Origin of the sequence: Maledivibacter halophilus, from assembly GCF_900167445.1 — a bacterium.
In the GTDB taxonomy this organism is placed as follows: Bacteria; Bacillota; Clostridia; order Peptostreptococcales; family Caminicellaceae; genus Maledivibacter; species Maledivibacter halophilus.
Window position 1 is genome coordinate 173,014 of sequence record NZ_FUZT01000002.1, and the last position, 115,343, is coordinate 288,356.

General features: G+C 31.3%; 104 protein-coding genes and 1 other annotated feature (2 of these 105 only partly in view). Of the genes, 92 read left to right on the forward strand and 12 right to left on the reverse strand.

Annotated features, from left to right (window positions below; genetic code table 11):
- Together B5X81_RS04760 and B5X81_RS04765 are read left to right on the forward strand one after the other, a co-directional pair.
- Positions 1–422 carry the 3' portion of a hypothetical protein gene (locus tag B5X81_RS04760; RefSeq protein WP_139380250.1) on the forward strand. Its footprint begins 130 nt before the window's first position, so only the last 422 of its 552 coding nucleotides appear in the window; its start codon lies beyond the left edge, outside the window; it ends in the stop codon at positions 420–422.
- A 4-nt stretch (positions 423–426) separates the two neighbouring features.
- Complete coding sequence (locus B5X81_RS04765) at positions 427–1,101, forward strand: ABC transporter ATP-binding protein (RefSeq protein WP_079489800.1); 675 nt, start codon at positions 427–429, stop codon at positions 1,099–1,101.
- 107 nt (positions 1,102–1,208) lie between these two features.
- Here B5X81_RS04765 and B5X81_RS04770 read toward each other — a convergent pair whose 3' ends face one another.
- Positions 1,209–2,654: an ATP-binding protein gene (locus B5X81_RS04770; RefSeq protein ID WP_079489802.1), complete on the reverse strand. Its 1,446-nt coding sequence runs from the start codon at positions 2,652–2,654 to the stop codon at positions 1,209–1,211.
- Between the two features lie 44 nt (positions 2,655–2,698).
- Positions 2,699–3,382: a response regulator transcription factor gene (locus B5X81_RS04775; RefSeq protein WP_079489803.1), complete on the reverse strand. Its 684-nt coding sequence runs from the start codon at positions 3,380–3,382 to the stop codon at positions 2,699–2,701.
- A gap of 208 nt (positions 3,383–3,590) precedes the next feature.
- Here B5X81_RS04775 and B5X81_RS04780 point away from each other — a divergent pair, with 208 nt between their 5' ends.
- The 6 genes from B5X81_RS04780 to B5X81_RS04805 all read left to right on the forward strand — a co-directional run bounded on the left by B5X81_RS04780 (position 3,591) and on the right by B5X81_RS04805 (position 9,337).
- Positions 3,591–4,025: a MarR family winged helix-turn-helix transcriptional regulator gene (locus tag B5X81_RS04780; protein WP_079489805.1), complete on the forward strand. Its 435-nt coding sequence runs from the start codon at positions 3,591–3,593 to the stop codon at positions 4,023–4,025.
- Between the two features lie 84 nt (positions 4,026–4,109).
- Positions 4,110–5,507 carry an MATE family efflux transporter gene (locus B5X81_RS04785; RefSeq protein WP_079489806.1) on the forward strand — a complete coding sequence of 466 codons (1,398 nt, stop codon included), beginning with the start codon at positions 4,110–4,112 and terminating at the stop codon, positions 5,505–5,507.
- Positions 5,508–5,552: 45 nt separating this feature from the next.
- Positions 5,553–6,152 carry a class I SAM-dependent methyltransferase gene (locus tag B5X81_RS04790; protein ID WP_079489808.1) on the forward strand — a complete coding sequence of 200 codons (600 nt, stop codon included), beginning with the start codon at positions 5,553–5,555 and terminating at the stop codon, positions 6,150–6,152.
- A complete protein-coding gene (locus B5X81_RS04795) occupies positions 6,142–7,005 on the forward strand; it encodes a class I SAM-dependent methyltransferase (RefSeq protein ID WP_079489809.1) in 864 nt (287 codons plus the stop codon). The genes B5X81_RS04790 and B5X81_RS04795 overlap by 11 nt, the downstream gene beginning before the upstream one ends.
- A gap of 9 nt (positions 7,006–7,014) precedes the next feature.
- Positions 7,015–8,280 (forward strand): radical SAM protein, encoded by a 1,266-nt coding sequence (locus B5X81_RS04800; RefSeq protein WP_079489811.1) that lies wholly within the window; start codon positions 7,015–7,017, stop codon positions 8,278–8,280.
- Between the two features lie 136 nt (positions 8,281–8,416).
- On the forward strand, positions 8,417–9,337 hold the full coding sequence (locus B5X81_RS04805) for a CPBP family intramembrane glutamic endopeptidase (RefSeq protein ID WP_079489812.1): 921 nt from the start codon (positions 8,417–8,419) through the stop codon (positions 9,335–9,337).
- Between the two features lie 203 nt (positions 9,338–9,540).
- Here the strand turns inward: B5X81_RS04805 and B5X81_RS04810 are convergent, their stop codons facing one another.
- Positions 9,541–11,769, reverse strand: a complete 2,229-nt coding sequence (locus B5X81_RS04810) for a beta-propeller domain-containing protein (protein WP_079489814.1) — start codon at positions 11,767–11,769, stop codon at positions 9,541–9,543.
- A 156-nt stretch (positions 11,770–11,925) separates the two neighbouring features.
- Between B5X81_RS04810 and B5X81_RS04815 the strand changes: the two genes are divergently transcribed.
- The 49 genes from B5X81_RS04815 to B5X81_RS05050 all read left to right on the forward strand — a co-directional run bounded on the left by B5X81_RS04815 (position 11,926) and on the right by B5X81_RS05050 (position 63,061).
- The gene (locus tag B5X81_RS04815; protein WP_079489815.1) at positions 11,926–13,236 is read left to right on the forward strand and encodes a putative DNA modification/repair radical SAM protein; all 1,311 of its coding nucleotides are present in this window, start codon (positions 11,926–11,928) and stop codon (positions 13,234–13,236) included.
- Positions 13,236–13,973 (forward strand): TIGR03915 family putative DNA repair protein, encoded by a 738-nt coding sequence (locus tag B5X81_RS04820; protein WP_079489817.1) that lies wholly within the window; start codon positions 13,236–13,238, stop codon positions 13,971–13,973. The genes B5X81_RS04815 and B5X81_RS04820 overlap by 1 nt, the downstream gene beginning before the upstream one ends.
- A gap of 220 nt (positions 13,974–14,193) precedes the next feature.
- Positions 14,194–15,294, forward strand: a complete 1,101-nt coding sequence (locus B5X81_RS04825; RefSeq protein ID WP_170917282.1) for an ABC transporter substrate-binding protein — start codon at positions 14,194–14,196, stop codon at positions 15,292–15,294.
- 64 nt (positions 15,295–15,358) lie between these two features.
- Entirely contained in the window at positions 15,359–17,038 is a 1,680-nt protein-coding gene (locus B5X81_RS04830) for an ABC transporter permease (protein WP_170917283.1), read from the forward strand.
- A complete protein-coding gene (locus B5X81_RS04835; RefSeq protein WP_079489821.1) occupies positions 17,029–18,078 on the forward strand; it encodes an ABC transporter ATP-binding protein in 1,050 nt (349 codons plus the stop codon). Before B5X81_RS04830 ends, B5X81_RS04835 begins: the two co-directional genes overlap by 10 nt.
- Positions 18,079–18,109: 31 nt before the next feature.
- Positions 18,110–18,733 carry a PHP-associated domain-containing protein gene (locus B5X81_RS04840; RefSeq protein ID WP_079489823.1) on the forward strand — a complete coding sequence of 208 codons (624 nt, stop codon included), beginning with the start codon at positions 18,110–18,112 and terminating at the stop codon, positions 18,731–18,733.
- Between the two features lie 306 nt (positions 18,734–19,039).
- Positions 19,040–19,756, forward strand: coding sequence for a GntR family transcriptional regulator (locus tag B5X81_RS04845; protein ID WP_330397334.1), 717 nt, complete (start codon positions 19,040–19,042; stop codon positions 19,754–19,756).
- Positions 19,757–20,021: 265 nt separating this feature from the next.
- The gene (phnG, locus tag B5X81_RS04850; protein WP_079489824.1) at positions 20,022–20,444 is read left to right on the forward strand and encodes a phosphonate C-P lyase system protein PhnG; all 423 of its coding nucleotides are present in this window, start codon (positions 20,022–20,024) and stop codon (positions 20,442–20,444) included.
- Between the two features lie 15 nt (positions 20,445–20,459).
- Positions 20,460–21,044, forward strand: coding sequence for a phosphonate C-P lyase system protein PhnH (gene phnH, locus B5X81_RS04855; RefSeq protein WP_079489826.1), 585 nt, complete (start codon positions 20,460–20,462; stop codon positions 21,042–21,044).
- Positions 21,045–21,056: 12 nt separating this feature from the next.
- Positions 21,057–22,163 carry a carbon-phosphorus lyase complex subunit PhnI gene (locus B5X81_RS04860; protein ID WP_079489827.1) on the forward strand — a complete coding sequence of 369 codons (1,107 nt, stop codon included), beginning with the start codon at positions 21,057–21,059 and terminating at the stop codon, positions 22,161–22,163.
- 1 nt (position 22,164) lies between these two features.
- Positions 22,165–23,007 carry an alpha-D-ribose 1-methylphosphonate 5-phosphate C-P-lyase PhnJ gene (locus B5X81_RS04865; protein ID WP_079489829.1) on the forward strand — a complete coding sequence of 281 codons (843 nt, stop codon included), beginning with the start codon at positions 22,165–22,167 and terminating at the stop codon, positions 23,005–23,007.
- Positions 23,008–23,021: 14 nt separating this feature from the next.
- Positions 23,022–23,867 carry an ATP-binding cassette domain-containing protein gene (locus B5X81_RS04870; protein WP_079489830.1) on the forward strand — a complete coding sequence of 282 codons (846 nt, stop codon included), beginning with the start codon at positions 23,022–23,024 and terminating at the stop codon, positions 23,865–23,867.
- Between the two features lie 18 nt (positions 23,868–23,885).
- Positions 23,886–25,064 (forward strand): phosphonate metabolism protein PhnM, encoded by a 1,179-nt coding sequence (gene phnM / locus B5X81_RS04875; protein ID WP_079489832.1) that lies wholly within the window; start codon positions 23,886–23,888, stop codon positions 25,062–25,064.
- A gap of 200 nt (positions 25,065–25,264) precedes the next feature.
- Entirely contained in the window at positions 25,265–25,978 is a 714-nt protein-coding gene (gene phnL / locus B5X81_RS04880; RefSeq protein ID WP_079489833.1) for a phosphonate C-P lyase system protein PhnL, read from the forward strand.
- A gap of 233 nt (positions 25,979–26,211) precedes the next feature.
- Positions 26,212–27,816 (forward strand): inositol monophosphatase family protein, encoded by a 1,605-nt coding sequence (locus tag B5X81_RS27280; protein ID WP_079489835.1) that lies wholly within the window; start codon positions 26,212–26,214, stop codon positions 27,814–27,816.
- Between the two features lie 247 nt (positions 27,817–28,063).
- Complete coding sequence (gene phnD, locus B5X81_RS04890; protein WP_079489836.1) at positions 28,064–29,104, forward strand: phosphate/phosphite/phosphonate ABC transporter substrate-binding protein; 1,041 nt, start codon at positions 28,064–28,066, stop codon at positions 29,102–29,104.
- Positions 29,105–29,119: 15 nt separating this feature from the next.
- On the forward strand, positions 29,120–29,881 hold the full coding sequence (gene phnC / locus B5X81_RS04895; protein ID WP_079489838.1) for a phosphonate ABC transporter ATP-binding protein: 762 nt from the start codon (positions 29,120–29,122) through the stop codon (positions 29,879–29,881).
- Positions 29,882–29,897: 16 nt separating this feature from the next.
- A complete protein-coding gene (locus B5X81_RS04900; RefSeq protein ID WP_244282005.1) occupies positions 29,898–30,677 on the forward strand; it encodes a PhnE/PtxC family ABC transporter permease in 780 nt (259 codons plus the stop codon).
- Positions 30,677–31,528, forward strand: coding sequence for a PhnE/PtxC family ABC transporter permease (locus B5X81_RS04905; protein ID WP_079489839.1), 852 nt, complete (start codon positions 30,677–30,679; stop codon positions 31,526–31,528). Before B5X81_RS04900 ends, B5X81_RS04905 begins: the two co-directional genes overlap by 1 nt.
- A 373-nt stretch (positions 31,529–31,901) precedes the next feature.
- Complete coding sequence (locus B5X81_RS04910) at positions 31,902–32,930, forward strand: 3-oxoacyl-ACP synthase (RefSeq protein ID WP_244282006.1); 1,029 nt, start codon at positions 31,902–31,904, stop codon at positions 32,928–32,930.
- Entirely contained in the window at positions 32,931–33,806 is an 876-nt protein-coding gene (locus tag B5X81_RS04915) for a branched-chain amino acid ABC transporter permease (RefSeq protein WP_079489842.1), read from the forward strand.
- 21 nt (positions 33,807–33,827) lie between these two features.
- Complete coding sequence (locus tag B5X81_RS04920; protein WP_079489844.1) at positions 33,828–34,865, forward strand: branched-chain amino acid ABC transporter permease; 1,038 nt, start codon at positions 33,828–33,830, stop codon at positions 34,863–34,865.
- Positions 34,858–35,646 (forward strand): ABC transporter ATP-binding protein, encoded by a 789-nt coding sequence (locus B5X81_RS04925; protein ID WP_079489845.1) that lies wholly within the window; start codon positions 34,858–34,860, stop codon positions 35,644–35,646. The genes B5X81_RS04920 and B5X81_RS04925 overlap by 8 nt, the downstream gene beginning before the upstream one ends.
- 1 nt (position 35,647) lies before the next feature.
- Entirely contained in the window at positions 35,648–36,367 is a 720-nt protein-coding gene (locus tag B5X81_RS04930) for an ABC transporter ATP-binding protein (protein WP_079489847.1), read from the forward strand.
- A 131-nt stretch (positions 36,368–36,498) separates the two neighbouring features.
- Positions 36,499–38,349: a 6-bladed beta-propeller gene (locus tag B5X81_RS04935; protein ID WP_079489848.1), complete on the forward strand. Its 1,851-nt coding sequence runs from the start codon at positions 36,499–36,501 to the stop codon at positions 38,347–38,349.
- A gap of 123 nt (positions 38,350–38,472) precedes the next feature.
- Positions 38,473–39,687, forward strand: coding sequence for an ABC transporter substrate-binding protein (locus B5X81_RS04940; protein WP_079489850.1), 1,215 nt, complete (start codon positions 38,473–38,475; stop codon positions 39,685–39,687).
- Between the two features lie 258 nt (positions 39,688–39,945).
- Positions 39,946–41,262, forward strand: a complete 1,317-nt coding sequence (locus tag B5X81_RS04945) for an acetyl-CoA hydrolase/transferase family protein (RefSeq protein WP_079489851.1) — start codon at positions 39,946–39,948, stop codon at positions 41,260–41,262.
- Positions 41,263–41,325: 63 nt separating this feature from the next.
- Positions 41,326–42,201, forward strand: a complete 876-nt coding sequence (gene phaZ / locus B5X81_RS04950) for an intracellular short-chain-length polyhydroxyalkanoate depolymerase (RefSeq protein WP_170917284.1) — start codon at positions 41,326–41,328, stop codon at positions 42,199–42,201.
- A gap of 25 nt (positions 42,202–42,226) precedes the next feature.
- A complete protein-coding gene (locus B5X81_RS04955; RefSeq protein WP_079489854.1) occupies positions 42,227–43,045 on the forward strand; it encodes an alpha/beta fold hydrolase in 819 nt (272 codons plus the stop codon).
- Positions 43,046–43,234: 189 nt separating this feature from the next.
- On the forward strand, positions 43,235–43,819 hold the full coding sequence (locus tag B5X81_RS04960) for a TetR/AcrR family transcriptional regulator (protein ID WP_079489856.1): 585 nt from the start codon (positions 43,235–43,237) through the stop codon (positions 43,817–43,819).
- Positions 43,820–44,183: 364 nt separating this feature from the next.
- On the forward strand, positions 44,184–44,345 hold the full coding sequence (locus tag B5X81_RS27285) for a hypothetical protein (protein ID WP_170917285.1): 162 nt from the start codon (positions 44,184–44,186) through the stop codon (positions 44,343–44,345).
- Positions 44,346–44,568: 223 nt separating this feature from the next.
- Positions 44,569–45,804, forward strand: a complete 1,236-nt coding sequence (gene arcA, locus B5X81_RS04965; protein ID WP_079489857.1) for an arginine deiminase — start codon at positions 44,569–44,571, stop codon at positions 45,802–45,804.
- A 20-nt stretch (positions 45,805–45,824) separates the two neighbouring features.
- The gene (gene argF / locus B5X81_RS04970; protein WP_079489859.1) at positions 45,825–46,817 is read left to right on the forward strand and encodes an ornithine carbamoyltransferase; all 993 of its coding nucleotides are present in this window, start codon (positions 45,825–45,827) and stop codon (positions 46,815–46,817) included.
- A gap of 239 nt (positions 46,818–47,056) precedes the next feature.
- Entirely contained in the window at positions 47,057–47,986 is a 930-nt protein-coding gene (gene arcC / locus B5X81_RS04975; protein ID WP_079489861.1) for a carbamate kinase, read from the forward strand.
- 22 nt (positions 47,987–48,008) lie between these two features.
- Positions 48,009–48,815 carry a TrmB family transcriptional regulator gene (locus B5X81_RS04980; protein WP_079489862.1) on the forward strand — a complete coding sequence of 269 codons (807 nt, stop codon included), beginning with the start codon at positions 48,009–48,011 and terminating at the stop codon, positions 48,813–48,815.
- A 132-nt stretch (positions 48,816–48,947) separates the two neighbouring features.
- On the forward strand, positions 48,948–49,325 hold the full coding sequence (locus B5X81_RS27715) for a hypothetical protein (protein ID WP_139380251.1): 378 nt from the start codon (positions 48,948–48,950) through the stop codon (positions 49,323–49,325).
- A 54-nt stretch (positions 49,326–49,379) separates the two neighbouring features.
- The gene (locus tag B5X81_RS04990; protein WP_079489865.1) at positions 49,380–50,339 is read left to right on the forward strand and encodes an ROK family protein; all 960 of its coding nucleotides are present in this window, start codon (positions 49,380–49,382) and stop codon (positions 50,337–50,339) included.
- Positions 50,340–50,531: 192 nt separating this feature from the next.
- Positions 50,532–51,407 carry a triphosphoribosyl-dephospho-CoA synthase CitG gene (gene citG, locus B5X81_RS04995; protein WP_244282007.1) on the forward strand — a complete coding sequence of 292 codons (876 nt, stop codon included), beginning with the start codon at positions 50,532–50,534 and terminating at the stop codon, positions 51,405–51,407.
- Between the two features lie 318 nt (positions 51,408–51,725).
- Complete coding sequence (gene citC, locus B5X81_RS05000; RefSeq protein WP_079489868.1) at positions 51,726–52,778, forward strand: [citrate (pro-3S)-lyase] ligase; 1,053 nt, start codon at positions 51,726–51,728, stop codon at positions 52,776–52,778.
- A 14-nt stretch (positions 52,779–52,792) separates the two neighbouring features.
- Entirely contained in the window at positions 52,793–53,089 is a 297-nt protein-coding gene (gene citD, locus B5X81_RS05005; protein WP_079489870.1) for a citrate lyase acyl carrier protein, read from the forward strand.
- Positions 53,090–53,965, forward strand: a complete 876-nt coding sequence (gene citE / locus B5X81_RS05010) for a citrate (pro-3S)-lyase subunit beta (protein ID WP_079489871.1) — start codon at positions 53,090–53,092, stop codon at positions 53,963–53,965. It abuts the gene before it with no gap.
- A gap of 16 nt (positions 53,966–53,981) precedes the next feature.
- Positions 53,982–55,526 (forward strand): citrate lyase subunit alpha, encoded by a 1,545-nt coding sequence (citF, locus tag B5X81_RS05015; RefSeq protein WP_079489873.1) that lies wholly within the window; start codon positions 53,982–53,984, stop codon positions 55,524–55,526.
- A gap of 8 nt (positions 55,527–55,534) precedes the next feature.
- On the forward strand, positions 55,535–56,050 hold the full coding sequence (gene citX / locus B5X81_RS05020; protein WP_079489874.1) for a citrate lyase holo-[acyl-carrier protein] synthase: 516 nt from the start codon (positions 55,535–55,537) through the stop codon (positions 56,048–56,050).
- A 27-nt stretch (positions 56,051–56,077) separates the two neighbouring features.
- Positions 56,078–57,106, forward strand: coding sequence for a tripartite tricarboxylate transporter substrate binding protein (locus B5X81_RS05025; protein ID WP_079489876.1), 1,029 nt, complete (start codon positions 56,078–56,080; stop codon positions 57,104–57,106).
- 58 nt (positions 57,107–57,164) lie between these two features.
- Positions 57,165–57,632 carry a tripartite tricarboxylate transporter TctB family protein gene (locus tag B5X81_RS05030; protein ID WP_079489877.1) on the forward strand — a complete coding sequence of 156 codons (468 nt, stop codon included), beginning with the start codon at positions 57,165–57,167 and terminating at the stop codon, positions 57,630–57,632.
- Positions 57,633–57,646: 14 nt separating this feature from the next.
- Positions 57,647–59,155: a tripartite tricarboxylate transporter permease gene (locus B5X81_RS05035; protein WP_079489879.1), complete on the forward strand. Its 1,509-nt coding sequence runs from the start codon at positions 57,647–57,649 to the stop codon at positions 59,153–59,155.
- A 127-nt stretch (positions 59,156–59,282) separates the two neighbouring features.
- Complete coding sequence (locus B5X81_RS05040; protein WP_079489880.1) at positions 59,283–61,715, forward strand: cache domain-containing protein; 2,433 nt, start codon at positions 59,283–59,285, stop codon at positions 61,713–61,715.
- On the forward strand, positions 61,708–62,487 hold the full coding sequence (locus B5X81_RS05045; RefSeq protein ID WP_170917286.1) for a Na-translocating system protein MpsC family protein: 780 nt from the start codon (positions 61,708–61,710) through the stop codon (positions 62,485–62,487). Before B5X81_RS05040 ends, B5X81_RS05045 begins: the two co-directional genes overlap by 8 nt.
- 154 nt (positions 62,488–62,641) lie before the next feature.
- Positions 62,642–63,061: a PPC domain-containing DNA-binding protein gene (locus B5X81_RS05050; RefSeq protein ID WP_079489882.1), complete on the forward strand. Its 420-nt coding sequence runs from the start codon at positions 62,642–62,644 to the stop codon at positions 63,059–63,061.
- Positions 63,062–63,183: 122 nt separating this feature from the next.
- Here the strand turns inward: B5X81_RS05050 and B5X81_RS05055 are convergent, their stop codons facing one another.
- Positions 63,184–63,579, reverse strand: coding sequence for an NUDIX hydrolase (locus B5X81_RS05055; protein ID WP_079489884.1), 396 nt, complete (start codon positions 63,577–63,579; stop codon positions 63,184–63,186).
- A 187-nt stretch (positions 63,580–63,766) separates the two neighbouring features.
- On the opposite strand from B5X81_RS05055, the gene B5X81_RS05060 reads away from it, so the two are divergent.
- The 3 genes from B5X81_RS05060 to B5X81_RS05070 all read left to right on the forward strand — a co-directional run bounded on the left by B5X81_RS05060 (position 63,767) and on the right by B5X81_RS05070 (position 70,257).
- Positions 63,767–64,345: a TetR/AcrR family transcriptional regulator gene (locus B5X81_RS05060; protein WP_079489885.1), complete on the forward strand. Its 579-nt coding sequence runs from the start codon at positions 63,767–63,769 to the stop codon at positions 64,343–64,345.
- 178 nt (positions 64,346–64,523) lie between these two features.
- Positions 64,524–68,798, forward strand: a complete 4,275-nt coding sequence (locus B5X81_RS05065) for a 2-hydroxyacyl-CoA dehydratase (protein WP_079489887.1) — start codon at positions 64,524–64,526, stop codon at positions 68,796–68,798.
- Between the two features lie 58 nt (positions 68,799–68,856).
- A complete protein-coding gene (locus B5X81_RS05070) occupies positions 68,857–70,257 on the forward strand; it encodes an MATE family efflux transporter (protein ID WP_079489888.1) in 1,401 nt (466 codons plus the stop codon).
- A gap of 116 nt (positions 70,258–70,373) precedes the next feature.
- Here B5X81_RS05070 and trpB read toward each other — a convergent pair whose 3' ends face one another.
- The 3 genes from trpB to B5X81_RS05085 form a co-directional block, all read right to left on the reverse strand.
- A complete protein-coding gene (trpB, locus tag B5X81_RS05075) occupies positions 70,374–71,555 on the reverse strand; it encodes a tryptophan synthase subunit beta (protein WP_079489889.1) in 1,182 nt (393 codons plus the stop codon).
- A 156-nt stretch (positions 71,556–71,711) separates the two neighbouring features.
- Positions 71,712–71,958 (reverse strand) — a binding site (T-box leader).
- Between the two features lie 71 nt (positions 71,959–72,029).
- Positions 72,030–72,209 (reverse strand): aspartyl-phosphate phosphatase Spo0E family protein, encoded by a 180-nt coding sequence (locus B5X81_RS05080; RefSeq protein ID WP_170917287.1) that lies wholly within the window; start codon positions 72,207–72,209, stop codon positions 72,030–72,032.
- Positions 72,210–72,306: 97 nt separating this feature from the next.
- Positions 72,307–72,576 carry a hypothetical protein gene (locus B5X81_RS05085; protein ID WP_079489891.1) on the reverse strand — a complete coding sequence of 90 codons (270 nt, stop codon included), beginning with the start codon at positions 72,574–72,576 and terminating at the stop codon, positions 72,307–72,309.
- Between the two features lie 462 nt (positions 72,577–73,038).
- Between B5X81_RS05085 and B5X81_RS05090 the strand changes: the two genes are divergently transcribed.
- From B5X81_RS05090 to B5X81_RS05125, 9 genes are all read left to right on the forward strand, one after another.
- The gene (locus B5X81_RS05090; protein WP_079489892.1) at positions 73,039–73,995 is read left to right on the forward strand and encodes a 3'-5' exoribonuclease YhaM family protein; all 957 of its coding nucleotides are present in this window, start codon (positions 73,039–73,041) and stop codon (positions 73,993–73,995) included.
- Positions 73,996–74,235: 240 nt separating this feature from the next.
- Positions 74,236–74,370 (forward strand): hypothetical protein, encoded by a 135-nt coding sequence (locus tag B5X81_RS28345; RefSeq protein WP_280175244.1) that lies wholly within the window; start codon positions 74,236–74,238, stop codon positions 74,368–74,370.
- 345 nt (positions 74,371–74,715) lie between these two features.
- Positions 74,716–77,832 (forward strand): isoleucine--tRNA ligase, encoded by a 3,117-nt coding sequence (gene ileS / locus B5X81_RS05095; RefSeq protein ID WP_079489893.1) that lies wholly within the window; start codon positions 74,716–74,718, stop codon positions 77,830–77,832.
- Positions 77,833–78,097: 265 nt separating this feature from the next.
- Positions 78,098–78,511, forward strand: coding sequence for a bacteriohemerythrin (locus B5X81_RS05100; RefSeq protein WP_079489894.1), 414 nt, complete (start codon positions 78,098–78,100; stop codon positions 78,509–78,511).
- Between the two features lie 133 nt (positions 78,512–78,644).
- Complete coding sequence (locus tag B5X81_RS05105) at positions 78,645–79,325, forward strand: DUF4397 domain-containing protein (RefSeq protein WP_244282008.1); 681 nt, start codon at positions 78,645–78,647, stop codon at positions 79,323–79,325.
- Between the two features lie 851 nt (positions 79,326–80,176).
- A complete protein-coding gene (locus B5X81_RS05110) occupies positions 80,177–81,997 on the forward strand; it encodes an ABC transporter ATP-binding protein (protein WP_079489895.1) in 1,821 nt (606 codons plus the stop codon).
- A gap of 25 nt (positions 81,998–82,022) precedes the next feature.
- Positions 82,023–83,855 carry an ABC transporter ATP-binding protein gene (locus tag B5X81_RS05115; RefSeq protein WP_079489896.1) on the forward strand — a complete coding sequence of 611 codons (1,833 nt, stop codon included), beginning with the start codon at positions 82,023–82,025 and terminating at the stop codon, positions 83,853–83,855.
- Positions 83,856–83,972: 117 nt separating this feature from the next.
- Positions 83,973–84,989, forward strand: coding sequence for a serine hydrolase domain-containing protein (locus B5X81_RS05120; RefSeq protein WP_079489897.1), 1,017 nt, complete (start codon positions 83,973–83,975; stop codon positions 84,987–84,989).
- Positions 84,990–85,075: 86 nt separating this feature from the next.
- Positions 85,076–85,825 (forward strand): peptidylprolyl isomerase, encoded by a 750-nt coding sequence (locus B5X81_RS05125; RefSeq protein WP_079489898.1) that lies wholly within the window; start codon positions 85,076–85,078, stop codon positions 85,823–85,825.
- A 104-nt stretch (positions 85,826–85,929) separates the two neighbouring features.
- Here B5X81_RS05125 and B5X81_RS05130 read toward each other — a convergent pair whose 3' ends face one another.
- Positions 85,930–87,111: an FprA family A-type flavoprotein gene (locus B5X81_RS05130; protein WP_079489899.1), complete on the reverse strand. Its 1,182-nt coding sequence runs from the start codon at positions 87,109–87,111 to the stop codon at positions 85,930–85,932.
- Between the two features lie 442 nt (positions 87,112–87,553).
- On the reverse strand, positions 87,554–88,411 hold the full coding sequence (locus B5X81_RS05135) for an AraC family transcriptional regulator (protein ID WP_170917288.1): 858 nt from the start codon (positions 88,409–88,411) through the stop codon (positions 87,554–87,556).
- A gap of 236 nt (positions 88,412–88,647) precedes the next feature.
- On the opposite strand from B5X81_RS05135, the gene B5X81_RS05140 reads away from it, so the two are divergent.
- Together B5X81_RS05140 and B5X81_RS05145 are read left to right on the forward strand one after the other, a co-directional pair.
- The gene (locus tag B5X81_RS05140) at positions 88,648–89,013 is read left to right on the forward strand and encodes a carboxymuconolactone decarboxylase family protein (protein WP_079489901.1); all 366 of its coding nucleotides are present in this window, start codon (positions 88,648–88,650) and stop codon (positions 89,011–89,013) included.
- Positions 89,014–89,408: 395 nt separating this feature from the next.
- Positions 89,409–89,960: a hemerythrin domain-containing protein gene (locus B5X81_RS05145; protein WP_079489902.1), complete on the forward strand. Its 552-nt coding sequence runs from the start codon at positions 89,409–89,411 to the stop codon at positions 89,958–89,960.
- Positions 89,961–90,008: 48 nt separating this feature from the next.
- Here B5X81_RS05145 and B5X81_RS05150 read toward each other — a convergent pair whose 3' ends face one another.
- Entirely contained in the window at positions 90,009–90,194 is a 186-nt protein-coding gene (locus B5X81_RS05150) for a DUF1858 domain-containing protein (RefSeq protein ID WP_079489903.1), read from the reverse strand.
- A gap of 526 nt (positions 90,195–90,720) precedes the next feature.
- Here B5X81_RS05150 and B5X81_RS05155 point away from each other — a divergent pair.
- From B5X81_RS05155 to B5X81_RS05215, 13 genes are all read left to right on the forward strand, one after another.
- A complete protein-coding gene (locus B5X81_RS05155) occupies positions 90,721–91,173 on the forward strand; it encodes an S-ribosylhomocysteine lyase (RefSeq protein WP_280175245.1) in 453 nt (150 codons plus the stop codon).
- Positions 91,174–91,269: 96 nt separating this feature from the next.
- Positions 91,270–92,625 (forward strand): sigma 54-interacting transcriptional regulator, encoded by a 1,356-nt coding sequence (locus tag B5X81_RS05160; RefSeq protein ID WP_208984990.1) that lies wholly within the window; start codon positions 91,270–91,272, stop codon positions 92,623–92,625.
- Between the two features lie 718 nt (positions 92,626–93,343).
- A complete protein-coding gene (locus B5X81_RS05165; RefSeq protein WP_079489906.1) occupies positions 93,344–94,846 on the forward strand; it encodes a sodium-dependent transporter in 1,503 nt (500 codons plus the stop codon).
- Positions 94,847–95,173: 327 nt separating this feature from the next.
- Complete coding sequence (locus B5X81_RS05170) at positions 95,174–95,479, forward strand: (2Fe-2S)-binding protein (protein ID WP_079490179.1); 306 nt, start codon at positions 95,174–95,176, stop codon at positions 95,477–95,479.
- Entirely contained in the window at positions 95,476–96,573 is a 1,098-nt protein-coding gene (locus tag B5X81_RS05175) for an NAD(P)/FAD-dependent oxidoreductase (RefSeq protein WP_079489907.1), read from the forward strand. The genes B5X81_RS05170 and B5X81_RS05175 overlap by 4 nt, the downstream gene beginning before the upstream one ends.
- A gap of 85 nt (positions 96,574–96,658) precedes the next feature.
- Positions 96,659–97,141: a 4Fe-4S dicluster domain-containing protein gene (locus tag B5X81_RS05180; RefSeq protein WP_079489908.1), complete on the forward strand. Its 483-nt coding sequence runs from the start codon at positions 96,659–96,661 to the stop codon at positions 97,139–97,141.
- A gap of 11 nt (positions 97,142–97,152) precedes the next feature.
- Complete coding sequence (locus B5X81_RS05185; RefSeq protein ID WP_079489909.1) at positions 97,153–97,443, forward strand: (2Fe-2S)-binding protein; 291 nt, start codon at positions 97,153–97,155, stop codon at positions 97,441–97,443.
- Positions 97,436–98,584, forward strand: coding sequence for an NAD(P)/FAD-dependent oxidoreductase (locus tag B5X81_RS05190; protein ID WP_079489910.1), 1,149 nt, complete (start codon positions 97,436–97,438; stop codon positions 98,582–98,584). Before B5X81_RS05185 ends, B5X81_RS05190 begins: the two co-directional genes overlap by 8 nt.
- A 522-nt stretch (positions 98,585–99,106) precedes the next feature.
- Positions 99,107–99,529, forward strand: coding sequence for a 4Fe-4S binding protein (locus B5X81_RS05195; protein ID WP_079489911.1), 423 nt, complete (start codon positions 99,107–99,109; stop codon positions 99,527–99,529).
- Between the two features lie 40 nt (positions 99,530–99,569).
- On the forward strand, positions 99,570–101,747 hold the full coding sequence (locus tag B5X81_RS05200) for an aldehyde ferredoxin oxidoreductase family protein (RefSeq protein ID WP_079489912.1): 2,178 nt from the start codon (positions 99,570–99,572) through the stop codon (positions 101,745–101,747).
- A gap of 29 nt (positions 101,748–101,776) precedes the next feature.
- The gene (thiS, locus tag B5X81_RS05205; RefSeq protein ID WP_079489913.1) at positions 101,777–101,974 is read left to right on the forward strand and encodes a sulfur carrier protein ThiS; all 198 of its coding nucleotides are present in this window, start codon (positions 101,777–101,779) and stop codon (positions 101,972–101,974) included.
- Between the two features lie 262 nt (positions 101,975–102,236).
- The gene (locus tag B5X81_RS05210) at positions 102,237–103,259 is read left to right on the forward strand and encodes a MotA/TolQ/ExbB proton channel family protein (RefSeq protein ID WP_079489914.1); all 1,023 of its coding nucleotides are present in this window, start codon (positions 102,237–102,239) and stop codon (positions 103,257–103,259) included.
- A 114-nt stretch (positions 103,260–103,373) separates the two neighbouring features.
- Positions 103,374–104,300, forward strand: a complete 927-nt coding sequence (locus B5X81_RS05215; RefSeq protein WP_079489915.1) for an OmpA family protein — start codon at positions 103,374–103,376, stop codon at positions 104,298–104,300.
- A gap of 80 nt (positions 104,301–104,380) precedes the next feature.
- Here B5X81_RS05215 and B5X81_RS05220 read toward each other — a convergent pair whose 3' ends face one another.
- Positions 104,381–104,617 carry a hypothetical protein gene (locus B5X81_RS05220; protein WP_079489916.1) on the reverse strand — a complete coding sequence of 79 codons (237 nt, stop codon included), beginning with the start codon at positions 104,615–104,617 and terminating at the stop codon, positions 104,381–104,383.
- Positions 104,618–104,949: 332 nt separating this feature from the next.
- Between B5X81_RS05220 and thpR the strand changes: the two genes are divergently transcribed.
- From thpR to B5X81_RS05255, 7 genes are all read left to right on the forward strand, one after another.
- Positions 104,950–105,492 (forward strand): RNA 2',3'-cyclic phosphodiesterase, encoded by a 543-nt coding sequence (gene thpR / locus B5X81_RS05225; protein ID WP_079489917.1) that lies wholly within the window; start codon positions 104,950–104,952, stop codon positions 105,490–105,492.
- A gap of 288 nt (positions 105,493–105,780) precedes the next feature.
- Positions 105,781–106,464 carry a response regulator transcription factor gene (locus B5X81_RS05230; protein WP_079489918.1) on the forward strand — a complete coding sequence of 228 codons (684 nt, stop codon included), beginning with the start codon at positions 105,781–105,783 and terminating at the stop codon, positions 106,462–106,464.
- A gap of 8 nt (positions 106,465–106,472) precedes the next feature.
- The gene (pnpS, locus tag B5X81_RS05235) at positions 106,473–108,248 is read left to right on the forward strand and encodes a two-component system histidine kinase PnpS (RefSeq protein ID WP_079489919.1); all 1,776 of its coding nucleotides are present in this window, start codon (positions 106,473–106,475) and stop codon (positions 108,246–108,248) included.
- A 268-nt stretch (positions 108,249–108,516) separates the two neighbouring features.
- The gene (locus B5X81_RS05240; protein WP_079489920.1) at positions 108,517–109,209 is read left to right on the forward strand and encodes a TIGR01906 family membrane protein; all 693 of its coding nucleotides are present in this window, start codon (positions 108,517–108,519) and stop codon (positions 109,207–109,209) included.
- Between the two features lie 158 nt (positions 109,210–109,367).
- Positions 109,368–110,720: a hypothetical protein gene (locus tag B5X81_RS05245; RefSeq protein ID WP_079489921.1), complete on the forward strand. Its 1,353-nt coding sequence runs from the start codon at positions 109,368–109,370 to the stop codon at positions 110,718–110,720.
- 117 nt (positions 110,721–110,837) lie between these two features.
- On the forward strand, positions 110,838–111,533 hold the full coding sequence (locus B5X81_RS05250; protein WP_079489922.1) for a response regulator transcription factor: 696 nt from the start codon (positions 110,838–110,840) through the stop codon (positions 111,531–111,533).
- 1 nt (position 111,534) lies between these two features.
- Entirely contained in the window at positions 111,535–112,935 is a 1,401-nt protein-coding gene (locus B5X81_RS05255) for a sensor histidine kinase (protein ID WP_079490181.1), read from the forward strand.
- A gap of 45 nt (positions 112,936–112,980) precedes the next feature.
- On the opposite strand, the gene glyA is transcribed toward B5X81_RS05255, so the two are convergent.
- A complete protein-coding gene (gene glyA, locus B5X81_RS05260; protein WP_079489923.1) occupies positions 112,981–114,213 on the reverse strand; it encodes a serine hydroxymethyltransferase in 1,233 nt (410 codons plus the stop codon).
- 439 nt (positions 114,214–114,652) lie between these two features.
- On the opposite strand from glyA, the gene addB reads away from it, so the two are divergent.
- On the forward strand, positions 114,653–115,343 hold the start of the coding sequence (addB, locus tag B5X81_RS05265) for a helicase-exonuclease AddAB subunit AddB (protein ID WP_079489924.1). Its footprint extends 2,726 nt past the window's final position; only the first 691 of its 3,417 coding nucleotides appear in the window; the start codon lies at positions 114,653–114,655; its stop codon lies beyond the right edge, outside the window.

Here is a 115,343-nt window from a genome sequence, read left to right on the forward strand (position 1 = left end):
ACAATAAAAAAAGCGAAGCTGCAAAGCAAAAGGGACAAAGAGATCAAAATAGACCGGATATGTTTGGAAAGGTAAAAAGCATTATTGGTAATGAAGTAATTTTAGAGCTTGCTGAAATTCCCCAAAGACAAAAGGATGAAGGAAATGGTAAAGGAGAAGATAAAAGCCCTATAGCTGTGAATAATGTAGGAATTGACAGTAGACCAGATCAAAGACCCCAGGGTGGGGCTGGTGGACGTCAGTTGAAATTCACAGGAGAAACAGCTACCATAATGATACCAGTAGGCGTGCCTATAACTATAAGAAGCAGTGGAGAAATTAAAAATCTAGAGATAGCAGATATTTATGAAGGATCAATGTTGCAGATATGGATTGATGAAGAGGAAAACATTAATAAAGTAATGATGATGCAAGGAAGGTAATTTTATGAATAGTAATGTTATTTATATGAAGGATATAGTAAAATCCTATAAAATGGGTAAAAATACACTTACCGTTTTAAAAGGAATATCTATAAAAATAGAAAAGGGCGAATTTGTGGCAGTATTAGGCCCCTCAGGGTCTGGAAAATCTACCCTTATGAATATAATAGGTTGTATTGATGTAGCTGATTCAGGTGAATATATTTTGTCGGGGCAAAATATTAAAGCTAAAAATGAAGATGAACTGGCATATATTAGAAATAAAGAAATAGGATTTATTTTTCAGAAATTTAATCTGCTTTCTAAGTATACTGCGGAGCACAATGTTGCATTTCCTCTGTTGTTAAGGGGAGTGGAAAAAAAAGCTGCCCAAGAAAAAGCTAGAAAGGTTTTAGAAGATGTTGGGCTTGGAGATAGAATTGATCATAAACCCTTAGAATTATCAGGTGGACAGCAGCAAAGAGTATCAGTAGCTAGGGCCTTAGTAGGAAATCCTAATATTTTATTGGCCGATGAGCCAACGGGAGCCCTGGATACTAAGACTGGAAATGAAATACTTGATATGTTTGTAGAGCTAAATAATAAGGGAAACACAATAGTAATGATAACCCATGATTTGGAAGTGGCTAAGCGTGCTGGTAGAATTATAAATGTAATAGATGGAGAGATAGTTGATTAGCAAAGGCGTCTTTGACGCTTTTCTAGCTTCAAGTTTCATGTTCCAAGTTGCAAGTTTTTAGGGTATTCCTCATAAGCATAAAAACCAATTGAAATTAAGAAATCACCTTACCTGCTTTTGGGAACTTCAAACCACACCTTTGTTCCCTTATTTGTTTCACTTTCTATGCCATATGAATAATTATGGGCCTTTAGAATATTTTTGACTATGGCCATTCCAAGTCCGCTGCCGCTGCTTTCCCTTTTTCTAGACTTATCTACCTTGTAAAATCTATCCCATATATATGGTAAATCTTCCTTTGGAATACCAATACCATTGTCTATAATTTCAACTCTTATAAGATTGTTTATATGAATAATTCTAATGGTGACCTGGCCGTTGTCAAAGGAGTGGTTTATAGCATTATTTACTATGTTATAAATTACCTGATGTATTTTTTGCTTATCACCGTATATGGAGATTTTATCTTCATTAATTTTAAAATTGAATTCTATATTTTTTTTAGAGGCAAAAAAAGAAAGTTTATCTATAACATTATTTATCACTTCTTCTAATGAGAATTTTTCTAAATCTAATTTATAATAACCTGATTCCATTTTAGATAAATAAAGAATGTCTTCGACCATGCTGTTTAATCGTTTTGATTCATCTATAATAATTTGAAGATACTCAGTATTTTCATTAATTTCATTTATATTGTCTTTTACTAATTCAGAATAGGCTCTGATTAAGCTAATGGGGGTTTTTAATTCATGGGAAGTGTTGGCAATAAATTCACGCCTAAATCCTTCGATTTGACCAAGTTGCTTGGCCATATTATTAATAGTATCTCCTAAAGTGCCAATTTCATCTTTTAGATTTAATTGTACATTAGCACTAAAATCACCCTTAGCTATTTTTCTGGCAGTTTCTGTGATTTTAAGAATAGGTTTAGTAAAGTATTTAGCAAATAGTAATGCCAAAATACTACCGATGAGTAAGGATATAAAAGTAATAATAGATAATTGTTTTTTTAAAATAGATATAGTTTCTTCAATTGGAGCTAATGGTGAAGTTATAATTATATTACCAACAATTTCTTTATCTTTAATTATTGGAACACCAACAATAATAGATTTTCTATTTGGTCTAGAGGATTCTTTTTGAATGGTAAAGGTTTTACCCTTCAATAAATTTGACAATATTTCTGGGTCATTATATGAATCCAATATACTCTTCTTAAAACGTTCTGGTGATATTTTATAATCCCTGAAAAATTGTCTTGGAACATTATAAAATATTAATTTGCCCTTGGGATCAGTTATAATTATTCTAGCATTATAAGAAGATTCCCAGGATTCGATTTCGTCTATAATTTGTTGGGAGATATTATTATAATTATCTGTTTCTGTAAAGAAAGAGGATATTTTATTTCCTTCTTTTAACAATATGTTTTTTCTTTCATTAACATAGAATTCATTTAAAAAACCCACTTGAAATAACCAAGTTAATAAAAGAATTATCAATACCAGTGATGTAATACCAAGCCATGATTTACTTAAAAGACTTTTCATTTTTATCTCCTATCATAATAAATTGTTTATAAAAAATAGCTTCATCAATGATTTAAATGGAATTTATATCCCGTTCCCCAAACTGTTTTTATATATTTTTTATATATACCCAGCTTTTCCCTAAGTTGCTTTACATGGGTATCAACAGTTCTAAGGTCACCTACAAAATCATAGCCCCATACCTGATTTAACAATTGTTCCCTTGAGTATACTATTTCTGGTTTCTTAGCAAGAAAATTTAAGAGTTCGAATTCCTTTGGTGTTAAAGACATTTCTATATTTTCTAAAAATACTTCCTTAGACATAGGTTTGATTTTTAAAGCTCCAATTTCAATAATATCAGCATTAGTTTTATTATTACCATTACTCCGTTTTAATACGGCTTTTATTCTTGCTATCATTTCCTTTGGGCTAAAGGGTTTGGTTATATAGTCATCAACCCCTAATTCAAATCCGAAAAGTTTATCGTATTCTTCTCCTCTTGCAGTGAGCATTATAATTGGAACAGAAGAATTTTCTCGGATTTTTCTACATACAGTCCATCCATCGATTTTTGGCATCATCACATCTAATAATATCAAAGAAAAATCTATAGAATCAATTTTATTTAAGGCTTCTTTACCATCAGAGGCTTCTTCTACTCCATATCCTTCCTTTTCAATATAAATTCTAATAACTTTACGCATTTTTTCTTCATCATCCACCACAAGAATTTTTGAATTTTTCATATTTTTTCACCTCAAAAAAATGTTCTTATGATTATAATAGCATAGATAAAGATAAAATATATTAGATAAATCTAAAAATTCATTCTTTCAACAAATTAATATCACAAAAACATCACAAAATTTTAAGAAATTGGTAATAGATTTTTATAGTAAAATGATATACTATAGATATAATACTTGGAAATTCGAAATAATATAGGAGGCGAAAATGATTAATGAAGATGATATTAGACTGATAGAAGATGTTGCAATAAAAATTAGTAAAAAACTAGATAAAGTAGAGAAAAATAAGGAGTTATTTGAGGAATTAAGTGATTTAACAAAAAAGGAGAAACAAACAATATTTATAATATCGAATAAAGGAAATAAAACCATGGGAGAGATTGCAGAGAAATTAGGTGTAACAGTAAGCACACCGACTACAACGGTTAACAGGCTTATTAAGAAAGGTTATGTTTGCCGCCATACTGGTAAGAAAGATAGAAGAAAAGTATTGGTAAGCCTTACAGAAAAAGGGGCTAGATTTTATAATGCACTGCTTAATATGAGGATAAATAATTTACAAATAATATTTGAGAATTTATCGGATATAGAGTTGGATATGTTTAGGCAGCTGATGAGAAAACTGGATAAAACCCTATAAAAAACTCCAAATTCAGTACTATTTTCTAAAAAATACTTAGAAAATCCAAATATTTTTAAATCCAATGAAAGGATGAATATTCCTATGAAACAAAATAAGCATGAATATATTGTAAAGGGGCCTATACTAAGCTCTTTGTTAAAATTAGCTCTCCCTTTAATGATAGGGCAATTAATACAGACCTTTTACAATTTAGTTGACACTCTTTGGGTGGGAAAACTTGGAGCAGAAGCAGTGGCTGCTGTTTCAATTAGTTTTCCTATTGTGTTTTTGATGATATCTTTAGCAGCAGGTTTAACTATTGCAGGAACGGCTCTTATTGCTCAAAATAAAGGGGCTGGAAATAATGAAAAGGTAGATAGAATTTTAGGACAGCTTTTTAGCTTCATTGGAGTATTGTCTATTATTCTAGCCTTTATTGGTTTTATTTTTAGTGAACAATTTATTACATGGATGGGAGCTGATTCTCAGATAATAGAAGATGCTTCTGGATATTTAAGGATAATATTTGCTGGTATCCCCTTTATGTTTATTTTCTTTATTTTTTCTGCCTCCTTAAGGGGAATAGGAGATACATTTACTCCTATGATAATGACATTATTTTCTGCTCTTTTGAATGTTATTCTGGATCCACTTTTAATATTTGGAATAGGAATATTTCCTAAGATGGGGGTTCAAGGTGCAGCTTTGGCTACTATTATATCTAGGGCATTGGCAGCAATATATGGACTTTCTCTTTTAATATCTGGAAAGAAGAACTTACATTTAAAAATTAAATATCTTAAACCAGATTTTTCAATAATAAAAAAAATAGTTCAAATAGGAATTCCATCATCTGTTCAGCAGTCTATGCTGGCAATAGCTCAAATATTGATGACATCCTTTGTTACCGCCTTTGGAACTACTACCTTGGCTGCATATGGAATAGGAAATAGAATAGTTAGTGTTGCTTCTATGATAGCAATGGGTATATCGACTGCTACAACAACTATGGTAGGACAAAATATTGGTGCTGGAGAAAGGAAAAGGGCTAAAGAAATAGCCAAGGCTAGCATGGGTTTAACTTTTGTATTATTAACATTTTTAGGTGCTATTATATTCATTATTCCAAAACAAATAGTTGGAATTTTTAATAAAGAAGCTGAGGTTTTAATGTATGGAGCTTCTTATATGAGGATTACAGCACTTTTTATAGGCGCTATGGGGGTTAGAATGGTCAATAATGGAACCTTAAGAGGTGCAGGCAAAACAATGGCTACTATGATAATTTCTATTATGGCATTTTGTGTTTTAAGAATTCCTTTAGCATATATATTTGCAAATCTAATGAAACTAAATCAGACTGGCATATGGTGGGGAATAGCTGCTTCCGATGGAATTAGTGCAATTATCAGTATAGCATGGCTTAAGATGAGTAATTGGAGCGAAAATGTGATCATTGATAAAGGCGAAAATAATAAAAATGATATAGATATTGCATAAGAATAATGGAATTTTATAATTGAAAATTTAAATAGAGGTGTATAGATGAAAAAATCTGAAAAGAAGACCTTTGATAAGGTTCATATGCATTATGATAACTTTATGAAAATATTTAATTTATATAGAGGAAAGGAAATATCTGATATACTAAATCTAAAAGGTGATGAAAAAATTCTTGACATAGGTGGAGGAACGGGATATTTAGCAAAGTATTTAAATACCAAATGTAAAGAAATTTATGTATTAGATGAAAGTGAAGATATGTTATCCCATGTGAAGGAAAAAGAAAATATTCATAAGGTTGTATGTGATGCACTAGATTTAAAAATAAATGATGAAAGCATGGACATTGTTATATTATCCGATGTTTTCCATCACATCAAGGATCAAAATAAACTCATGGATGAAAGCTTTAGAGTTTTGAAATATGGAGGTAGAGTTTTAATCCATGATTTTGATATTAGCCATAAAAGAACTAAAATATTAAGATGTTTTGAAAGAGTATTATTTGGAAAATTATACTTTAAAACTATAGATGAAGTTATAAATATATTAGAAAGTAGATTTTACTTAACTACAAAGAAGGAAAGAGGTTATTATTTCATCTTGGTTGGTGAGAAAAAAGGTGGATTAAATGATAAATAGATTTAAGCTTTATTTAAAACTTGGAAAGAGCTTTCTGAAGAATAAAGTTGTTACAGGTGAAGAATATGGAGAGGAATATAATAATATAGCTCAGACCTATAATTACTGGTGTGAAATTATGGGTAAGCATGTTGATAAGATTATTAAAAGTGAGTATATAATACAAAAAGAAAGTCCTATAATCATAGATTTAGCATGTGGAACAGGATATATAACTAGAAAAATCTTATCAAATGATTTTAAAGGATATATTGAGGGTGTTGACATATCGAGAAAAATGATAGAGAAGTGCTGGGATATTGAAGGAGATAATGTTAAATTTATTTGTAAAGATGCAATAAAATATTTGTATGAAAGAAAGGAAAAGGCCCATGCTATATATTGCGGATGGGCTCTGCCGTATTTAGACCATAGAGAATTTTTAAAGTCAGCTGATAAAGTACTTTATAATGATGGCATTATAGGAGTTATAGCCAACTGCAAGGGAACACTTGAGGGGATAGAGAAAATATATTTAGAAGTCATGGAGGAGAATATTGATGAAGTAATTAAACCTATGGATGCAAGGCTAAGATTGCCTAGGGGGACAGGAGAATTAGAAAGATGGTTTAGAAAGTACAATTTTTATCCCCTAGAAATTGGAGAAGGAGAGGAAATTGTAAGGTATGATACTCCAGAGGAGCTATATGACTGGCTTTGCAAGACAGGAGTTTTAGCGGGAACAAATAAGATTTTTAAGGATATGGATAAAATCCATGGAGCCGTTGTAGAAAAATTGAGACAGAAAAAGTATAATAGAGGTAAATATATTGTGAATCATAAATTTGTTTATGGAATTTTTAAGAAGGGGTAATAGACTAATATGAATAAGAGAATGATTTTAAGAATGGCTGTAGATAAAAATGTATTTAGCTTTTTATTACAAGCACATAAGATTTTTAGCAAAGATAGTAATTATAGTATTTTTAAAGGAATAAAAGCAATAAGATATATTTTAAAGGGTGAAAAGATAGTAAAATTTCAAGACAAATATATCCTAAGTACATTTATGCCTCCATTCCCTTCAAGAGCTTTTATGACCCATATTACTGCAGTTAGAGAAGAAAAAAATATATTTACCCAGCAAATCTATTCGAAACGCTCAGCTCCCATATCTATGCATGTATCCTTAACAGATAGATGCTTATATAACTGTTTCCATTGCAGTGCCAAGGGTAGAGAAGTTAAAAAAGAGCTAACTACAGAGGAATGGAAAAAAGTATTTAAAGAGCTTCAAGAAATGAAAACATCCGTTATAGGCTTAACTGGTGGGGAACCACTGCTGAGGGATGATATTGAAAAGCTTATTGAAGGCATAGATGATCGGAGTTCTGTTGTTCTTTTTACAAGTGGGCAAAATTTCACAAGGGAAAAGGCTATTAGTTTTAAAAACAAAGGATTATTTGGCGTAGGAATTAGTCTGGATTCATGTATAAAGGAAGAGCATAATAAGATACGTAGAAATGAAGATGCCTTTGATAATGCTGTAACTGCTATTAAAATAGCAGCTAAGGAAGGACTATATACAATTGTACAAACCGTTGTCCTTAAAAATGATATTAATGAGGAGAAGCTATTTAAACTGTTTTCATTTGCTAAGGAATTGGGGGCCCATGAAGTTAAAATACTGGAGCCAATTATTAGTGGAAATTTACTTCTAAAGGAAGATATTAACGAGATATTATATGATACAGAATCTAGAAAAAAATTAATTGAAATTCAACACAGGGCCAATAAAACGGGAAGGTACCCTAAAATAACAACCTTTGCATATACAGAAAGTAAAGAAAAATATGGTTGTGGAGCCGGTACTCAACATTCATATATAAGTACGGCAGGAGATTTATATCCCTGCGATTTTGTTCCAATGAATTTTGGAAATGTGAAAAATGAAAGTGTCTCAAAGCTTTGGAGTGAAATGAATGAAACTATAGGTAATCCCAAGATAGGCTGCTTTGCAATGAGGGTGAATAAAACTATACAGAATAATTCTAAGGGAATACTTCCCCTTTGTACAGAGAAATCAAAAGAATTATGTGCAAAGAATAAATCAAAGGAATTTCCAGACTTTTATAGGGAGTTACAATAAAATATTGAGAAAATCATATTTTTAGTCCTTAATGAATATTTAATCATTAAGGTTTTTATTTTTTTCATTAAATATAAGAATAAAAATGTTTAAAGAGTAATAAATAAATAGTGTACCAGAAAGGAAGTGATGAATAATGGGAAAAGAAAATTCAATATTATATAAGGGAAATAAAATTTTTACCTTAGCTAAAAAAGGCAGATATTTACCTAATGTATTTTTGGCTATTTTAATTGTTATAGTAGTTCTATTTGGAATGGATTTAATTTTGTTTTTAACGCCAATTGGTAGTATTGGGAGTAATATATCATCCCAAGGATTAAAAGGAGAAGCCCTTTCATATGCTATAAATGGTTTGGCTCTTCGCTTTGGTATGTATATTTTAACTTTTTTTGCATGGGTAAGGCTTATTGAAAGAAGACCTATATACACAATGGGTTTTTGTAGTGGTGGAATTTTTAAAAAATATTTGAGGGGTTTTATTATTGGAACATTAATGATGAGCTTGTGTATCGTAGTCTTTGGAGTTTTAGGTGTAGCTACAGTAGATACTTCAAATGCCTCTATAAAAGGATTTAATGCACTGGGGAGTGTGTTCATTGTACTTCTTGGATGGCTTGTACAGGGAGCTTCAGAAGAAATAATGATAAGGGGATGGCTTCTTCCAGTGGTGGGAGCAAGACATAATGTGGCTCTGGGCATCTTTATATCATCAACATTATTTGCAGCTATGCATCTGCTGAATGCCAATATAAATATTCTACCAATAATAAATTTAACATTATTTGGCTTATTTGCAGCCTTATATGTAATATGGGAAGGTGGTCTTTGGGGTGTGTGTGCGCTGCACAGTGCATGGAACTGGGCTCAGGGCAATGTTTTTGGCATAGAGGTAAGTGGAAATGTACCTGTAGGGGGAATATTAGTTGATGTAGATACTGCTGTAGATTCAGATTTAATTACTGGGGGACTATTTGGAGTAGAAGGAGGAATAGTTTGCAGTGTAGTATTAGCTTTGGGAATCATTACTCTAATATTTTTAATTAAGAAGAAATGAGTGCTTGAAAAGCTAAAGAACTGTGGAGTCCAAAGGATAAAAATACTTTAGACTCCACTATTTTTTACTATTTGAGAAACTTGTATAATTAACATTATTAATTTTAAATGCAATATGTAGATAACTTGCCTGACTCTCTATACTACATTTTGTATTTTAAAGTTCTTCACATGTATTATTCAGGTTCCTGATTTAATTTTTAGTTATTGGTCTTTAAGACTTAGTTCCTTGATATTTTCTAAAGTGTCAAAATTAGATATTTTTATTTTGTTATTAGATATCGTATATAAATTATTGTCTATAAAGAGAACTCTTTTTACATAGCTATTATAGTCATTTTCTTTGTCTAAATGAGATATGTCTCCTCTAAGCTTTAAGTTATAGTTTTCATCTATTTTAAATACAAATGCACCTTGAGTTTCAAAGTTATGCTTATATGTGCCCTTGTCATAGCTTGAAGCGTAAATCGGAAAAGCAAGTATATTTCTTTTCTTTGAGAACAACAAAGATTTATGGCCATGCAAAATGTCTGTATGGGAGCCCTTTTCACCAATGATTATTTTATCTAATTCAATAGGATTATTATAATCTGTAACATCAAACATAGATATCTTTACACCACCACTTAAAACCCTACCATCTTTATCAATAGTATCCATCCCTATGCCTATAATATGATTTTCATCATAGGGATGGAGATAGCTGCTGTAACCAGGAATTTTTAAATAGCCAAGGACTTCTGGTTTTTTAGGATTTGTAAGGTCAATTACATAAAAGGGATCTATTTGTCTGAATGTAACAACATATACCTTATCACCCATGAATCTGACAGAATATATTTTCTCACCAGGTGCCAAGTCCTTTGTTTTACCTATTAATTTAAGATTTTCATCCAGCACATAAACATTATTTATGGATTCATTATCCCTCCATGAGTCGCCCTTGGTAGTTGCAATCCTAAAGTTTCCTTTATATTCATCCATTGAGAACTGGTTTAATATCCTTCCTGGTACTTCTCCATTATTAGAGTAAATAGTTTTTCCATTCTCTAGATTGAACTTAAAAATGCTTGAGGTAGTTTCATTATAAAAGTTTTCATCAATATTATATATATTGTACTTATATTTATCTTGACTTATGTACATACTTTCTGTGGAAACATACATATTGTTGCCACTTCCAAGATAAGCATTAACGTCAACTTTAGATGAATCAAGATTATTTAAATCAAGGCCTAAAGTAATAAGATAGTTATTATAGACGCTTTCAGGGAAATATCTAATATCTTCATAATTAATGAAGGACTTTTTCTTATCAACTGAATCCTTATAATAAGGTCTTATTTCTTGGTTTCCATAATAAACACCTTTATTAGCCACTAAGTAAAAATTATTGTCAATGAGTCTTGATGAGAGATAATTACCATCTAATTCAATATCTCTTAATAATGATGTATTACTTTTATCACTTATATCATATACAAGAACCTTTAAGGAATTTGAAAAATCAGGTGCAATTTTTAATTTATTATTTTCTTCTTGTTTATCTAGTTTTACTCCATGAAAGTATCCTATAGTTATAAGCTTGTTATCCTTTATATAAAACTCTAAAGGATCATAATCTTTTGAGTGTATTGTATTTACAATACGAAAATCATCTTTTGCTCCTTTAACAATATATATGTTATTTTTATTTAGAGTATATATATAGGACCCATCTGTTTTTACAATATCAGCTTCGTCTACTCCCTGTACTTGAATATTTGTTTCAGAATGGTCGGCAGACTGTTTATTTACCTCATTCTTAGCCTTTGATTGGAGATTTCTATTTAAAGAACTACCTCTACCTTCTATAATTGTTTCTACAGTATCATAGTCTTTTCCGTAGGAATTCATTTGGTTTGAATAATCTATAAGCTTATCTAGTTTTTCTTTAGTTTCTACAGAAGGAAGTTTGGTAGAGGTTTTAAATATATCAGGTGATTTAAAAGTTAGTAATTCTGTTGAAGATTCATATTTAAAATTATTGAAAACATTGTTTAGAAAGTCTGCAGTAACATAAACCTTATCTTTACGAATAATTGGTCTGATTTTATGTTTTATAAGTCTACCATTAAATACGAAATAGTCATCATTTAAAGTAAGTTTAACGAAATCTTTTTCCTTATAAATCAACACAGCTCTTTCTTTATCAATCCATTTAACTGAAAATCCCAGCTTTTCGAATAATTCTCTAATATGAATATAGGGATTACTTCCAATAGTTGTATTTGTTATTGAGAATTCTTTATAAATATCTTTTTTATCAATATTTTCTTGATTTATGTTTTTCTCCGAAAGATTTTTGTCAATATCATTTTGTGAAAAGCCTAAGCTATATGCAATAAGAAATAAAATAAATATAAAAATAATTAAGAATACCTTTCTTTTCATGAAATCCACCTCCAAAATGTATTTGTTTAAATAGACGAATCCTAAAGAAAAAAGTTCCAGAAGTAGAATTATTTATTTTTTATCCGAACGTTTGTTTGCCAAAATATAGATGATGTGGTAAAATAAATATACAAACATACGTTCGAGGTGGTTTTTATGGAATTACTTGATAAACTGAAAATATTAGCTGATGCTGCAAAATACGATGTTTCTTGTTCTTCAAGTGGAAGCTCAAGGAAGAATAGAAAGGGAGGAGTAGGTAATGCCCATGTCAGTGGTATTTGTCACAGCTGGTCCGATGATGGAAGGTGCATATCACTTTTAAAAATACTATTTACAAATTACTGTATATACGATTGTAAGTATTGTATAAATAGAGCCTCCAATGATTTACCAAGGGCAGCCTTTACCCCCGATGAGGTTGTGAATCTGACTATTAATTTTTATAGAAGAAATTATATTGAGGGACTTTTTTTAAGCTCGGCTATTTATAAAAATCCCAATTTTACCATGGAATTGTTACTGGAAACAGTTAAAAAGCTTAGAGAAGAAGCTAAGTTTAATGGATACATACACCTAAAGGCTATCCCAGGTGCTGACCCAATTCTTATTGAAAAAGCTGGACTATACGCAGATAGAATGAGTGTGAATATTGAACTTCCTTCTGATCAGGGACTCAAGCTTTTGGCTCCCCAAAAGAAAAGAGAAGCTATAATAAGACCCATGGGACTTATTACATCAAAGATTATACAAAATATTGACGATAGAAAGAAATATAGGAAAGCTTTTAAATTTGTACCAGCTGGTCAATCAACTCAATTAATCGTTGGAGCCACAAATGACAATGACTTAAATATTTTAACCTTAACAGAAGCTTTGTATAACCAATTTAAATTAAAAAGAGTATATTATTCGGCATATATTCCTATAACAAGCCATCCTAATCTTCCAGCCATTTCGGCTCCACCTCTATTAAGGGAGCATAGGCTTTACCAGGCCGATTGGCTTTTAAGATTTTATGGATTTAAAGCTAATGAGCTTCTAAATGGAGGAAATCCTAATTTTGATGAAAATCTTGATCCAAAATGTGATTGGGCTATTAGAAATATTCATAGATTTCCAGTAGAAATAAACAAGGCCGATTATGGAATGCTCCTTAGAATTCCTGGTATAGGTGTAAAATCAGCTAGGAGAATCATAGCAGCAAGAAGATTTTCATTTTTAAGCTATGATGATTTAAAGAAAATGGGGGTAGTTTTAAAAAGAGCCAAATACTTTATAACTTGTAAGGGAAAATATCATGGAATAAGAAATATGAATGAATATACAGTGAAACAGGAAATAATTATGAATAATATTAACAAAAAACCTAAAGATGATGGTCATCAGCTCTCTCTTTTTTCTCTTTATCCAAATATCTTTTATTCCCAGGATAAAAGCTTGCCTAAAATAACGGAGAAAAACTAATGTTACATTATATTTTCGATGGAAGCTTTGATGGATTACTTACATCTATTTATGAAGCCTATTATAGAAAAGAGAAACCTGAAAAGATATTATCTGAGGAGGATTATCAGGAAAGCTTATTAATAGAAAAAATACATATCGATACCGATGTTGAAAAGGCAAAAAAAGTATATAATTCAATTAAAACTAAAATATCAAATAGGGCACTTCAAAACGTATTTTATACATATCTTTCTGAAGAAAAGGATTTAGGAACCTGGATATATCAATATTTAAGACTGGGATGGAAAATTGGAAACAATATTGATTATAATATGGCAGATGATAGGGTTTTAAGAATATATAAGACAAGAAGGAAGGTAGAAAGGGAAAGACATCTATTACTAGGATTGATACGCTTTAGACGTTTGGAAAGCAATGTATATTATGCCCCCATTGAGCCTCAGTTTAATACGGTTGGCCTTTTAGCTCCCCATTTTGTAAAGAGGCTCTCAGATCAAAACTGGGTTATACATGATGTTAAAAGAAAAATAGGAGCAGCATATAATGGCAGGGAGTGGATAATAAGGGATATAGATTTAAAGGATAAGCTGAGACTTAAAGAAGATGAGCTTATATTTCAAAACCTTTGGAAGGAATATTATAAAAGTATAGCAATTAAAAATAGAATCAATCATAAACTTCAAAAAAGATGCATGCCAATGAAGTATTGGCGTTATCTTGTGGAGAAGAATTAATTTAACCCAGATTATTCATAGAAAATTTAAAACTCTGCCATGTCCTTTTGATTCTAAGACGTCCATCAAATTTTCGACGTACCGTATTATTATAGATAAAATTTATCTATAATAAATTTTATCCTATTGATTATTTCTATAATATGTTATAAATATTGACATTGAAAGTATAAATATATATGATTTAGTAATGGAATATAGTAAAAGAGGAGGAATATGGATGAAAAAAATATTAGCTTTATTGATTGCTGCCATTATGATTTTTTCTTTTGCTGGATGTCAGCAAAAGCAAGAAAGTATTGAAACAGAAGCTCCAAAAGAAGAAATACAAAAAGACGGTAAAAAAACAGAGGACTTAGGATGGTCTTCAGAATACTATGATGCTGAAAAAATGAAGGATGTTTCATTGAATATGTACGGTGTAACCGATAGTATTCGTCCGGTTTTAGATCAGTTTCAAGAGGATACAGGAATAAAAATAGAAAATTTAACTATGAAAAATGGTGAAATATTACAAAGATTACAGAATGAAAAGGAATCCGGTGTGGCAATTGCTGATATATGGTTTACTGGAGGCGCAGATACATTTATAAATGCAGCTCAAAAAGGACTTTTAGTTTCATATAAATCACCACAAGGAGAAGTTTTAGAAGATGTTATGAAGGATAAAGAAGGATATTGGTATGGAACTTCACTCACCTTAGTAAATTGGGTTGTAAACAAACAATTAATAGAAGAAAAGGGGTTAAAAATTCCAGAAACCTGGGAAGATCTTTTACAGGAGGAACTAAAGGGACAAGTATCAATGTCAAATCCTGCTTCCTCAGGAACAGCCTACAATGTAGTAAGTGCTATTTTACAAACAAAGGGTGAAGAAGAAGGATGGAAATATCTTGATAATCTTATAGAACAAGTTCCTTTCTTTACAGCAAGGGGAAGTGATCCAGCAAGGCTTGTTGTAAATGGAGAAGCTATAGTAGGCATCAATGCGAGTAATGGTGATAGGGAGCTAGAAGAAAATAATGAACATATAAAATTAGTTTATCCTAAGGATGGAACAGGATGGTGGCCACAGCCAGTAGCCATAGTGGAAGGTACAAAAAATCTGGATGCCTCTAAGGTATTTGTTGATTGGCTACTTTCCAAAAGAGGTATGGGAACCTTAGCTAAAGCTCGTAATGCTGCAGTTGCCCGTACAGATGTGGAAACACCGGAAGGAATAGTTGATATTAAAAATATAAAATTATTTATGTCAGATTTTAAAGCAAATGCAGAAAAGCGAGATGCGACTATAGAGGAATGGAAAAAACATGTGGAATAATTCTTGTAAAAGCTGGTAGTAGTATATTTGCCAGCTTTTATCTATAATCAAGGAGCGAATGAAATTGGGAAAAAGCAATTATTTTGTTAAATTTATCTATTGTATATTAGTAATTTTTATAGCTTATTTTGCATTTCTTCCTATAATTAGCGTAATAATACATGGTATTAACTCAGGAGATAATATTGGAATTACATATGACAATTTTAAAAGATCGCTGTATTATCTAAAGTGCAGCCTGGGAGTTTCGGTTTTAGTCACTATATTAGCCACAACCTTTGGACTCATAGTATCCTTTACATTAAAACGTATAAACTTTAAAGGACGAGGTATCTTTAGGGTTCTTGCATTGCTTCCCCTTATTAATCCCCCTTTTGTAGGTAGTATTGCCTTTATAATGCTTTTTGGAAGAAATGGACTTATAACTCACAAAATATTAGGATTAAATATTAGCCCCTACGGATGGCAAGGAATTGTTTTCATACAAACCTTGGGTTTAGGTTCATTAGCCTATATATTAATATCAAGTTCTATTCAAAAATTAGATATATCCTTGGAGGAAGGTGCACGTAATTTAGGTGCTTCAGAAAAGACAATACTTTTTACTGTTACATTACCCCTGATGGTTCCAGAAATATCAAGTGCGGCACTTTTAGTATTTTTAGCTTCAATGGCTGACTTCAGTACTCCTCTAATTATCGGAGGTGATTTTCAGACTTTAGCATCGGATCTATATATTCAAATAACAGGTTTATATAATATGCAAACTGCATCGGTGTCAGGAATTTTTCTTTTGATTCCCTGTATATTTGCATTTGTACTCCAGAGATATTATGTTCAAAAACGTACTTACTTTACTGAAAATACAAGCTCAGATGATATTGAATACAAAGATATAAAACCTTTGATAAAATATATATTGGTTACTATAAGTATAGTTTTTATTGGGTTTGTCTGTTTAAAATATATATTTATAATAATAGGTGCATTTACAAAGCAATGGGGATATAATTATACCTTTACACTTTCACATTTCAAATCAGTTTTTAATAGAAATCTATTACCCTTTATAAATAGTGTGAAATTAGCTTTTTTTGTTGCTTTAATATCTTCCTTTATAGGAGTTTTACTTGCGTATCTTTTACATAGCAAAAGACTTTTTTTAAAATCCTTTGTAGATTTTATAGCTGTTATACCAGCGGCTGTTCCAGGAATATTATTTGGTATAGGATATTTAGTTACATTTAAGTATCCTATTTTGGGGGTTGGACGTTTTATTTTTAAAGACATGAAACCCGTTATATTATTAGGGACAGGCATAATTATTTATATAATATGTATAGCAAGATATTTAAATATTGGACTGCGCTCTGGCTATGCTCTGCTTAAGCATTTAAATCCAGATATTGAAAAGGCATCACATAATTTAGGGGCTGGGGAAGTTAAAACCTTTTTTACCATAATGATGCCTTTATTAAAAGAAGCATTTTTTGCTGCATTTTTCAAAAATTTTTCCACTACAATGACTACTTTAGGTGCTATAATTTTTTTGTTACTTCCTAAGAACAAAGTAGCGGTTCAGCAAATATTTCAAATAATTACAAGTAGTGCAATGGGGGAAGCGGCGGCAATGGCATTGTTATTATCTCTTTTAACCTTAATATTACTTGGTTTTTTCTATTTAATTATAAACGGGAGCTTGATATGGAGTAAATTGAAGGAAGGTAGATTGATTTGGAAATAACTTTAAATAATATAACTAAAAAGTATGGAGATGTAATTGCAGTGGATAATATCTCTTTAGAATTTAAACAGGGAGAATTAATTGCACTACTTGGACCTTCTGGATGCGGTAAAACTACATTGCTTCGTATTATTGCAGGGCTTATTTCCCACGATAAAGGTGAAATCTATTTTAATGGTAAAGATATAAGTAAATTTTCTCCTCAAAAAAGAAATGCTGCCATGGTTTTTCAAAACTATGCACTATTTCCCCATCTAACGGTGGAACAAAATGTGGGCTATGGACTTAAGGTGAAAAAATTGCCCCAAAAACAGATAAATGATTGGGTAAAATCGGTATTAGAGCGTGTTGAATTAAATAATTATGGTAAAAGACGTATATATGAATTGAGTGGAGGACAAAAGCAAAGAGTGGCACTTGCAAGGGCTTTAGTTGTACAACCTGATATATTGCTGTTTGATGAACCTCTGAGTAATTTAGATGAAAAATTAAGAGTTAATATGAGGCAGGAGATTAAAAAAATACAAAGAGAAATTGGAATAACAAGTGTATATGTAACTCATGACCAGGGTGAAGCTTTGGCAATAGCCGATAGAATAGTTGTTATGGACAAAGGGAAAATCCAACAGATTGCAATGCCTGATGAGTTGTATTATAATCCTGCCAATGCCTTTGTTGCTAACTTTGTTGGAAAAGCAAACTTAATTGACTGTTCTTTAGAAAAAAGAAAAGGTAATAGAGCTGCAATTAATTTACTTGGAAAAAATATTGAAGTCCAAATAGAAAAGGAATTCTCAGGAGATATTATAACTGTTTTACTTAGGCCTGAAGAAATAAGATTTGTTAAGAATTGCGAGGGAATAAAAGCTATTGTTAAGTGGAAAGAAAATCTGGGAGGAATAAATAGATATAAATTAGAAGCATTTGGAAGTGAAATAGTAGTTGATGTATTTAATAGACGAAACTATAACTCTTTAGAATTGGGAGAAACAGTTTATATAGATTTTAATGATGATGCAGTTTATATTCTGTATGACTAATAATTTATGATTACATGAAAAGAGGGATATTATGATTATTGATTTACATTTTCATACAATGCAGTACTCTCCATGCAGTCATATTGATATGGAGGAAGGTATAAAAAGAGCTAAAGCTATTGGGCTAGATGGAATATGTATTACTGATCATGATAATAATGAAGGGACAAAATATGCAAAGGAATTTGGAAGAAAATATGATTTAATAGTTATTAGTGGAGTTGAGATATTGACCTATGAAGGAGATATTCTTTGTTTTGGTATAGATAAATTGCCAGAGAAAAAGCTTCATGCTCAGGAACTAGTTGATTTAATCAATAAATGCGGTGGCGCTACAATAAGTGCTCATCCATTTAGAAATAATGGAAGAGGACTTGGAGACAAAATAAAAAATTTAAAAGGATTATCGGCTATTGAAATATTTAATGGAAACACCAGTGAGGAAAATAATTTAAAGGCAAGTAAGCTTGCCAGTGAATTAAATATTCCATTTGTTGGTGGAAGTGATGCCCACAAGCTGCAAAATATAGGGAAATATGCCACGAAGTTTTTTAGAAATGTTACAAATGAAAAAGATTTAATAATGGCGATTAGAAGAGGCGATGTAGTGCCAGTATATTATGATGGTGATAATAATGGTTTTAATGAATTTTAGGTATGAATAGTTTGCTATTTTGGAGATTCCGATGAAATTATTGTTCTCTTTCAGAATGTGCAGGATGAAAAAATATGAGAAATCAATAACAATATAGGAATTTATTAAAATTATATATGAATTTCTTTAATTTAAGCCCCTTATAGTGAAGGGGTTTTTTTATTTTTAACATATTTATAATTTAGAATTAACTCTATTTTAACAATTTAAGATTAATAATAAGGTAAATTTATTTTATAATACTTTAAAGTTTGTTGGTTTTATACATTCTAATACTTTAAACTTTATTTAAATATAGAATGGGGCGTGATTAGCATTAAAAATGAAAAGGAAGTATTAATAATAGATAAACTGATAAATGATATTGTTAAGGGTCATTATAAAGAGAATGATAAACTACCATCAGAAAATGAACTTACAAATAAATATAAAGTACCTAGAATTACAATTAGAAAAGTGTATGAAAGATTGGAAGAAATGGGTTATATATATTCAAAACAGGGCAAGGGAAGATATTTGAAGGATAAAAAACAAAAAATTGATTTGGTTTTATCGGGTAATGAGAGCTTTAGTAAGAAAATGAAGGATAAAGGATATAACTTTTATTCCCAAAATATGTTTTGTGAGGAAATAGAATATAATAAAAAAATATATAATGAATTAGAAATATCCAAAAACGATAAAGTATATAAAATCGGTAGGCTAAGATTCATTGACGAAAAACCCATTGCTCTTCATATCTCCTATGTAGCTAAATCACTATTTCAAGATATAGATGAAAATGGAAAAAATATAAGATCAATGTTTGAGTATTATAGAAGTAAAGGATATACTGAATTTGACTCAGAGGAAAGTGTATTAAGAGTTGCTTTTCCAACTTATTATGAACGTGAAATATTTAAATCTTCATGTTTAATTCCTATGCTCATTGTGGAATGTAATTGTATTGACAAAAAAACAGGAAGAAAATTAGAATATACAAAAATTATTTATAGAAGTGATGTATTTAAATATAAGATATAAAGAAACTCTAAACTACCAATTGGGTAGTTTTTTTGTTTGCAAATGATTACAAATTATTCCCATCAAAAAATTGACAAAGGTTGTTTTTTAAAAAGGCTGGCTAGAAACACCCTAAGACCTGTAACTTGGAACTTGGAGCTTGTAACTACAAATACGTCATCGGACGAATTTGTACATTTAACATAAACCTAACATACTTAACAGAGAGTTAACAGCGGATAACTTGGCAACAAGATATAATCAATTTTGTGAAGGAGGTTAGTTTATGAAGAGACGTAGAAGAACAGAAATCTTAATAAAGGGCTCAGTAGAAACTAGCAAAAAATTAGCTGAAGAAATTATTAACAATTATGATATTAAAACAATCGAGAAGCCCAATAGTGGACTTGTAATGATAAAAATCCGTGAAACAGCAAAGAAAAATTTATTCTATTTAGGAGAAGTCTTGGTAACAGAGGCTAAAGTTCAAATAGAGGAGCATATGGGGATGGGGATTGTTCAAGATAATAAACCAGAGCTAGCCTATTATTTAGCAGTGATTGATGCAGCCTATAATGCTGACTTAGAAGAAACAAAGCTTTGGACTAATATTTTGCTGGAAGAAGAAAAGAGAATTAGTGAAAAGAAAAATAAACATCAGGCTCAAGTATTAAAAACCAAGGTTAATTTTGAGACTATGGATGTTTAATGGGAGGCTTAAATTATGAAAGTGGATTTAGTACATGATATTCAAAAAGCTTATCGTAATGTAGTGGAATCTATGTCCAGACCGGGGCTTATTACTAATATAAGTAAAGAAGCAAATAAAGTTGATTTAGATATTGAATTTTATAATTCTACTTTGGTTTTAATGCTGATGTTATTAGATGCAGAAGTTAGTTTCAAAGTATTTTCTGAAAATGAAGAGAAAATTACAAAACTTGTAAGTCAATTAACCTATGCAAAGCCAAATCCATTAGAAAAATCAAGCTATGTCTTTATAATGAAGGATTCTAAGACAATTGATATAGAAGAAGCTTTTGAAAAAGCATATGGGGGAAATCTTATTGATCCCCATAAATCAGCAACAATAATTATCGAAGCAAATAATATCTCAAATGATAAAGAACTAATTTTAAAGGGTCCAGGAATAAAAGATAAAAATTATATAAAAGTTGACATTTCAGGAAATTGGGTTGAGAAGAGGGAGCTTAAGAATATTGAATATCCTTTAGGAGTAGACACTATTATTATTGATAAAAATTCAAATTTAATTTGTTTACCTAGAACAACACAGATTTCAAAATAGGTGGTGATATAAATGGCATATGTTGCAGTTAAGGGTGGAACTATTGCAATAGAAGAATCCATTAAACGATTAAAATATGAGCGCTTAAAGAAAAAAGAAGTAATGAATATAAAGGAAATTGAAGCAGGTATGCGGGGGCTGATCGATCAAGTAATGTCCGAGAGTAGTTTGTACTGTGAAAAACTTGCAGCAATAGCTATCAAACAAGCGGAAGGAAATCCGGAAGAAGCAGTATTTTTACTTAGGGCATATCGCTCCACTCTTCCAAGAAAGCATTATTCAAAAGTAGTAAATTCCAAGGACATGGAGGTAGAACGTCGTATATCGGCTTGTTTTAAGGATATTGAAGGAGGACAAATTTTAGGTGCCTCATATGATTATACCCATCGTTTAATTGACTATGATTTAATAAATGAAACAAAGGAAGAAGCACTAAAATGGCTGGAGAATTTTGAAAAGGAAGTCAATTATGAAGAAAAAGTTGAGACTGATATAAGTAAATTACCTAAAGTACTGGATTATTTAAGAAAGGAAGGCTTACTAGTAGATTTTGAAAAAAGCCATAGGGAGCCCAAGGATGTTACCAAAAAAAGTATTGAATTTCCAACGGAGCGCAGCGAAAGATTACAAATTTTATCTAGGGGACAGACCGGTTCAGTTATATCCTTGGCCTATGCGGCATTAAGGGGCTATGGTGCGGTACATCCTGCTGTAGGAGAACTTCGTATTGGCAATCTACCAATTTATATAGACAATCCATTAAATAATACAAAGAGTTATGAAGATTCATTTTATATTGGTGAAATAAAAATAACGGAGGTTGAAACATTGATTCCAATTCCTATAGAGAAAGAGCGTGGGAAAACAGAGATTGAATTTGAAATAGGATACGGAATTTGTTATGGACAAAATGAAACTAAAGCAATAGGAATGAGTATTTTAGATCAATGCTTGGAAACCGGTGATCCAAGATATCCTACCCATGATGAAGAATTTGTATTATTGCATATTGATTCTGTTGAATCTACTGGATTTATTTCCCACTTAAAATTACCCCATTATGTAACCTTCCAATCAGAATTGGATAGTGTTCGTAAAACAAAAAAAGGAGGGAAGTAAGATGATTGAATATAATTTTGCTTTCTTTGATGAGGGCTCAAAAAGAGAAATAAGAAGAGCAACACTAAAAGCTATTGCAATACCAGGCTATCAAGTGCCCTTTGCTTCCCGTGAAATGCCAATTGCCCGGGGATGGGGTACTGGTGGACTACAGCTGACTTTATCATTAGTTGGCAAAGATGATGTATTAAAGGTAATTGATCAAGGTTCAGATGAATCTGTTAATGCTGTAAATATTAAAAAGCTAGTTACTAAAACAACAGATATAAAACAAACTGATTATACTCAGGAGGCAACGATTATACAGTCCCGGCACAGAGTTCCGGAAATATCTTTAAAAAAAGGACAGATTTTAGTTCTTCAAGTTCCAATACCAGAACCCCTTCGTCTTGTAGAGCCCAGTGAATACACAACAAAAAGATTACATGCTGATAAAGAATATAGTGGCGCCTGGCTAATGTTATTTGAACAAATTGTAAAATTTGGAAATACATCTACTGGTGCTGATCATCCAGTCAAGGTCCATGAAAGATATGTAATGGCACCAAGTCCTATACCACGTTTTGATAATCCCAAATTAGATATGTCAGAGGCTTTGATTTTATTAGGAGCTGGTAGAGAAAAGAAAATTTATGCAGTTCCTCCATATACAAATGTTGTTTCATTGGCCTTCGATGATTATCCATTTGAAATAGAGTCATTAGAAGGTAAAAAATGCAAATTATGTGGCGCAAAAAACGTATTTATGGATGAATTAATAGATGAGAAGACCGGTGAAACCTATTATCAATGTAATGATTCCAGTTATTGTTTACAGCGTTTAAATGGTGAAATAGATAATTAGAGGTGGTGTATGTAATGGAAAGCTTTGAAAAGCCAATATTAAGAGTAGAAAATCTACGTAAACAATTTGGTAATGGCTGTGACAGCTGTAAAGACCTAAAGCCTAATAGACTTAATAAAAATTATTGTCCTGTTTGTGGAACAATTTATGCGTGTCAGGATATTTCCTTTGAAGTATTCCCCGGTGAAATTCTAGGGGTGGTTGGTGAAAGCGGCAGCGGAAAATCTACAATGATGAAATGCTTGTATTTTGATCAGGAAGTAACAAGGGGAAGAGCATATATAAGCAGCTATAAAAATGGTAAGGAAAATATTTTTGAAGAATCATCCCAGCAAAAGCGTTATATTAGAAATAATGTACTTGGAAAAGTTTATCAAAATCCACTTTTAGGATTAAAAATGGATTTTTCATCAATTGGAAATATAGCTGAAAAGCTAATAGCAGCAGGTAATAGAAAAGTGAATGAAATGGAGGAAAGGGGAAAAAAACTATTAGAACATGTAAATATTTCAACCCTTCGTATGAAGGAACCACCAAAAAACTTTTCTGGTGGCATGCAGCAGCGAGTTCAAATTGCAAAGGCTTTATCAAATAACCCTCCAATATTATTATTAGATGAGGTTACAACGGGCTTAGATTTGTCGGTACAGGCAAATGTATTGGATTTAATTAAAAAAATTCAACATGAATTAGGGATTAGTATGGTTGTTGTATCCCATGATTTAGGAGTAATTAGAATGCTGGCCGATAGAACAATAGTAATGCTGAATGGCAGTGTTATTGAAAAAGGATTAACAGATCAAATCTTAGAGGACCCACAGCATGAATATACTCAACAATTAGTTTATTCACTATTGTAAGCGAAGGAGGCAATTAATATGTATTTAATTACCAATGGTCATATTATAACCGAAGATACTATTTTAACAGGATACGATATATTGATTGAAGATGATGTAATTAGGAAAATCGACAAAGAAGGCAGCATAAGTGTAAATAAAGATACCAAGATTATAGATGCTGATGGAGGTTATGTATCGCCGGGATTTATTGATATTCATTCAGATTATATCGAACATATGGCAGCACCTAGACCTACTACATTAATGGATTTTAGCTTAAGCCTTAGAGAATGTGAAAAACAACTTATTTCCCATGGTATTACCACAATGTTTCATTCCCTATCCCTATATAAGTCAACAGAATTTGGAAATAAACCAATTAGAAATCCAGAAAATGTACAAAAATTTATTGATTTAATTGATAATACCCACGAAAGCAAACACCTAATTCGTCATCGTTTTCATGCACGATTTGAAATTGACAATATAGAACAGGTTGACAATTTGAAATCATATATTAATGAAAACAAAGTACATTTAGTTTCCTTTATGGATCATACACCGGGTCAAGGACAATATCGTAATTTAGAAATTTATCGAGATACTTTAAAGGGATATAAAGACTTAGAGGATTTTGAAATTGATGAAATTATTACTGAAAGTCAAAGTAAAGATAAATTGACTATTGAAATGATTAAAGAAATAGGAGATTTAGCAAAGGAAAAGGGAATTACAATTGCATCCCATGACGATGATACGGTAGAAAAAATCGAGCTGGTACGAAGCTTTGGTGCCACCATAAGTGAATTTCCGATTACATTGGAAACGGCTAAAGAAGCAAAAAACCATGGAATGCATACAATTGCAGGTGCTCCTAATGTTTTACTTGGAGGTTCCCATTCAGGAAATTTATCGGCAGCTGTGGCAATTGAGGATAATTGTATTGATATTTTATGCAGTGATTATTATCCCGCAGCTATGCTTCATTCAATCTTCAAATTGCATGAAGAATATGGAAAAGATCTGGTCCAGATGCTTAAATTGGTAACTATTAATCCAGCTAAAGCTGTAAACATGGATGATGAAATTGGGTCAATTAAAGAAAATAAAAAGGCGGATATTTTAATAATTGAAAAAATTGAAAAGAATTTCCCAGTAATAACCTCAGTATTTGTAGATGGCAAACTAATAACTAAAACAAATTATAGGGTGTAATATGATAAACAAAAAATTAGGCAGAGATCCATATATCCATGAAAACTGTAAAATAGTAAATTCTAATCTTGAGTTATTGAAAGATTAAAAGAAATAAAATGGTGGGACTGGTCATACGACCTTATTAAAGAAAGATTTGATGATTTCCTAGGAGATATTAATAGCTTTGTAAATAAATATTATAGAAAATAGGTGATAATATGAAAGATTTATTGAAAATACAAAACCTATCAAAGTCATTTACTTTACACAATTTAAACAAACATATAAGGGCATGCGAAAATATTAGTATTACATTAAAAAAAGGAGAATTTATAGGTATAACTGGAAAAAGTGGAAGTGGAAAGTCAACTATTTTAAAGTCTATATATAGAACATATCTTCCTGAAAAAGGTAATTTGTATTATGACTCATGGAAATTTGGACTACTAAATTTAGCCACTGCCACCGAAAGACAAATAATTTATTTAAGGCAATATGAAATTGGCTATGTATCACAGTTTTTAAATGTTATGCCCCGTACTACAGCTAGGCAAATTGTTAAAAAAGCTCTTCTTGAAATGGGAAAAAATGAAGAATACGCTAAAAAGGAAGCAGAGAAGATGTTAATTCACTTTGAGCTGGATAGAGAATTATGGGATAGCTATCCAAATACATTTTCTGGTGGAGAAAAATTACGTTTAAACATTGCCAGGGCAATGGTCAAAAAGCCTAGACTATTACTATTAGATGAACCTACTGCCAGTTTAGATAATGTATCTAAATTAAGGGTTAGAGAATTAATAGAACAGTTAAAGAAGCAAGGTACAACAATGCTGGGAATCTTTCATGATTTAGAGTTTATGGAAGGTCTATGTGATAAAGAATTTAATATGGACAAGGGAATTATTAATAGTAATCAAATAGCTGTATAAAGAGTTTATATATAAATGTGTATTTTGAAATCTAACTAACTTCAGCAGACACTGAGAATCCTTTTGGCTCATGTAATAAACCAGTTCTAATTAAAAATTTAGTAGATAAACAGGTTTATAAAAATCGCTCAAAAGGAAACCTCAGAGTCTACTTCCGTTTCTTAATCTTGTTGGTCACATATCTATAATGAGAATCTCTATAAATTAAAAATATTGATAGGGAGGTGGTTAGAATGAAAGCAGATTTACATGTGCATACAAACATATCAGACAGTAACTACTCAATAGAAGAAACCATACAAATGGCTAAAGAACAAGGGATAACACATTTAGGAATTGTAGACCACGACACTACCTTGGGATTAAAAAAAGCTATTGAAGTAGGAGAAAAGTATGGTATTAAAATCATTCCAGGAATCGAAATTTCTGCCTATGACTATAAAAACAATAGAAAGGTTCATATTTTAGGATATAAATTTGATTTAAATGCCCATAATATCAAAAATTTATGTGATCCAATCATAAAGAAGCGTCACAATAATTCATTATGGCAAATAGAGAAGTTAATTGAAAATGGCTATAAGATTAGATTAGATGAGGTCTATGAAAAAGCCAAATATAGTACATGTATATACAAACAGCATATTATGGATGTTTTAATAGAAAAGGGATACACAGATAAAATCTATTCAAGTTTATATAAGCAGCTGTTTAAAGGTAATGGGATTTGTGCAAGGGATATAGAATATATTGATGTATTTGATGCTGTAAAAGCTATAAAGGGCGATGGTGGAATAGCTGTTTTAGCCCATCCAGGGCAGCTAAAATCTTATGATCTAATTGATGATTTAGTTGAAATTGGTTTAGATGGGATTGAGCTTTACCATGAGGATCATACTGATGCAGACCATAGAAAAATACTAGAATATCAAGAAAAATATAATTTAATTTTAACTGGTGGCAGTGATTATCATGGAGATTATGGTTCGAATTTTAAAATAGGAGATTTTCTTACTTCAAAGGAATATATAAAATTTTTTGATAATGAAATTGAAGAAGCCCTGAAATTTATAAAACCCATTGTTAAACAAGCAGGAGAAATATTAAAAGAAGCTGTAAAAAACCATATAAGTATCAATTTTAAAAACAGTGACCATAGGGATCTAGTTACTAAATACGATATAAAAATAGAAGAGTTCTTAATAGAAAAAATACTTAACCGGTATCCCAATCATGGCTTTATTACAGAAGAAAATACAAAGGAAAGTTATGTAAAGGGAAAATATATATGGATTATTGATCCAATTGACGGTACAACAAATTTTATTAACTATAAAAAAGATTTTGCTATATCTATTGCGTTATATAAGGATGAAGAGCCTTTATTGGGAGTAGTATATGATGTAATTAAAGATGATATGTATGTAGGAATTTCAAATAAAGGGGCCTTTCTAAATAATATCCCATTAGAAATATTAGACCCGAACATAGTACTGAAGGAAGCTATAGTTGATGTGAGCTTAAATTCTATAAGTAAATTCAGAGAAAATTTTGAAGCTGATTTAGTTAGGCTAACAAAAGATATAAGAGGGCATAGGGCCTGTGGTACAGCTTCTTTAGCCATTTGTAGAATTGCCCTTGGTGAAATTCATGCATATTTGTCGGCTAAATTAAGCTTATGGGACTATGCAGCTGCTTCAATTATATTAGGAGAATTAGGTGGAGAAAGCTCTTTTATATTTGAAAAAGCATCACATAAATTCCATAGAAACAAAGTTACATTTATTGCTGCCTGTAATAAAGAAATTTCTTCACAAATCATCGAAAAAATCATTTAGACATTTTAAGTCAAATAGGACAATTTTATATAAAAATAAAAACAATTAACAATTTTTTAACAGCAAATAAACATTCATTTAATCTTTTAAATATATAATAATTTTGTAGTAATTTAGTAATCTAGCTCGTTATGTTATTTTGTATACCAGTAGTTTTAATATTTCCCAGAAAATATTGCTTATTTGCATAGCGAATAGATGAAATATATTTATTGGAAAAAACTTATGAATAAAGGAGAGAACAAATATGAAAAAAATATTTTCATTATTAGTTGCAATTACTTTATTAACCACTATATTTACAGGATGTTCATCATCTACTGAAAAAGCAGGTAAAGACTACGATACGATTACTATGGTGTGGTATCCAAATGAATCAGGAGATGATTTAAAATCTGCCCGTGATGAATTTGCAAAGGTAATAGAAGAAGCCACTGGAAAAAAAGTAGAGCATAAATTAACTACAGACTATGCTATTACAATAGAGACACTTGTCAATGGAAATGCCCATATTTCATGGTTAGGAGCCCAAGGATATATTGAAGCCCATAATAAAAATGACAAAGTATTACCTGTAGTTGTTAATAGTGGTAAATCAGGTACTTTAGAGGATGCTGTTTATTACAGCTGGCTGTCAGTTCAAAAAGGTAACGAGGATCAATATAAATTGGGAGATGAGTTTTCTATAGATAATATTCAAGGAAAGAAGTTTTCTTTCGTTTCAAATAGTTCAACTTCAGGATTTAAAGTTCCATCAGCAGGAATAATTTCTTACTTTTCTAAAAAATCTAATTGGAAAAATATATCTAAGGAAGATTTATTGGAGGGGGGAGATGATAAGTTTTTTAAGGAAGTATTATTTGGAGGATCTCATCAGGGATCAGCTGTTAATCTGTTAACTGGAAAAGCTGATATTGCTGCCTTTTGCGATTCATGTGTTGCAAATTATGTTGAGCTCATTGATGGAACAGCCAATCGGCCAGGGGCAGTTTACAAGGTAAAGGATAATGCAGCAGAACCATTCAACACTATACCTGGTGAAGAATTTACGTTGATTTCTGTTACTCCAGTATTAAATGCCCCATTTGCTATGAATAGTGAAGTATTGAGCGTAGAAGATCAAAAAGCGATTATTGAAGCATTGACTTCTGATAAAGTGCCTAATAATGAAAAAATCTTTGTACCAGAAGGTTCAAATTTTAAAGGTTTATTTGATAAAGACGGCGATAGTAGATTCTTAAAGGTTGAAGATTCATGGTTTGATCCTGTTCGCGAATTATCAAAATAAAAGGGAGAGTTAACAATGGCATTGTTGGAAGTAAAAAATATATCAAAACAGTATAAAAATACAAAGGCATTATCCGATGTTAACTTTTCTGTTAAGGAAGGTGAATTTGTATCAATTATAGGGCCTTCTGGAGCAGGAAAATCAACTCTTCTTCGATGTATTAATAGAATGGTTGAGGCAAATTATGGAGAAATAATTTTTGATGGGTCCCATGTATTAAACTTAAATAAGAAAGATTTAAGGAAGTTAAGAGCAAAAATAGGTATGATATTTCAGCATTACAATTTGGTCTATAGATTAAGTGTAGTTGAAAATACACTTCATGGTCGGTTAGGATATAAATCAACTATTGAGGGAATTATGGGACGTTATACTGAAGAAGAAAAGAAACAAGCATTTGATATTTTGGAAAAACTAGGTTTATCAGAAGAAGTTTTTAAACGCTGTGATGAATTGAGTGGAGGTCAAAAACAAAGAGTAGGAATTGCCCGGGCATTAATACAAAACCCTAAAATGATTTTATGTGATGAGCCAATAGCTTCTTTGGATCCAAGCTCCTCAAAGGTAATCATGGATCATTTGAAAAATGTATCGAAGGAAATGGGAATTACTTGTTTGGTTAATTTACACCAAGTGGATGTTGCCATTAAATATTCTGATCGAATTATAGGCGTCAATAGTGGGAAAGTTGTGTTTGATGGTTCCCCTGAAGAATTAAATAATGAGAAAATTTATGAAATATATGGTGCTGAAGCAGGAAATTTAATCATTGACTAAGGAGAGTGAAATAAAGATGGATATATTTATAAAAAGAAGAAGGCAATATATAATGTTTTTCATAATCCTAGCTGGTTTTACTTTTGCTTCAATTGCTATTACTGAATATGATGTTATAAAGGGCTTTACTTCTCTGCCAAAAGCCATAGGATGGATGGTATCTAACTTTTATCCCAATGAAAAAGCAATGGAAAAGCTGCCTGGAATTTTAGAAAAGCTAAAGGAAACAATATTTCTATCTATTACATCAACAACAGTTGCAAGTCTTTTTGCATTAATTTTGGCTTTATTCGGTTCCAAAACGACGAAGATTAATAATGTTTTAAGTTCAATAAGCAGATTAACAGCTTCTATATTCCGTAATATACCAATTGTTGCATGGGCAATGGTATTACTGTTTTCATTTGGTCAAAGCTATTTTACTGGCTATCTTGCGCTATTCTTTGTAACATTTGGTTTTTTAACCCGTGCATTTATAGAGACTATTGATGAAGCAAGCTTTAGTTCGGTTGAGGCACTAAAGGCAACTGGAAGTAATTATTTACATATTATCTTTCAGGCTGTATTGCCATCTAGCTTACCGCAAATTGTAAGTTGGGTGTTGTTTATGATTGAAACAAATATACGCAGCTCTACATTAGTGGGTATTTTAACAGGAACAGGTATTGGATTTACCTTTGATTTATATTACAAGAGTATGAACTATAACGCTGCAAGCTTAGTTGTATTTAGTGTTGTAATTACTGTTTTAATAATTGAGTTAATTTCAAACTATCTAAGAAGGGTGATTTTATAATGGAAGGTTCATTTGTATCAACAGCTGGCTATAGGAAAACGAAAAAAGGGAAAATTAAGATAAAAAGAGCTACTCCTTCGTCAATTGCAATAAAATCAACTTTGTTTATACTGCTGGGTTTAACCATATATGGATTTATAGGCTTGGATAGCAAAGGTGTTGAACTATTTGAAGCCCTTAGCAGTTCTTTAATAAATCTAAAAAAGATGTTTTTCGAAGCAAACTATACACACTTTACAATTAAAGAAGCTTTATATCAAATTCTAATTACCTTTGGTCTCGCTCTATTAACAACATTAATTGGCAGCTTTTTTGCCTTGATTTTGGGACTTTTAGCAGCTGAAAATCTATCAAACAAAAAAGTATCTACTATTATCAAAGGCTTTGTTGCTTTCATTCGTGCAGTGCCGACAGTACTATGGGTATTAATCTTTGCCGTTGCTGCAGGTTTAGGTAGTGTTGCAGCAGTAATAGGTATGACATTTCATACTGTTGGATATTTAATAAAATCATATTCTGAATCCTTTGAAGAACTGGATGCAGGAGTTATAGAAGCACTAAAGGCTAGTGGAGCAAATTGGTGGCAAATTGTTTTTCAGGCAGTATTACCTTCATCGGCAACATATTTATTATCTTGGACATTTATACGTTTTGAAATCAATTTTACAAATGCAGTGGCTATGGGTGCTGCAGCCGGTGCAGGGGGGATTGGATTTGAATTATTTATGGCAAGCGGATTCTACTTTGATCTTCGTGAAGTTGGGTTTATCACATATTTAGTTCTATTTTCTGCAATAATTCTAGAGGTGTTATCAACTAAATTAAAGAACAGATTGGTAGTTAGTAATTAAAATATTAATACTTTTAAGTTTGTTTTTAAAAGAAGATAAATACTCCATGTTATTTATAAAATTTAAAAAGATTTTAAACTCAGATAATAGTATCTGGGTTTTCTATTTAGACAGTTTTCTGGAATATCTATACTAAATTTCTAAAATTACAATTCATTTACAAGGACTACAATTCTATATATTCTAAAAAAATCCATAATAATTAAGTATTGACAATTGAGGAAATGATGATAAAATATAAAGTAAGTAAGTACTTACATTAGTACTTGAATGGAAAACGTTTTTCAGAGGGATATGTGATAAAATTTTGAGTCACAGTAAAAAACTTATAGGTTAAAGGGCAAAAGATATTATAATGAGTGAGGTGTTTGAGTTGTCAAAAATAAATGTGGGAATAGCAGGGATAGGGCTTTACGTACCCCAAAATAAAATGACAGCAAAGGAAATATCTGAGGCTACTAAAGGGGTATGGAGCGAAGAGGCTGTTAAAAACAAGCTTGGTATTATTGAAAAGAGTATACCGGGAGAAAATGATGGAACACAGGAAATGGGGGCTTTAGCAGCTCTAGATGCTTTGAAAAATTCTAATATTTCTCCTGAGGATATTGATGTAATACTATGTATGGGAGAAGAATGGAAGGAATACCCCTTAACTACATCTGCTCTTTACATACAAGATAAAATAGGAGCGAAAAATGCCTGGGGCATAGATATACAAAATAGATGCTGTACAACGGTTTCAGCTATGAAAATGGCAAAAGATATGCTTATAGCCGATGATGAAATTAATACCATAATGATTGTAGGGGGATATAGAAACGGAGACTTAGTAGATTTTGAAGATAAGAATATGTCGATGATGTATAATTTATCAGCAGGAGGGGGAGCTATAATACTTCAAAAAAATTATGATAAAAATTTACTATTAGCTTCTCATATCATAGCTGATGGATCCCTTTCAAGGGATGCGGGAGTTGAAATCGGTGGCACGGTAAATCCTATTACTGAAGAAAACCTTTTAGAGGCTTATAAATCCCTTAAACTTATGAATCCAAAGCATATGAAAGACAGATTAAATGAAGTATCACTTCCAAATTGGTTTACTTGTATAGATAAATCTTTAGAGAAATCCGGCATGACAAGAGAGGATATTGATTATTTAGCTATACTTCATTTTAAGAAATCAATGCATGATTATATGATAAACGAACTAGGTTTAAAGGAAGATCAAACGATTTATTTATCATCCTATGGACATATGGGGCAAGTAGATCAGATATTGTCTTTAAAATTAGCTCTTGATGAAGGGAAAGTCAAAGACGGTTCTGTAGTACTGATGATTGCAGCTGGTATAGGCTATGTTTGGGCAGCTAATGTAATTCAATGGGGGGAGAGAAAATAAATGTCAACTTTCTTACAATTGTTATTTAGCAGCTTAGAAACAGGAAGTGTGTATGCCTTGGCCGCTCTTGGAATTATAATTATATTTAGAACAAGTAAGATGACAAATTTTGCACAGGGTTCTATAGGTATGGTTAATGCCTTTGTTGCTACTTTCTTTTTAATGAAAGCAAATGCTCCAGTATGGTTAGCGGCCATTGTAGGTATGATTTCTGCTTTTGTATTGGGGGTATTAGTAGACATTATTATTATGAGGCAGGCTAAAAAAATAACTGCTCTGGCAAAACAGATTATTACCTTTGGATTAATAATGCTTTTAACTGGCTTGGCACCAATGATTTTTGGTACTAGTCCTTTAACATATCCGCGTTTTATACATTCCGGTACATTCCAAATAGCCGAGGCATCAATTACCCATAATGCACTATTAAATATAATTATGGGACTTACAATTATGCTAATATTATTTTATTTCTTACAAAATACTAAATGGGGACTTGCGGTACGTGTAACGGCTTCAAATGAGCAAACAGCTAGGCTTATGGGGGTACCGACTAAAACTGTAACTATGGGAGCATGGGCAGTGGCTGCAGCACTTGGAACCCTATCGGCTCTAATGCTTGCTCCAGCAATTACTGTAAACGTTTCCATGATGGATAACGTTCAAATAAGTGCCCTTATAGCATGTATTTTAGGGGGGTTTCAAACCTTTTACGGTCCGGTAATAGGAGCTTACATAATAGGTTTTAGTAAAAATATGCTTAATTATTATATTTCCTCTACCTGGGGAGATGCTATTTTGTACACATTAATACTTGTTTTTATAGTATTTAGGCCTAATGGAATTATTGGAAAGAAAGTAATTAAAAAGGTGTAAGAAAGGAGAATAAATAAAACCATGAAAAAAATATTAAAAAGTATTTATGGAAAATATATATTATTTGGAATTCTTATATCCCTTACACCAGTTCTCCAGTCAGTAGGTATTATAAGAAGTGCCACAATAACTATTTTTGGAACAATAATATTTTATGCCATAGTAGGAATAGGACTTAATGTTTTATTAGGTTATTCAGGTCTTGTTTCCTTAGGTACAGCAGGATTTATGGGTCTTGGGGCCTACTTATCTGCTTATCTTACTGACGATATGAATTTACCCTTTATTATTTCACTTATAATATCAGTTGCTATACCCCTTGCCATAGGGTTAATAATAGGATTGGTATCTCTTAGAATAGAAGGCTATTATTTAGCCATTGCAACCTTAGGAGTAGCCGAGATATTTAGACAGGTATTTATTGAATTTGATGCCATAACTGGAGGTTTCTCAGGAAAAAATGCAAGCTACCCTAGATTATTTAATATTATTCAATTGGATAGACAGCTTACCTTTATTTTAATGTCGATAATCTTAGTTGCAGTTATGATTTTAACATATAATTTTATACATGGAGCCACTGGCAGGGCATTATTGACTATGAGAGGCAGTGAAGCAGCAGCCCAAGCAATGGGAATAAATATCTTAAAATATAAGCTTATAGCCTTTGCAGTAGCCACATTATATGCTGGTCTTGGTGGAGTTTTATATGTTCATTTTATAAGATTTGCTTATCCAGCAACCTGGAGCTTAACATTATCCTTGCAGGTTTTGGCAGTAATAGTTATAGGGGGGATGAGAACTATTAGCGGTCCAATAATAGGAGCCTTTATAGTATTTGGAATTCCAGAGCTGGTATTGAAGCAATTGCCAGTGATAGGAAATATAGATGGCTTATCCTTTATATTCACAGGGATATTAATTATAGTTGTAATTCTCTTTTATCCCAATGGTTTAATACACCTTGGAAGCGATGTGAAAAAATTTATAGATAAAAGAAGACAAAGTAATATTGCATCAGAAAAACTTGAAAAGAAAAAGGTGAACCAAAATGGATAATAATAAAACATTGAAAATTGAAAACCTGTCAATAGCCTTTGGTGGATTAAAGGCAGTAGACAATCTTAGCTTTTCAATAAACAAGGGTGAAATATATGGACTTATTGGACCAAATGGTGCAGGTAAAACAACGGTGTTTAATTGTATAACTCAATTCTATAGACCCGATGAGGGGAAAGTGTTTTTCACAAAAAATGATGGAAGTGTAGTAGATTTAGTAGGGAAAAAGACCCATGATATTATAAAGCTTGGATTAGTAAGGACCTTTCAAAATGTAGAGCTTATACAGGAGCTTAGTTTACTTGAAAATTTACTAGTAGGTGCCCACATTGAGTTTGAAACCGGTATAATCGCTCAAGCATTGAGACTAAAGAAAGCGGTGAAGGAAGAAGAAAAGCTTAGGAAGAAGGCCATTAATATATTAAAGTTTTTACAGCTTGAAGATAAAATAAATGAATTATCCAGCGGACAGCCCTATGGAGTTTTAAAGAAAATAGAGCTTGGCAGAACCCTTATGAGTCATCCTACTATGATCATATTAGATGAGCCGGCAGCCGGTCTTAATGACACGGAAACGAGAAATTTGGCTGAGCTTATCAAGGCCATAAGAGAGGAGTATAAATGTAATGTTTTATTAGTAGAACACGATATGAGGTTGGTAATGGATATTTGTGACCGTATATGTGCAATTAACTTTGGTAAAAAGCTAGCCGAAGGAACTCCCGAGGAAATTCAGTCTAATAAAGAAGTTCAGGAAGCATACCTGGGAAAGGAAGAATAAAATGGCACAGATAGCATTAAATATAGAAAATTTAGAGGTTTCGTATGGGAATATAAAGGCATTAAAGGGAATAAATATTGTAGTTCCGGAGGGGAAAATTATAGCTTTATTAGGTGCAAATGGAGCAGGTAAAACAACTACACTTAAGGCTATTTCTGGTGTTGTGAAAATTAATGTAGGAAACATAAAGTTTTTTAATAGAGATATCACAAACAAAGATGCAGAAAAAATAACATCACTAGGAGTTATTCAGTCACCTGAAGGTAGACAGGTTTTTCCTGATTTAACTGTAGAAGAAAATTTAAAAATAGGAGCTTTCACAGTAAAAAATAAAAATGATATAGATAAGAATTTTAAAAGAGTATATAAATATTTTCCTAGACTTGCAGAAAGAAAGAAACAAATAGCAGGAACTTTAAGTGGTGGAGAACAACAGATGCTGGCCATAGCAAGGGCCCTTATGGCTAGTCCCAAAATACTTCTATTGGATGAACCTTCTTTAGGTTTAGCTCCCCTTATAGTACAGGATATCTTTGAAATAGTTAAGGAAATTAATGAAGAAGGTACAACGGTACTTATTATAGAACAAAATGCCCTTCAAACCTTAAAAATTGCCGACTATGCCTATGTGCTGGAAGTTGGGGAGATAAATATTGAAGGTAGAGCTGATGAACTTATTAAGGATAAAAAGCTTGTTGAGGCTTATTTAGGGGGACACTAAAGATTTTACTAAATTATTTTCTTTTGAAACTTCATAATTTGTTTTTAGCTTTTTATATAAATATAAAGTTTTTGAGCATTTGGTAAAATTTTACTGATGTCTAAAAATAAATTTAAGGAGTGAATAGTAGAATGGGAAGATGGAAATTATTTAGAGGTTTAATAGCTATGTTCTTGGTATTTAACTTATTTATTTCTGTTAGCATTGCTCAAATGAATGTTGAAGATGTTTGGGGGATTCCTAACGAGGCTTCCAATGAAGTTTATTTTAATTCGCCGGTGGCTCTGTCCAAGGATGTAAGTGGGGATATATATGTTGCAGATATGAGTAATAATAGAATTGTAAAGATTGATCAAAGTGGAAATCTTATAGAAAAGTTTGGAAGTCTTGGTTCTGGTAATGGAGAATTCGATACTCCCTTTGGGGTGGCTATTGATAACAATGGCAATATATTGGTAGCAGATACTGCCAACTATCGAATTCAAAAATTTGATTCAAATTGGAATTTTATAACTTCATGGGGTTCTTTTGGAGATGGCCCCGGAGAATTTGGACTGCCTAGAGAAATAGGCATAGATAGTCAAAATAGATATCATGTTTGTGATGAATTTCATGATCGTATTCAAGTTTTCGATCAAAATGGAAATTTCTTATATGAATATGGGGGAAGAGGTACGGCTAATGGGAAATTTAGACTTCCTCAAGGCATTGCAATAAAACAAGATCCCACAGGAGATAAAGTTTATGTATGTGATACCTTTAATAACAGAGTTCAGGTTTTAGATGTAGATGGAAATTATATAGAGCAATTAGGAACAGGAGAAGCGGGAGATAGTTCCAATAAATTCTTCTATCCTAGGGGTGTGAATATAGATTCTAATGGTGATGTTTACATAGCAGATACCTTTAATCATAAAATCAAGAAATTCGATTCTAATCATAACTATAAATATTCTACTTCTATAGGACTTGCTGATTTAGAACCAGTATTTCCTTGTCAGGTTTTACCTATAGGAAATGGCGATTTTATAGTTTCAGATACTGGAAATAGCCAATTAATTAAATTTGATGGATATTCAACCTATGCTACTAAAGATTTTAATATAGGAAAATTAAGAACTGACGATGGAGTATTTTCAGGAAGTACTGGAGCTGCTGTAGATTCTCAGGGGAATGTTTATATTACAGATAGCTTAAATCATCGTGTTCAAAAAATAGACAGTTCTGGGAATGTATTGGACAAATGGGGTGGAAATAGTGGCAATGGAGGCCCAGGTGCTTATGGTATAAATTATTGGCAATTTACTACACCTAAACAAATTTGGTACGATAAAAAATATGATAATTTAGTGATAGCAGATACAGGAAATAATAGAATTCAAGTGTTTACTAAAAATGGTGGCTGGGTAATGAACTTTGGATATTATCATCTAACTTTACCTGTAGGAGTATGTACTACAAGTGATGGTTATACCTATGTTGCCGATACTGGTGCAAATAGAATTGTTAAATTTAATCCCATGGGAGTATTTGCAGGTAGCTGGGGAACAGAAGGAATGGGAGATGGAGAGTTTAGGCAGCCTTTCTTTATCGCCAGTGATTCTAAGGATAATATTTATGTGGTAGATAGAGCTAATAGTCGTGTTCAAAAATTTGATAAGGATGGTAATTTTATTACAAAGTGGGGAACGAATGGAGGAGTTCCTGAGGAAGATCCATTAGAAAACTGGGGAATAGGAAATGGTGATTTTTTCCTTCCAATAGGAATTACAATTGATGAAAATGACAATGTTTATGTAACGGATAGCTCTAATAATAGAGTCCAAAAATTTGATTCTGATGGAAATTTCATAGAAAAGTGGGGGAATTTTAGTGGTAATGAAGGAGATTTCTTCTCGCCACAAGGGGTAGCATGTGGACCAAATGGTGAAGTTTATGTGGTAGATGGATTACTTAATAAAATTACAAAATTTACTCCATAAAAATATTAGTTTGCATATATAAAAATACTCAGGCATTTGAGAGTTTCTGATATTTGTAAAGTAAATTTTTCACTTACAATTTCTAATAGCTTTGATCTAAATAAAAAAAGGAGGAAAAAAATAATGAAAAAAAAATTATCTTTAATGCTAGCTGTGATATTAATAGCATCGATTTTTCTGTCAGCTTGTGGAGAAAGTGTAGAAACTGCCCAGGGAGTTACAGAGAAAACAGTAAAAGTAGGAAATAGTATAGCAACATCAGGACCCTTGGCACCAGTAGGAGTACCATTTAAAGCAGGGATTGAGGCATACTTTAAGATGATAAATGAGGCAGGTGGAGTAAATGGACGTATAGTAGAATATGTTCATCAGGATGATGAGTTTAATCCAGAAAAGGGTAAGGCGGCCCTTGATAGAATGATTAATGATGAAAAAGTATTTGCTATAGTTGGACATTTTGGAACCCCAATTGTAGGTGCGACTTTAAATGATATTAAAGAAGCAGGTATTCCAGCAATATACTTTGCAACTGGAACTGGTATTCTTTATAATGAAAATGCAACAGGAAATGATAGGGTCATATATCCTGTACAGCCAGTTTATCCAATGGAAGGACGTATTATTGCAGCTTGGGCAAAAGGAGAATTTAAGGCTTCAAAAATAGGGGTCATTTATACCAATGATGATGCTGGAAAAGATTTATTAGCAGGTATTAAGAAGGAATCTGAAAGTATAGGAGGTATAGCCATTGTTGAACAGCAGGTTCCTCCAGGGGCAGAAAATGTTTCTGCTGCTGTAACAAAGCTTAAGGATGAGGATGTAGATGTTGTAGCTATTGCTGCAATCCAGGGAACCTTTCCACAGATAGCTAAGGAGCTTGCTAAGCAAGGTATGGATAAGCCGGCTATAACAACATATGTAAACTGTGATGAACGTATGACTGAAGCTGTAAAAGATGATGTTACTGGTAAGTTTGAGATTTATGGTAATTCATGGGTGGATATGAATAAACCTGCTATAGAAGATTATAGAAAATGGATTCAGGAAACATCAAATGAAGATTTAAGTAGCAATGCTTATGCAATGACAGGATGGATAGCAGCACATTTCTTTACTGAAGGATTGAAACGTGTTGAAGAAAATCTTACTTGGGAGTCCTATATGGATGCCCTTGAATCAGCACCAATACAAAATCCATTTGGAGGTGCTATAGATTATTCAAATGGAAAAAGATTGGGAACCCAGGAAATGTCTCTTTTTAGAATGAATCCCGATGTGCTTTCTGGCTGGGAACCATATGAAGAGTTTATGGGAATAGATGAAATATTGAAAAAATAGTAATTGAGGAAATTGCATAACTCTAATTTGGCAAAATTGCATATGCGAATATCATTCTTAATTTAATTATTTATAATTAAATATATTTCGATGGTATGGCTTCGGAGATTTCAAAACAATATGTAGTAGTTAGTTTTTTGAGAAGGTAATTATGCAATTCGCTCAATTAAGAAAAAATCAGATATAAAATAAATATGCTCGGTTTTTCTAAGAAATTCACTTGGATAGCCGAGCTTTAATATAAATTAAATAAAGGGGATGTATAAGAAAATGTTCAATAATAAGATAATATCCGCCCAAGAAGCTTTAAAAAAAATCAAATCAAATGATACTATTGTAACTGGCTTAGGGGGATCAGAAGCTAAGGAGCTGCTTACAAATTTACATAGTATTGCCAGTGAAGTGGAAAACGTAACGGTAACCACATGTCTTCCAACGGTGAATGCTGATTATTTTATGAATGATAAGTATAAAAATTCATTTCGTATGGATGGTTGGTTTTATACTGGAGGTATGAGGAAGGTCCATAAAAATGGTAATATTTCTTATATACCCAATCACTTACATTTAGCTGCAGTAAGAAGACTCGATTATATTAAACCAAATGTATACATAGGAAATGCCACGCCACCAGATGGACATGGATTTGTATCCTTATCCTTGGGTAATGTTTACGAAAAAAGAATGATAGAAGCAGCTGACCTTGTGATTTTAGAAATAAATAACAAGCTTCCTCGAACCTTTGGAGATGTGGAACTTCATGTAAATGATATAGATTACATGATTGAAGTGGATTATGATGTGCCGGAAATTCCCGATGCACAGCCAAATGAAAAGGATTTAAAAATAGGGGCTTATATTGCTGAGTATATTAATGATGGAGATTGTATACAGCTGGGTATAGGAGGTATTCCCAATGCCGTTACAGCTTCACTGATGAATAAAAAGGATCTTGGAGTTCATACTGAAATGATTACTACGGGAATGATGAAGCTTGCAAAGGCAGGAGTTATAACTGGTAAACAAAAAAACTTTAATAAGGGAAAGATGGTAGCAGCATTTGCCCTTGGTACTAAGGAATTATACGATTTTATGGATAATAATCCATCAATAATGATTATGGATGGAAATTGGGTTAACGATCCTTATATAGTAGGGCAAAACCATAATCAAGTATCAATAAATACTACTATTGAAATAGATCTGACTGGACAATGTGCTTCGGAGTCTATAGGGTCAAGGCAGTTTAGTGGAACAGGAGGACAGGTGGATACTGCTATAGGAGCCCAAAGATCCCAAAATGGCCGAGCTTTTATAGCTCTTTATTCTACAACAAAAATTAAAGATAAGGATACAGGAGAAAGAGTTGAGATTTCAAAAATTGTTCCACAATTGAAGGCTGGTGCAGCTGTAACTTTATCTAGAAATGATGTTGACTATGTTGTTACAGAATATGGTGTTGTAAATTTAAGGGGTACTTCTATAAGGGATCGTGTTAATAAACTTATTAGTATAGCCCATCCGAAGTTTAGAGAAGAGCTTTATAAAGAAGCATTGAAAACTGGTTTGATATAGCGAAGCAATATTAAATTCAAATCATAAATTTTAATTTTAAAATTATAGAAAGAGGTGATAAGAGTGAAAATTATAGAAATAAAGAAAATAACATTACTAAATGGTGAAACATATAGATATAGACAATATATAGGAGGAGAGAAAAATATAGTTTTACTCCATGGAAACTTAGCTAGTTCCAAGTTTTATGATGAGTTAATACAGGATTTACCAGAGGAATATACTGTTTATGCAATGGATATGAGGGGACTTGGAGGATCTACCTATAATAGACCAATAGATACTTTAAGAGATTTTGCAGGAGATTTAAAATTATTTGTAGATAAGCTGGGATTAGAAAAATTTGATTTATTAGGCTGGTCAACAGGAGGAGCTGTAAGCATGCTTTTCTGTTCAAGTTATGGTTATATGGTAAATAGACTATTTCTGATAGCCTCAGCACCAGCTTCAGGATATCATTCCTATGCAGTAGATGCCCATGGGAATAAAACATTACTTAAATCCAAAAAAGAAATTCAGGAAGATCCTATAAAAATAGAATTACTGAGGGCATTAGAAAATAAAGATAGAGATTATTATAAAAAAGTTTGGAGTGCTGCAATATACAATAAAAAGAAGCCAGATCCAGAATTATATGATATACATTTAGAAGAAAGTCTACTTCAGAAAAATTTAATTGATGTATATTATGGCTTGGCAAAGTTTAATATATCTAAATATTATAATGGATTAACTATGGGCACAGAAGAGGTAGATAGAATAAATATGCCTACAATAATAGTTCAAGGTAAAGATGATTTACTGGTTTGTGTTGATGAAGCTAGGGAGTTAAAAGAAAGCATAGGGAATAATGCAAAGCTTGTAGTAGTAGAAGACTGTGGACATTCACCTATGATAGATGCTCCCGAGCTATTGGTGAAGGTAATAAGTGAATCATAGAAATTATTGAATAAGAGGTGTTAAAATGTCTGAATTAAGATATAATAATAAAAGAATCTATTATGAGATTTATGGAGATGGAGAACCTCTAATATTATTAAATGGAATTATGATGAGTCATTTAAGCTGGAAGGCTTTTATACCGGAGCTGTCAAAAAATAAAAAGCTAATATTATTTGATTTCTTAGATCAGGGAAAGTCTGATAAAATGGAAGGTATTAAATACGGTCATGAATTACAGGTGGAAGCATTAAAGGCCCTGATTAATCATATGAATATAAAAAAGGCTGATATTGTAGGTATATCCTATGGTGGCGAAATAGCCATGCAATTTGCTATAAAATATAAAGAATTGGTGGGTAAGCTTATACTTTTCAATACTGCCAGTTATACTACCCCTTGGCTTAGAGATATAGGTAGAGGATGGATAAATGCAGCAAAGACCTATGATCCAGAAACATTTTATAATGTATCTATACCGTATATTTATTCTCCATTATTTTATACTGAAAATAATGAATGGATGGAAAAAAGGAGAAAGATTTTATATAATGTATTTAATAGAGATTTTTTGAATTCTATGATTAGGCTTACAAAAAGTTCAGAGGGCTATGAAATTAGAAGTATGTTAAGAGAAATAAAGGCAGAGACATTGATTGTAGGAGCAGAATATGATTATATAACTCCTTTAATAGAACAGGAATATATTAATGAGAATATAAAGGGTTCTAAGTTTTTAGTGATAAAGAATTGTGGTCATGCATCAATGTATGAGAAACCAAATGAATTTATATTACTAGTCAATGGTTTTTTGAATATAGAAAAAAGCTTGTTGATTGTATGAAAATATGGAATAAAATATTTTCTATTGTTAAAGTTTTAAAAATTAGATAAATATTTTAGAGTGTATAAGATGGATTTTTAACTTTAAAACATGATTAAGTGATTTTGTATGGTGATGTACATAATAATATTTGTATATAGTAAATTAGGTTTTACTGTAACGGTTCTATAAAAGAGGGAGCATAATATTATGAGCAAAAAAAATAAAACTAGTTATAAGATTATGGAAGTAGCATTAAAACTATTTTCTGAGCAGGGATATTATTCTACTACTACAAAACAAATAGCAAAAGAAGCGAAAGTGAATGAATTGACTGTATTTAGACATTTTAAGACGAAGGAAAACTTATTTCAGGAAACTACTCAAAACTATGTAAGGGAAGTAAAAGTTGATGAAATAGTAAATAAGATAAAGGATAATGATTTTGATGATAATATAAGAATATTATCAAGAAAATTTCTTGATTTATATTTTTATAATATAAAACTATATAAAGTACAGATGAAGCTGGCAGATAAAGAAAGAAAATTTATAAGATTAAAGCTATCTCGTGAAATTCAAGAAGTGCTGATAAATTATTTTGAGGAGTTAGCTGAAAAAGGAGAAATTAGTGGAGATCCCAAAATGATGGCAGCAACATTTGTTAATAGTATATTGGGAGCTTTTACCGTATATGTACTTACAAATGATACATTTACAGATATATCTATAGAAAAAATGGTTGATGAACATGCAAAACAGTTTTCATCATTTTATCAAACAAAAAAAAACTGAGACAATCATCTCAGTTTTTTTATTTATTTTTAATATAGTAAAAAAGTTTAATAATAGATCAAATTTTATATAAATGAGGAAATTGCATAATACATGTAAAGAATCTCAAAACACAAAATGTAGTAGAAAGAGTTAGGGGGATTGTCTACATATTGTATCTTGGAATTAGTGATGTTAATTACGTAAGTTTCTCAAATAAGAAGATTCCATAATCATATCAAATAATATTGGATTGCAAGAGTACAAAAATATATTATAATAAATATAGGGATAGTAGAAGGAAATTTGTCATTAAAGCTGTGAAAAAGTAGAATTTTATAATAATATAAATAATAAATATATAATAAAGGACGGGTGATTAGTTGTGGGAAAAACCAAAGAACAAGCTACAGAAGAGCTTAGAGGATTAGTTGAGATTATAGTAGAGCTGTTAAAGAATAACAATGTAGGTATTGGACTGACCGATGATAAGAAATTTGTACTGATTGATAGTGAAACAGGTATATGTATGGAACTTGAAAAATAAATATTTTTTAAAATCAACTCCCAAATAAAGGGGGTTTTTTTGATTTTAAGGGATTCTATTGGATAATTGAGGATATTATAAACATTTTAAAGTAAAATAAAGGAGTGTATGAAAATTTCATAGAATAGTGAGAAAATTATTGACAAAAGAAAAATGACGTATTATACTCAAAATATAATTAATAACTACCTAGGTAGTAACTAAATGAAAGCAGGGATTAAGTATGGGGAATAATCAAGCTTTACAGGTGTATTCAGAGATTGGAAGCTTGAAAAAGGTTTTGCTTCATAGACCAGGAAGAGAAATTGAAAATTTGACACCGGATCTTATGGATAGATTGCTATTTGATGATATCCCTTATTTAGAAATAGCAAAACAGGAACATGATGCATTTGCAGATATATTTAGGAATAATGGGGCTGATGTATTTTATTTAGAAGAATTAACTGCCCAAGCTATTACTGATGATGTTATTAAAAATAAATTTATTGATGAGTTTATTGAAGAAGCAAAACCAATGAGTAGGAAAAAAAGAGAACTTGTAAAGGAGTATCTTTTAAGCTTTTCATCTAATAAAAAAATGGTTAGTAAAATGATGGAAGGTATTAGAAAGAATGAAATAAAAAATTTTGAAAAAACTTCACTATCAGATATGATTGAATCTGAATATCCTTTTATAGTGGATCCTATGCCAAATCTATATTTTACAAGGGATCCATTTGCAACTATAGGCTCAGGAATTTCTCTCAATCATATGAAAACGATTACCAGAAATAGAGAAACACTGTTTTCAAAATACATATTTAAATATCATAATATGTTTAAAAATGAAGAAATTCCATTTTGGTTTAAAAGAGATGAAAATGCTTCTATAGAAGGTGGAGATCAGCTGGTGCTTAGTGATAAGGTAGTTGCTATTGGAATATCTGAAAGAACACAGGCAGCGGCTATAGAAAAACTTACAAAGAGAATATTTGAAAAAAATGAAAGCTTTGAAGTAGTATTAGCCTTTGATATACCAAAAAAAAGAGCATTTATGCATCTTGATACAGTATTTACAATGGTAGATTATGATAAATTTACAATTCATCCTGAAATTGAGGGGCCACTTACAGTTTATTCAATAAGAAAAGGTGAAAATGAAGAAGAACTAATAATAGATAAGGAAACTAAAGAACTTAGTGAAATACTTAGCAAATATCTTGAAATTGATAGAGTTACTTTAATTCGTTGTGGAGCTGGAAACATGATAGACGCAGGGAGAGAACAGTGGAATGATGGATCGAATACCCTTGCTATTGCACCAGGAGAAGTGATAGTTTATTCTAGAAATCATGTTACTAATAAACTATTAGAAGAACATGGTATTAAATTGCATATTATGCCGTCATCAGAGTTATCGAGAGGCCGTGGAGGCCCAAGATGTATGAGTATGCCTTTGTTTAGAGAAAAAATTTAAAATAAAAAGGAGGAACAAAAATGCCAATCAGTTTAAAAGGAAGAAATTTTATTACGCTAAAGGATTTTACACCACAGGAAATTAAGTATTTGTTAGATTTATCTATGGATCTTAAAAGAAAGAAAAGAGCAGGAATAAAAGGAGATTTATTAGAGGGAAAAAATATAGTATTATTATTTGAAAAAACATCAACAAGAACAAGATGTGCATTTGAAGTGGCTGGTTTCGATGAAGGAGCACAAGTTACGTTTTTAAGCAATAGCCAAATGGGTAAAAAGGAATCAATTGAAGATACTGCTAAGGTTCTTGGAAGATTCTATGATGGTATTGAATTTAGAGGATTTAAACAAGAAACAGTAGAAGATTTGGCTGCTAATGCTGGAGTACCAGTATGGAATGGACTTACTGATTTATATCATCCAACTCAAATTCTTGCAGATTTCTTAACTGTAATGGAGCATGTTGATAAGCCTCTTGATAAAGTTAAATTTGTTTATGTTGGAGATGCAAGAAACAATATGGGGAATTCATTGATGATTGGTGCTGCCAAAATGGGTATGCATTTTGTAGGGATAGCTCCAAAGGAATTATTCCCATCAGAAGAATTGGTGTCAGAAATGAAGGCAGTGGCTAAAGAAACAGGAGCTATAATAGAATTCACAGAAAATATCCAAGAAGGTGTAAAGGATGCTGATGTAATCTATACTGATGTTTGGGTATCAATGGGTGAAGAAGATCAGTTTGAAGAGAGAATTAAGCAGCTTAAACCATATCAGGTAAATATGGATATGATTAATCAAACAGGAAATCCTGATGTGATTTTCTTACATTGTTTACCATCATTTCATGATACTAAGACAATAGTGGGAAAAGAAATTTATGAAAAATTTGGATTGAAAGAAATGGAAGTAACTGATGAAGTATTTAGAAGCAAGCATTCAGTCGTATTTGATGAAGCTGAAAATAGAATGCATACAATCAAAGCTGTGATGGTGGCAACTATAGGAAAATAGAAGGCATTATCCTATAGTTTTTTAGAGGTCTTTTAGAAAATAAAATAGTTGCTAGTTATTAGAATATGACTTTTTAAGGTTTTTTCTTTATAATTTTGATGATTTGGAAGATAAGATTTTAAATAGCTAGAGGCTAGCAACTATAGATATGTAATTAAGAAATTTAACTTACTCCATTATCCACTTATTTAGTTTCTCAATTACATATCTATATTATTTATTTAAGGAGGGGACAAAGAATGAGAATAGTAGTTGCATTAGGTGGAAATGCCCTTGGGAAGACACCACAGCAGCAATTACAACTAGTAAAGAATACAGCTAAGCCAATAGTTGATTTAATAGAGAAGGGAAATGAAGTAATTATAGCCCATGGAAATGGACCACAGGTGGGAATGATAAATTTAGCAATGGAAACAGCTTCTAAGACTGATGCAAAAACTCCGGAAATGCCTTTCCCAGAATGCGGGGCAATGAGCCAGGGATATATTGGATATCATCTTCAAAATGCTATCAGAGAGGAATTGTTAAATAGAGGGAGCAAAAAACCTGTGGCAACAATTGTGACTCAGGTTATAGTAGATAAGGATGACCCAGCTTTTAAGAATCCTACAAAACCAATAGGAGCATTTTATACAGAAGAAGAGGCTAAGAAATTGACTAAGGAAAAAAATTATATAGTAAAAGAAGATGCAGGCAGAGGCTGGAGAAGGGTCGTTCCATCACCTATTCCAGTAGACGTTGCAGAAAAAGAAACTGTTAAGACTTTGGTAGATAATGGTCATGTTGTTATAACTGTTGGGGGAGGAGGAATTCCTGTTATATCAGAGGGCAATAGGCTAGTTGGAGTCCCAGCAGTTATAGATAAGGATTTTGCTAGTGAAAAAATTGCTGAGATATTAGATGCTGATTATTTAATAATTTTAACGGCTATTGAAAAGGTTGCTATAAATTTTGGTAAACCTAATCAAAAGGAATTAAAAGAAATGACTATAGCTGAAGCTGAAAAGTACATTGAAGAAGGTCATTTTGCACCAGGTTCAATGCTTCCTAAGGTTAGAGCAGCAATGAAATTTGCAGCATCCAAAAAAGGGAGAAAATCACTCATAACAGCTCTTGAAAAGGCTGAAGAAGGGATTGAAGGCAAAACTGGAACTATAGTAGTTCAGTAAACCTTTGAAAGGATTTTTATATATGGATGAAGAGAAAATTATTGAGAAGATGATGGATATAGGTTTGAATAAATATGAAGCAAAAGCCTATCTTTCACTTCTTAAAAAAACTGATATAACAGCCTATGAATTAAGTAAGATATCTGGAGTGCCCCAGGCAAAAATATATGAGGTCATGTCTAAGCTTTTAGAAAAAAACCTAGTTAATATAGTAAGTGATAATCCAGTTAAATATGTGGCCTTAGAATTTGAAAGCTTTTTAGATGCCTATAAAAAAAATGTCAGCAAGACTGTAGGATTTTTAAAGAAAAATCTTAAAAAAGTAAATCAATCCAATAATATTTCTTATTTATTACATTTAGAAGGGATTGAAAATATAAATAGGAAAATAAAGAATGTGCTTTCAAATTCTAAGAAGTTTATATATCTAGAAACCTGGAACAAAGATTATGAGTTTTTTAAAGAGGATTTAAAGGCTTTAGAAAAGCAGGGAATAGAAATAGTTACTGTTTTATATGGTGATACAGATGATGAAGTAGGTAAAATCTACTATCATGAAATGGAAGATATGGATCAAAATGTATTAAAACATGGTAGGTGGTTGACTCTCATAGCTGATGGAAAAGAATCCTTATTTGTAATATTTAATGAAGATAAAACCCAGGCCATATGGACAGAAAATGAAGCCTTCATGCTAATGGCTGAATCCTTTATAGTCCATGATATATATTTAGCTGAAATATATATAAAATATAGGAAAGAACTTAATAAAGAATTTGGTCCAAACTTAAAAAAAATTAGAGAAAAAATGTGGATTGGACATATATAAAATAATAGATGCGAGATTAACTAGCATCTATTATTTATTTGTAAAAATTTGATATTTTGTAAATTTATATAGTGCTTCATATGAAGTAATTGGTAAAATTTGTTGAGAATTTGTTGAGATTAATATATTATAATGATATGGTTACAGGGCTGGCACTCCCACGCCTTAAGTCGTGGGGTTCTTAGATACATTAACTTCTTCTATACTCTCAAATATGGCTTAGTTGGAACATTTTCTTTTCTATACTATGTGATTTATGAGATGTTATCTTGTTTATTGGAAGTAGTTGGAGTAGTTTTTATCATTTTGGCGTATTTTTTTGGATTTATTAATATACAGTTTTTTGTGGTATTTATGTTAATATATGTAGGGTATAGTTTTATAGAATGTTTTGGATATAGACAAATATCTTCATTATATAGACTATCAGCAATTTTTCAATATAGAAAGAAAAAATATGAGTGGGGTAAAATCCATAGAAAACAGTACTATAATAGAAATGTAGTTTAGATAGGATCTTAAGACCATATACACTGAATGGTTTTGAATAATGAGGTGATAAATATGTTTATAGGAGTAGACTTAGGAGGAACAAATATAGCTGTTGGTATTGTAGACGATAGATGTAGATTGAAACTTCAAAAATCTAAATTAACAAGAAGACAAAGACAACCTGAAGCTATTATTAAAGATATTATTGAGTTAATTAGTGAAGTTATTAAGGACTACGGAATAACTAAGGAAGAAATAAAAGCAGTAGGTATAGGAATACCAGGATTGTTTAATCCAGATACTGGAGAAGTTATTCAATGTGTTAATTTGAATTGGAAAGATGTACAACTAAAGGAACCAATGGAAAAAGCATTTGGAATTCCCACATTTATTGATAACGATGCCACACTGGCTGGACTAGCAGAATATGAAGCAGGGGCAATGAAGAATAAAAAAAGCGGTGTGTTTATAACCCTTGGAACTGGAGTAGGTGGAGGTGTTATTATTGATGGTAAGATACATACAGGTTTTAATGGTGTAGCCTCAGAAATTGGACATATGATTGTTGGAGAAAATTATTATGACTGCAATTGTGGGAGAAATGGTTGCTTAGAAACCTTTGCATCATCTACAGCACTCATAAACTATACTAAGAAATTAATGAAAGAAGAGAAAAAAGAAACTATTATTACTAAGATAATAGATGAAAATATTGATAAACTAGATGGAAAAGTAATATTTGAAGCTGCTTTTAAAGAGGATGAAATTGCAAATCAAGCAGTAGATAGAATGGTGAAGTATTTAGCAACAGGAATTGTAAATATTGTAAGTGTAATTGATCCAGAAATTTTTGTAATTGGTGGAGGGCTTTCAAAGGCTGGAGAATTTCTCTTGGATAAAATTAGAAGAGAAGCTACAAAAAATAAATACTATAGGACATTGTCTATTGGGAAGATAGTATTGGCGGAGCTGGGAAATGAAGCTGGTATTATTGGTGCTGCTATGCTTGGAAAGCATTGTATAAACATGTGATAGAATCTATAATATTGAAATTGTGGGTTCTTAAAAAAATATTTAATAAGATGATTGAATTAATATGTTATAATAAAAATCACTCAAAAGAAAATTTTCTTTTAGGAAAATTTTCTAGTCCTTAAAGATATTATTACTATACATAGGGATATATATAGCGAAAGTCAACTTATAATAAATAGGAGTGATATTTTGACAGACAGAAATAATTTTGCAAAAGAAATAGAGGCTATAGCAGTTAGATCACTTTTATATGAAGTTGCTGCCACACCAAAACCAGGGCTAGTGGATAGAAATGATAACGGTGCCCATAGTGATATGGATTTTTTTACCTTTATTGACAGCAGTTCTGTACTTGGTGAAACCTTTTATTTATGTACATTAGCTGGCATAGAGCACGATGGGAATATTGATGCTTTGCTTGATACTATCAGACCTATTGGTATCTGTGGAGAACACAGGATGTTTTCCATAACAAAGAAAGTTAATACACATAAAGGACTTATATTTTCTCTGGGGATTTTGTCAGCTGTTGTTGGATATCTATATGGGAAAGATCCAAATCCCATATGGTGTGCCTATAATATTTGTGAAAAAGTTAAACTTATGACTAAAGGTTTAGTAGAAAGAGAACTTACAGGCAGGAATATTAAGAATCCCTTAACCTATGGTGAAAAGCTGTATATGAATTATGGGGTTACTGGAATACGTGGAGAAGTGGCATCGGGATTTGAAACTGTTTTAAAATTTAGTTTTCCTATATTTAAAAAATTAATGGAATTAAAAAAGGGGTCACTGAACGAGAGGATGATTCATGTATTACTTCACCTAATGTCAAAGACTGAAGATTCAAATATTCTTGGAAGGCATAATTATTTGATGCTTCAGCAGGTACAAGCCCGTGCTAAAGAAATTATAGAATTGGGTGGAGCTTTCTCAGATGAAGGGAAGAGAGAAATTGAGAAATTTAATAGCTGGTGCATAAATAAATGGGTAAGTCCTGGTGGTTCTGCTGATTTATTGGCTATTACAATAATGCTGTATTATATTGAAAAATTGAAAAATTAACACTTAAAGTATTTGGAAAAAACCCCTTGTACAAAATTTACATTTATAGTATAATCTATTCAGGCAATGAAAATGTTTTCTTTAATAGCCTAAGCTTATTATAGATGCTGTTAGCAGACTATAGATTAAGATAGGAATAGGAAAATATTTACAAAAGTAATTATAATTAAATATTTTATATTGATAATGCGAAAGATATCGATATATTGTTATGCTTTCAAAGGTCAGTATATAAAACACCTAGAAAATTCTAGGAGCTTTATATGCTGACCTTTTTTGTTATGAAACTTATCTTATCCTATAAAAGGAGAAATTACCATGGTACCTAATAAATATCAAATAGAAAAGATAGATATTAACAATGAAATAGCCATGAAAAAAGTATTGAAGCTTTTAAAAAAGGAAGAATTGAGTATGGATTCAACTATAGAGGAAATGCTTGGAATATTTTATGAAGAAAAATTAATAGCCACAGGAGGAATAAAGGGAAATACATTAAGGTGTATAGCAGTAGACAAGGATTATCAGGGAGGAAAAATCTTTAATATACTTATAGGAGAATTAATAAAAATTCAATACCACAATGGAGTAAATGACATATTTGTGTTTACAAAACCATCTGCCCAAAAAAGCTTTGAAAACTTAGGGTTCTATGTGGTTGAAAAGATAAAAAATGGGGTTGCTTTAATGGAAAATCGCCCCGATGGTTTAAAGAAATATCTAGATAGATTATCAAAAGATAAAAGAATTGGTGAAAGGATAAGTTCTATTGTAATGAATGGCAATCCATTTACTTTAGGTCATAGATATTTAATTGAAAAGGTAGCTGGGGAAAGTGACTATTTACATATATTTGTTTTATCCTCTGAGGAATCCAGCTTTCCATATGAAGCCAGAAAGAAAATGATAATCCAGGGAACAAAAGATATTAAAAATTTGATAATACATAAAGGTGGTGATTATATAATTTCAAATTCTACCTTTCCCTCATATTTTATAAAGGAAAAGACAGAGGCAGTAAAGATTCACACAATCTTGGATCTAAAGATTTTTGGTAAATATATAGCCTCATGCCTTGGTATTAACATAAGATATGTTGGACATGAGCCCTACTGCCCAATAACCAATGAATACAATCAAACCATGAAAAAGATACTGCCAAAGTATGGAGTTATGGTAGAGGAAATTCCAAGAAAGGCTATTGAAGGAAGATATATTAGTGCTTCAAGGGTAAGGGAGCTTATTGATAAAGGGAAAATAGAAAAAATAAAATCTCTTGTTCCAAAATCAACCTATGACTTTTTACTTTCCCAGGAGGGTAAGAAAGTAATTAATAAAATTCAAAGAAAATCATTAGATAGAAGACATTAACAAGGGGTGATGAAATGCAAATAAAGAAAACAGGAATGGCAGGAACAATGGAGTCAAGTGATATAAATGTAGTTGTAGAAAAGAATCAGGAAAAAGGAATAAAAATTTATCTAAAAAGCTCCGTTGAAAAGCAATTTGGTAATCAGATTAGAAAGGCGATTTTAAAAACACTTAAGGAGCTAGAAGTGACAGATGTTGTTGTAAGGGCTATTGATCGTGGCGCATTGGACTGTACTATACGTGCCAGGGTTCAAAGTGCAGTTATGAGGGCAGCTATGAAGGAAAATGAAATAGATTGGGGGTTATTTTAGATGAAAAAAAGACTAAGAAGAACAATGATGTATGTTCCTGGAAGTAACCCTGGTATGCTTGCAGAAGCCCATATTTACGGAGCAGATTCCTTAATGTTTGACCTAGAAGATTCTATATCTCTATTAGAAAAGGATTCAGCAAGACTCTTGGTCTATAATGCAGTAAAAAATATTGACTATGGAGATATGGAGATAGTTGTAAGAATCAATGGCCTTGATTCACCCTATGGGAAAAATGATGTTAAAGCCATGGTTCGTGCCGGTGTAGATGTTATTCGACTACCTAAAACAGAAACAGCAAAGGATATATTAGATGTAGAGAAAATAATAGAAGAAACTGAAAAAGAAATTGGAATGCCAGTTGGAACAATAAAGATGATGGCGGCAATTGAAAGTGCCCTTGGAGTAATAAATGCACAGGAAATAGCAAAGGCTAGTCCAAGGATAATGGGAATTGCAATTGGAGCTGAAGACTTTGTAACAAATATGAAAACAAAAAGAAGCCCAGAGGGCATTGAGCTATTATATGCCAGGAGTCAAATATTAGTAGCTGCCAGGTCAGCAGGTATATATGCATTAGATACAGTATACTCCGATATCAATAATGAAGAGGGCTTTCGTAGAGAAGTTGAGCTAATAAAGCAATTGGGCTTTGATGGAAAATCCATAATTAATCCAAAGCAAATTGCTCCAGTTCATGAAATATATGCCCCAACAGAAAAGGAAATAGAGCATTCAAAAAAAGTAATAAATGCCATAGAAGAAGCCGAAAAAAAAGGATTAGGAGTAGTTTCATTAAAGGGAAAAATGATTGACAAGCCCATTGTTGAAAGGGCCCAGAGGATACTTGAATTGGCAAAAGCATCTGAAATGTAAAAGGAGGGACAGAGAAATGAAAAATTCTGTTGGACGAGAAATTCCAGAAAATATAATAGGATACAAAGAAATTTCTATATATAATAAACCCTTTGATAAAGAGCCTGTTGGAAGAAAAGCGGCCCCTTTATTAAAGCAGATAAAACCAAAGGATAACAAAGTATTAAAAAGCATAGAAGAAGTAATAAAAAAAGCAGGATTAAAGGATGGAATGACAATCTCCTTCCATCATCACTTTAGAAATGGAGATTATATCATAAACATGGTAATTGATAAAATAGCTCAAATGGGAATCAAAAACATTACCATAGCTCCCAGCTCCCTAACAACTATTCATGAATCTTTATTAAAGTATGTGAAAAATGGTGTGATTACAAGGATATATACCAGTGGTGTAAGGGGAAAATTGGCTGAGGCTATCTCCAATGGAGTAATGGAAAACCCCGTAATAATAAGATCCCATGGTGGTAGGGCAAGGGCCATAGAATCGGGAGAAATAAAAATAGATATTGCTTTTTTAGGGGTCCCTAGATGCGATGAATATGGAAATGCCAGCGGTAAAGGAGAGAAAACCATATGTGGTTCCTTAGGATATGCAAAAGTTGATGCTAAATATGCTGATACAGTAGTCATTATTACCGATGATTTAGTTGATTATCCTAATTTCCCTGCAAGTATAAAGCAGACAGAAGTAGATTATGTAGTGAAGATAGATTCTATAGGAGATTCTAAGGGAATTGCTTCAGGTGCAACTAGATATACTAAAAATCCAAAGGAATTATTAATAGCACAATATGCAAATAAAGTTATAGTTAATTCAGGATATTTTAAAGAGGGCTTTTCATTTCAAACAGGCTCAGGAGGTTCTTCCTTAGCAGTTACAAGATTTTTAAAGGAAGAAATGAAAAGGAAAAAAGTAAAGGCTAAATTTGCCCTTGGTGGAATTACAAAACCTATGGTTGAACTGAATCAAGAAGGACTAATAGAACATCTATTTGATACACAAACCTTCGATATAGATTCATGTGAATCAATTATAAAGAATTCAAATCACCATGAAATAGATGCATCAATGTATGCTAATCCCCATAATAAAGGAAACTTCGTAAACAAATTAGATATAGTTATACTAAGTGCCCTTGAAATAGATACAAACTTTAATGTTAATGTTATTACCGGTTCCGATGGAGTAATAAGAGGAGCATCGGGAGGACATTCGGATACAGCAGCAGGCTCAAAGATGTCAATAATAGTTGCCCCCCTAGTTAGAGGTAGAATTCCAACGGTTGTTGATCGTGTTAATACCATAATTACACCGGGAGAAACAGTAGATGTTTTAGTAACAGAAAGGGGAGTGGCAATAAATCCAAGGAGGACAGATTTAATTGAAAGGTTAAAGGGAAAGGGTATCCCAATACTTACAATAGAAGAGCTGAAAAATATGGCGGCAGATATTGTAGGAACACCAGAGCCAATCGAATATACAGATAAAGTTGTTGCTGTAGTTGAATATCGTGATGGAAGCATTATTGATATAATTTATCAAATCAAACAGGATTGATACAAACAATGTTTGCCAATAAAAATATTGAAATTATTCTAAGAGACAGAGAAAGAAGAGTAATTTACCAAAAAAAGCTTATAAAAGAATATAAAAATACCTTAATTACATTTAAGCTAAATATTCCAGGTCCTAAAAAAGACAGCCTGCTATATAGAAAGATATTTAATAATGGACTAAAACTATTAAAAGCTACTATGAAGGAATATAGGATACCTATTATTTTTCAAAGTCTATCTTTTAAGAATACTGGACCCGAGGCTTTTTTAGTGGTTAAAGCAAAGGCCCATAATATGAAAAAACTTTGTGTAAATATAGAAGAAAAAGATGGACTTGGAAGAATATATGACTTTGATGTGTTTGATTCATCGGGAAATTCTATTGGAAGAAAATTAATTGGAATTCCTGAAAGAAAATGCTTTTTATGTGATAAATACGTTTGGTTATGTGCAAGAAGTAGAGCCCATAGTCTTGAGGAGATGCTTGAATATATAGAAGTTACTGCCAAAGCGTATTTCAAATGAAGAAATATAAAAAGGAGAGGATTTGAAATGTCTTTAAAAAAGAAAATTTTATCAGGTGTTTTAGCAGTAAGCTTAATAGGAGCAGCTATTTTAACCGGTTGTGGAGCAAAGAATGCTAGTACAGGCGAATCATCAGGTAATGAAAAATATCCTAAAAAGGCAATGGAATTTATTGCCCCAAGTGGAGCTGGTGGAGGATGGGACCTTACTATTCGTACAGTAGCAAAGGTATTACAAGATACAAAAATATCTCCAGTTCCAATGCCAGTTACAAATAGACCAGGCGGAGGAGGAGGAGTAAATCTTGCCTATATGCAGGAACATAAAGGCAGTGATGCTTTGATTTCAGTATATTCACCACCTCTTTTATTGATCAATTTAAATGGCTCAACTGAGTTTAGTTATAAGGATACTACACCCCTTGCAAGATTAATTGCTGATTATGGAGTATTTGTAGTTGCAAAGGATTCTGAATATAATAGTATATCAGATGTAATGGAAGCACTTAAAAAGGATCCTAAAAGTGTAAAAATTGGTGGGAGTTCATCGGCTGGTAGTATGGATCATATTCAATTTCTATTAATGGCCAAGGCAGCCGGTGTTGAAAACATTAAAGAAATTGATTATGTAAGCTTCCAGGAATCTGGAGCAGCACAAATTTTAGGAGGGCATATTGATTTATTCTCTACTGGACTGGGCGAAGTAAAGGGATTACTAGAAAGTGGAGATTTAAAAGCCCTTGCTCAAACTGCAGATAAAAAAATTGGTACTGGAATAGTTTCAGAAATTCCAACTTGTAAAGAAGAAGGGATAGAAGCAACCTTTGTAAATTGGAGAGGCCTATTTGGACCACCTCAAATGCCTGATTATGCAGTAGAATTTTGGGAAGATGCTATAGCTAAGATGGTTAAGACCGAGGAATGGGCTCAGGCATGTGAAAGGAATAATTGGGATGAAGTATACTTAGATAAAGAAGAGTTTGAAGTGTTCTTACATCAAACAAATGAAGAATATAAAGAAATTCTTAATGATATAGGAATGTTGAAAGAAAAGTAAAGGTTTTATAAGAGATAATTATGCAATTTCCTCAATTAATTAAGGGAGTGATAAAAGGGTGAACTTATCATTATTAGCAGGAATTTTATCATTTATTATTGGAATAGTATATACTCTGCAAGCCTATTTATTACCTGATGCCACCATTGGAAAACCAATGGCACCCAAGGTTTTTCCTATTGTACTTGGTATACTTTTAATTTGTTTTGGTGGCAGTTTAATAATTCAAGAAGTTAAAAAGACAGGGTTTAAATTATTTGTAGAAAAAAAGACAAAGAATGATCAATCATTAAAATTAATATTATATACTTGCTGCATATGTATTGTATATGCTCTTACTTTTAATAAATTAGGGTATGTACTATCAACAATACTTTTCTTGGAAATGATGTTATTATTATTTAGAGGTAAAGAGAAATGGAAGATGAATACAATTATATCAGTGAGTTTTAGTGTCTTGATATATATAACCTTTTCAAAATTCTTAGGAATTACTTTACCTTCTATACCATTTATATATATATAGTAGAGGTGACAAATATGGATATGTTGGGTTATTTATTACATGGATTTTCTGTTGCCCTGCAGCCGATTAATATAATGTGGGTGACAATAGGTGGAATTTTAGGAACAATTATAGGCATGCTTCCGGGATTGGGGCCAGCAACTGGGGTTGCAGTACTTTTACCAATAACATTTTCAATGGGACCAGAAGCAGCATTAATAACAATGTGTGGTATATATTATGGAGCTATGTTTGGAGGATCAAGGAGTTCTATTTTAATTAATACGCCGGGGGATGGTGCTGCTATAGCTGCAACCTTTGATGGATATCCCATGGCTCAAAATGGTAGAGCTGAGGCTGCCCTTGCCATATCTGCTATTGCTTCTCTTATAGGTGGCTTAATAGCAGCAGTGATTATGGTTTTAGTGGCACAGCCTGTGGCAAAATTTGCATTGAAATTTGGGCCAGCTGAATATTTCATGCTTATGGTTTTTGCCTTGTCTGCAACAGCATCCATGGCAAAGGGGAATCTTACCAAAGGGTTCATATCAATGTTTTTAGGCCTTATGATATCAACCATTGGCATAGATGGCCAGTCGGGTATAGAGAGATTTACATTTGGAATATTAGAATTACAGACAGGAATAGATTTTTTAGTTGTAATTATAGCGATTTATGCTTTAGGAGAAGTATTTAAAAGTTTTAAGACCATTAAAGAAGGAAAGAAACAAATGCAAAGGAAATTTAAAAGGATATGGATAAGCAAGGAAGATTGGAAAAGAAGTAAATGGCCAATCCTTAGAAGTATTCCTTTAGGGTTTTTTATTGGTTCCTTGCCTGGAGCTGGAGGAACAATGGCTTCTTTAATGGCTTATAATAACGAAAGACAATTATCTGATCATCCAGAAGAATTTGGTAAGGGTGCTATTGAAGGACTTGCTGCACCAGAATCAGCAAACAATGCAGCATCGGTAGGTGCATTAATACCTATGTTAACCCTTGGAGTACCTGGTTCGGGAACGACTGCTGTTATGATGGGAGCACTACTTATGCTGGGGATTCAACCTGGACCTATGCTCTTTCAACAACATCCTAATTTAGCCTGGGGGCTTATCGCCAGTATGTTTTTAGGTAATTTAATGCTTGCTCTTATAAATATCCCTATGGCAGGGATTCTAGTAAGGGTTTTATCAATTCCTCCAAGGGTTTTATACCCAATTGTATTGGGACTTGCCTTCATTGGAACTTTTGCAATTAGCAATAGTGTTGTGGATTTTTACTTGCTTGTAATATTTGGTGCCATGGGATATTTTATGTCGAAGGCTAAAATACCTACTGCACCCCTTATTTTAGCGGCTATTGTCGGAAATAGTATGGAACAATCCTTTAGACAAACCTTGACGATTTCTGACGGTGATTTAAGTGCCTTTTTAAATTCTGGTGTTTCAATAGTACTATTAATATTAACTGTGCTTTCAATAGCTTTTCCCTTTATAAAGGATATGATTAATAAAAAGAAAAATACGGTGAGGGAAAGTATTTAACCTTAAGTATAAGCTTTCAAACTTTTTATGGCATAAGCTAATATTCTTGTGTAATTAAATTTACATGAGTATTTAATCTTATGCCATTTTCTTATTTTATAATTTCATTGAGGAGTGGGAAACCATCATGACAATCAAAAAAGATACAGAGGACCTATTAAAATTAATATTTGCCACAGTTGTAGTTATGGGAATTATCTTAATAACTTCATATATAAATTATGAAGATATACAGGGGCATATTATCTCAAAGGAACAGCAGCAATTATTGACAATATCAAAATCTGTATCTAGTAGTATTGAAAGGTTTTTTGAATATCATAGTGAAAATTTAGAAATTATTACTAAAAATAAATTATTTAAAGAGCAATTTAAAAAATATATGGTATCAAAGAAATTAAAAACTAAATTTGATAGTCTGGAAAATTATTATATAATCCAAAAAGATGATATTGATAGAATACAATTATTAAGTACAGATTTTCAGGTGATTGATAGTTATCCCAAAAACGATGTATCAACTTATCCTTATCGCTCAGAAGATATGACAAGAGTCTTAAAGGTGAAATCCCCAATTGTCAGCAGAGTTTATTCTCATAATGGTCAGCTTTATATTAGAATATATGAGCCAGTGTATTATAATTCGAAAATTGAAGCAATTGTATGTATTAAGATTAGTCTAGATAAAATCTATGAGAAATTGGTTAAGGCTATTCGAACGGGAGAAAATGGTTATGCTTCTGTTAAAGACCAAAATGGAGTTTTATTAATGCATCCTAAAAAGGAGGATTTAGGTGTAAATGTAATGAAGGCTAGAAGACAGGAATTTCCAGATTATGATTGGTCAGAGCTGGACGAATTGGTTCAGGAGCAAATGGCGGGAGGATCAGGAGTTGGCGTTTATCACTCTTTTTGGTATCATGATAAAGAGAGAAGGAGAATAAAAAAGTTTAGTGCCTACTCTCCTGTAAGAATTGATAATCAGTTCTGGATTGTAACTGTTTCTATGGATTATGTTGAAATGACTCAATTTATTCGGAATCGTACATATAAAATTTTAATGTTGAATCTTATTATTATTTTAATCTTTATTTCATGTATGTTTTATATATATAAGATTAAAAAGGGAAAAAGACAATTGGAAAAGGAGACAAAACTATTAAAGCAAGTCAATGACTTAAATAAAGAATTAGAAAAAGACATAGAAGAAAGAAAGTCCCTTGAGAAAGAGTTAATTCGCAGCAAAAAAAAATACGAAAGGCTTTTTAACAGCGGAAGTGATTGTACTTTTGTTTTGAATCTAGATGACAATAATTTGCCTACAGAGTTTTTAGAAGTAAATAAAAAGGCTTGTATGAGCCTTGAATATAATAAGGCAACCCTATTAAAAAAGTCATATTTGGATATTTCTGTAGATGGAAATAAAGAAAAATTCAAAAATATTGTGAAATCCTTAAAAAGTGATAAATTTATCATTTTTGAAGATACCCTTATTTCCAGTAATGGCAGAGAAATACCTGTAGAGGTTAGTGCCCATCTTTTTAATCTTGAAAGGCAATTAAAATTAATTTTAATTGCTAGGGATATTACCAATAAAAAGATACAAGAAGAAGCTTTAAAAAGAAGTGAGAAGAGATTTAGAAAAATCATTAATCAAGTTGCAACTGAAATTTCAGATGAAATTGATGAAAATAATATAGATATTTATAATGTTGAAAAAAATCCAAATAATTATCATTCTGAGATAGAAAACAAAAATCGAATTGCCTTAGAACTGGAAGAAATAAATATCAAGCTAGAAAAAATGTTTAAAAAAGAGGTAGATGAAAATAGAAAAAAAGAAGCTCTAATGATTTATCAATCAAGACTTGCAGCAATGGGGGAAATGATTGGAAATATAGCGCATCAATGGAGACAACCCTTAAGCTGTCTTGGGTTGATTTTCGCAAACATAGAGGATGCATATTACTATGGGGAATTGACAAAGGAATATTTAGAAGAATTAGTTGAAAAATCTCAGAAGCTTATCAGGCGAATGTCTCAAACAATAGATGATTTTAGGTACTTTTTTAATCCTAAAAGTGAGGAAAAATTATTTTCAGTGAAAGAAAACATTGAATTAACAGTTGATTTTCTTTATGAAAAGTTGAAGTTAAATGAGATTTCATTAAATATTCATTTGATTGAGGATAGTATGATTTATGGGCATCCCAATCAATATTCACAAGTAATCTTTAATATTTTACAAAATTCAATTGATGCTTTAATAGAAAATAGATCAAGCAAAAGAAAAATTGATATTAGAATTTTCAAAGACGAACATAATCAAATAGTTGAGATTGAAGATAATGGCAAAGGTGTTGATAAGACCATTATTAATCACATTTTTCAGCAATATTTTACAACCAAAAGTAAAGGAAAAGGTACAGGACTAGGACTTTATATGTCAAAGGTTATTATTGAAAAAAATTTTTATGGAAGTATAGATATATACAATCAAAATAATGGTTTATGTGTATCTATTATAATTCCCCAAAATGGAGTTGATAAAAATGAATAATACAAATAAAAGTATTCTATATAACCTTAAAGTCTTATATGTAGAGGATGAAGAATTAGTAAGGGAACAATTAGCACAATTCATTAAACGGCGGGTTGGAAAGCTGTATCTTGCATCTGACGGTGAAGAGGGAATAATGAAATTTAAGCAACATCAACCTGATATTGTTATTACAGATTTAAAAATGCCTAAAATCGATGGTATAGAAATGGCAAAAAAAATTAGAAATATTGACAGTATATCTCCAATTATTATTACAACAGCTATATCTGATGTAGAGTCAGTTATCCATACTATAGATGTTGGTATTGATAAGTATATTGTAAAGCCTATAGATACAAAAGAACTAATTAAAGCAATGGAAGAATCAGCATTAAAGTTATATAAGATAAAATCTAAAGACACCATTGTCAATTCACTAATTCTTGAAAAAAATAGGAAAAAGGAATTGGAACAAAAAATTCAAACTGTTATGGCTAAGTTTATTAAATCATCTACCGGGAAGGGACCCAAAAATGTTCAGGCTTTTATTCAAGGAGATATACTAACTGTTCAATTTTTTGAAACAAGAACCTTATATGAAAAGACTTTACTTAATAATATTCAAAATATACAGTTAGTCAATTATAATAGAGAATTATTCTTCAAAGATAACAATGAATATATTGAAGAAGAAGTCAGAAAATTACTAGGAACTAATATCAAAATTGACGAAATAATGGTTGATTCGAAATTAGATATTGATCAAATTAAATTTAAGATTTATAGTTAAATAAGGAAATTGCATAATTACCTTGTGCAAAAACTATCTATTATATCTGGCTTTTAAATTTTTAAAGTATAACTACATATATTATGCAACCCAGCCAAAATAGAATTATGCAATTTTTATAAATTATAAATTCAAAAAAATCAGGAGGTATATTATGAATTTTAAAAGATTTGGAAACAAGATAGTTATGCGAATTGATAGGGGGGAGGAGGTTGTTAAAACAATAAGCAAGTTTTGTGAAGATCAAAAAATAAAGCTAGGTTCTATTACTGGTCTTGGAGCAGCTGGCAGAGTTAAGATGGGACTATTTGATGTGGAGAAAAAAGAATATTTTTCCAAAGAGTTTGTTGGTGACTACGAGATCACTAATATTACTGGAAATATATCAACTATGAATGGAGAGACATATCTTCATCTTCATGGAACAATAGCAGACCATGAATTAAAAGCTTTCGGAGGACACTTAAATGAAGCTGTTATTTGTGCAACCTGTGAATTAGTAATCGATGTAATTGATGGTATGGTTGATAGGGAATTTAATGAAGAGGTAGGATTGAATACATATAAATTTTAAAGTTTAATATTGTTTTTCTTTAAAAAACATCCTCTTAAAATCATTTTAAGAGGATGTTTTTTGTTGAAGGTCAATAACTATAGTAGTTTTGATATTGGACTATATATCAGAAACTATAGAAATTAACTTCTTTTTAAGCAACTAAGGATTTTTTCACCCTTTTCCAATATTCTAACAGAGGGGGAACAGTTAATTTTTTCAGTTTTCATCTCTTTAAGTGTTTTCCACATGAAGTCCATGTGCTCAAAACTAATTTTTACTTTTCCACTTATATATTGGCAAATATATACAAATCCTAAAGAATTAGTTTTACTTTTATAAAACACATGGATTGGACATATGATTTTCACTTTCAAATTTGTTTCTTCCTTTATTTCTCTGAGAAGACCGTCTTCAGGATTTTCTCCTTTATCTAACCATCCCCCTGGTGGTGACCAGACCTTTGGAGGGTCAATTCTATTTAAGAAAAGATATTTACCCTCTTTTTCTACTAATCCTAAGACGAAAGGTTTTACCATAGAAATCCTCCTATTGGTGATTGTTTTTGTTGCAATACATAGTATTCAATGACAAGCTATTGGTGAAAAATATAGTGAGATAAATTAGAAACAAGTTTATAGTGTTTATGCTTACATTGCAAAAAAATAACATAAATGATATAATTTAAATGTTAGTTAGTACTAACATAATTCCAGGAGGGATTTAATGGAAAACCTAAACACATCGGAAAAAATACTAGAAGCAGCTATGAGATTATTTTCTGAAAAAGGATACAAGGCTGTTACAACTAAGAAGATTGCAAAGGAAGCTGGAGTATGTGAAATGACTATTTTTCGACATTTTGATAATAAACGTAATCTATTTGAAAATGCCTTTGATAAATATATATTTACTCCAAAGCTTAAAACATTATTCGATGATAAACTAGAGTGGAATTTAGAAAAGGATCTAATGGAAATAAGTACTGTTTATCAAGATATGCTATGTAAAAATGAAAGAATAATATTGATGCAGCTTAAAAACAATGAATTAATATTTGAACTTGACTCACCATTAAATAAATTTCCAAATGAATTTAAAAAATTAATGGCTGCATACTTTTCAAAAATGAAGGAAAAAGGAGTTGTAGATAAGGACCCAGATGTACTTGCTATAAATTTTCTTTCAAGTAATTTTGGGATTTTCACCAGCTTTACAATTCTTGAAAAATTTAATACCAATATTGATATTGACTCGTGCATTACAGAGTTTGTAAAGACTTTTGCTAAGGGGATTACCTCTTAGCTCAGTATTTTTGTGAAAGGAAATTATAAACTTTTTTAAAATAAATAAAAAAAACAGTCAAAAAAGAAGAAATTATAAATATGAATTAGTAAGAAGGCAGGTTTTTAGACAACTAATTGGAGTTAAATCATAAGAAACGAAATGGTATCACTTCAATTTAGTTTAAGGAGGACTATATATGAATAAGGTTTTAAATGTTGGATTAGATGTAGGTTCAACTACTGTAAAAATGGCTGTCTTAGATGAACAAGGTAATATCCTTTATAAAAAGTATAGTAGGCATTTTTCCGATATCAAAAATACTGTAGTTTCTATGATTGAAAGCGCAAAGGGAATATTACAAAAAAATTTAATAACAGTAATGATTACTGGTTCAGGTGGTTTTAATATTTCTAAAAAACTCAATATACCATTTATTCAAGAAGTAATGTCATGTACAAATGCAATAGAAAAGATCATTCCCAATACCGATGTTGCAATTGAGCTTGGTGGAGAAGATGCTAAAATTACATATTTAGGGGATTCAATTGAACAAAGAATGAATGGGACTTGTGCTGGGGGCACAGGTGCATTTATTGATCAAATGGCATCCCTTTTACAGACCAATGCTTCTGGCCTCAATGAACTGGCAAAGAATCACAAAATTATATATCCTATTGCTTCAAGGTGTGGTGTTTTTGCAAAGACGGATATTCAACCTCTTTTAAATGAAGGAGCAGCAAAGGAAGATATAGCAGCATCAATTCTTCAGGCAGTTGTTAATCAAAGTATAAGTGGATTGGCCCAGGGGAGATCTATCAAAGGAAATGTTGCATTCTTAGGGGGACCATTACATTTTATGCCAGAGCTTCGAAAACGCTTTATAGAAACCCTTAAACTAAAGGAAAATAATGTTATTTATCCAGAGGACTCTCAGTATTTTGTTGCTATAGGAGCTGCATTATCTTCTAGAAAAGAAGAACCTATTTTATTTGAATGTCTTTATGAAAGAGTTCCTGCTATTTGTAAACTCGATGATAAAGAGAATAAGGATGTAGAAACATTGTTTGTAAATGATGAAGAATATAGGGAGTTTAAAGATAGGCATAGAAAGCATAAAGTAAAAAGAGTAGATTTAAATACTTATTCTGGAGATGCTTTTTTAGGAATAGATGCAGGTTCAACTACAACTAAACTAGCTTTGATAGACGATAAGGGAGGATTATTATATTCATATTATGGCAGTAATAGAGGAAACCCTTTAGAGTCGACTATAGAGGCACTAAAGGATTTATATAGCAAATTAAATAAAGATACAAAAATTGTTTACTCAGCTGTTACCGGATACGGGGAACATTTAATAAGGGCTGCCCTCAGAGTAGATATTGGAGAAATTGAAACCGTAGCTCATTATAAAGCAGCAGAATTTTTTCTTCCAGGAACTGATTTTGTATTGGACATAGGTGGCCAGGATATGAAAAGCTTAAAAATTAAAGATGGTGTCATAGACTCGATAATGTTAAATGAAGCTTGTTCATCGGGCTGTGGATCATTTATTGAAACTTTTGCAAAATCCCTTAATATGGATGTGAAAGATTTTGCCTTGGAAGGAATTAAATCAAAATCTCCAGTAGATCTGGGAACAAGATGTACGGTTTTTATGAATTCTAAGGTAAAGCAGGCACAAAAGGAAGGTGCTACAATAGAAGATATTTCTGCTGGTATTTCAATTTCAGTTATTAAAAATGCCCTTTTTAAGGTTATAAGGTTAAGGAGCGTCAGGGAATTAGGAGAAAAAATTGTGGTTCAAGGTGGAACATTTTATAATGATGCTGTTCTTAGAGCCATGGAAAAAATAATTGGAAGAAATGTTGTGAGACCAGATATAGCAGGGATAATGGGAGCCTTTGGATCGGCAATAGTTGCTAAAGGGCGTTATAGAGAGGAATATAAAACTACTTTATTGCAAACAAAAGAACTTGTAGATTTTAAAATGAATACATCTATGAAACGATGTGGATTATGTGGGAACAATTGTCTTTTGACAATTAAAGAGTTTTCCGATGGACGGAAATTTATCTCTGGGAACAGATGTGAGCGGGGAGCAGGTATAGAAAAAGAAAGAAATGATATTCCAAACCTTTATGAGTATAAGTATAAAAGGGTATTTAATTATAAACCTTTATCCGAAAATGAAGCCGTTAGAGGAACTATAGGACTGCCAAGGGTATTAAATATGTATGAAGATTATCCATTTTGGTTTACTTTTTTCACTGAACTTGGATATAGGGTGATTGTTTCTAGTCGATCATCCAAGAGAATATATGAGATGGGAATGGATACTATACCATCTGAATCGGTTTGCTATCCGGGAAAACTTGTTCATGGACATATTACTGATTTAGTCGTAAAGGGTGTATATAAGATATTCTATCCTTGTATTCCCTATAATATACAAGAAGATAAAGAGGCAGGAAATCATTATAATTGTCCTGTAGTTACATCCTATCCTCAAACAATAAAGGCTAATATGGATATTTTAAATATAAATAAAATAACTTTCTATAATCCATTTTTACCTATTGATAATCCTAAGAAAATGACAAAGCGTTTAATAGAAGAATTAGCTCCTGAGAATATTTCAAAGGAAGAAATAATTAAAGCAGTTGGAAAAGCCTATAGTGAGCTTGATAAATATAGACAAGACGTTAGGAATAAAGGAGAAGAGGCAATAAATTATATTAAAGAAAAAAATATAAAGGGAATGGTACTGGTAGGTAGACCATATCATATTGATCCGGAAATTAATCATGGAATACCAGAGATGATAAAATCCTATGGGTTTGCAGTTATATCTGAGGATTCAATTGATCATTTAGCCAAGATTAAAAGACCACTGAGAGTTATTGATCAGTGGGTATATCACTCTAGAATGTATGCAGCTGCCACATTTGTGGCTAAAGAGAAAAACCTAGAACTAATTCAGCTTAATTCCTTTGGATGTGGATTAGATGCGGTAACTACAGACCAGATCAGTGAGATTTTAGAAAGTCACGGTAAGATTTATACCTTGTTAAAAATAGATGAAATTAGTAATATAGGAGCTGCCAGGATTCGTATAAGGTCTCTAATTGCTGCTATTAAAGAAAGAGATAAAAGAGAGTTTAAACCAACAAAGTTAGAGAATGATCATGAAAGAATTATTTTCACAAAGAATATGAAAAAAGCCCATACTATTTTGGCACCTCAAATGTCGCCTATACATTTTCAATTTTTAAAGATTGGATTTGAAAAAGCAGGTTACAATATAGAAATTTTACCTTCAGTTGATAAAAAAGCAATAGATGAGGGTCTAAGATATGTCAATAACGATGCTTGCTATCCTGCGATAATTGTAGTAGGTCAGATAATGGAGGCTTTAAAGTCAGGTAAATACGATTTAAATAATACTTCTGTAATAATCACTCAAACCGGTGGAGGATGCAGGGCAACTAATTATATAGCTTTTTTAAGAAAGGCTTTGAAGGATACAGAATTAGAGCATATACCAGTTATTTCTCTTAATGCAGCCGGCTTAGAAAAAAATCCAGGATTCAAAATCACCCTTCCAATGTTAAACAGCTTAATGAAGGGGTTAGTCTATGGTGATTTGTTAATGAGGGTATTATGTAGGGTTAGACCCTATGAAAAGTTTCCCGGCTCTACTAATAGATTATATGATTATTGGGTGGAAAAATGCAAGAAATCATTAATAAAAGGTGGAAGAAAGGAGTTTATAGACAATATAAATGGAATAGTAAATGATTTTGACACTCTTGACATTCATGAAGATATAGTTAAACCAAGGGTAGGTGTAGTTGGAGAAATTTTAGTCAAGTTCCATCCAACAGCCAATAACAATATTGTTGAACTTCTAGAAGGAGAAGGGGCAGAGGCAGTTGTACCGGATCTAATTGATTTTCTATTATACTGTGCTTACAATAGCAAGGCTAAGTATGAGCTTTTATCAGGCAGTTATATGAAAAATATTGTTAGCGGAATAGGTATAAAGTTAATTGAGTCTTATAGAAATGAAATGAAAAGAGCTTTAAATAATAGTAAAAGATTTGAAGCACCAAAGAACATAGAGGACGTTGCTTTAGGTGCATCAAAGCATTTATCATTGGGAAATCAGACAGGTGAAGGATGGTTATTGACTGGAGAGATGGTTGAACTTATAGAAAGTGGTATTAATAATATTGTTTGCTTACAGCCCTTTGCATGTTTACCAAATCATATAACAGGAAAGGGTATGATAAAAGAACTTAGAAAAACATATCCACTTTCAAATATTGCTGCCATTGATTATGACCCTGGTGCAAGTGAAGTTAACCAGCTTAATAGAATAAAGCTTATGCTCTCTGTTGCGTTTAAAAATTTAGATAAAGAAAATAATGTGGATAGCTATATAAGTGAAGTAACTAAAGCTACTTAATGGATATATTGCTTTACAATATAAAAAACTTAACAAATTTTAAAAGGATGGAAATTAAATGAGTCAGAAAAGAAATTTGACAGAAGGAAATATATTAGAAAAGATAATTAAATTAGCCATACCAATAATGGGTACTGCTTTTTTACAAATGACCTATAATATGACCGATATGCTGTGGATAGGAAGGGGAGTAGGGAGCAGTGCTGTTGCAGCAGTTGGAGCAGCTGGTTTTTATATATGGCTGGCTGCTGGAATTATTCTTCTTTCACAGATTGGTGCAGGCGTAGGAGTGGCACAGTCCATAGGAAGAGAAGATATAAAAACAGCCAAGAGCTTTGCTAGGAATGCAATTCAGTTAAACTTTTTTATAGCCCTATTATACGGCGTAATATTAATATTATTTAAAAATCCTCTTATCGGATTTTTTCGGTTAGGGGATGTTAATGTTACTAATATGGCTAAAGATTATTTAACTATAATTGCATTAGGTACTGTATTTTCCTTTGCCAATCCTGTATTTACTGGTATATTTAATGGTGGAGGAGAAAGTAAGCATCCCTTTTTAATAAATGCAATAGGACTATTAACTAATATGATTCTTGATCCCGTACTAATACTTGGCATTGGTCCCTTTCCAGCTTTAGGTGTAAAGGGTGCCGCAATTGCAACTATAACTGCACAATTAATAGTAACTATAATATTCATATTGTATATAAAAAATAAATCTTCTTATTTTTCAGGTTTTAAATTTTATATAATGCCTCAGTGGAATTATATAAAAAGGATAGTAAAGATGGGGTATCCTGTAGCTTTACAAAATGCTATGTTTACTATTTTTGCCATGATCATAGCCAGAATTATTGCCCTTTGGGGTCCAGTTCCTATTGCGGTACAGAAGATAGGTTCTGAAATCGAATCTATTTCTTGGATGACATCAAATGGGTTTGCTACTGCCTTAAGTGCATTTGTAGGACAAAACTATGGTGCAGGCAAGTGGAAGCGTATTTATAAAGGATATTTTACTTCCCTTGGTATTATGAGTGGAATAGGTATTTTAGCTTCATTGATTTTGATTTTTTGTGGTAGACCAATATTTACTTTATTTTTCCCAAATGAAGAAGAAACTATTTTTCAAGGTATTATTTATTTAAAAATACTAGGATTATCTCAATTATTTATGTGCATAGAGATAACAACGGCAGGAGCATTTAATGGGCTAGGAAAGACTCTGCCACCGTCGTTGATAGGAATTATATTTACTGGTCTGAGGATACCAGCCGCATTAATCCTTTCTAAGCCAGAAATTTTGGGGCTTAAAGGAGTATGGTGGAGCATAAGTGTGAGTAGTATATTTAAAGGTATTGTTTTGCTAGCTTGGTTTTTATGGTTAGTTTATAGGCAGCCAGAAATAAGAGAAAGACTTCGTTCTAGATTTATTGCTAGACAGACTGAAGGATAAATTTGTTCTGTTCATTAGTTGAATAGGAAAGAAGAAGGGGATTTAAATTATTAAAATAATCTATAATAAGCTCCAAGAAAAAACCAAGTTCAACTCAGGTCGAACTTGGTTTTTTTCTATTTACAATTTAATATTTCTTTAATTTGTTTTGCATCCTTATCTCCTCTACCGGAAAGATTAACAATAATAATTTTATCCTTTGACAAATTCTTGGCCAGTTTCATTCCATAACTAAGGGCATGAGAGCTTTCAAGGGCTGGAATTATGCCTTCGGTTTTGCAGAGGGTTTTAAAAGCTTCTAGGGCTTCATTGTCTGTAACTGTTACATATTTCCCTCTGTTAGAGTCTTTATAAAAACAGTGTTCTGGTCCAACACCTGGATAGTCAAGGCCTGCTGCAATAGAGTGTACAGGCAGATCATTTCCAGCTTCATCCTGTATTGTATAGCACTTAAATCCATGAATAACACCAATTGTACCTTTGGAAAGAGAAGCTGCGTGGTCTTTTGTATCTAAACCTAAGCCAGCGGGCTCAACTCCTACTATATTAACATCTAAATCATCATAAAAAGGATTAAATAGTCCAATAGCATTACTGCCTCCACCAACACATGCGATTAAGTAATCTGGAAGGCGACCTTCTTTTTCTAATATTTGCTCTCTTGCTTCTTTTCCTATGATACTTTGAAATTCTCTAACCATAACAGGATATGGATGTGGACCAACAGCAGAGCCTAAAAGGTAGAAGGTTGTTTCACAATTTTCTATGAAATCATTTAAAGCTGCATCAACAGCATCTTTTAATGTTTTTCTTCCGGTAGTTGCAGGAACAACCTTAGCACCTAATAATTCCATTTTAAAAACATTTAAACTTTGTCTTTCTATATCTTTTTCCCCCATATATATGGTGCAATCTATATTAAATAAAGCACATACAGTAGCAGTTGCAACTCCATGTTGTCCAGCTCCGGTTTCTGCTATAATTCTTTTTTTGCCCATTCGTTTAGCTAGTAAAACTTGACCAATAGTATTATTGATTTTATGTGCACCAGTATGATTTAAATCTTCTCTTTTTAAGTATATTTTTGCGCCACCAATGCTATCAGTCAAATTTCTAGCATAGTACAATGGGTTTGCTCTACCAATATATTCCTTCTGATAATATTTGAGTTCCTCAAGAAAAGATGGATCTTCTATATAAGTGAAAAAAGCATTTTCAATTTCTTTTAAAATTTTTTCTAATGGTTTAGGCACGTAAGCGCCACCAAATTCTCCAAAATATCCATTTCTATTTTTCATAAATTTTCCTCCTCATGAATAGGGCATATAGCCTCTTTAGATTTTTTATATTACTATGTTTAATCATTGTATTTTCCCTTCAAGTTCATGTGTTTTTCATAGCTAACGCCCCTCCTTTTACAGAAAATAAAAAATCCTCTATATGCCATATGACATATAGAGGACGAATATATCGTGTTGCCACCTCTTATTTGCAATAATATAATTATTGCAATCTCTTTTCAGATACGGGATAAAAATCCGATATCCTATCTCTATAACGGGAGAAAACCGTGTCGCTTACTAAAAGGTTCAGCTTCAGCTCATGAGTCCATTCAATCAGCTTTTTAATATTAGACTCTCACCATTGTCTAACTCTCTGTAAATAATCCACAAATCTACTAATCTCAATCAAAGCTTTTAAATATTAAAATGTGTTTAAAGAAGATTATAAATTTAAATAGAATAAATGTCAAGAGTTTTTTATAAAATTTTTCAAATAGATTTTTGCTTAAGATATTGGACCAAAGCTTCATCTAGTATTTGACTTATCTCTATTATTTCTGGAGCATTAACATCACCTTTAGCTTCAATAAGTTCATACATCTTAGAACGCAAAAGCTTTATTCTATTTTCTAAGACATTTAAATTTTTACAAGAATTGATAGAAGTCATATAAATCATCCTTTGATATATAATATACTTTAATTATACCCAATTTGCATGTCATATACTGTCAAAAAATGAATTTTATATGAAGAAAAATAAAATATTAAATCATATCATCTATATTTCTATCTTGTAAAAAATCAATAATTTTCTTTTCTTCCGATTCTGTAAATTCATATCCATGAACCTTCATGCCTCTATCTACAAGATCTATATGGTCAAATTTTAATTTTCCATGGGATTTATAGATAATTAAAGCCGAAGGGTCTTCTAATTCCCATATATTCGTACTGTTGGGATCCAATTCCACTCCTATTAGTATTTCTACTATTCCGTTATTATTAATAATTTCTCTAATATCATTTATTTTCAATAAAGTTCACTCCTTTAAGGCTTAATAAATTTATTTAGAAATATTTTTCAATATTATTATTACCAATTATAATGAAACAATGTCATAATTTATTTTTTCCCTAGATTAAAAGAGGTTTATAATAGGAAGATGAAAGGCTTCTCAGTGACACTTTGAGTAAATCAAACTTTATAATCCTATATCTTTAAAATATCTATGCTTCTGTGATTTTTTTGATGTATAAATTCATCTTTTAATTTGTTTATCTATAGTAAGGGTTAAAATTAAATTTAAATATGATATACTAATTTTAAAGGTGAATAGTCTAAGTATTATAGATATGGGATTAAGAAAATTAACAAGTTTCTTAATAAAGCTTTTAAAGAAACCTTAGATGTTATTTTCATTTCTTTAGGTTTTCAGTCACATATCTATATTGTTGTTTATTTTTACTAAAAGAAAAAAGATACAGAGGGGATATATATGAGCAAAAAAATTGTTGACTTTAAAGTTGGAGATTCAATTCAAGGTTTTTTTCTAGTAAAATCTATAAAATTAAAGACTTCAAGTAATAATAAGATTTTTCTTGATTTTAATCTTACTGACAGAACTGGAGAAATCAATGCAAAGCTTTGGGATTGTACTAAGGAAGATGAAAAAAAATATTCAGAAGGAAAATTGATTAAAGTAAAGGGAAGTATTTTAGAATGGCAGGGTAAGCTTCAGCTTAGAATCATAAAGATAAGGAATGTGAAAGAAGAAGATAATCTAATAATAGATGATTATGTTCTTTCTGCACCAGAAAAGTCAGAAATTATGTATGAAAAAATATTATCATACATAGATAATATTGATAATGATGACATTCGTAATATTGTCAGTTATCTTTTCAAAGAAAATAAAAAGGAGCTTATGTTTTATCCCGCTGCTAAATCTAATCATCATTCTATGCATGGTGGACTTCTTTATCATATTTTAACTATGCTTAGGGGAGCTGAAAAATTCTTAGAAATATATACTTTTCTAGATAAAGATTTATTATTTGGAGGAGTAGTACTTCATGATATTGCTAAAATAAATGAAATGGATTCTAATGAGCTTGGAATAGTCTCATCCTATACTAGTGAAGGTGAACTTTTAGGACATATAATTCAAGGAATAAAGCAAATTGAAAAGGTTTCAGAGAAAGTAGATGCTAATAAGGAAATAACAGTGCTTTTGCAGCATATGCTCCTTTCTCATCACTATGAACCAGAGTTTGGAAGTCCTAAGAGACCTATGATCCCTGAAGCTGAGATTTTACACTATCTAGATGTAATTGATGCTAGGATGTTTGATATGAAAAAAACACTTGAAAATATTGAACCAAGCGGTTTTTCAGATAAAATTTGGACTTTGCATAATAGAAAGCTATATAAGGCTAAGTATAATAATTTGTAAGAATAAGTATTTTAATTTTAGAGAATTTGATGTTTTTACACATATATATTGAAGAATTTAAAGGATTTAGAAACATCAATTATTTGAATATGTATAAAAAAATAGAAATTAGGCAAATATATTCAATGAATTTCAAAAAAGCTTTTGACAAATTATGATTTAATAAGGTATTATAAGTAATATAATAATTTGTATAATTAAAACATTTTATATATTATAGAACATCTTGTGATAGGAGTCATGTCAAGTAAAAAAAGAAAAGGCTTTAATGAGGAAAGTAGTAAAGAAAGTCAAATGCGTTTTAAGGTATATTTTATTTATATCCTTCAGAGAGATAATCCTTGGCTGGAAGATTATCAGCGTATGTCTTTATGAAGATCACCTCTAAGGGGTAAGAAAATACGAACGAATATTTAAACTCATGAGTTTATTTTTAGATTATCCCTAAGTTAGATATCTGAAATTTGGAAACAATAGTAAGATATCTCGTAGAGAATGCGTTAAATTCTAATGAGTGATAGGTTGTACCTATAATTTGGGTGGTAACGCGGAAAATTTTCGTCCCTAAGTCTTTTGGCTTAGGGACTTTTTGATATATACCATTTCAAATTAGAAATTAAGCCATAATCTTTATTCTATTCAAAAGTACTCAATAGTAATATACGTAACATTAGCAACTTGAAATATTCAAATTTCAAAGAAGATAGAAAGGATGGAATTATGAAAAAGTTTGAAGAATTATTTAATTCAACAGTTAGTGAAAATGAAAAAGAAATATCGAAATTTTGGGATGAAATTGATATTCTTAAAAAATCTGTAGAAACCCGTGAAGGTAAGGAACCTTTTATTTTTTATGAAGGACCACCTACAGCCAATGGAAGACCAGGAATCCACCACGTTATATCAAGAACTTTAAAGGATTCAGTTTGTAGATATAAGACTATGCAAGGGTATCAAGTAAAGAGGAAAGCAGGTTGGGATACCCATGGCCTTCCCGTTGAAATTGAAGTAGAAAAACAATTGAATCTAAATAATAAGCAGGAAATAGAAGAATATGGACTTGATAAATTTAATGAAAAATGTAGAGAATCTGTTTTTAAATATGAAGGTTTATGGAAAGAAATGACAAAACGTATGGCTTATGCTATAGACCTTGAGAATCCCTATATAACCCTTGATAATAATTATATTGAAAGTGTGTGGTGGATTTTAGATAAGTTCAACAAAGAAGGATTTATCTATGAAGGCCATAAAATTCTTCCATATTGTAGTAGATGTGGTACAGGGCTTGCTAGTCACGAAGTTGCCCAGGGATATCAGGAAATTAAAACTAATACGGTTGTTGTGAAATTTAAGCTAAAGGATAAAGAAAATGAATATTTTCTTGCATGGACAACTACACCATGGACATTAGCAGCAAATGTTTGTGTTACTGTTCATCCTGATGTAACCTATATAAAAATTAAGGCTGATAATGGGGAAATATATTATATAGCAAAGGATCTTGTTGATTCTGTTGTAGAAGAAGACTATGAAGTAGTTCAGGAATACAAAGGTAAGGATTTAGAATATATGGAATATGAGCAATTGATGCCCTTTGTTGATACAGATAAAAAAGCATTTTTTGTGACCCTTGCCGATTATGTAACTACTGAAGATGGTACTGGTATAGTTCACTCTGCTCCAGCCTTTGGTGAAGATGACTACAATACAGGTGTTAAATATAATTTGCCAGTACTTCAGCCAGTAAATGAAGAAGGAAAGTATACTACTACTCCTTGGAAGGGTATGTTTGTTATGGATGCCGATATAGAGATTATTAAGTGGCTCTATGAAGAAGGAAAGCTTTATAAAAAGCAGAAAATGGCCCATAATTATCCCCACTGCTGGAGATGTAAAACTCCTCTTTTATATTATGCAAAACCAAGCTGGTATATAGAAATGACTAAATTAAAAGATAAGCTTATTGAGAATAATAATAATGTTGAGTGGTATCCAGGCTATGTAGGAGAAAAACGCTTTGGAAATTGGCTTGAAAATCTAAATGACTGGGCAATATCAAGAAGCAGATATTGGGGAACTCCACTTAATATTTGGAGATGTGATGAATGTGAACACACTACCAGTATAGGCTCTAGAAAAGAACTAGCCCAGAAAGCTATAGAAGACATAGATGAAACAATAGAACTTCATAGACCATATGTAGATGATGTGCATATTAAGTGTGAAAAATGTGGAGCTACCATGACCAGAGTTAGTGATGTTATTGATTGCTGGTTTGATAGTGGGTCAATGCCCTTTGCTCAACATCATTATCCCTTTGAAAATAAGGACAAATTTTTTGAAGAGCTTTTCCCAGCAGATTTTATTTGCGAAGGTATAGACCAGACAAGGGGTTGGTTTTATTCTTTGATTGCTATAGCAACCTTTGTTACTGGAAAATCATCATATAAAAGAGTATTAGTTAATGATCTTATTCTAGACAAGGATGGCAGAAAGATGTCAAAGTCTAGAGGAAATACTGTGGATCCATTTGTATTGTTTGATAAATACGGTGCTGATGCCCTTAGATGGTATTTGCTCTATGTTTCACCTGCTTGGACTCCAACTAAATTTGATGAAGATGGACTAAAAGAGGTACAAAGCAAGTTTTTCAGTACCATTAAAAATGTATATAATTTCTTTGTATTATATGCTAATACCGATGAAGTAGATCCAAAGACTTTCTTTGTTGATTATAAGGATAGACCGGAAATAGATAGATGGTTGTTATCGAAGTTTAATAGTCTTTTAAAATCAGTAACTGGAGATTTACAAGTATTTGACTTAACTAAGACTGTTAGAAAAATACAGGAATTTGTTAATGAAGATTTATCTAACTGGTATATAAGACGTTCACGTAGACGTTTCTGGGCCACAGAGCTTAGTGAAGATAAGAAAGCTGTTTATAATACAACTTATGAAATATTAGTAGGTATTTGCCAAATGGTTGCTCCATTTGCTCCATATTTATCTGAAGAAATATATAAAAAGCTGACTGGAGAATTATCGGTTCACATAAGTGATTATCCAACTGTAAATGAAGACCTCGTGGATATTCATTTAGAAGAAAAAATGGATCTTGTAAGAAATTTAGTAAAGCTTGGTAGAGCATCAAGGGAGTCAGTAAGGATTAAAGTACGTCAGCCTATTCAAAAGGTTCTTATAGATGGAAAATACGGAGAATTAGTATCGGATTTAGTTCCCCTTATAAAGGAAGAATTAAATGTTAAAGAAGTAGTATTTGCTAAGGATTTAAAGGAATATATGAACTTTAGCTTAAAACCTAATTTTAGGGTAGTGGGGCCAAAACTTGGAAAGAAGATAAAATCCTTTGGAAAGGCATTGTCCAATTTAGATGCTTCAGCTGCAGTTCATAATCTGGAGAATGGTGGAAGCATAGAAATTGATTTAGATGGAGAAAAATTTGAAGTTACAGATGAATTTGTAACTATAAATATTTCGGCTAAAGAAGGCTTTACAGTAGAAATGGAGAATAACCTATTTGTGATTTTAGATACTACATTAAATGAAGAATTAATTAACGAAGGCCTTGCTAGGGAGCTCATTTCAAAGGTTCAGCAGCTTAGAAAAAATAATGGCTATGAGATGATGGATAATATTAGAATTTATTTTCATGGAGATGATAAAATAGCTAATGCAGCAGATATCTATAAAGACTATATAATGGATGAAACTTTAGCTGTTAGCATTGAAAGAGTTTCAGATGATAGCATTGAAAAATTAGACTTAAATGACCATGCAACAGGAATTAAGCTAGAGAAAGTTAACGATTAATATAGATAGTGAAAGATTTTATTGATGCAAAGTGCTAATTGCAAGATTGTATTTACTAGCAAATATATCATCTAAAAACAAAAAATAAACACGTGAGATTATAGAGGCATATAATATTATGCCTCTATAATTATTATTTTAATAAGGATAGACAACTTTAAGGTTTAATAAATTTGAAATAGAAATGTTGTTTCACTATATAGTTTAAAGATTATTAAAATGGGTAAATAGAAATTGTAAAGCTAAGGTTTAAGGGGGATAAAAAATGTTTAAATGGAAAGATGAGTATTCATGTAATATCAACGAAATAGATAACCAACATAAGAAATTACTGGAAATAGGCTTGAAATTATCAAATATAATAAAAGACAAAAATGATTTAGATCACTATGATGAGATTATTGAAGTATTAAGAGAATTAAAGGAATATACAATTTATCATTTTAAATACGAAGAAGATTTGATGCACAGGCATGGTTATAAAGAGTTAAATGGGCATAGATTAACCCATGAAATATTTGTTAATAAAATTATTGAAATTGAAAATAAAGATATAGATGAAAATCAACAAAAAGTAACTATTGAAATTCTTACATTTATTGCTGATTGGATTGAAAACCATATTTTAAAAGTTGATCATATGTATAAAGACTTTTTAAATGAAAAGGGAGTTTTTTAATATTTTGTTTTAAAAAATCTGCCAAAAATCTGGCTTTAGTAGATTTTATTTTTTGTAACATTTCCAAAACCCTCGAATATTTTATTAGTAAGTGATTAAATATTATTCTAAAAGCATTTTTAGGGGGTTGAAAATGTATAATTTTTATGATTTTTGGCAGATGAATCCATATAGAATGGACTTTTTTAGAAGAGCTCCTATACCTATAGATACTACCTATGTTCGAATTTTCCATGCATCACCTGATGCACCACCTGTTGATGTATACCTAAACAATAGACCAGTAGTTTCAAATTTGGAGTATAGAAGCTTTACAGAATATCTTCCAGTGTCACCTGGAGTATATAATGTAAAAGTATTTCCAGCTGGAGCGACTAGGAATCCAGTTATAAATACTAATATTAATGTGCCGTCAAATACCATTCTTACAGTTGCAGCTATTAATAAACTTGAAGATATAGCTTTATATGCTATAGAGGATACACCTATGCCTGTACCGGGTGATAAGGTATATCTGAGATTCGGTCATCTGTCTCCAAATGCGCCTAGTGTTGATATTAGGTTGCCAAATGGAAATAATGTATTTAGAGATGTAGAATATAAAGAAATTACTGACTATAAGTTATTGGATCCAGGAACATATACTTTAGATGTTTATGGAGCCGGAACAGATAAAAGAGTATTACATGTTCCAAACATAAATTTAAAACCCAATAGATTCTATACGGTGTATGCTATAGGTCTAGTAGGAGAAAAGCCACCGCTGCAGGTAGTTATTCCTTTGGATGGTAACTCATATATAAAAGTTAGATAACAAAGAGTGAAGTAAATCGGTAATAATCTAATAAATTAAATACGGCAAAGGGGCCTGTACGTTTAACACATATTTTTACTGGTGTGTTTAGGCGTTTGGTCCTTTGTTGTTTTTTGGTCAGTAAAGAACCACCAGAAGCCCTATAATTTATGATTTTGAACTCCAAAACTTTTCTTTAGTCATTCAATTCAAATATTACAGAATTATTACAATTTACAAAATTAGTTGTAAATATTACCAATAAATAATATACTATATATGCAAATAAAATTTTACGATAGGAGGTCGTGTTGATGAAAGTTATAAGATTAATTAGTTGGAATGGCAGCAGAGATTCTTTTACAATTTATACAATGAATACACGACCTAGGACTATCAGTATTAATTATTAGAGCTTTGTAACAATCCAATAATTGATAAAGTATAGCCATAGGTGTGTATATTATAGCCTATGGCTTTTATTTTACACATTGATAAACAAGTTTAAAGATTAATAAATTTCAAAGAAAAAATGTATAAGCGTTCATTTTTTTCTTTAAAATTTATCTTAAGTTTTAGTGTTGTTTATCTATAGATATTCCAGTAAAATAATTAATTTATACATATTAAATTTTACTGTTGGAAATCTATATAGTTAGTAATAATAATGTGTCTATATAAAAATTATCATTTTTAATACACTAATAGATTAAAGCCATGGGTTATTAACTGCCTCTGGCTTTTTATTTTGCAACTAAAAGAGCGTCATAAGACGTCTCTATACTTGGCTAAAGGAGGTAGAAAATGGTGGTTAGAATTTAAAAGAGTTTTTTACAGAAGAAACATTATGACAGAATTTATGGAGGTAAAAAATGAAAAAGATAAAGCTTTTACTAAAGTTTATGGAGGGAAATAGATTATTATATTTTGGAGCAGTATTAGCTATAGGATTATCTACGTGTTTTGAAATATTAATTCCCCTTGTTTTAAAATTTACAATAGATTCTATCATAGGGGATCAACCTATGGAAATTCCTAATTGGATATGGAATTTTATACATGCAAATGGTGGTAGAGCTTTGCTTTTACACAATTTATGGATTATTGGAGCTTTTATAATAATATTAACAGTTATAAATGGTATTTTTTTATATCTAAAGGGAAAGTGGTCTGCTGTGGCAGCTGAATCTGTTGCTAAAAATATTAGAGAAAGATTATATAATCATTTGCAGCATTTGCCCTTTGATTATCATACTAAAGTAGAAACAGGAGAATTGATACAAAGATGTACATCAGATGTTGAAACTATACGTAGGTTTTTATCTATTCAATTTATAGAAATTGGTAGGGTGATTTTCATATTAATATTTTCTCTATGGGTTATGGCTTCATTAAATGGAACTATGACTTTAGTTGCGGTATCATTAATTCCAATAGTTTTGTTTTTTACTTTGATATTTTTTTTCAAAGTGAAAAAAGCCTTTAAAATATCCGATGAATGTGAAGCAAGACTGTCAACTGTATTACAGGAAAATTTAAGTGGAGTAAGGGTTGTTAGAGCCTTTGCAAGGCAAAAACATGAAATAGATAAATTTTATAAAAAAAATTCAGAATATAGAGATGCAACCTATAAATTAATACGTTTACTTGCCTGGTTTTGGTCGTCTTCAGATTTTCTCTGTTTCCTTCAAATAGGAGCAGTATTGGTATTTGGAGTATATCTTGTAGTTAATGGACTAATAACTTTAGGAACCCTTGTTGTATTTATTAGCTATGAAAGGAAATTAATATTTCCAATAAGACAGCTTGGAAGGATACTTACCGATTTAGGTAAATCTTTAGTATCCTTAGAGCGTATAAATGAAATATTAGAAAACGAAATAGAAGATGGATTAGATAAAGGGAAAAAACCAGATATAAAGGGAAATATAGAATTTAAAAATGTTTCTTTTGGATACGACGAGGATAGAAATATACTTAACAATATTTCATTTAAAGTAAAAGCAGGACAGACAATTGCAATACTAGGTTCTACTGGTAGTGGCAAGACATCCTTAGTTAATCTTTTATTGAGATTATATGATTACAAAGAGGGACATATAAAGATTGATGGAATAGAACTAAAGGAAATAAATAAAAAATGGCTTAGACAGCAAATTGGCATAGTTTTACAAGAACCATTCTTATATTCTAAAACAATAAAAGAAAATATAGGAATTACTAAAAAAAATATAAAAGAAAAGGATGTATTTGAAGCTTCAAAGATTGCAGCAATACATGATGTAATATTAGATTTTGAAAACGGCTATGAAACTACTGTAGGGGAGAGAGGAGTAACTCTTTCAGGAGGTCAAAAACAGCGTGTGGCAATTGCTAGAACAATAGTTAGAAATTCAAGGGTTTTAATATTTGATGATTCATTAAGTGCCGTTGACAGTGAGACAGATTTAGCTATTAGAAGGTCTTTAAAGAGAATGAAAAATAAAGTTACTACATTTATTATATCCCATCGTATTAGTACTTTATCTGATGCAGATATCATTTTAGTTCTTGAGGATGGAAAAATAGTACAGTCAGGAAAGCATGATAAGCTAATTAAGGAGAATGGACTGTATAAACGTATTTGGACAATTCAGAATTCCCTTGAAGAAGAATTGGAAAAAGAAGCAATGGGCTCGGCCCCTGTAGCTTAAGGGAAATAGGAAAGGATAGATGTAAATGAGTACAATTAAGGAACAGAATTATAATAAAGGATTTGACATAGAGCTTTGGAAAAAACTATTAAGATTTGCAAAACCATATAAAAGGAATTTAATTTTAATTGGAGTCATGATGATAATATTAGCCAGTGTAGATGTAATATTTCCAATGCTTACAAAATATGCAATAGATAATTTTATAGTTCCACAGCAACTCGAAGGATTAAAAATATTTGTTTTGTGGTATATTTTATTAATTATTTGTCAGTCAATTTTTGTTTGGATATTTATAGAACAAGCAGCAAAAGTAGAGGTAGGTATATGCTACGATATTAGAAAATTAGGATTTAAAAGATTGCAGGAGCTGTCATTTTCATATTTCGATAGAACACAGATAGGGTGGATAATGGCAAGAATGACCTCTGATACACAAAGATTAGGAGATACAATTTCATGGGGCATAGTTGACCTTGTGTGGGGAACTGCAATGATGATTATAGTATCCTGTGTAATGCTTTTTATGAATTTTAAACTGGCTTTAATAGCATTAATAGTTATTCCCTTTTTAGCAATTGTAAGTTCTTATTTTCAGAAGAAGATATTGAAGGCTTTTAGAAAGGTAAGGAAAACAAATTCTCGTATAACCGGTTCCTTTAATGAAGGTATAATGGGTGCTAAAACTACCAAAACATTAGTTAGAGAAGAAAAAAATCTAGAAGAATTTAGTGAAATTGCTGGTAAAATGTATCGTTCATCTGTTAGAGCTGCTATTTTTTCTTCACTTTATCTACCAGTGGCTATAACATTGGGAAGTATAGGAACTGCCATGGTTTTATGGCGTGGGGGAGAAGGTGTAATATTAGGAAATCTAAGCTATGGTGCTCTTGTTGCATTTATAACCTTTACAATACAATTTTTTGAACCTGTTAGGGAGCTAGCAAGGATATTTGCTGAACTTCAATCGGCTCAAGCTTCGGCTGAAAGGATCATTTCTATGATTGAGACTGAGCCTGATATTAAGGATGACTCAGAAATAGTTAAGGTTTATGGTGATGTATTCAGTCCCCATAAGGAAAATTGGGCTAATATGAAGGGGAATATTACCTTTAACAATGTGTCATTTGCCTATAATGAAGGAGAAAAGGTTTTGGAAAAATTTGACTTAAATGTCAAATCAGGTGAGACAATTGCTCTGGTTGGGGAAACAGGATCAGGGAAAAGTACAATAGTGAATTTGGCTTGTCGCTTTTATGAACCGACTAAAGGTGAAATATTGATAGATGGAGTTGACTATCGAAAAAGATCATTATTGTGGCTTCATTCTAACTTAGGCTATGTTTTACAAACTCCCCATCTATTTAGTGGAACAATAAAGGAAAATATACTCTATGGGCGATTAGGCGCAACAGATGAAGAAGTTATAAGAGCATGTAAACTGGTTAATGCTCATAATTTTATAATGAAGATGAAAGGTGGATATCATTCTCAGGTCGGAGAAGGAGGGGGACGTTTATCTACTGGAGAAAAGCAATTAATATCCTTTGCAAGGGCCATATTAGCTGATCCTAAAATATTTGTACTGGATGAAGCCACTTCTTCAGTTGATACTGAAACTGAGATGCTTATACAAAAAGCCATTGAAAAGGTATTAATGGGCAGAACCAGTTTTATAATTGCTCATAGGCTTTCTACTATTCGTTTAGCTGACAGAATTTTAGTTATTAGCAAGGGCAAGGTTGTAGAAGAAGGAAACCACTATCAGTTAATTAAAAGAAGGGGATATTATTATAGGCTGTATACAAATCAGTTTATGGATGAACAGGAATCTATGATGCTTCATAAAAGTAGCTAAACTCTTTAGGGTCAAAACTTAAAAGTCAGCCAATGACTAATAGATGATAGCTAACAGTAAATTGGCTGAAACTTTAGGACGTAAATAGATATAAACCTAAAACCAGGAGGAATAAAAATGAGACTAGATTCGATTATGATAGAAAAGATTATTGAGAAACATAATAATTTTTCAGGTGTTGTATTTGCAATGGAAAAAGGAAAAACAGTTTTTGAGAGTGGGTTTGGATATGCAAACAAAAGTGAACTTATTGCAAATACCATAGATACGAGATTTGGTATTGCTTCAGGCTGTAAGCTGTTTACATCAATAGCTATATGTCAGTTAGTCGAAAAAGGTATAATTTCTTTCGATACATATCTAAAGGATTGTGTAGATATTGATTTTTCAAACTTTAATCCAAATATCACAGTTCACCACTTATTAACTCATAGCTCTGGTATTCCAGATTATTTCGATGAAGAAATAATGAATGATTTTTCAGAACTGTGGAAAGATAGACCTATGTATAATATAAGACAACCAAAAGACTTCTTGTCAATGTTTCAAAATAGAAATATGGAGTTTGGACCAGGAGAGAAGTTTAAATATAATAATGCTGGATTTATTGTACTTGGACTAATTGTTGAGAAAAACACGGGAATGGAGTTTACAGAGTATGTACAGAAGAATATTTTTGAGCCATGTGGAATGATACACTCAGGATATTTTCCTCTAGATCAATTGCCAAAGGGTACGGCATATGGCTATATTAAAGATAAGTTAGGTAACTGGAAAACGAATATATATTCTTTACCTATTATTGGTGGACCTGACGGAGGAGCTTTTACAACTGCTAAGAATATATTGGAACTATGGAAAGGGATTTTTGATTATAGAATATTGAGTAAAAAAGTAACTGATAAAATGCTAAAACCCCATATTCAAGTAAATGGAAACTTCTATTATGGATATGGTATGTGGATAATAAAAGAAGGTGAAGACATATTTAAATACTATATTATGGGAGAAGACCCAGGTGTAAGTATGATGTCCTCTATATATCCTAAAAGAGATATTAACGTAACAGTGATTGGAAATACTGAATTTGGAACTTGGGATATTGCACGGGAAATTCAAGATTTGATTAAATGAATTTTCACGAAAATATAGAAAAAATGGACATAATGTATAATTTCTGTTATCATAGCCATAGACTAAGAAAAAAAGGAGAGTAATATATGAGTGAAAACAAAGTTTTAGCAACAGTTAATGGAAAGCAAATAACAGAAATGGATGTAAATGCACTTTTACAAAATGTTATAGCTCAAGGTAATCAAAATTTTAACAGTGAGCAAGGTAGACAACAAATATTAGATGAATTAATTAATCAGGAATTATTTTATCTAGATGCAGTAGATAATGATTTTGATAAAGAAGAAGCATTTAAAAAAGAATTAGAAATTAATAAGGCTAATATTTTAAAACAATATGCTTTAAGAAAACTTTTAACATCAGTGAAAGTAGAAGAAGATGAAGTTGTTAGCTATTACAATAACAATAAAGAAAGCTTTAAAAATCCTGAGACTGTTAAAGCTAGCCATATACTTGTTAAGACTGAAGAAGAAGCAAATAAAACAATTGAAGAAATTCAAAATGGATTATCCTTTGAAAAGGCAGCTGAAAAATATTCTACATGTCCATCTAAGGCAAGAGGTGGCGATTTAGGTTTCTTTGCCAAGGGACAAATGGTTCCAGAGTTTGAAAATGCTGCATTTAACATGGGAAAAGGAGAAATGAGTGATCCTGTAAAAACTCAGTTTGGATATCATATTATAAAGCTGGTAGACAAAAAAGCGACATCTGAAAGCAGCTTTGAACAAGTTCAAGACCAAATAAGACAATTTTTATTAGGGAAAAAACAAAACAGTTTATATATAGACAAAACTACAGAATTAAGAAATAAATATGATGTAAAAATCAATGAGTAATAAGAAATATAAAAAAACAGACTCCTAGAAATTTTTTCTAAGGGTCTGTTTTGTATTTTAAAGAACTATGAAAATATCCTGAAAGTTTAGAAATAGACGCTTTTTTAAATATTTTTAGCAAATTCCTTACCAAATTCTAAACACTCTTTTAATGTTTCTTCAGAAGGGAAGAATTTTTTTGAAAGTGGTTCAAATGGAACTTTAAAGCTCATTTGTTTCAAAAGAGTTTGAGCCATTTTAATACCTTCGCCACTCCATCCATAGGATCCAAATACTCCTGCTACTTTACCCATATTTGCCATTGGATCTATAACCGAGAGGACATCCCACATAGGCTTAACCATAGTTTTATTGATAGTTGGGGATCCTAAAATAAGTCCTTTAGAGTTATTAATTATCAAATGAATTTTAGCAATATCTTCATTTTCAATATCCAAGTATTCAACCTTAACACCTTCAGATTCTAGACCTTCTTTGATTTTTTCTGCCATTTGCATAGTATTTGTGTAGGCTGATAAGTAAAGTAATGCCACTTGTTTTTGATTTCTATTTTCTACAGCATTAGTTGACCATTCAAAATACTTTTCAATGTTATAGCTTGGATTTTCTGAAAGTATAGGACCATGGGAAGTAAGTATAGTATCTATTTCAAAATCCTTAACCTTATTTATTGCATTTAAAACATGCTGTGCAAAGGGTTCTACTATAGATTCATAATAATGCTTGAGAGATTTTTTATATTCGTCCTTGTGAACATCCTTAGGATCAACTGAACTATAATGTGAACCAAAAGCGTCACAAGTAAATAATACTTTTTCAGCTTCATCGTAAACAAACATTGTGTCTGACCAATGTAAAAATGGAGCTGTAATGAATTTTAATTTTTTGCTACCGATATCAAGAGTTTCACCATCTTTTATTATATGACAATTAAAATCTCCATTAATTTGTTCTTTTAGAAAAATACTAGCGGCTTTAGTACAATAAATAACTATGTTTGGATTAATCTCAAGAATATATTTTAAGCTTCCTGAGTGATCAGGTTCAGTATGATTAATGATTACATAATCTAGTTTTTTAATGTCCACTAATTTGCTAAGTTTTTCAATAAATTCACCTTTAAAATTAGGTTTTACAGTATCAATCAAAACTTTTTTCTCGTCATCAATAAAATATGAGTTATATGTTGACCCATATTCAGTTTCCATTATAATATCAAATACTTCTAAACCCGGATCTAAAACACCAGTCCAATATATATTCCCTTTTATGTTAAAAGTATCCATACAATATACACCTCCTAGAATATTTAAAGCCTCAAGGCAATTGGTTTTCATTATCATTAATTAAATTATACCCTAATTAAAATTATAAAAACATTATTTTAATAATTTTTTCACATATTTAGAATACCATAAATCAGAGTTAAATGCTAATGATTAAACTAAAATATATTGCAAAAATAGTTTTGTATAATAATATAGTGAAACAATGGGAAAATACAAATATGAAACATTAGAATCTATTTCAAAATAAATGATTATAATATTAGTTTCTAATATTATAATCATTTATTTATATTTTTATTTAGCTGATAAGTATATTTTGAGTGATTATATTTTGACGAATGAGAGAACTTAATAAATATTTTTACATTTAGGACTGTTAATCTGTTGATTTTTTATAAGTTGAGTAATTTATGTTTAGAATAATGGTTTTAATATTATTCTATTTAATAGGAATGTAGATATCTATTTCAGAGTTTTCCGATTCTAAATCAAATCTTTCATCGTAAAGTTCAAAATCATGGGAAGGTGCAAGTTCATATCCAGATTTAGGTAACCATGTACTATAAATATATTCATAAGTATCACCTAGTGTATCTGATAATCCCCTATGGGTAAAAACAGCATATTTATTACTAGTAACTATTTCTCCAACCATACCTTTAGGAATTTCATTTAATGAATTTACTTCTACGCAAGCAATATATCCAAATTCACTCTCATTTGTCAAGTTTGAAACATATTCACAAACGCCTAAAGAAGTTTTGAGTTCCACTCTATTTTTTATTTCTTTTATTCTCTCAAAAAATTTTCTCCATAGATTAGGTATTTCATTGTTATTATTTGCTCCAAAATATTTTAAACCTATAACCTTAAATTCACTTTTTTCTACTATTTTTGGTTTCAAAGTTATACCTCCTTTAAGATGATTTAACCTAATTTCAGTTAATCTTTTTTTCTGCATTAAAATGAAATGCTTTTTATTTTTACGATACTTACCAGGTGTAATTCCATACATTTTTTTGAATGCTTTTGTGAAGGATTGTTGAGATTCAAACTGGTATTCAAGAGCTATATCAATGATTCTTTTATTGGTGTTTACAAGTTCATATGCAGCTTCTGTCAATCTTCGCTTTCTAATGTATTCCTTTATTGAACTTCCAACCATAGCACTAAAAATTCTATGGAAATGATACATAGAAAAATAAGCTTTGCTTGATATATCTTCTAGAGTTATTTTTGAAGTTAGATTTTCTTCAATATAATCTACGGCATCTTGTATTCTAGAATAGTAATCCATTGTATTACCTCCCGGAAGGTTATATATATATTTTACCAGTGTCAGAAAAAAATTTTTAATATTTTTTGCTATAGTCATTCCATATTAAAACTTAAAATAAATATTTCTTAAATCTGATATTAATCAGAGAATTGTATAAAGGTTTGAGGGTATCATATAGATACGATAGGTAAATTGATTTGCATATTAGGCAAAACGAAGGTAATTAATAAAATATAGGAAGAGGAGGAATTATTATGGATAGAAAAAAATTACAGGATGAATTTAAAGAAGAAATAGGTTTTGTACCGCCAGGAGTAATGGTATCTCAAAATTTTGGAGAAAACTTTCAAAAGATAATTTCAGATTACCATCATGAAATTTGGAGAGATGGTGTAATACCTTTAAAATATAGATATTTAATTGCACTGGCTACAGCAGTTTTTGATGAGAATGAAAAAAGAGCCAAGCTAGAAATGAATAAGGCAATAAAATATGGAGCAACAAAAGAAGAAATATTGGAAGTATTAAAGCAGCAGGTATGGATGAAGGGAGCACCAACCTTAGTTCAAATAGCACCACTTGTAAAGTATATGGAAAGCAAGATTAGCCAAAAAGACTAATAGTTACAAGTTCTATGTTCCAAGTTTTCGGGTCAACCTATTGAGTCTATTTAGAGAACTAGATAATATGAAAAGGGTTAATATTTTATTACATAAGTTTTTACACGTAAAAGAATGACAAAACAACTTGGAGCTCGAAACTTGCAACTTGAAATCAAAAAAGCATCCTAAAGACGCTTCTTTATCAAAGTCTTAACTCCTTTGAATTTGTTTCATTAAAATTGATTATATATATATATGTACAGGATAGGATTGAAAAATTAGTGATTTAGATATTGAAATAATTATGCCTTTTCGTGGATATATTATTAAGAAAGGATGGCAAAAAAATAACATATTACTTGAAAGATTGAAAAACGGAAAATTAAAAGATTATCAGTTTGGAGGTAAATATAATGGATGCTATAACGTTAATGATAGAGGAACATAAGAATATTAAAAAAGTACTTAGAGTGGCAAGAAAGCTATGCATTAATATTCTCAATAGAGGAGAAGTTAATTATGAAGCATTTAATATAGTTGTTGATTTTGTTAAAAATTATGCTGATAAACATCATCATAATAAAGAAGAAGATATTTTATTCAAAAAAATGTCGGAGGAACTAGGAGAAGAAATTGAAAGAGGTTCTATTTATGGTATGTTTGCAGAACATGATATGGGTAGATTATATATGAAGAATTTAGTAGAAGCTTTAGATAGGGTGAATAATGGAGATGACGATTCAAAGGTAGATATAATTGCCAATACAATATCTTATACCGACCTGCTCCATAGACATATTGATAAAGAAGACAATGCAATATATGAATTTGGTAAACGTAATCTTAGCATGGAAGCTATGTTGGAAGTTGAGGAAAGGTGTAGAGAAGTTGAAGATATAGCTAAAGAGAAAAATATTCAAAAAAAGTATATTAAGGCAATTGAAGAGTTAGAAAAAATGGTTTAGAATTAAATTAAGGGTAAACTGATTACCAGTCTACCCTTAAAATAACTTTTACTTATTTAAATCTTTTAAAAGAGCATCTAAATTAATGCCGTGTACCATAGATGCCTGCTCTAGAGATTCCATTTGAGCAGAGGGACAACCTATGCATCCCATTCCATATCTCATTAAAATTTCAGCAGATTCAGGCTTAGCTCTTAATAGTTCACCTATTAAAGTATCCTTAGTTATTTCCATATTAATATCCTCCTTAATATTTTTTGACCTCATGGATAAGTATTTTATTATTACCCACATTTTCAATATTAAAATAATATTTATAATTTGAATTGAAAGATTAAATAAAATTTTCAATCCAAATTTTATAAAGCTCATACAAAATATTTAAATTTAAATGACACTATTTAAGGACTTTTTATACAGACAATTAGCAACCTTCTATTTTAGTCTATTATCCTCATTTGCATTAATATTATTCATATTGTAACAGAACATATTGTCTAATTTTCCTAGACCTTTTCTATTATACCAGATTCTAGATTTTCGTAAAGTTTAAATTGAATGATAAATATAGATATGGGATTAAAAAATTTAACCTACTCCATTAGTCAATGAAAATATATAATTATAGTTTCTTTTTTATAGTTTTTTTATACTTCAGGTATTATATAATATATAATTTACTATAAAAGAATGTTCATTATAAATATTGAATATGGTAAACTAGATAATATGATAATAATATTAAATGGAGGGGTTGGATTTGAAAAAAGTAGTTGTTGAAAGTTTTACGATGGATCATACAAAGGTAAAGGCTCCCTTTGTCAGAAAATGCGGTTTAATAAAAACTCCAAAGGGAGATGTTATTACAAAATTTGACTTAAGGTTTACTCAACCTAATAAGGAAGCTATGCCTACAAGTGCAGTACATGCAATAGAACATCTACTAGCAGGTTTTATGCGAGAGGAAATAGAGGATGTAATAGATATTTCTCCTATGGGATGTAGAACAGGATTTTATCTAATTATAATAGGCGAAAAAGAAGAAAAAGACATTGCAAAGGCTCTTATAAAATCTTTGGAAAAGGTAACAGAAGCTAAAGAAATTCCAGCTGTAAATGAAATCCAATGTGGAAATTACAGAGATATGTCTTTATTTGGAGCCAAAGAATATGCTAAGTCGGTGCTAAACAGTTTGAAGGGAAAATATATATAAAATTGAATTATATACCTGTTATATTGAAATATTGTCTGGCTCCTTAATAAAGAAATAGAGGTGCTTGGTATGTTATTTTTAAACTCAACGATAGAAATGATATTAGATAATGTTAATGATGCTGTATGTATCGTTGACAAAAACTGCATAACGAGAATTTGGAACAAAAGAGCTGAGGAGATTCATGGTGTGACAAAGGATAAGGTACTGGGAAGACCAATAACTGATTTTTTCCCAACAGCTTTACTTCCGAAGGTAATAAGAGAAAAACGACCATATGTAGACGTATATAACAGTCCCAAAGAGGATTCCCATAATATTATTACTGCAAGACCACTTTATAGTGGGAATGAGCTTATTGGAGGAATAAGCTGTGACAGAGATATATCCGAATTAATTAAATTAACAGCTTTACTTGATAAAACTAAATTGGGATTGAAGGTCCTTGAAGAAGAGATTACAGCACTCAGCGAAAATAGATTTTCCTTTGATAGAATAGTTGGCCATAACATAGCATTTAGAGAAATAGTAAATCTATGTAAAAATATATCAAAATCCAATATAAATATAATTATAACTGGAGAAAGTGGAACGGGCAAAGAGGTTTTTGCCAGGGCAATTCATATAGAGAGTAGAAGAAAAGGTCATTTTATCCCAATAAATTGCAGTGCAATTCCTGAAGAACTAATGGAAAGTGAGTTGTTCGGATATGAGGGTGGTGCATTTACTGGAGCTTTAAGAAAAGGAAAGGTTGGGAAATTTGAGCTAGCCCATGAAGGAACCTTATTTCTTGATGAAATTGGAGATATGCCTTTATCTATGCAGCCAAAGATACTAAGAGTATTGGAAGATGGAATGATAACTAAAGTAGGTGGAACAAAGTCTGTAAAGGTTGATGTAAGAGTAGTTGCTGCAACAAATAAAGACTTGAAAAAAATGATGAAGGATGGATTGTTTAGAAAGGATTTATATTATAGATTAAATTCAATATTGATAAAGCTTCCGCCATTAAGAGAAAGAAAAGAAGATATACCCGATTTAATAAATGAATTTATAGAGCATTTTTGCATAACATATAGGTCTAACATTCCAGAAATACCATCACAAGTCATGGATGCACTGGTGAATTATGAGTGGGAAGGCAATATACGAGAACTTAAGAACATTATAGAGAGGATTGTTATATTAGTAAAAAACAATAAATCCGAAAAAATAGATATAGATTTTTTGCCTAGAAGTATCATTGAAAGCAATAAAGAACGAATAAAATGTGAAGAAGAAATCCTTGATTTAAATCATATTATCCATAGAGCTGAAAAAGAAGCAATTATAAATGCTATGAAGATATCTAAAGGAAATAAAGCAAAGGCTGCAAAGCTTTTAAATATCCCAAGAAGCACATTGTATTTTAAATTAGACAAACATAAATTAACCTGTTGTGCTGGCAAATGAAATATTAAAATCCATTATATAAGAATTAGCGTAGCAAGTTAGATTAGTATAATATAATATTATTTTAACAATTTAGTATGATTTGTCTCTGATAATTTACAAAGATTAAGTTAAAATATTGGAAAACTTCATAATTAATTAGTGAGCGTCAGAAAGTAGACATTAGTGTCAATTTTCTGACGCTCATTTTAAATAGAAACCATGATTTCACGTCAATTAATTGACATTTTACATTTGTCTAAGATATAACAATAGAAAAAATAATTTGAATATTTCCAAAAATGAATAAATAAATCTGAATAATGTAAAAATACAGCCCTTTTACTATAAAATATGGTAATAAATAGAACTTTGGCATGTTTCCTGCAATGTATAAAATAAAAATATAAATAAAAAATTGCTATTATAAAATTTGATAAGCGATAATAAAGCTAATAATAAAGAATTTACATTTTTTCTTAATAACTATTAAATGAGGGGATTGTATGATTACCTCAAATTTTAGTTATTGAAGAAATATATGTAGATTCATATATTTAACTTCTAAAATGGAAGTTGACATTTATAGATATTCCATCAAAACAATTAATTTATACACATTAAAACTCCCCAGAAACACTGGATATTTTGATATGTATAAATTAAGTTTTGCTATTGGAAATCTATATAGAAAGGGGGATAGTAGGAAAATCTAATAGAAATAAAAGGAGGATAATGAATGGGTCAAAATAAAGAACAATGGGGTAGTCGATGGGGATTTATCGCAGCCAGTATAGGTATGGCCATAGGAACAGGAAATATATGGAGATTTCCAAGGGTTGCTGCTCAAAATGGTGGAGGACCATTTATAATTGCCTGGACTGTGGCGCTATTTGTATGGTCAATACCTCTTCTTATGGGAGAAATGATAATTGGGAAAAGAACTAGATTAGGAACAATAGGCTCTTTTAGAGATTTTGTAGGAAAGAAATATACTTGGATGGGAACTTGGATTGCAGCTGTGTGTTTACTTATTATGTCTTATTATTCAGTTGTAATGGGATGGTGTATGAAATATTTTATCCTTTCAGCCTCAGGGTCTTTTAAGCCTGGTATCACTGTAAAGGAAACGGAAGCAATATGGAATAACTTTACAACTACACCCTCTCAAACGATCTTATTTCATATTATAGCTATGCTAATTGGAGGCTTTATTATTTATAAAGGGGTAACAAATGGAATAGAAAAGGCCTCAAAGATAATGATACCAACCCTTTTTGTCCTCTTATTAATCGCCTTAGTAAGATCAGTAACATTACCGGGGGCAGCTAAGGGTCTTGAATATTTATTTAGTCCTAAATTAAGCATGCTTGCAAGTCCTAAAATATGGCTTGAAGCCTTTACTCAATCGGCTTGGTCAACGGGAGCAGGCTGGGGATTTATTGTAACCTATGCCGTATACACAAAAGAAAGTGAAGATATTGGTGGAAACTGTATGATTATGGGGCTTGGAAATAACTTAGGAGCAATAATAGCAGGGATGACAGTTGTGCCAGCTATATTTGCTTTATCTCCTAGCATGGAATTCGCAAATGAAGCTTTGGCAGCAGGCAATCAAGGACTAACATTTATATATTTAGCCCAGGTATTTAGCAAAATGCCTGCAGGAAACTTTATTGCATCACTATTCTTTTTAACAATGGCAATAGCAGCATTATCTTCATTATTACCTATGATAGAGGTTGGGGTAAGAAATATAATGGATATGGGTTTAACGAGGAAAAAAGCAACGATTTTAATATCTGCAGTAGGATTTTTAATAGGTCTACCATCTGCATATAAGTTACAGATTTTGGATAATCAGGACTTTGTATGGGGAGTAGGACTTTTAGTAAGTGGATTATTCTTTGCTATAGCATTAATTAAGTTTGGATTAGAAGAATTGAGAACCAAGGATATTAATATGCCAAATACTGATTTTGTTGTAGGTAAATGGTGGAATGTATGTATTATGTTGTTTCCAGTATTGTTTGTTATTATCCTTGGATGGTGGGTATATCAATCTGTTATATGGTATCCAGACAGCTGGTGGAACCCATTTGAAACCTTTAGTGCAGGATCAATAGGATTACAATTCATTCTAGTTATATTGTTTGGTTTTATCACTAAGAATTATTTAATTAATAAAGTAATGGATGGTGCAATGACTCCTAACAGATTCAATAGTTCAGAAGAAAAATAAAAGGATAAATGAGATTTTAGCTTACTTTCCTATTTTTAATGTACATTATACTTTGTACTTCCTAAATATATAGATTAAATAATTCTAAATAGTTATTATCTTATAAGATTCAATTTAAATTTAAAATTATCAGAATCATACGAATTTTGTATAAAAGGAGGGGTAATGATGTCCCCAACATCAATTATTATGATGATAATTGCAATCGGAGTATATGGCATAGGATTTGCATACTTCTGTAATAAAGCATTTAATGTTAAAAATAAATAAAATAGAAAGGTTCTCCTTCGATTCGAAGGAGAACCTAAAATGACAGGAGGGGAGCTCATGAGAATTAAAAATCACCCTATTTTAGAGTTTGAAAAAGGTAAAAAGATTAAGTTTACCTTTGATGGAAAGGAGTATGAAGGATATGAAGGTGATACTATAGCATCAGCCCTTCATGCGGCAGGGGTAAAGGTATTAACCTACAGCCACGAAAAGAAAAGACCTAGAGGTTTTTATTGCGCTATCGGAAACTGTGGGCAATGTTTTATGGAGGTAAATGGAGTATCTAATGTAAGAACATGTATAGAACCCCTTAAAGAAGGTATGATTGTAAAAACTCAAGTGGGGAAAGGAGATATACTATGAAGCAGGTAGAAATCCTCGTTATTGGTGGCGGACCAGCAGGACTTTGCGGGGCAATAAATGCTGCAAAGGCAGGTGCAAAAGTTCTTGTTCTCGAAAGGAATCAAGAGCTTGGAGGACAATTGATAAAACAAACCCATATGTTCTTTGGCTCAGAGAAGCAGCATGCTTCAACTAGAGGTGTTGATATAGCCACAATACTATTTGATGAAATTGAAGAGTCAAAAAATATAGAAATTTTAAAAAATGCAACGGTATTATCAATATATGATGATGGAGTCGTAACTGCTGAGATAGATGGTAAATATACAAAAATTAGAGCAAAACGAATAATAGTTTCAACAGGGGCCAGTGAAAAAACCCTAGCGTTTCCAAATAATGATTTACCTGGCGTTTATGGTGCAGGAGCTGTGCAGACGTTAATGAATGTACATGGTGTAAAGCCCGGAGATAATGTATTGATGGTAGGAGCTGGAAATATAGGTCTTATAGTAAGCTATCAATTAATGCAGGCTGGAGTAAATGTTAAAGGTATACTTGATGCAGCACCTACAATAGGTGGTTATTTAGTACATGCTTCTAAAGTGAGGAGAATGGGAGTACCTATTTATACTGGATATACTGTTAAGGAAGCCTATGGAAAGGATTATCTGGAAAAGGCCACAATAATTAAGCTTGATGAAAATTGGCAGGAAATAGAGGGAACTGAAGAAGATTTTGATATAGATGTTTTGTGTATATCTGTTGGATTATCTCCACTTGGGGAGCTGTTATGGCAGGCAAATTGTGAAATGAGATATGTTGGAATGTTAGGTGGCTTTGTACCTGTTAGAACTGAAAATTTAGAGACAACAGTAGAAGGAATTTTTGTGGCAGGAGATGTTTGTGGCGTAGAAGAAGCAACCAGTGCAATGGTAGAAGGATATTTAGCAGGATTGATGGCAGCTAGTTCTTTAGGCTATGAAATGATAGATTTTGAAGAAAGAAGAGAAGATTATCTTCAGCAGTTAAAATCCCTTCGCTCTGGTCATGTGGGAGATAAAATACGTGCAGGTCTTGATCAAGTAACAATTAAAACTGAAGCGGCAGCTATATGATGAAAAGAGAGATAATGAAAGTTAAATGAAACTGTAAATTGACAAAGTGCCAAAGGCATCTTTGCCTATCAATGGAGGTGTAAAAATGTTAGAAAGAACTGGAGTCCCTACTATAGAGCAGATAGAACAGGTTTTTCCATCTGGGGAGAGATTGGCAAAGGGACCTGTTGCTATAATTGAATGTTATCAAAATATACCTTGTAATCCCTGTTATACTGCATGTAATAGAAACGCTATAAAGGAATTTGAAGATATTAATGATTTACCTGAGATTAATCATGATAACTGTACTGGATGTGGATTATGTATAGCTAATTGTCCAGGACTTGCAATTATGGTGGTGGATGCAACTTATTCTAAGGATGAAGCTCTGATTAAAATTCCTTATGAATTTATTCCATTGCCTAAAGAAGGTCAAATTGTAAAGGGATTAGACAGAAAAGGACAGTATGTATGCGATGTGAAAGTAGTAAAAGTACTAAGTTCAAAGACACTTGATAGAACTCCTATAGTTTCTATTGCCGTTCCAAGAGAATATATGAAAGTAGTCAGAAATTTTGGGATGTAAGGGGGATTAAAATGTCAGACAATAATATAATATGTCGTTGTTCAGATTTAACTAAAGAAGACATAAGAAAATTAATTGAGCAAGGCTATACTACCTTTGATGAAATAAAAAGAGTTAGTAGAGCTGGAATGGGGCCATGTCAGGGTAGAACATGCATGCCGCTGATTTTAAGAGAAATATCAATAATTACGGGAAAACCTATATCAGAAATAATGCCGGGAACATATAGACCTCCTGTTAAAGCCATAACCCTGGGGCAAATTGCAGAGGCCTTAGAAGAAGGAGGTAATGAGGATGATTAGAACTGCTGATGTTGTTGTTATTGGTGGTGGAATATCTGGAGTTGCTATTGCCTATAATTTAGCTAAAAAAGGTGTAAAAAATGTAGCGGTTATTGAAAAGAAATATCTGGCAAGCGGGTCTACGGGTAGATGTGGAGCCGGCATAAGACAACAATGGGGAACAGAAATGAATTGTAGAATAGCAAAATTTGCATGTGAACTTTTTGAAAATGCCAATGAAGAGTTAGGATATGATGGAGATATAGAATTTAAGCAGGGTGGATATCTTATGATATCCAGTACAGAAAAAGAGCATGAACAATTTAAGAAAAATGTAGAATTACAAAATAGATTGGGAATTCCATCAAGACTTTTAAGCTTAGAAGAGGCTAAAGAGATAGTACCATATCTTAATACGGATCCACTAGTTAGTGCAGCTTTTTGTCAAAAAGATGGTCATCTTAATCCTTTTCATACTACAGAGGCTTTTGCAAAAGCTGCTGAAAGGCTTGGTGTTAAAATATATAGATTTACAGAGGTTACCGATATAATAACTGAAAATGGAAAAATAAAGGGTGTAAAGACAACTAAAGGCGATATATCCACAAGCATTGTTGTTAATGCTGCTGGAGGTTATTCACATGTAATAGGAAAGATGGTGGGAATAGATCTCCCTGTCTATTCAGAAAGGCATCAAATTTTAGTGTCAGAAGCAATAGAGCCGATACTTGAACCTATGGTTATGGCATTTGCATTAAATCTTTATTGTCAGCAAGTTCCCCATGGAGGAATAATCATGGGTAGAGGTGATGATACAGAGCCTAAGGACCTACGTACTACTTCCGGTTGGCGATTTTTGGATGAAATGACTAAGACGATTATAAATATATTACCTCCTTTAAAAAATCTTAGGATGATAAGACAATGGGCTGGGCTTTATAATTTGACACCAGACAGACAGCCAATTTTAGGACCCGTTGATGAAATAGAGGGATTTTATCTGGCGGTAGGTTTTAGTGGTCATGGATTTATGTTTGGACCTGCAACTGGTGTATTATTAGCAGAAAGTATTTTAGGGGAAGAAAATACTTTGCCAATAGATATGCTGAATTTAAATAGATTTGAAAAGGGAGAATTAATATTTGAGCCAGCTGTTGTTTAGAACTAATATTAGTAATTGTAGAAAATATAAATGGTGATATAAAAACAAAATCTTAGGCTTAGCATTTTTGTTAAGTCTAAGAGTATTGATAAAGTCAATAAATTGACAGATTTAGAGATTGTTCTTAATATTAAGTCTAGTGTAATTAAAATAGTAATATTTATTATAGAAAGATACTTTTCCGTAATATATGAATACAATGTCAAATTTTCAAGACGAAGGCTCAAAATAAAGCGTCTCAAAAAAGGGCTTTTATCTTAAGCACCAGTTAATATCACGGTTTTTAAATAGTAATATTTTAAAGAGACATCCTTAGATTATGTAGTAATTCATGGGATAACTTTGTAGGATAATATAGAAAAAACCGTTAAGAATTTGTATTAATTGAAAATTGGCATGATAATTGCAATTATATAAGTTTTAATGTATTAGTAAAATAAGCTTTATTAAATTAGCTTTATAACTATTTAAAGGATTATAAACCTGTATATTTTTCTAAAACTATCAGGAGGTGAAAATTTAATGAAGGCATTAACTAAAAATGAAGAACTATGTATTGGATGTGGACTTTGTGAAGAAATTTGTTCCAATGCTTATTTTAAAGAAAAAAATAGAGAAAAAGCATGTATTAGGATAAAGGGTGGAGATGAAAATCAAATCAATGTATGTACTCAATGTGGAGTATGTATAGACATTTGCCCGGTAGAAGCCATTACAAGAGATAAAAGAGGGGTAGTTAGAATCAATAAGAAGGATTGTGTTGGCTGCTTCATGTGTGTAGGTTTCTGCCCAGAAGAAGCCATGATGCAGCACGATGACTACATCGAACCATTTAAGTGCATTGCTTGTGGTTTATGTGCAAAAGAATGTCCAACAGGTGCTATTACTATAAAAGATATTGAATTGGAAGCAAAAGAACAAGCTGCTGTGGCTAAAGAAAGATAGAATTAATTATAAAAATGGAAATGAAGGGGGATGAAGAAGGATGGAAATTAAAGCTCTTAAAGATGCTCATAAGCTTTTGGCAGAATTTAAATATAAGCTTGGAACCATTGAAAAGGGATATACAGACAGAACTCTCTATATAAACCTTTCTGATAATAAAATACAGTCAAAGCCAGTAACACAAATGATGAAGGACAAATTTATAGGTGGTAAAGGTTTTGGAATGTGGTATTTGTGGAATGCAGTAACACCACAAACGAAATGGAATGATCCTGAAAATGAAGTAGTTATAGCTGGTGGCCCTGTATGTGGAATTACTCAGTATCCTGGAGCTGGGAAATCCCTTGTTTGCTCATTATCACCACTTACTGACATACCCATGGACAGTAATGTAGGTGGATACTTTGGCCCCTATCTTAAATTTTCAGGATGGGATGCCCTAGAGATTCAAGGTAAGGCAGAGAACGATGTTATAATATATATAGATGGAAACAGTGGAACAGTTACAATCGAAGAAGCACCCCTTGAACCTGTAGATGGTCATGTTTTAGGCGAGATTCTTACTGAAATGTATGCAGATTCAGAAAAAGACAAAAGAAATATATCTATAGTTACATCAGGAACAGCAGCTGGAAATACTAGGCTTGGACTCCTGAATTTTACCTTCTACGATCTTAGAAGACAGGTTACAAGATTGAAGCAAGCGGGTAGAGGTGGAATAGGAACAGTATTTAGAGATAAAAAGATAAAGGCCTTAGTAGTTAAATATCAGGGAACAAAGGGTAACTTAAATAATCCTGCTGACCAGAGTATAATCAATAAAGCAGGTATTAAGCTCCATAAAGAAGTATGTCAGCTTGACGATGTTCAAAATGGTATGAGGAAAATAGGTACAGCCAATATCATAGAAGTAATGGATGAATATGACCTTCTTCCAACGCATAATTTCAAATTTGGCTGTCATCCTGATACCCATAAAATTGCATCAACAGTATTTATAGAAAAATATGTAACTCAAAATATGCAGGATGGATGTTGGTACGGATGTTCATTATCTTGTGCTAAGGCGGCAGATAACTTTGAAATCAAAACCGGCCCATATAAAGGACAAAAGGTTACAGTTGATGGTCCAGAATATGAAAATGCAGCAGGGCTTGGTCCAAACTGTGGAATATTTGACCCAGAAGCTATACTAGAGCTTAACTTCTACTGTGACACCTATGCAATAGATACTATTTCCTTTGGTACACTTACTGCTTTTATTATGGAATGCTATGAAAACGGAATACTCAATAAGGAAATAACTGGAGGACTTGAACTTAACTTTGGAAATAAGGATGCAGCCCTAGAGCTTATCCATCAGATGTCAAGGGGAGAAGGATTTGGATTAATTGCAGGACAAGGTGTACACAGGATGAAGAAAATATTTATAGAAGAATATGGAGCTGATCCAGACTTTATTAATGATATAGCTATGGAGCAAAAAGGACTAGAGTTTTCAGAATATATGCCTAAGGAATCCCTTGCACAGCAGGGAGGATATGGTCTCACAAATAAGGGACCACAACATGATGAAGCATGGCTTATATTCATTGATATGGTAAATAATCAGATACCTACTTTTGAAGAAAAAGCTGAAGCTCTTCACTGGTATCCTATGTTTAGAACATGGTTCGGTCTTTATGGCTTATGTAAACTACCATGGAATGATATATCTCCTGCAGATAATGCAGAAACTGATGAACCAGCAAAAATACCTGAGCACGTTCAAAATTACGTAGATATATGTAATGGTGTAACGGGAAAGAGGATAGACAAAGATATATTAATAAGAGAATCAGAAAGAGTATATAACTTCCAAAGAGTATTCAATATAAGAATGGGTAAAGGACTTAGAGCAAATGATGCTATACCATATCGTGCAATGGGACCTGTCACAGTGGAAGAGTATGAATCAAGAAGGGAAAGATATGACAACCAATTAAAAGAGTTAACAGATTTTAATCCGGAAGGAAAAACAACCCAGGAAAAGATGAAGGTACTTAGAGAATACAGAGAAGACCAATATGAAAAACTAATGGACGCTGTCTATAAGAGAAGAGGATGGTCTAAAGATGGAGTACCTACAATAGAGTATCTAAAAGAAATTGGTATGGACTTACCTGAAGTAATCGAGGTTGTTAAGCCTCACCTTGAAGCAGAAGAAGCTTGTTGTTAAAAATCCCCATTTTTTCTGGAGGTTTTATAATGATAAAAGTAAATAATAGAGATTTTGAGTGGGAAGAAGGACTAACTGTAGAAAAGCTTTTGCAAAAAAAGAGATATACTTTTCCTAAAATTATAGTGAAAATAAATGGTCAGCTGATAAAGAAAGAAAACTGGTCTAATACCATAATTAACGATGGTGATGATGTAAAGGCGATTCATGTCTTTGGTGGAGGATAAAAGGAATATTAAGTCTTAAGTTGCTAATTTAGTAACTTGAGGCTTTTTTTATTGACATTACTTTGTAAAAAAGCGTTAATAGAATTTTAATATTTAAGGATATTAACTAAAAATCACAGGAAAAATCAAAGGATACGACAAATTTTGGTGTATTTGAACAAATTGCTACACTTATGTTAAAGTGGTACAATAAAGTGACGCTATTAGTTAATAGAATTTCAATTTAAGAGAAAATAATGGAAAATAAAAGGGGGAATCGATTATGTCAATTCTAGATAACATATTTAGCAAGCTAAATCCATTGGCTATTGTAATAATAGTTGTTATATTAGGGATATTTATTTCAGCTTTTGTACTTTCTTTATCATTAAAGAAGAAATATTTTACAATGCTTTGGGATTTACAAGACGAAGAAAATAAAGAATCATCAATGTTTGAAAATAAAGTATTCAATAAAATTGTAGATGATTATAAATTAGCAGCTAAAGGTAAGTCTTCAGAAATAAATACTTTTGCTATTATTGAGAAGAACTTTAATAATGAATTGAAATCACAATACCAAGGTGAACGATTTGTAAAAAGAGCAGTTTCTCTAATGATTATATTAGGGCTTTTAGGTACGTTTTATGGTTTAACCATGTCTATTGGAGAGCTGGTAAAAACATTGGCTTCAAGTGGAGGCGTAGATGTATTAGATAGTATGGATTCAGTAATTTCTGGACTGATACGTTCTGTTAGAGGTATGTCAGTGGCCTTTATAACTTCTTTATTTGGTATTGCTTCTTCAGTTCTTTTAACTATAATAAATATCTTCTTTGGAATAGAAGACATTAGGGAGTCTATAATGGTTGAGATGGAAGAATATCTTGACAATATATTGTCACAGCGTATCGATGAAAAGAAAGAGACTCCAGAAACCTTAATAAAGGATGAATTAATTGCAAGCCTTAATGATTTTAATGGAAAATTAGAAGAAAGTATGAAGGAAATCAGTGAAGTATTAAGCTTAAGATTTGCTTCTGCTACAAGTGGCATTGAACAATTTTCAGAGTCCTTACTTAAAAGTGTTGAAAAATTCGAAAATTCACTTAATGTTTTTTCTGAGAATACAAGGGATTTTTCAGAATTTAACCATCATTTAAAAACAAACATCCAGAGAATGAATGTAAGCTTTAATGATTTTACAGAAGAATTAAAAAGCAATACTAAAGAAATTGCTATAGGGCTTCAAATAGAAAATTTATCAAAATCAGTAGATAAATTGGCCGACAAAGTAGAAAAATAATCTCTTTTCATTTTTTAGATAATTTCATAATATGAAATTATCTCATTTGCAAAAAGTATTATAAATTTTAATTATTGGTTATTCATAAGTGAAAAGTGAAGGGAGGAGATGAATATGAAGCTTAGAAGAAGGAGCTTTAAAGGAAATAGAGAAGAAGAAAATTTCTGGCCATCATTTACTGATATGATTTCTACAATAGCATTAATTTTGTTTTTTCTTATGCTATTAGCATATATTCAAAATATTATTGCTGGAAAACAAATTATTGATACCGAACAAAGGCTGGAAGAGTCGAATGCAGAAATAAGTAGAGCAGAAAAAAAATTAAGGCTTCTAAGGGATAAGATTGATGAAGCCAAGGCTGAAGTAGAGGAAGGCGAAATTGCTTTAAAGTTATCCGAAGAGCAAATTGAAGAGCAAAGAGAAATTATAGCTGAAAGTAATAGGGAACTGGGTGAATTAAGGTCAAAGCTTCAAGGTATTGCAGTACTAAGACTGGATGTTCTTAAAAAGGTTAAGGGTTCAGTAGAAAGAGAGCTTGGGAAAACAAATGATGCTGGTGAAGAGTTGGTTTTAATAAGTGATAATGGAAATATAGTTATCAACGAAGGATTAGTTTTCGATACAGGATCATCAAAAATAAAGGCAGAAGGAAGAGAACTTTTAGATCAACTTGCAACAGCCTTCGAAAGGGTTTTAGATGATAGAGATATAAGAAAAAATATTGATGCTATAAATATTCAGGGACATACTGATGACAGAGGATCTGGTGAGTATAACAGAGGCTTATCATCAGACAGAGCAAAGGAAGTTGTCAATTATATTATGAAGTCAAATAGTGATTTAGAGAATAAGTATGGACGTTATTTTGCTGCTAGTGCATATTCTGAGTTTAGACCAATTGCATCTGGACAATCGGAAGCTTCAAGGGCTAAAAACCGAAGGATAGAAATTTCAATTACACTTAAGGATTCAAATGTTCAAAATGTAATTAATGATTATTTAAAGGATTCTATAGAACTTTTTAATCTAGATGACTAAATTCAAGATTTTTTAAAATTTAAAATATGCTTATATTAAAAGAGGCTAGGTTTAAACCTAGCCAATTTTGTGTTTTGCAATTAAAACATTGTATTTTTGTTCATATCTTCTTGAGCCTTCATTTTCTCTGAGCTTTTTAATTGAGACTGAGCACCTACAGTTGTTGCATTATACATAGCTCCACCACTAGTGGCGTTAGTCATAGCATTAGCAGTTGTATTAGTCATGCTATACCCACCTGCATATGTCCCCATTCTTTTTTTTGCTTCTTCTAATTCATATTGTCTCATTTGATTATTTGTAGAATAATTATTCATTATATAACCTCCATAGAGAATTTTGTAAGCTAAGTTATATGAAACAAATTGAAATCCTTGAATCTAATATATATTGGTTTACGAAAATAAGCGGAAATTTTCCATCCTTTTCTATAAACATATTAGACTCTGAAAAAATTAAAAGGATTTTTATAAGTTGTGTTAACTTACAATCATATTATTTGAATATATGAGAGATTATATAACATGTAAAAGTTTCACCAAATAGAAAAAAATTTAAAACTTAAAAGATTTATTGAGGTATAATATTATGCTATAATCCAATTATAAGATTAATAAATTTTATAAGAGAAAAAACAAAGGTGATAATTATGAGAGTATTCATTGCAATAGAATTAGATGATAACTTAAGGCAATATATTTTTCAAAAACAACAAATAGTTAAAAAGAACAGCCGTAAAGGTAATTTTTCCAGAAAAGAAAATTTTCATTTAACTTTAAAATTCATTGGGGAAGTTAGTATTGAAGAAACTCAATATATAAAGAAAGCAATTGATAAGACAGCATCAATATTTTCCCCATTTAAAATGAATCTTGGGGAATTAGGATATTTTCCAAGAAAAAATAGAAAAATAATTTGGATAGGAACTAGTCAAGGTAATAAAAGACTACAACAATTATTTAATATCATGGATCAAAATTTAAATGTATTTGGTTTTGAAAGAGAAGTACGTGGACTAAAGCCCCATATTACTTTAGCTAGAGAAGTAGTTCTCAAAAAAGATTTTAATTCTCTGTCACAAGAAATTATAATAGAAAACAAAGAACTAATAGTTGAAAAGATTTCCTTAATGGAAAGTACGAGAATCAATGGAGTATTGACATACAGACCTATATATAGGAAAAAATTATAATTTTATGTATGAATTAACTATTTTACTGGAATATCTATATACAATAAACTTAACGTAAATTTAACATTTATTAAACTTAAAATTAACAATATAAAAATACAATGATATTGGGATAGTTTAAAATCGTAATTTCACAATCTGATTTATTTTAAAGCCAAGATAAAGACGCCTTTTAATCATTGGTAAGTGGTTTAAGGCATTTTTAGTATAAATAAGGAAAAGCATATCTAAATTTTATAATGCTTAAGAGTTGGTTATATTAATTTAAAAATCTAAAGGAGAGTAGTTATGGATGAAAGAAAAATTTTAGTGGTTGACGATGAGCAGCATATATTAGAATTAATACAATTCAATCTTGAAAGCAAAGGATTCAATGTTGTAACCTGTGATAATGGAGAAGAAGCAGTAAGAATAGCTAGTAAGGGCAATATTGATCTAATGATACTTGACTTAATGCTTCCTGGAATAGATGGTATTGAAGTTTGTAAAAGAATAAGAAACTCAGAAAATAGAAATCTTCCCATAATTATGCTTACGGCTAAAGGAGAAGAAAACGATAAAATTAAAGGACTTAACATTGGTGCAGATGATTATATGACCAAGCCTTTTAGTATAAGAGAGCTATTAGCTAGAATTAATGCTGTTATGAGGAGAATTAAAGATACGGAAAGTAAAGATAGTAATACCATTAAAGTAGAAAAGGTAACTATAGATATTGAAAAGCATGAGGTTAGAAAAGACGATATACTATTAGAACTGACCTTAAAGGAATTTGAGCTATTAAAAATACTTGCTCAAAATAGAGGGAAAGTTTTATCTAGAGATGTAATTTTAGATAAAATATGGGGATATGAATACTTTGGTGATACTAGGACGGTAGATGTGCATATTAGACATTTAAGAAAAAAGATTGATGACAATAATGGAACATTTATAGAAACTGTAAGAGGTGTAGGATATAAGATGAAATAGGTGGTTAAATGAAAAAGAAAATTTTTATAACTTATGCAATTTTATTGTTGATGGGAACAATACTTACAGGGCTTATTTCTCTAAGTTTTATAAGAATAAGTTATTTAAATAATATTGAAAACATGTTAATAACTAATGGAAACCTTATAAATAGTTTAGTAGAAGATAAATTAAACTATAAAGTTTTTTCTGAGGTTGATTTTTCAAGTTTTTCCAATAAGGTATCTGATCAGATTAATGCTCGTGTAACCTTTATTGATAGATACGGTAAAGTTATTGGTGATTCAGAAGTGGAAAAAGAAGACCTAAAGGAAATAGAAAATCATTTATATAGAGAAGAGGTTCAAAAGGCATTAAGTGGAGAAATAGGGAAAAGCGAAAGATTTAGCAGTACGGTTGAAGTGGATTATTTGTATGTGGCAGTGCCTATGAAAAAGGGTGGAATAATCTATGGTGTTACAAGACTTGCATATCCCCTTAATGAAATAAACAAAATAAATATTGGACTTATGAGAAATATTCTTATTGCAGTAATAATTGGAGTAGTTATTGCCATACCCTTGGGGTATAGATATTTAAAACATATAACAGAACCTATAAAAGAAATAACAAATATTGCAGGAAAAATAGCCAATGGTGATTTTGACAGTAAAGTAAGGGTGAAGAGTACTGATGAAATAAAAATATTGGCTGATACTTTTAATTTCATGTCCAGTACAATTAATGCAAATATATCTGAACTTCATGATAAAAATACTAAGCTTCAATCAATAATAGGAAGTATGAAGGAAGGTCTTATCGCAGTAGATAAATATAAGAAAGTTATACTTATTAATTCACAGGCCAAAAAGTTTTTTAATATTAACTTAGAAGATGTTCTTGGACACAATATTCTTAATCTTTTAGATGATTCAAATTTAAAATATCAATTGGAAGAAATATTGGAAAAAACTACATCCAGTAAAGTAGAAGTTAAATTAAAGGATCCAAAACCAAGAACAATAAAGATATATAAGAATATTATTAAGTTAAATGAAGACCCAAATAGGATTATTGGTACATTAATATTAATAGTAGATGTTACAGAAGTGAGAAAATTAGAAAAGATGAGAACAGATTTTGTGGCTAATGTATCCCATGAATTAAAAACACCATTAACGTCAATCATGGGCTTTATTGAAACCTTAAAGGGTGGAGCTATTGATAATGACAAGGTAAGGGACAGGTTTTTAAATATAATTGAAATAGAAACGGAAAGACTGACAAGATTAATAGAGGATTTGCTTACCCTTTCAGACATTGAAAGCAATGGTATAAGTTTTAAACAGAAAGTAGAGATATCAGTAAAGGATGTTATAGTTGAAATAAGTGATATGGCCAAAGAGCTTGCAAAACAAAAGAATATTAAATATTCATATGAGATGAAAGAAAATTTACCCTATATTTATGGAAGCAGAGATTGGTTTAAGCAATTACTGTTAAATCTGGTGGAGAATGCAATTAAATACACTCCAGGTGGTGGAGAAGTAAAGGTTTTAGTTTATGAAAGAGAAAATAATATTTTTATAAATGTTAAGGATACAGGAATAGGTATCCCCAAAAAAGATATTCCAAGACTTTTTGAAAGATTCTATAGGGTTGATAAGGCTAGATCAAGGAAAGTTGGGGGAACTGGTTTGGGCCTTGCAATAGTAAAACATATAGTGATTGCGTTTGGAGGCAAGATTAAAGTTAAAAGTGAGGAAGGAAGGGGATCTGAGTTTATAGTGAGGCTTCCCCTTTAAGTCCTCATTTTTTGTATTAAATTTAATATAAATAATTTTACAAAAGTAAAAAATACAAAATATATAGAAATTCATACTACTATATTATATAATTGAGAAAATTGCATAATACATGTAAAGAATTTTAAAATACAAAATGTAGTAGAGAGAGTCAGGTTAGTTATCTGCATATTGTATTTTAAAATTAATAATGTTAATTATGCAAGTTTCTCAATTTAGAAAAAATGATAAAAATAAGATTGCTAAAAAGGATTAGGAGTAATTATATATGAATAAAAGAGAAGTTATGATTAATATATCAAAAACAATAATTATAATATTTTTACCTTTAGCTATACTATTGACTATTTTACAATATTATTCCTATAATAAGGATTTCTATATGCAGAAGTTTGAAAAATATAATATTGAAAATATTACAGGTATGAGCAGGCAAGATTTAAGCAATGTTACTGAAAAGCTAATATCATATCTAAAAGGAAATGAAAAGGATTTAAACATGGAGGCTTCAATTAATGGTGAAATTAGAGAAGTATTTGGTCAACGGGAGAAACAACATATGATAGATGTAAGGGATCTATTTATTAAAAGCCATAGGTTAAGAAACATAAGTTTAGCCATTTCTCTAATTACTGCTTTAATCATTATTTTAGTTTCTAAAAGAAGAAAAAAGGACATATGGCAGTCTATCTTGTTTGCGGGAATAGTTCCAAATATATTTGCCATAATATTATATATATTAGTGAAGATAGATTTTAATAAATATTTCACATATTTCCATAAAATATTCTTTAATAATGATCTGTGGCTTTTAAATCCTAAAACCGATGTTCTAATACAAATGCTTCCATTAGAATTTTTCATTGATATATCTACAAGAATTATAGGATGGTTTCTTGGAATATTAATTTTAATGATAGTTATGGCATCTATTAATCTAAAGAAATCTTATATTGACTGACAAAACGCCTCCTTAAGGAGGCGTTTTTTATGTAATATCATTGTAATACTTTTGGAACTATTTTTTATTAGATATAATTTATAATATAATATAAAGAGAAATAGGCTTATTTGCAAATTTAGGAGTTAAAGAAAATATCTATAGCAGAGGTGGTTAAATTGAGAAAAAAGATTATGATTTTGATATCAATACTTACAATAAGTTTATTTGGAGGCTGTGCAATTGATGGCTCGGTGGAAAAGATGATGAAGCCCCCTAAATTATCTATAAGCCAGGAAGAAGTAAAGAATATTCTAAAGGATATCTTGGAGCCCGATGCTGAATTGAAGATGCCAATGAATGGAGAAAACACCAGTGCAATACAGTTTGTTAATTTGGATGAAGATAAGGAAGAGGAGATTTTAGTTTTTTATATTTTAGAAAATGATAGTATGCCTCTTAGAACATTGATTCTTGATAAAAAGGAAAAGTGGAATATAATAGACGGAATAAAGGGAATAGGAAATGATTTTGATATTGTTAAGTTTGGGGATATTACAGGAGACGGGACCTTAGAAGCCATTATTGGTTACAAGGGAGAAGGGTTTTTTGCTGATAAAGGATTAAGCGTATATGACTATAAAGATGGAGAAGTAAAAGAAATATTCAATAATTTCTATTCTGCTTTTGCATCTGGAGACCTTGATGAAGATAGGATAGATGAGCTTGTTCTTCTAAAATCTGATAGAGAAGAAGGAAAAGCCAAGGCCGAACTCTATAAATATAATAAAAGTCAAATAAGGAAAATAGATGAAACTAAAATGGAAGCATATACTAATTATGGGCATATAGTAGTTGGGAAAGCAACAGAGAATAAAGTAGGTGTCTTTGTTGATGAAGGCGTTGGAGCCCATTCATGTAAAACAGAATTATTAATCATGGAAAATGGAAAATTGAAAAATGTATTTTGGGATGATGAGAAAGAATTTTCAGATAAAACCTTTAGGGCATATTTTACTGAATCCCAGGACGTTGACAATGATGGTATTATAGAAATAGCTCTTTTGAGAGCTCCAATTGCTTCAGGGGATGGTTCTATGGCTGGTACTCCATGGATAACCACGTGGCATAATTGGGATGGAAATAAGGAATTAATTTATAAAAGTCAGAGCTTTTTCGATTATAGTTTAGGATTTTATTTTGATTTTCCAGAAAAGTGGGGAGTCAATATTGCCATAGATGGTTCTGATCCTAATTTATATAAAGAAGAACAATGGATACGGTTTAACTATTATGATGAAGAGAATGAAGAAAAACATCCCTTATTAACAATAGAAGCAATAAATAACAATAAATGGGAAGAAAAACAAAAAGAGTATGAAGATAAAAACTTAAATTACTTTAAGCTTGGAAACAAAGCTGATAAAATATATATAGGAATATTAGAAGAGAATACAGAAAATTCTACAGTAAGTGAAATGATATTGGATATAGAAGAAGTAAAAGCCAATTTTAATATTATAGATAAATAGACTAATATAAATAGCTTCAAGGCTTAATTAAATTTGAATAAAAGATTTATTAATAATTCAAAAACATCTTGAAGGAATTCAAGATGTTTTTGATGTACTAAGATTGGAGGTATGCATATGAAACAAATATTAGTTATGGATGATGAAAAGGATATAAGAGCATTTATTACTATCAATCTTAAAAGGGCAGGATATAGAGTTATAGAGGCTGGAACAGGAGAAGAAGCTCTGGATATAATATCTAATAATAATGATATAGATATAGCGGTATTAGATGTAATGCTCCCGGGTATAGATGGGTTTGAGGTTTGTAAAAAAATAAGAGAAAAGAACAAAGCAATGGGAATTATCATGCTTACTGCAAAAACCCAGGAGGTAGATAAAATAAATGGACTTACAACGGGAGCCGATGATTATGTTGTAAAACCCTTTAGTCCCAGTGAATTGGTTGCAAGAATAGATGCTTTAAGCAGAAGAGTTGATCTAATAAAGGAAAATGCTTCAACAAAAGAGCTATTATCACCTCCCTTTAGAATGGATTTAACTGAACGGATGCTTTATAAAAATGGTGAACCAGTAGAGTTAACAAAAATAGAATATCTAATTATGAAACTGTTTATTGAAAACGGTAATAAAGCTTTAAGTAGAAATTTCATCTTAGATGAAGTTTGGGGAGAAAATTATTTTGGAAATGAAAAGACAGTAGATGTAAATATAAGAAGGCTCAGACAAAAAATAGAGGATCAGCCTTCTGATCCAATATTTATAGAGACTGTATGGGGTTATGGTTATAGATGGAGAAGGGAAGATTAAATTGAAGGGCATAAAAAAAAGACTGTTTAAGAATTACATAGTCATAATTTTAATCATACTATTTCTTTTTGAAGGTATGTTCATAATTTTGATTAGAAACTACTATTATAATAATATTGAGCAAAGTTTAAAGAATAGAGCATCACTTATCGGAGGTTTTTATAGTAAATATATTAATGGGGGATATTATTCCTTTGATAGGGATGTAAAGGAAATAGTTAATAATTTTTCCTTTGAAGAAAATGCAGAACTTCAAATTATAGATGTAAATGGAAGTATTATATATAGCTCCAGTGGCTTTAATATAGGAGAGAAAGTAAAAACCAAAGATTATAAAAATGCCATAGGTGGAGAAATATTTTCTTGGGTAGGTAAGAATAAAAATACAGATGAAAAAATTATGGCTGTTTCTGCTCCATTAAAAACACAAAGTGGCAGTATCCTAGGAATTATCAGATATATTACTACACTTGATATAGCTGATTCAATAATACAACAATGGATATTATTTTCTTTGATTATAATATTAATTATCGTATTCTTTGTCTTTATTTTGAGTTTGGCCTTTAGTAGATCCATAATTAATCCTATTAATGAGATTACAAATGTATCTAAAAAAATAGCAAAGGGACAATTGGGTGAGAGGATAGAAAAACAATATAATGATGAGATTGGACAGCTGGCTGAGACAATTAATTACATGGCAGGAGAAATAGACAAGGTGCAGAAATTAAAAAATGAATTCATTTCCTCTATTTCCCATGAACTTAGAACACCTCTTACATCCATAAAAGGATGGGGAGAAACAATTCTAACAGGAGAATTTAAAGATCAATCTGAAACGGAACAGGGAATAAAAATAATTATTAAAGAAGCAAATAGATTGACCAAGATGGTTGAGGAATTATTGGATTTTTCTAAGCTTGAAAGTGGAAAGATAGTTCTTCAACTTGATAATACAAATATAAAAAAGGAATTTGAAGAAGTGATATATATACTTGAATCAAGGGCAAAAAATAAAAAAATTGATATTAAATATGTATGTGATAGTACAATATCAGAAATTTTAGCTGATAAAAACCGACTTAAACAGGTTTTTATAAATATACTAGATAATGCAATAAAATTTTCTCAAAATGGTAAAAGTGTTTTTACAAGAATTTACGAGAAAAATGATTGTATTAATATTGAAATAGAAGATTATGGAATAGGCATTTCTAAAGAAGAAATCACAAAGGTATGCCAAAAATTTTATAAAGTAAATCAAAACAAGTCTGGAAGTGGACTTGGATTAGCAATAAGCAATGAAATAATCAATCTTCATGGTGGAGAATTTAATATAGAAAGTGAAATGGGTAAAGGGACAAAGGTATTAATATCGTTACCCAAACCCAGTATTTAATAAAAACCCCCAATTTTTATCGGGGGTTTTTCAGCTAATCAGCTCTTATTCATATAATGGGAATTTATCACAAAGAGCTTTAACTCTTTTTTTGGCTTGAGTCAAGTCCTTGTCTCTATTTTCTATAGTCCAGTTAATAATATCAGCTATTTCTATCATTTCTTCCTTACCAAAACCTCTAGTTGTAGTGGCAGGAGTACCAATTCTTATACCACTTGTAATGAAAGGACTTTCAGTTTCATTTGGTACAGTATTTTTATTTGCTGTTATTCCTATTTCATCCAATAGATGTTCTGCTTTTTTCCCGGTTATGTTTTTATTTCTAAGGTCTATTAAAAGGAGATGATTATCAGTTCCACCGGAAACTATATTGAAACCTCTATCTTCAAGAGCTTTACTTAAGACTTTTGCGTTTTCAATAACTTTCTTTTGATATTCCTTAAATTCTTTAGACATTGCTTCTTTAAAGCAAACGGCCTTTGCAGCTATAATATGCATTAGGGGACCGCCTTGAATTCCTGGGAAAATACTCTTATCAATAGCTTTTGCGTATTGCTCTTTACACAAAATAGCTCCACCCCTAGGGCCTCTGAGGGTCTTATGAGTAGTAGTAGTAACAAAGTCTGCATAAGGTACTGGATTTGGATGAAGATCAGCGGCAATTAGTCCCGCAATATGGGCCATATCAACCATTAAATATGCATCTACTTCATCACAAATTTCTCTAAATCTTTTAAAGTCAATTGTTCTAGCATAGGCACTTGCACCTGCAACAATCATTTTGGGTTTTTCCTTTAAAGCTATTTTTCTTAATTCATCATAATCAATATATCCCTCATCATTAACACCGTAAGAAATCACTTCATAGAGCTTTCCAGAGAAGTTTACTGGGCTGCCATGGGTTAAATGTCCACCATGGGAGAGATTCATACCTAAGATTTTATCACCAGGTTCTAAGAAAGCAAAATAAACCGCCATATTAGCCTGAGAGCCTGAGTGGGGTTGTACATTTGCATGCTCTGCTCCAAATAAATCTTTTAGTCTATTTCGAGCTAGATTTTCGGCAATATCTACATATTCACAGCCGCCATAATATCTTTTATTAGGATATCCTTCAGCATATTTATTGGTGAGTTGGGAACCCATAGCTTCCATTACGGCCTTGCTGGTGAAGTTTTCTGAAGCTATCATTTCGATTTTATTTGATTGACGGTCCATTTCCAATTTAATACTTTCATAAACTTCTGGGTCTTGTCCTTTGATTGAATCCAGATTCATTAAAACACTCCCTTTATTTAGTATTTTAAATTACATATGTATAGATTTACACACTATTATCTTATCAATAATTTTATCAAATATAAACAAGAATATAAATTAATTTTTATATAAATTTCGACAAGAAAACAAAAAGAAGTTTGAATAATATAGGTTTAACAGTTCCATAAATTAGTTTTAGTAGGGAATCAATGTCCTATTCACTGAATAAAAGAAAAAATTTCATCAAATACCATAAAGGATTTAGTAGAATAAATATAGAAATTGTATATAATCGTAAATAGGAAAAGATGTTCCATGTTGTATGTTGAATTGTTGCTAGGGATAAGTTTTCATGTGTTTTTATTAAATGATGTCTAAAAGAATGACCCAAATCCTTAGAACTTGGAACTTAGAACTACAAAGCGTCGTTAGACTGCTTTGTTAATGGGGTGATATTATGATAATTAGATATATATTTGGCAGAGCAGGAAGTGGAAAAACAAGGAGAATTTTTGAAGAGATAAAGTATAAATTGAAGCAGGGAGGTCAGCATAAACTTTTGTTATTAGTACCTGAGCAGTTTACCCTTCAAACAGAATTCGATCTTATAAAGTCAAATGAACTTCCTGGAATAATGAGGGTAGAGGTTATTAGCTTTGAAAGACTTGCCTATAAAGTCTTTGATGAAGTTGGTGGACTTAAGAAAATAGATATAAATGAACTTGGAAAAATAATGGTTTTAAAAAGGCTTTTTGATAATCATTCAAAGGAGCTTGAAGTCTATACAAAGGCCAGTAGAAAGGAAGGCTTTTTAGAAAATTTTTGTGCTTTAATTACTGAACTGAAGAGAAATGACATATATCCTGAAGTAATTAAGGAAGTATTGGAATCCTTCGAGGAAGAAAATATGCTTACTAGGAAGCTTAAGGATATTGGATTTATGTATGGCAAATTTAATGAATATATGGATGGAAGGTATACCGATGAAGAAGATAAAATTAGTATGCTTATAGATAAGATAGATGAGACTAGATTTTTAGATAAAGCGGAGATTTGGCTGGATGGATTTAGCGGTTTTACATCCCAGGAATATAGGGTTTTAGAAAAACTAATTTTAAAGTGCCAAAAAGTCAATATAGCTTTAACCA

What these genes read in the sequence shown, in the direction of transcription:
- B5X81_RS04765 (WP_079489800.1), top strand. Translation starts at nt 427, where the DNA reads ATGAATAGTAATGTTATTTATATGAAGGATATAGTAAAATCCTATAAA.
- B5X81_RS04770 (WP_079489802.1), bottom strand. Translation starts at nt 2,654, where the DNA reads ATGAAAAGTCTTTTAAGTAAATCATGGCTTGGTATTACATCACTGGTA.
- B5X81_RS04775 (WP_079489803.1), bottom strand. Translation starts at nt 3,382, where the DNA reads ATGAAAAATTCAAAAATTCTTGTGGTGGATGATGAAGAAAAAATGCGT.
- B5X81_RS04780 (WP_079489805.1), top strand. Translation starts at nt 3,591, where the DNA reads ATGATTAATGAAGATGATATTAGACTGATAGAAGATGTTGCAATAAAA.
- B5X81_RS04785 (WP_079489806.1), top strand. Translation starts at nt 4,110, where the DNA reads ATGAAACAAAATAAGCATGAATATATTGTAAAGGGGCCTATACTAAGC.
- B5X81_RS04790 (WP_079489808.1), top strand. Translation starts at nt 5,553, where the DNA reads ATGAAAAAATCTGAAAAGAAGACCTTTGATAAGGTTCATATGCATTAT.
- B5X81_RS04795 (WP_079489809.1), top strand. Translation starts at nt 6,142, where the DNA reads ATGATAAATAGATTTAAGCTTTATTTAAAACTTGGAAAGAGCTTTCTG.
- B5X81_RS04800 (WP_079489811.1), top strand. Translation starts at nt 7,015, where the DNA reads ATGAATAAGAGAATGATTTTAAGAATGGCTGTAGATAAAAATGTATTT.
- B5X81_RS04805 (WP_079489812.1), top strand. Translation starts at nt 8,417, where the DNA reads ATGGGAAAAGAAAATTCAATATTATATAAGGGAAATAAAATTTTTACC.
- B5X81_RS04810 (WP_079489814.1), bottom strand. Translation starts at nt 11,769, where the DNA reads ATGAAAAGAAAGGTATTCTTAATTATTTTTATATTTATTTTATTTCTT.
- B5X81_RS04815 (WP_079489815.1), top strand. Translation starts at nt 11,926, where the DNA reads ATGGAATTACTTGATAAACTGAAAATATTAGCTGATGCTGCAAAATAC.
- B5X81_RS04820 (WP_079489817.1), top strand. Translation starts at nt 13,236, where the DNA reads ATGTTACATTATATTTTCGATGGAAGCTTTGATGGATTACTTACATCT.
- B5X81_RS04825 (WP_170917282.1), top strand. Translation starts at nt 14,194, where the DNA reads ATGAAAAAAATATTAGCTTTATTGATTGCTGCCATTATGATTTTTTCT.
- B5X81_RS04840 (WP_079489823.1), top strand. Translation starts at nt 18,110, where the DNA reads ATGATTATTGATTTACATTTTCATACAATGCAGTACTCTCCATGCAGT.
- phnG (WP_079489824.1), top strand. Translation starts at nt 20,022, where the DNA reads ATGAAGAGACGTAGAAGAACAGAAATCTTAATAAAGGGCTCAGTAGAA.
- phnH (WP_079489826.1), top strand. Translation starts at nt 20,460, where the DNA reads ATGAAAGTGGATTTAGTACATGATATTCAAAAAGCTTATCGTAATGTA.
- B5X81_RS04860 (WP_079489827.1), top strand. Translation starts at nt 21,057, where the DNA reads ATGGCATATGTTGCAGTTAAGGGTGGAACTATTGCAATAGAAGAATCC.
- B5X81_RS04865 (WP_079489829.1), top strand. Translation starts at nt 22,165, where the DNA reads ATGATTGAATATAATTTTGCTTTCTTTGATGAGGGCTCAAAAAGAGAA.
- B5X81_RS04870 (WP_079489830.1), top strand. Translation starts at nt 23,022, where the DNA reads ATGGAAAGCTTTGAAAAGCCAATATTAAGAGTAGAAAATCTACGTAAA.
- phnM (WP_079489832.1), top strand. Translation starts at nt 23,886, where the DNA reads ATGTATTTAATTACCAATGGTCATATTATAACCGAAGATACTATTTTA.
- phnL (WP_079489833.1), top strand. Translation starts at nt 25,265, where the DNA reads ATGAAAGATTTATTGAAAATACAAAACCTATCAAAGTCATTTACTTTA.
- B5X81_RS27280 (WP_079489835.1), top strand. Translation starts at nt 26,212, where the DNA reads ATGAAAGCAGATTTACATGTGCATACAAACATATCAGACAGTAACTAC.
- phnD (WP_079489836.1), top strand. Translation starts at nt 28,064, where the DNA reads ATGAAAAAAATATTTTCATTATTAGTTGCAATTACTTTATTAACCACT.
- phnC (WP_079489838.1), top strand. Translation starts at nt 29,120, where the DNA reads ATGGCATTGTTGGAAGTAAAAAATATATCAAAACAGTATAAAAATACA.
- B5X81_RS04900 (WP_244282005.1), top strand. Translation starts at nt 29,898, where the DNA reads ATGGATATATTTATAAAAAGAAGAAGGCAATATATAATGTTTTTCATA.
- B5X81_RS04905 (WP_079489839.1), top strand. Translation starts at nt 30,677, where the DNA reads ATGGAAGGTTCATTTGTATCAACAGCTGGCTATAGGAAAACGAAAAAA.
- B5X81_RS04915 (WP_079489842.1), top strand. Translation starts at nt 32,931, where the DNA reads ATGTCAACTTTCTTACAATTGTTATTTAGCAGCTTAGAAACAGGAAGT.
- B5X81_RS04920 (WP_079489844.1), top strand. Translation starts at nt 33,828, where the DNA reads ATGAAAAAAATATTAAAAAGTATTTATGGAAAATATATATTATTTGGA.
- B5X81_RS04925 (WP_079489845.1), top strand. Translation starts at nt 34,858, where the DNA reads ATGGATAATAATAAAACATTGAAAATTGAAAACCTGTCAATAGCCTTT.
- B5X81_RS04930 (WP_079489847.1), top strand. Translation starts at nt 35,648, where the DNA reads ATGGCACAGATAGCATTAAATATAGAAAATTTAGAGGTTTCGTATGGG.
- B5X81_RS04935 (WP_079489848.1), top strand. Translation starts at nt 36,499, where the DNA reads ATGGGAAGATGGAAATTATTTAGAGGTTTAATAGCTATGTTCTTGGTA.
- B5X81_RS04940 (WP_079489850.1), top strand. Translation starts at nt 38,473, where the DNA reads ATGAAAAAAAAATTATCTTTAATGCTAGCTGTGATATTAATAGCATCG.
- B5X81_RS04945 (WP_079489851.1), top strand. Translation starts at nt 39,946, where the DNA reads ATGTATAAGAAAATGTTCAATAATAAGATAATATCCGCCCAAGAAGCT.
- B5X81_RS04955 (WP_079489854.1), top strand. Translation starts at nt 42,227, where the DNA reads ATGTCTGAATTAAGATATAATAATAAAAGAATCTATTATGAGATTTAT.
- B5X81_RS04960 (WP_079489856.1), top strand. Translation starts at nt 43,235, where the DNA reads ATGAGCAAAAAAAATAAAACTAGTTATAAGATTATGGAAGTAGCATTA.
- arcA (WP_079489857.1), top strand. Translation starts at nt 44,569, where the DNA reads ATGGGGAATAATCAAGCTTTACAGGTGTATTCAGAGATTGGAAGCTTG.
- argF (WP_079489859.1), top strand. Translation starts at nt 45,825, where the DNA reads ATGCCAATCAGTTTAAAAGGAAGAAATTTTATTACGCTAAAGGATTTT.
- arcC (WP_079489861.1), top strand. Translation starts at nt 47,057, where the DNA reads ATGAGAATAGTAGTTGCATTAGGTGGAAATGCCCTTGGGAAGACACCA.
- B5X81_RS04980 (WP_079489862.1), top strand. Translation starts at nt 48,009, where the DNA reads ATGGATGAAGAGAAAATTATTGAGAAGATGATGGATATAGGTTTGAAT.
- B5X81_RS27715 (WP_139380251.1), top strand. Translation starts at nt 48,948, where the DNA reads ATGATATGGTTACAGGGCTGGCACTCCCACGCCTTAAGTCGTGGGGTT.
- B5X81_RS04990 (WP_079489865.1), top strand. Translation starts at nt 49,380, where the DNA reads ATGTTTATAGGAGTAGACTTAGGAGGAACAAATATAGCTGTTGGTATT.
- citC (WP_079489868.1), top strand. Translation starts at nt 51,726, where the DNA reads ATGGTACCTAATAAATATCAAATAGAAAAGATAGATATTAACAATGAA.
- citD (WP_079489870.1), top strand. Translation starts at nt 52,793, where the DNA reads ATGCAAATAAAGAAAACAGGAATGGCAGGAACAATGGAGTCAAGTGAT.
- citE (WP_079489871.1), top strand. Translation starts at nt 53,090, where the DNA reads ATGAAAAAAAGACTAAGAAGAACAATGATGTATGTTCCTGGAAGTAAC.
- citF (WP_079489873.1), top strand. Translation starts at nt 53,982, where the DNA reads ATGAAAAATTCTGTTGGACGAGAAATTCCAGAAAATATAATAGGATAC.
- citX (WP_079489874.1), top strand. Translation starts at nt 55,535, where the DNA reads ATGTTTGCCAATAAAAATATTGAAATTATTCTAAGAGACAGAGAAAGA.
- B5X81_RS05025 (WP_079489876.1), top strand. Translation starts at nt 56,078, where the DNA reads ATGTCTTTAAAAAAGAAAATTTTATCAGGTGTTTTAGCAGTAAGCTTA.
- B5X81_RS05035 (WP_079489879.1), top strand. Translation starts at nt 57,647, where the DNA reads ATGGATATGTTGGGTTATTTATTACATGGATTTTCTGTTGCCCTGCAG.
- B5X81_RS05040 (WP_079489880.1), top strand. Translation starts at nt 59,283, where the DNA reads ATGACAATCAAAAAAGATACAGAGGACCTATTAAAATTAATATTTGCC.
- B5X81_RS05045 (WP_170917286.1), top strand. Translation starts at nt 61,708, where the DNA reads ATGAATAATACAAATAAAAGTATTCTATATAACCTTAAAGTCTTATAT.
- B5X81_RS05050 (WP_079489882.1), top strand. Translation starts at nt 62,642, where the DNA reads ATGAATTTTAAAAGATTTGGAAACAAGATAGTTATGCGAATTGATAGG.
- B5X81_RS05055 (WP_079489884.1), bottom strand. Translation starts at nt 63,579, where the DNA reads ATGGTAAAACCTTTCGTCTTAGGATTAGTAGAAAAAGAGGGTAAATAT.
- B5X81_RS05060 (WP_079489885.1), top strand. Translation starts at nt 63,767, where the DNA reads ATGGAAAACCTAAACACATCGGAAAAAATACTAGAAGCAGCTATGAGA.
- B5X81_RS05065 (WP_079489887.1), top strand. Translation starts at nt 64,524, where the DNA reads ATGAATAAGGTTTTAAATGTTGGATTAGATGTAGGTTCAACTACTGTA.
- B5X81_RS05070 (WP_079489888.1), top strand. Translation starts at nt 68,857, where the DNA reads ATGAGTCAGAAAAGAAATTTGACAGAAGGAAATATATTAGAAAAGATA.
- trpB (WP_079489889.1), bottom strand. Translation starts at nt 71,555, where the DNA reads ATGAAAAATAGAAATGGATATTTTGGAGAATTTGGTGGCGCTTACGTG.
- B5X81_RS05080 (WP_170917287.1), bottom strand. Translation starts at nt 72,209, where the DNA reads ATGACTTCTATCAATTCTTGTAAAAATTTAAATGTCTTAGAAAATAGA.
- B5X81_RS05090 (WP_079489892.1), top strand. Translation starts at nt 73,039, where the DNA reads ATGAGCAAAAAAATTGTTGACTTTAAAGTTGGAGATTCAATTCAAGGT.
- B5X81_RS28345 (WP_280175244.1), top strand. Translation starts at nt 74,236, where the DNA reads ATGTCAAGTAAAAAAAGAAAAGGCTTTAATGAGGAAAGTAGTAAAGAA.
- ileS (WP_079489893.1), top strand. Translation starts at nt 74,716, where the DNA reads ATGAAAAAGTTTGAAGAATTATTTAATTCAACAGTTAGTGAAAATGAA.
- B5X81_RS05100 (WP_079489894.1), top strand. Translation starts at nt 78,098, where the DNA reads ATGTTTAAATGGAAAGATGAGTATTCATGTAATATCAACGAAATAGAT.
- B5X81_RS05105 (WP_244282008.1), top strand. Translation starts at nt 78,645, where the DNA reads ATGTATAATTTTTATGATTTTTGGCAGATGAATCCATATAGAATGGAC.
- B5X81_RS05110 (WP_079489895.1), top strand. Translation starts at nt 80,177, where the DNA reads ATGAAAAAGATAAAGCTTTTACTAAAGTTTATGGAGGGAAATAGATTA.
- B5X81_RS05115 (WP_079489896.1), top strand. Translation starts at nt 82,023, where the DNA reads ATGAGTACAATTAAGGAACAGAATTATAATAAAGGATTTGACATAGAG.
- B5X81_RS05120 (WP_079489897.1), top strand. Translation starts at nt 83,973, where the DNA reads ATGAGACTAGATTCGATTATGATAGAAAAGATTATTGAGAAACATAAT.
- B5X81_RS05125 (WP_079489898.1), top strand. Translation starts at nt 85,076, where the DNA reads ATGAGTGAAAACAAAGTTTTAGCAACAGTTAATGGAAAGCAAATAACA.
- B5X81_RS05130 (WP_079489899.1), bottom strand. Translation starts at nt 87,111, where the DNA reads ATGGATACTTTTAACATAAAAGGGAATATATATTGGACTGGTGTTTTA.
- B5X81_RS05135 (WP_170917288.1), bottom strand. Translation starts at nt 88,411, where the DNA reads ATGGATTACTATTCTAGAATACAAGATGCCGTAGATTATATTGAAGAA.
- B5X81_RS05140 (WP_079489901.1), top strand. Translation starts at nt 88,648, where the DNA reads ATGGATAGAAAAAAATTACAGGATGAATTTAAAGAAGAAATAGGTTTT.
- B5X81_RS05145 (WP_079489902.1), top strand. Translation starts at nt 89,409, where the DNA reads ATGGATGCTATAACGTTAATGATAGAGGAACATAAGAATATTAAAAAA.
- B5X81_RS05150 (WP_079489903.1), bottom strand. Translation starts at nt 90,194, where the DNA reads ATGGAAATAACTAAGGATACTTTAATAGGTGAACTATTAAGAGCTAAG.
- B5X81_RS05160 (WP_208984990.1), top strand. Translation starts at nt 91,270, where the DNA reads ATGATATTAGATAATGTTAATGATGCTGTATGTATCGTTGACAAAAAC.
- B5X81_RS05165 (WP_079489906.1), top strand. Translation starts at nt 93,344, where the DNA reads ATGGGTCAAAATAAAGAACAATGGGGTAGTCGATGGGGATTTATCGCA.
- B5X81_RS05170 (WP_079490179.1), top strand. Translation starts at nt 95,174, where the DNA reads ATGAGAATTAAAAATCACCCTATTTTAGAGTTTGAAAAAGGTAAAAAG.
- B5X81_RS05175 (WP_079489907.1), top strand. Translation starts at nt 95,476, where the DNA reads ATGAAGCAGGTAGAAATCCTCGTTATTGGTGGCGGACCAGCAGGACTT.
- B5X81_RS05180 (WP_079489908.1), top strand. Translation starts at nt 96,659, where the DNA reads ATGTTAGAAAGAACTGGAGTCCCTACTATAGAGCAGATAGAACAGGTT.
- B5X81_RS05185 (WP_079489909.1), top strand. Translation starts at nt 97,153, where the DNA reads ATGTCAGACAATAATATAATATGTCGTTGTTCAGATTTAACTAAAGAA.
- B5X81_RS05190 (WP_079489910.1), top strand. Translation starts at nt 97,436, where the DNA reads ATGATTAGAACTGCTGATGTTGTTGTTATTGGTGGTGGAATATCTGGA.
- B5X81_RS05195 (WP_079489911.1), top strand. Translation starts at nt 99,107, where the DNA reads ATGAAGGCATTAACTAAAAATGAAGAACTATGTATTGGATGTGGACTT.
- B5X81_RS05200 (WP_079489912.1), top strand. Translation starts at nt 99,570, where the DNA reads ATGGAAATTAAAGCTCTTAAAGATGCTCATAAGCTTTTGGCAGAATTT.
- thiS (WP_079489913.1), top strand. Translation starts at nt 101,777, where the DNA reads ATGATAAAAGTAAATAATAGAGATTTTGAGTGGGAAGAAGGACTAACT.
- B5X81_RS05210 (WP_079489914.1), top strand. Translation starts at nt 102,237, where the DNA reads ATGTCAATTCTAGATAACATATTTAGCAAGCTAAATCCATTGGCTATT.
- B5X81_RS05215 (WP_079489915.1), top strand. Translation starts at nt 103,374, where the DNA reads ATGAAGCTTAGAAGAAGGAGCTTTAAAGGAAATAGAGAAGAAGAAAAT.
- B5X81_RS05220 (WP_079489916.1), bottom strand. Translation starts at nt 104,617, where the DNA reads ATGAATAATTATTCTACAAATAATCAAATGAGACAATATGAATTAGAA.
- thpR (WP_079489917.1), top strand. Translation starts at nt 104,950, where the DNA reads ATGAGAGTATTCATTGCAATAGAATTAGATGATAACTTAAGGCAATAT.
- B5X81_RS05230 (WP_079489918.1), top strand. Translation starts at nt 105,781, where the DNA reads ATGGATGAAAGAAAAATTTTAGTGGTTGACGATGAGCAGCATATATTA.
- pnpS (WP_079489919.1), top strand. Translation starts at nt 106,473, where the DNA reads ATGAAAAAGAAAATTTTTATAACTTATGCAATTTTATTGTTGATGGGA.
- B5X81_RS05240 (WP_079489920.1), top strand. Translation starts at nt 108,517, where the DNA reads ATGAATAAAAGAGAAGTTATGATTAATATATCAAAAACAATAATTATA.
- B5X81_RS05250 (WP_079489922.1), top strand. Translation starts at nt 110,838, where the DNA reads ATGAAACAAATATTAGTTATGGATGATGAAAAGGATATAAGAGCATTT.
- glyA (WP_079489923.1), bottom strand. Translation starts at nt 114,213, where the DNA reads ATGAATCTGGATTCAATCAAAGGACAAGACCCAGAAGTTTATGAAAGT.